The organism is Acutalibacter muris (genome assembly GCF_002201475.1).
GTDB lineage: Bacteria > Bacillota > Clostridia > Oscillospirales > Acutalibacteraceae > Acutalibacter > Acutalibacter muris.
The window spans coordinates 396,099-510,370 of record NZ_CP021422.1 but is presented as its reverse complement, the minus strand read 5'-3'; the positions used below and the strand labels follow the sequence as shown (position 1 = coordinate 510,370).

The window sequence follows — 114,272 nt, the reverse complement described above, 5'->3', positions numbered from 1 at the left end:
ATGACCTTACTCTAATAAAAAAGGTAAAAAGGAGACACCTACATGGAATACAGAATACGAGAATACATGGACCAGCTTTTTGAAAGCGCGCCCCACACCCAGCGGGCCTATGAGTTGAAGATAGAGCTCACCCAAAACCTCATCGAGAAATATTACGCTTTTATAGGAGAGGGCAAGACCCCCGACGACGCATATAACCTGACCATCGGGAGCATTGGCGACGTGCGGGAGCTTTTTTCCCAGCTGGAGGACGACGAGAACGGTGACCCGGTCCCCCCGCCGGTGTACTACCCCCAGCCCCGGCCCGACCACCGCAGGGCCCTGGTGCGCACGGCGGCGGTCATGCTGTTTATACTGAGCCCCGTGCCGCCAATAGTTTTCGAGGAGCTTTTTGGCGGCAGCTTCTTCGGCGGGGCCCTGGGGCCCATCGGTATGTTCATGATGATAGCCGTGGGAGTCGGGCTTTTAGTCTACGATAAGTGGTCCCACCCGGAGCAGCCCCAGCCCGTGCCCGGGTCAGTGGTAAAGGACTTTCAGCAGTGGCAGCAGCAGAAGCAGAGAAAAAAGCACTATATCGCTGCCTTTAACGGAGCCTTCTGGCCCTTGGTGCTGGCCTTCTACTTCATCATAAGCTTTGGCACAGGCAAGTGGTACATCACTTGGGTGATATTCCTTATCGCCCCGGCTATAGACGTGATCGTGAACACCTTGCTGGGCTCCATGATGAAGCAAAATGGCGGCAAGTAAGGGAGGGCGTGAGATGAAGCTTAAAAAGAGCCAGATATTCACCATAACGGCCTGCGCCCTTGCCGCCCTATTCTTCGCCTCGGTGCTGGCCATCGGCCTTGCCGCCGAACCGGACAGGAGCGTTAATACAAAGATAGCCCGCGGCCATGAGAACGCCCTTGTCATCGACCCGGCCGAAGAGGAGATAGACAGCCTTGATATATCCTGGCTCACGGGCCCGGTTACGGTAGGTATAAGCCCCGACAATAAAATACACGTCACCGAGCGCAGCGCAAAGGCCATTGACGAGGCCGACCGCATGAAGGTGGAAACAGGCTCCGGCGCCCTCAAGATCCGCTGGGACGGCCAGTGGTTCCGCAAGTTCTTCAACGTGAACCTGGGCTGGTTCGGCCAGAAGGACAAGGAGCTGGAGGTGCTCCTGCCCCGGGAGCTAATGGTGGAGCTGGTCACCCTGGACGTTTCAAACACCAGCGGGGATATGTCCGTGGCGGGCTGCAAATCTGAGGATATGAGCGTGTCTACAGTAAGCGGCAGCCTCTCCCTCAGCTCCTGCTCCGCAGAGCGGATGGAGGTGAACACCGTCAGCGGGGAGGCTTTTCTAAACGAGATTTCCGCCACCGAGAGCTTAACGGTAAACACCGTCAGCGGCGTCATGGAGCTTGCGGGCGTTGACTCTGAGGCCCTTACCCTGGACACCGTTTCAGGGGGCTGCAAGCTGGACGGCCAGGTCCAGGAGCTTAACGTTAGCACCATCTCCGGCGATATATCCGCAAGCCTTTCGGCAGAGCCCCTTGATGTGGATATGGACTCCGTTTCCGGCCGATTAACGCTGGAGCTGCCCCCCGCTGCGGGTTTCACCGTGGAGCACGACTCTGTCTCCGGCAGCTTCCGCTCCGACTTCCCCACCGAGGACCTTGGGGGCGGCCGTGTGCGCTGCGGCAGCGGCGGCGCGGAAATACGCATGAACACCACCTCCGGCGGCATGGAGATAAAGCGGCGGGATATCTGATTGACAAACCTTAGTTATCTGGGTATAATATGGACAGAAACCCAATTCATAAAGGAGAGTCATAATGGAAATCACCCAGGATATCAAGTATGTCGGCGTAAACGACCATGAGGTTGACCTGTTCGAGGGCCAGTATCTGGTGCCAAACGGCATGGCCTATAATTCCTATGTGGTGCTGGACGAGAAGGTTGCCGTCTTCGACACGGTGGACGCGCACTTCACCCACCAGTGGCTGGATAACTTAGAGGGCGTCTTTGGGGGCCGCAAGCCCAGCTACCTTATAATCCAGCATATGGAGCCCGACCACGCCGGGAGCATTGCCGCTTTCATGCAGACCTATAAGGAGACCACCATCGTCTCCAGCGAGAAGGCCTTTGCCATGATGGGCCAGTTCTTCGGGGACGATTTTGCCGACCGCCGCCTCCTCGTCAAGGAGGGGGACACCCTCAATACCGGCAGGCACACCTTCGCCTTTGTGGCCGCCCCCATGGTCCACTGGCCCGAGGTCATCGTCACCTACGATACCACAGACAAGGTGCTGTTCTCCGCCGACGGCTTCGGCAAGTTCGGGGCCCTGGACGTGGAGGAGGACTGGGACTGTGAGGCCCGCAGGTACTATATCGGCATAGTGGGCAAGTACGGGGCCCAGGTCCAGGCGCTCTTAAAGAAGGCGGCGGGCCTGGACATACAGATCATCTGCCCCACCCACGGGCCGGTGCTCAAGGAGAATCTCGGCCACTATATCAAAAAGTATGACCTATGGTCCTCCTATACCCCCGAGAGCGAGGGCATAGTGATAGCCTATACCTCCATCTACGGCAACACCAAAAAGGCCGTGGAGCAGTTCGCGGAGAAGCTGCGGCAGAAGGGCTGCCCGAAGGTGGTTATACACGATCTGGCCCGCGCGGACATGGCCGAGGCCGTAGAGGACGCGTTCCGCTATAACAAGCTGGTGCTGGCCACCACCACCTATAACGCGGAGATATTCCCCTTTATGCGGGAGTTCATCACCCACCTCACCGAGCGGAACTTCCAGAACCGCACCGTGGCCCTTATCGAGAACGGCTCCTGGGCCCCCATGGCCGCCAGGGTCATGAAGGGGATGCTGGAAAAGTCCAAGAAGCTGACTATGGCGGAGCCGGTGGTCACTATCCGCTCCGCCCTCAGCGCCGAGAGCGGCGAGAAGCTGGAGACACTGGCCGCGAACCTCTGCCAGGACTATCTGGCCCGCCAGGATGACACTGCCGACAAGCACGACCTGACGGCCCTCTTTAATATCGGCTACGGTCTCTATGTCATCACCAGCAACGACGGCAAGAAGGACAACGGCCTTATCGTGAACACCGTCACCCAGGTGACCAACACCCCCAACCGCATCGCCGTTTGCATCAATAAGGACAATTACTCTCACCATGTGATAAAGCAGACCGGCATAATGAACATCAACTGCCTTTCCCAGGACGCGCCCTTCTCGGTGTTCCAGAACTTCGGCTTCCAGAGCGGGCGCTCTGCGGACAAGTTCGCGGGGCAGGAGATACTGCGCTCTGATAACGGGCTGGCGTTTCTGCCCATGTATATCAACTCCTTCATGTCGCTGAAGGTGGAGCAGTATGTGGACCTGGACACCCACGGTATGTTTATTTGCAGCGTCACCGAGAGCCGGGTTATATCCCATGTGGAGACTATGACGTACACCTACTATCAGCAGAACGTGAAGCCCAAGCCGGAGACGGAGGGTAAGAAGGGCTGGGTCTGCAAGGTATGCGGGTATGTGTATGAGGGGGACGAACTGCCGGAGGATTTTGTCTGCCCCCTGTGCAAGCATGGGCCTGCGGATTTTGAGAGGATAGAGTAAAAAGTTCGCCGGCCTTTCAAGGCCGCAGGGTGTGGGACAGAGTCCCACGGTCTTGCGACTGAGCGAAGCGAAGAAGCCAACTGATAAACCAAAACATTTTAGGACTTTTCCTTTGGAAAAGTCCTAATTTCTTTTTGTACATTTACAGCCTTCGGCGACTTAGGGGCTTTGCCCCTAAGAACCCCACAACCTTGAAAGGTTGACGAACTTTTTACTCCTCCGGCTTCTTTCCGCCCTTCCTCTTTCTTACGCACTCCGTCAGCAAAAACTCTATCTGCCCGTTGATAGAGCGAAAGTCCTCCTCCGCCCACTGTGCCAGCTCCCTCCAGAGGGTGGGCGATATCCTAAGCAGTATCTGCTTTTTGGCTTTCTCCTTCTCGTCCATAGGCAGTCTCCTGTTTCTTCTGTCGTTAATATATCGAGCCGCTGTTCACCACCGGCTGGGCATCCTTGCTGCCGCAGAGCACCACCAAGAGGTTACTGACCATGGCCGCCTTGCGCTCGTCGTCCAGGGCCACCACCTGGTCCTCATTGAGCTGGTCCAGGGCCATCTCCACCATGCCCACGGCCCCCTCTACTATCTTCTTCCGTGCAGCCACAATGGCCTCGGCCTGCTGGCGCTGGAGCATGGCCGCCGCTATCTCCGGGGCGTAGCTCAGATGAGTTATGCGCACCTCCAGTATCTCAAGGCCCGCTATAGCCACCCGTTCCTGTAAATCCTTTGTCATCATGGCGGCTATCTCCTGGCTGCTGCCACGAAGGGTCTTCTCGTTCTGGTCGTCCTCCTCGAAGAGGTCATAGGGGTACATCCTCGCTATGTTCCTGGTGGCCGAGTCGCACTGGGTGGAGAGGAACGTGCGGTAGTTCTGCACATTAAAGACAGCCTTGGTGGTGTCCACTATCCGCCAGATAACTATGGTGCCGATAATAATTGGGTTGCCCCGCTCGTCGTTTACGGTCTGCTTCTCGTTATTCAGTGTCATGGTCTTCAGGCTCACCTTTTTGTTGCCGCCGGAAATATTCACGCTGCCGTTGGCCCCCACCGACACGCTGCTTCGGTCCGAGCCCGGGTTCATGCCCGAGCAAAAGATGTTGGTCCAGAAGAAGCCGTCCTTCTTAATGGTGCCGTAATACTTGCCGAACAGGGTCAGCACCATGGCCTCGTTGGGGTTTATCACCTTGAAGCCCGCGCAGAGCACAAAGCCCAGCACCATGAGGATAATGCCGCCAAAAAGCATCACCAGGCCGGCGGCGCTGACCGCGTCCTCATTTCCCATCTCGATGCTGTACTGCACCACCCCGACTATACCCAGCACCATCACGGCTATGCCGCCCAGTATCAGCAGCAGGACCAGCGCCAGCATCCCAAAGCCGCTCAGGGTCTTTGCGGACTTCTCCTCATAGCGGTTGACTATCTTCTCGTTTTGTTCCATACCTTCAGTCCCCTTTCATATGTACGCGGGCCTTAGCTCGCTGTTTGATATCATTATAATATCAATGCGTATCTTTGTCAAGGCGTTTCAAAAGAAAATTTCTCCCGGAGAAAACGCTTGACTTCGAGTCTACTCAATATGTTATAATATGTCCACAATGGAAAAATGAAAAGGAGCTGCTTCAATGAAACCAATGACTAAAAACCTTGTTCTCTCCGCCATGTTCCTGGCCATCGGCCTGATTCTGCCCCTGTTCACCGCCCAGATTCCCCAGATAGGCCAGATGCTGCTGCCCATGCACATACCCGTCCTGCTCTGCGGCTTTGTATGCGGCTGGCAGAGCGGCGCCCTTGTGGGCTTTGTGCTGCCCCTTCTGCGGTCGGCCATATTCGGTATGCCGGTGTTCTTCCCCGCGGGCACGGCGATGGCCTTTGAGCTGATGACCTATGGTCTTGTGGCCGGGCTGCTCTACTCCCTGTCCAAATGGAAATGTATGCTGGCTCTCTACAGGAGCCTGGTAATCGCTATGCTGGCGGGGCGCGTGGTGTGGGGAGTCGTCCAGACAATCCAGCTGGGGGTCTTCGGCAGCGGCTTCTCGGTGCAGATGTTCCTGGCGGGAGCCTTCATCAACGCCCTTCCCGGCATACTGGCCCAGCTTATCCTCCTCCCCCTTATCATGCTGGCCCTGGGCCGCACCGGGCTTGTGCCCTTTAAGACGAAGCGGGATATGAACAATGAAAAGGCTGAAAGCTGACCTGGTCTCTGCCACGGGCGCAATTCTGGAATTCCTCGGCCAGTACCCCAAACGACCCATACTGCTTGCCATAGACGGACGCTGCGGGTCCGGGAAGACCACCCTGGCAGGGGCGCTGGAAAAAGAGGCGGGTGCGGCGGTGGTGCATATGGACCACTTCTTCCTGCGGGCCGAGCAGCGAACCCCGGAGCGCTTTAAAGAGCCCGGTGGGAACGTGGACCGGGAGCGGGTGCTGGAGGAGGTTCTGCTCCCCTTCAGGGCGGGCCGCCCGGTGGTATACCGGCCCTATGACGCGCACAAGCCCGCCCTGCTGGAGCCTGTGCGTCTGGAGCCCTCCCCTGTCACCGTTGTGGAGGGCTCCTATAGCTGCCACCCGGAGCTTTGGGACTATTACGACCTACGTATCTTTATGGACGTGGGGCCAAAAGAGCAGCTAAGGCGCATTAAGGCGCGGAACGGACCGGAGACCCTGGAGGTTTTCAAGGACAGATGGATTCCTCTGGAGGAGGCGTATTTTCGAGCTTTCTTGCCAGAGGAGAAATGCAACTTTTATATTGAGCTTGAATTTGCGGACTAAAAAAGTCGGGCCGTCCTTTTTAGGACAGCCCGGCTTTTTGGCTTATATCGTAGTTTCAAGCCTTACCGGCTCAGTGCCGGTAAGCTCCACACTCCGCCTGTCCGGCTGGGAGAACCCGGCGCAGACCTCGAAGTGCGATCCCCGCAGGGCCCGCACGCCGTCTTTATCCACCGTGGTGAACGCCCGCATGGGCAGCTCCACCGTCACGTCCCTGGTCTCCCCCTTTTCCAGCCTTATCCTCTGGAAAGCCCCCAGGGCCGGGTTCCTCGGTGCCCACTCCGTGTCCCCGGCTTTGACGTATACTTGCAGCACCTCCTCCGTGGGGTTCCCGCTGTTGCTGACGGTGACCCGCAGGAGGGCGGACTCCCCATCTTTTGAGGGCCGCTTTTCCCACTCCGCCTTAACGGCTTCGCAGCGGCCATAGGTCAGCCCATACCCGAAGGGGTAAAGGGGCGTGCCCTGATAGTAGCGGTAGGTGCGGTTCTCCATGGAGTAGTCGTTAAAGTCCGGCAGGTCCTCGGTGCTGTTGTAGAAGGTCACCGGCAGCTTGCCGGAGGGGGAGGCCTCTCCAAACAGCACCTGGGCCACGGCCCGGCCTCCCTCTGAGCCGGGGTACCAGGCCTGTAGGAGGGCCCCGGCCCTCTCCTGGGCGGCGCGCAGGTCCACGGAACTGCCGCTCATATTTACAAGCACCACCGGCTTGCCGCAGTCCAGCAGCTCCCCCATGAGCCGCTCCTGGGAGGCGGGCAGATGCAGGTCCTTTTTGTCTCCAGAGAAATATGCGTTGCCCGTATCTCCTTCTTCGCCCTCCAGGGTCTCGTCCAGGCCGGTGACCAGGATAACAACGTCGGAGAGCTCCGCCACCGCCTTTGCCTCGCTCAGTCTGTCGTCCGCATTCTGGGACAGCCCCTCGGTCTTGTCCTGGGAGAGATGGCAGCCCTCGGCGTATAGCACCCTCTTGCCCGCCGTCTCCGCAATATCCTGTATCCCCTCCAGCACGGTTATGTACCGGGAGGCCGTGCCGTGGTAGTTGCCGATAAGAGCACTGCGGCTGTTGGCGTTGGGGCCGACGACCCCTATAGTATGCAGCTCCTCCAGCTTTAAGGGCAGCAGGCCGTCATTTTTCAGCAGCACCAGGCTCTCCCTTGCCGCCCGCCGGGAGAGGGCCAGGTGCTCTCTGGTCTCCACGTCCAGACGGCCAAAGCCGTCATATTCCGTCTTGTCGAACATTCCCAGCAGGAACCGGGTGGTGAACAGCCGCACGCAGGACTCTGTCACGTACTTCTCCTCCAGCAGGCCCTCCTCCAGGGCATTCAGTATTCGCTGGTAGGTGCAGCCGCAGTTCACGTCGCAGCCGTTTTCCAGAGCCAGCTTCACCGACTCCTCTGGCCGCTTAGTTATCTTATGGTACTCGTGGAAATCCGCGATGGCCCAGCAGTCCGACACGAAGTGGCCCTCAAAGCCCCACTCCCCCCGCAGTACCTTTTGCAGGCTGGGGCTGCCGCAGCAGGGCTCGCCGTTGGTGCGGTTATAAGCGCCCATGACCGCCTCCACCTTACCCTCCTTCACACAGGCCTCGAAGGCGGGCAGATAGGTCTCCTCCATGTCCTTGGGGCTGGCCACGGCGTTAAAGCGGTGGCGCTCGGCCTCCGGGCCGGAGTGCACGGCGAAGTGCTTTGCACAGGCGGCGGCCTTCATATACTCCCCGTCCCCCTGTATTCCCTGAACAAAGGCCACACCCAGCCGGGAGGTCAGTTCCGGGTCCTCGCCATAGGTCTCGTGGCCCCGGCCCCAGCGGGGGTCCCGGAAGATGTTTACGTTGGGGGACCAGAAGGTGAGCCCCTTATAGATGTCCCTGTCCCCCCGGGCGCTGCTCTCGTTATACTTTGCCCGGCCCTCGGTGCTGATGCAGTCCCCCACCTGCCGCATAAGCTCCGGGTCGAAGGCCGCCGCCAAGCCGATAGCCTGGGGGAACATGGTGGCTGTCCCCGCCCGGGCCACTCCGTGCAGAGCCTCGTTCCACCAGTTATAGGCCGGTATCCCCAGCCGGGGTATGGCCGGGGCGTCGTATCTCAACTGTGAGGCCCTCTCCTCCGTGGTCATGCTTTCCACCAGCTCCTGGGCCCGTTTCCGGGCAGTCTCTCTATCCATGCGCACCGCTCCTTTTATAAAATTGGTTATATACATAATAACAGACGGTCGGGGAATTGGCAATGGGATATTCATAAATAAATGGAAGCCGTCCCAAAAGAGACGGCTTCCATATTCCAGCCCCGATCCGGGACTGAGAACAATTTATTTTATGACCAAAATTGTGGACGTTTCATTGATATGCCCGAAAAACGCTTCGCCATTAGTGGAGAAGCCTATGCTGGGATACCGCCCGAAAAGCTCACAGTAAGGCTCGACCTGGTTCTCCTTCTGCATCTCCAGAGTGCGGTAGAGACAGTTAAAGTTGATCAGGCCGGCGAGTTTATAGGTGATCGCCTGGTCCAGGGCCTTTCTGGTATCATCAACTATATCGCCGATCTCCAGAACATTGATCTCTGTCCCCTCCGGCAGACCACAGTGCAGGGTGATGCCGCCGTCCTGGATCTGATTGAAGGTACGGACGAAAATTTCGCCGTCAGCCACAACCCCCAAGGGATTGCTTACAAAGCAATTCTGAATATCCTCCTGGGCAACCCCCAAAACCTCGGCATAGACCTCGCCGCAGGGGCGTCCGTCAAATTCGTAAAGGATACGGTTGCGCATATCGGACTTAGTAACCAGCAGCTTGCGCTCTGACAAAATATGGGCGCTCTGGGTCTTGATCACATCGTAGCCGTTCACTGTTTTAAGTATTGCCAGCACTGCCGCGCCGCTATAGCTTTTGCCGTTGGCATAGACCAGCGATTCTCCGCTGTCGGCCGTGGAGGACGAGCCGCCCACAAAGAGAAGGTCTGTCACCGTTCCCAGGCGGTCCATAAAAATCTCCTCGGACTTCGCGCTGGACTCGAACATAACAAGCCCTACATAGCTCTCGTAATTGTTGATGACCTGCTCCACACCGCCAAAATAGCCGTGCATATCCTCCAGAACCCCTCTAAGGTCCGGCTCCGCGCTGATGTTTTCCACAACGCGCACGCAAACGTCCTCAACGCTCTCCTTATCCATCGCCATAATGCTGACCGCGCCGCTTGTAAACTCCCCGTCGCAATACTCGCTATGGGAGGTAGAGCCGATAATTTCGCTGTTGGGGAAAGCCTCCTTCAGAGCCGCCTGGGGCTCCTCATACACGCTGGAGGCAAAAAACAGCAACAGCTTCGGCTGGAAACCGGCCAAAGCTTCGCCGGCCTGCCGCGCCATATCCTGGCTATTTGTTCCCTTAATTAAAACCGTCTTGACTGCCAATATATTTCCCGCCTTTACATAGCAAATTTTGTAGACCTCAGACTATAATGCCAAATTCTTTGGCAACCTCGCGCACCTTTTTTATGGTAGCCGGATCATCGGGAGACACCGCAGTATATTTATCCACAGCAATCCCCTTTAGATACATCTTTGTCCGAACTGAATTTTCGATAACCAGGTTGCCTCTTCCCTTTTGGGTAATGACCTGCTGTATCATGTTATAGACCTGACCTGCCAATAAATTCACCTTCTCTCATAAAAAATCCCGACTAGCGCTGATAAAAGTATACTACACTAAGAGACAGCGCGCGAAACCGCCGCCCCCCATCATAATACAGTAATTTTAGCACGTATTCATAAAAATGTCAATTGTTTTTCTCAGCGGGCATTATATCCCCCGCTATTGCTATGTTGACATCCCCGGCCGATTCTGGTACAATATGATACAATTAGGAGGAGGTACCATGCCCAAAATAGACTCGGTGAAGTTCGACCTGTTCGACTTCCTTATCGCCACCGATCAGAGCGAACCCATCACTACCCAGCCGGAGATCGCGTTCAGCCTACAGACTCCCAACGACCCCTCTATGCCCCTGCGCGCCGTTATAGTGATGTTCGACTCCGGCAAAAGCAACGTCCTGCGTTTCCACGCCAGATGCCGGGTCAGTATCCGCTTTGAGCCCGGAGAGGACATATTGGAGGACAAGGAGCTCATCTCACAGTTCTACCGGCAGGCGTATATGCTGTTCTGCAAAAAGTCCAACGATACCCTCTGCGTTCTGGGCCAGAACCCTATGGTCTTCCCTGAACTGGAATAAGGAGTCCCCCAAGGGGACTCCTTTTTTCATTTATTTCCGGCCCATTTCACACATACCGCGCCGGGTATTTGCAGCTTTGCGGCACCTCCGGCAGGTATGCCCGGCCCCAGCTCAAACACCGCCACCTTTCCGGAGAGCTGATTCGCCGCCGCAAGATACCTACCGTCCGGGCTTATGCTGATGCTCCGGGGATATTTGCCGCCGCTTGAGAAGCTGCCCGCCGGTTCCAGGGTCCCCGGGTCCGCCGTGACCTTATAGCGGAATATCCTGTCAGAGCCCCGCACACTGGCGTATATAAACCTGCCCGCCGGGTCCAGCTGCACGTCAGCCGCGGTATCCCCCGGGGCGGGGGCGGTCTCATAGAGGGGGTACTCGTTGAGGAATTCCAGCGCAGAGCTACCGCTGTCATAGCAGTAGGTCCGAAGGGTCTGGCCCATCTCCGTCACAAGGTACAGAAACCTGCCGCTTGGGTGATACGCGAAATGCCTTGGCCCCTGGCCGGGAGCAACCCGCACAAAGGGCTGGCCCTCATGGGGCGCAAGCCTTCCGCCCGGGCCCACGCGGTACTGGAACAGCTTATCAAGCCCCAGGTCCGCCACGAACAGCCCAACCCCGTCGGGGGTAGGCCGGGCCGAGTGGATATGGGCCCGCTCCTGGCGCTTCTGGTCCGTTCCCCGGCCCTCGTGCTCTATAAACTCACAAAGCCTTTCTGTGCCCAGGTCAAACCCCGCAAGGCACCCGCCGGAGTAGCCCGAAGCATAGAGGAGGTTTCCCAGGGCCGTCACATGGCAGTACCCGCTGCCAGGGAGCGTCCAGCGGCGGTACTCCTTTTTGCCCGGCGAAAGCTCGATTATTGAGCCGCCCTCCGAAAGCTCCTCCACGGCGTAGACCTTATCGCCCACCGGCTGTAGGTATGAGGGGTCGGTAAGCCCGCCCCAGCTCTCCAGCACACTGAGATTTTTGCCGTCGAAGCCCAGGCGGTATATGCCGTCCCGGGGCTCCCCCTGGGTGTAGGTACCTGTCCAAAGCTGATAGTTTGTCATAATATAACCTGCTTTCTGTGTGTTTTATGTTGCAACGTATGGATATCTGTGATATAATTGACCACATAATTTGAAACAGGGAGTGATTGTAATGCTATACCTGAAGGAAGCGAACCTTGAGGACATTGAGAAGGAGTACCTGTTCATCACCGGTATGCCCAAGGACGAGTGCGGGTTTATGAACCCGGGCTCCGGGTGCACAAGGGAGGAGTTTGAGAGGGAAATACTGCCCGGATATATAAACCACTCCAAAGGTATCGGGATTAAGGAGGGCCGCGTGCCGGACACTGCTTTTTTTCTTTGGGAGGGCGATAACCTTGTGGGTCTGTTCAAACTGCGCCATTATCTGACAGAAGCCCTTGCTAACGGCGCGGGGCATATCGGCTATGAGATAGCCCCGGAGTACCGCGGGCGGGGCTATGCCACCGAGGGGCTGAGGCTCACTATAGAGAAAGCCTGGGAAATTATCCCGGAGGAGGAAATTTACATGTCCGTCAGGAGGGGGAACCCGGCCTCCCTGCGGGTGCAGGTGAAGAACGGCGCTTATGTGCACCATGAGGACGAGACCCACTTTTACACCCGGATAAAAAAGCCTGAAAAACTTTGAAATTTCCTCTTGACCTTCACCCTGCGTCATAGTTTATACTTCTGTCATACCTTTCAAAGGAGGACAGGTTATGATGACCATACATGAGCTCTCTGAGATATCCGGGGTGACGGCGCGCGCGCTCCGGCATTATGACGCTCTGGGGCTCTTAAAGCCCACGGCGGTCTCTGAAGCAGGCTACAGGCTGTATGACGATGCGGCCCTGGAACGCTTGCAGCAGATACTGCTCTTTCGGGAACTGGAGTTTCCCCTTCGGGAGATAAAGGCCATACTTGAGAGCCCGGGCTTTGACAAGAACCGAGCGTTGGAGCAGCAGATAACCCTGCTGGAGCTGAAAAAGGAGCATATTGAGAACCTGATACTCCTGGCAAAGGGCATAAAGCTGATAGGAGTGAACAGAAAAATGGATTTTACAGCGTTTGACACAAGCAAGATCGACCAGTACGCAAAAGAAGCCAAGGCTATATATGAGAACACCCCGGAGTATAAGGAGTTTCTGGAGAAGTCCAAGGACTGGACCCCGGAACGGGACAAGGCCATGGAAGCCCAGATAATGGGGATATTCGCACGGTTCGGGGAGCTGCGGGGGACAAACCCGGAGTCCCCGGAGGCAATGGCCCTCGCCCGGGAGCTTCAAGGCTTCATTACCGAGAATTTCTACGCCTGCTCGGATAAGACCCTTATGGGCCTGGGGAAGATGTACTCCGGCGGCGGGGACTTTACAGAGAGCATCGACAACACGGGCGGGCCGGGGACGGCTGAGTTCGCGGCGAAGGCCATAGCCGCCGCAACTGGTCTGGAATGAAAGTCAAAAGGGACTGCTTTTGCAGCCCCTTTTACTTTCGTTATACCCCCGAATATGCGGCGAATCCGCCATCGATGGGCAGCACCACCCCGGTGATGGCGCTGGCGGCCCTGTCGTCGCAGAGGAAGAATACCCCCCCGAGAAGCTCGCTGCTGTCCACAAAGCGGCCCATGGGCGTGCCCGTCAGTATCTTGCCGGAGCGGGTAGTGGGAGAACCGTCCTCGTTAAAGAGCAGGGCCCGGTTCTGGTCGGACACAAGAAAGCCCGGGGCAATGGCGTTGCAGCGTATGCCTGTCCCGGCGAAGTGCACAGCCAGCCACTGGGTAAAATTGCTGACGGCAGCTTTCGCCCCGGAGTATGCCGGTATCTTTGTCAGGGGCACGTAGGCGTTCATGGAGGAGATGTTCAGAATACAGCCGCGTTTCCTCTCCGCCATATCCCCGGCGAACACCTGGGTGGGCAGCAGTGTCCCCTGGAAGTTGAGCTTAAACACGAAGTCCACGCCCTCGGGCTCCAGGTCGAAGAAGGTCTTCTGGCCCTCCTTTGCCTCGTGCTGATACTCGTTGTCGGTGGTGGCCCGGGGGTTATTGCCCCCCGCGCCGTTTATCAGGAGGTCGCAGGGGCCAAGGTCCTTGAGTATGCGCTGATGCACGTCCTCAAGGCTCTCCTTACTGAGCACGTCCGCCTTGTATGCAAGGCAGGTCTCGTTCAGCTCCCGGCACTCAGCGGCCAGCTCCTCCACCGCCGGGAGGTTGATGTCCAGGGCCGCGACCTTCGCCCCGGCCTGGGCAAAGGCCCGGGCCATATCCCCGCAAAGCACGCCCCCTGCGCCGGTGACCACCACTACCTTGCCGGTGAAATCCACCTTGTAGGGCAGTTCCATATATATCACTCCTTAAAAGCCAAAGTAGTTTTTGGTATTGTTATATGAGAGGTCCGCCACTATTTTCTCAAGGCGCGGCCTGTCGTCCGGGTACTGGCCGCTCTCTACCCATTCGCCTATGAGTTCGCAGAGGACACGCCGGAAATATTCGTGCCGGGGATAGCTCAAAAAGGACCGGGAGTCGGTGAGCATACCCACGAACTGGCCCAGCACACCGTTACATGCCAGTTCCGTCAGCTGGGCGCGCATGCCCGGGCGGCTGTCGTTGAACCACCAGGCGCTGCCCAGCTGGAGCTTGCCTGGCACCCCGCCCCCCTGGAAAGTGCCCATGATGGACGCTATGGCGGCGTTGTCATTGGGATTCAGGGAGTAGAGTATCAGCTTCGGCAGGCCCGAGTTTTCCTCGATGGCATTCAGCAGCATCCCTAACTTTTCAGAGCCGGAGCGGTTGTTTATGGCGTCGCCGCCCACATCCCGGCCCAGCCTTCTCAGCATTGGCCTGTTCACGTCCCGCAGCGCCCCGAAGTGTATCTGCATCACCCAGCCTATTTCCACATACTTCTTCGCGCACTCCAAGAGCAGCAGCGTGCGGTACGCGTCGGCCTGAGCGGGGTCGATGGGCGCCCCGGCCATAGCAGCGCCGAAGGCGGCGTTCGCGGCGGCGGGCTCGGGAGGGGCGTACATCATGGAGTCAAGACCGTGGTCGGCGCAGAGGGCCCCGGCTTTCGCGAAGTCCTCTATGCGCTCAGTAAGGGCCGCGGCCACATCCTGGGCGGTCTGCAAGACCCGGCCCACCCGGGCGCTGAGCTTCCTGATGTACTCGCCAAAGCCCGGCTTCTCAAGGTTCACGGCGTTGTCCGGCCGGAAAGCGGGCAGCACCTTTATCTCCATGTCCGGGTCCTTTGCTATCTGTTCATGCCAGCAGAGCTCGTCGGCGGGATCGTCGGTGGTGCAGACGGCCCGGACGTTGAACTGACGCATGAGCCCCCGGGCGGAGGTCTTTTGCAGTGCCTTGTTCGCCCGGGTATAGATGCTGTCGGCGGTGTCGGGGGTAAGGGGCTCGTATATGCCGAAGGCCCGCTGGAGCTCGAGGTGGCTCCAGTGGTACACGGGGCTGCCCATAAGCTGGGGCATAACACTGGCAAAGGCCCGAAACTTCTCCCGGTCCGGGGCGTTCCCGGTGACTAAGTCCTCCGTGCAGCCCGCGGCGCGCAGGAGCCTCCATTTATAGTGGTCGCCACCCAGCCAGACCTCGGTTATGGACTGGAATTTTTTGTCCTCGGCTATCTCCCTTGGAGAGAGATGGCAGTGGTAGTCAAGGATGGGCATATTTTTTGCCGTACCGTGGAAGAGCTCCCGTGCGGTTTCGGTGCTTAAAAGAAAATCCCTTCCCATGAATTTTTGCATATTATATCGTCTCCAGTCTTCCGCCATTAGCCTCAATAAGGCCGTTTATATACGCCGTGCCCAGGGCCCGGTCATATAGGCCGTAGCCGGGCTTCCCGCCCTCGCCCCAGATGTCCCTGCCGTGGTCGGGTCTGAACCCTCCGTCAAAGCCTGTCTCTACCAGGGCCCTGACTATGGCGTTCATGTCAAGTGACCCGGCCTCTGAGCGGTGCCCACACTCCTCAAAGCTGCCGTCCTCTAATATCTTCACGTTCCGAAGGTGCATAAAGCCTATGCGGCCCATAGCGGAATATTTGCGGGTCAGGGCCGGGATATCGTTCCCCCTCGAGCAGCCCAGGGAGCCGGTGCAAAGGCACAGGCTGTTTGAGGAACTGTCCACAATGGAGAGGTAGCGGTCCAGGTTCTCCTCGCAGGTTATCACCCTCGGCAGGCCGAAGATGGGATAGGGCGGGTCGTCGGGGTGCAGGGCCATGATAACGCCGCACTCCTCGGCCACAGGTATCACCTTCTTTAGGAAGTAGGCGATATTCTCCCAGAGGCCCTCCTCTCCCAGTTCCCCATAGGCCTTTATAAGCTCCCTCACCTCGTCCTGAGTATAGCTGGAGTCCCAGCCGGGGAGATGGATATCCTCCTTTAAGGGGTCCAAATCCCTTAACTGGTCCCAGTACATCACAAGGCTCTTTGAGCCGTCCGGGGCCGGTCTGTCCAGCTGGGTGCGGGTCCAGTCGAAGACCGGCATGAAGTTATAGGTCACGCACCTTACGCCAACCTCTGCGCAGCGGCGGATATTCTCGCAGTAGTTTTCAATATGCCTGTCCCGGCTGACGCCCCCAAGCTTGATGTCCTCGGTGACAGGTATGGACTCCACTACGTCGAACACCAGACCGTTGTCCTTGCAGAGCTTCGCCATGTGCTCCAGTCTCTCCAGGGGCCAGACCTCCCCGGGGGGCACGTCGTACACGGCTGATACTATGGAGCGCATACCGGGTATCTGGCGGATATTCTCTAAGGTCACCGGGTCGCTCTCTCCATACCAGCGGAAACTGCTTTTCATTCTTCGTAACCTCCCTCGGGCTTGCCGACCATTGCCGTCAGGTCAGGCATCTTGAACCAGTTGGGGGCACCCTTGCGGGGGTCCTCGTCGGGGGCGGGCACGGTGTAGACCCCCGGCTCCCGGTCAACCTTTTCCAGGACTATAGAATCCCGGGCGCTGCCGGCGGAGGCCGTAACAGTGTTCATGCCCTCCTTCAGGGCCACTTCAAATACAAACACCTTACAGGCGCTCTGCTCGGCGTACAGGCTGCCGTTAAGATACAGTGACACGGTGGGCTGATTTGAGTAGACGCGTATCTCCGTAGTCTCCCCGGCCCGCTGGGCATAGCGCCGCCCGCAGATATGCACCATGGGCTTATCCGTCCAGTAGGCCTGGTAGATATAGAAGCTGTCCTTGCGTATCTTGCGGTCCATACTGACAAGGCCCTTATTGTTGCGGCCCTTAACGCCGCCCTCGTTCCTGAAGGAGCAGCCGAAGTCGAACATATTCCACACGTGGGAGGACCACATCCAGGGCCTTTCCGAGAGGACCTGGGCCATATGCTCGTGGTACCGGGCCTGGTAGTCCTCGCTATAGTCCTTGCAGGCGGGCTCCGGCCCGTGGTAGGTGATTATCCCCTCGCAGCCGTATTCCGAGAGACCCAAAGAGCGGTGGGGATACTTCTTGTGGTACTCGTCCAGCCAGGGGCCGTTGTCCTCTGTTTTGCCGCCGTACCAGCCAAAGTAGAGGTTATAGCTCTCCACATCGGCTATGTCGTGGAGAGGGGCTTCGCCGGGGGTCATGCTCACGTGGGCAATGGTGGTAAGCCTTGTGCCGTCCAGCTTGTGGGCCAGGTGGTTGAGCTCCTTATGGTTCTCCACCAGCTGCTCTGAAATGCCGCCGATGAGTATCTCGTTAGAGAGGCCCCAGAAGCAGATGGAGGGGTGGTTGAAGTTTTGTACTATCAGCTCCGTAAGCTGGGACTTGCAGTTCTCATGGGCCTCGGGGGTGGGGTCGAAAACGCTGATAAAGGGTATCTCTGCCCATACCACGAACCCCAGCTCATCGCAGGCGTCATAGAAGTCCTGGGAGTGCTGGTAGTGGGCAAGGCGTATTGTGTTGGCGCCCAGCTCCTTGATTATCCTCGCGTCCTCCCAGTGCTCCTCTTTAGTCAGGGCGTTGCCCTTATAGAGCCGGTCCTGGTGGCGGCACACTCCACGAAGGGGCAGGGGCCTGCCGTTGAGGATAAAGCCCTTATCCGGGTCCACGGAGAAGCTGCGCACACCGGATTTTACTGTAACCTCGTCCACCACCTCGTTACGCCGGACTATCCGGGCGGTGACGGTGTAGAGGTAGGGGGCATCGGGACTCCAGAGGTGAGCGCAGGGCACCGGGAGCTTCACGTCCGGGCTCTCAGAGGGACGGACGGCTCCGGCAACCTCCTTGCCGTCCTTATCGTATATGCTGTAGCTCACGGTATAGTCGGGGCCGGGGTTTGTGATAAAGCTGCGCAGCTCGAACTCCCCGGAGCCGTCGGCCATTGGAGCAGCGGACACGTCGAAGCCCTCGCCGCCGGCGAAGTCCATGTCGAAACGGGTGGCAGGGACCGATACTATGTCCACCCCCCTATAGAGCCCGCCGTAGAAGGTGAAGTCCGCGGCCTGGGGGTAGATACCCGTGCGCTCCTTATTGGAACAGAGTATGCAGAGAAGATTCGGGCCCTCCTCCTTGCAGAGCTCCGTCACGTCGGCCCGGAAAAGGGAGTAGCCCCCCTTATGCTCGCAGGCCTTTTGGCCGTTCACCCAGACCTCTGCCTCCTGCCCGGCGGCGTGCACCTGTATATAGACCCGGCCCCCGGGAAGGGGCTGGCGGGGGGTCTCAAACTCTCTTGCGTACCAGTAGCTGCCCCGGTTGTAGCCGCCGTTGCCGTCGTGGCCGTCCACGGCGTTCCAGGTGTGGGGAAGGTCCACTGTAGGCCAGTCTGCCGGCAGAAGCTGGGGCATTGGCACTTCCTTTTGCAGGAAACGCCAGCCGTTGTTGATATTTATAACCTTGCGCATAATTTCCTCCTTTTGTTTTCTTGGCTCTTGTAGGTATTATACAATAAAACCCGGGGAATGGCAAGGAATTATTTGGGATAAAACAAAGAACACCCCGGCCTCCGCCAGGGCGTTCTCAACAAAATAAATCAGTCGCTGGTATAGGGCAGCAGCGCCAAATGCCTTGCGCGCTTGATGGCCACGGTCAGCTCCCTCTGGTGGCGGGCACAGGTGCCTGTCACGCGGCGGGGGAGGATCTTGCCGCGCTCGGAAATGAAGCGGCGCAGCTTGGCCACGTCTTTATAATCGATGAACTCCGCCCGGTCCACGCAGAAGGTGCAGACCTTCTTGCGCCCCTTGCGCCCGCGGCGAATCTCCCTTTCGGGTCTCTCTGGCATAGGATTAACCTCCTTCTCTACAAATATGGAGCGCCCCGCTAGATACTTAGAAGGGCAGGTCCTCGTCTACGAACAGATCTTCAAACTTGTCGCTGTCCCCGCTGGAGAAGGCCGGGGCCGGCTCCTTGGGGGCTGGATCGGCGGGCGGGGCAAAGCTCCCCGCATAGCTGCCGCCGTAAGAATCGTCGCCGCCGGATTCCCGCTTGGAGCCGCAGAAATTTACGTTATCGGCCACGATCTCAACGGCCGTGCGCTTATTGCCCTGCTTGTCCTCATAGTTCCGGGTCTGTATCCTGCCGTTGACGGCGATCATCTGGCCCTTCTGGAAATACTTGCAGACAAACTCGGCGGTGCCTCTCCAGGCCACCACGTCGATAAAATCCGTCTGGCGCTCGCCCCCGTCCCGGGAGCTGTAGGAGCGGTCCACGGCCACGCGGAAGCTTGTGACGGACACCCCGGAGGGGGTGGTCCTCAGCTCCGGCGCCGCCACCAGCCTGCCCATTATCACGGCTATATTCAGCATACTGCGACGACTCCTTCCAAAGTGAATTACCCTTTAAAGCTTACTCAGCGGTCTCCTCTACCGCCTCGGCGGCGATAGCCTCAACGTCGATACCGGCCTCCTCGGACTTCTGGGCCCTCTGCTGGGGCTTCGCCAGGTGGCGGGGGTCGCGCTTGACGATAAGGGTACGCATGATGCCGTCGGTGATCTGATAGCGGCGGTCAAGCTCGGCGGTGAACTCGGGGCCGCTCTCAAAGCTTATAAGCGTGTAGTAGCCCTCGGTCTGCTTCTCGATGGGATAGGCGAAGCGGCGCTTGCCCCAGTCGTCAACATTCTGTACAGTGCCGTGCTCGGCGATCAGGTTCTTAAAGCGCTCCACCAGGGCGGCGCTGCCCTCCTCGCCCAGCTTCGCGGACGTGACGATGACGGTCTCGTAGAGATTTTTGCCTTCTGCCATTTGTATTGCACCTCCTTTTGGCCTTATGGCCCCGGGCCCTCATAGATTTGCCCGGGGCAAGGAAGTTTGAAACCCTGTCTCAAACAACCTATATATTATAGCACAAAACGGGGGATTGTCAAGGGGCCGGGGCGGGGAATTTTGCGGGCCCGCCGGGGAATTAATCTTGCAGATACCCCCTATCTTTTTCCGCAGAACCATGGTAAAATGAAAGGGAACGCTACGCCCCCAGTATCTCCCTCTGCCTATACTTCGGCAGGCCTTTAAGCACCAGCTCATAGGAGCGGTCCAGCATGGTTTTCAGCACCTCGTCGGGCACCGCGCCGTCGGGGTTTATGGAGTTCCAGTGCTGCTTATTGGAATAGTACCCCGGGATAACGTCCCCCTCGTACTAGGCCCTATAGCTCTCCCCCTCTGCGGGCTCAAGCTTCAGGTTGATGTAGTAGGGCTTATTCTCACCATCCAGACATATGGCCGTGAACATCTTGCCGCCTATATGATAGCGCCGCCAGTTCCAGCTCTCCTGCAGGTCCTTTGTGACACCGGGCTTTCCCATTAAATATTCGTCTATCCATTCATACCGCATACTTTTACACTCCCCATGCTTTTTGTAAGATTATAACAGAAGCCAAAGGGCGCCGTCAAGGCGCACGCGGTATAATAACCAAACACCCAGCTGCATGAAAGAAGGTAATCAAAATGAAACTGTCCCATCTGCGCACGAATCACGTGAAGGAGCCCCTGGGCCTTAATATGTCCCGACCGGTATTCACCTGGACGGCTTACGACACCCCGGACAAGAAGCAGGCCGCCGCACAGATCACCGTGAGCCTGGAGGGCAAAACGGTCTTCGACAGCGGCAGAGGGGAGGACATCTCCTCCCTGGGGTATGAGGCCCCTATAGAGCTGCTGCCCCGCAAGAGGTACGGCTGGACGGTGACTGTCTGGGGCGACGGCGGGGACTGCGCCAGCGCCAGCTCCTATTTTGAGACCGCCAAGCAGGACGAACCCTGGCAGGCCAAATGGATAGCGGCAGCCTCCTCCGGGGAGTTCGCCGACAAGGAGCGCCAGCCGCTTCTCGCCAAGGATATCAGCCTGTCCGGCAACGTGGCCAGCGCCCGGGCCTATGCCTGCGGCGTGGGTATTTACGAGCTGTGGATAAACGGCAAAAAGGCCGGGGACGAGTACCTGCTGCCCGGCTATCACTGCTATGACTTTAACCTGGAATACCAAACCTTCGACGTGACGGAACTCCTGCGGCAGGGGGGGAACACCGTGGGCCTTGCCCTGGGCCCGGGCTGGTACAAGGGGGACATGATCTTCGACCGCTACCACGACCTGTACGGCGACACCCTGCACGCCATATGCGAGCTGCACGTTACCTATGAGGACGGCAGCAAGGCGGTCTTCGGCACGGACGACAGCTGGCGGGCATACCCCTCCCCGGTGACCTTCAGCAATATCTACGACGGCGAGCACTTCGACGCGAACCTCTCCGTCCCCGGCTGGAGCGAGCCCGGGTGCAAAGCTGAGAGCTTCGGCACGGTGGTATATGAAGAAAAAGTCCCCCTTGTGGCCCGGCGTGGCCCGAAGATAGTGAAGAAGCAGGAGTTCGCGCCCATCGAGGTGATACATACCCCTAAAGGCGAGACAGTTTTGGACTTCGGCCAGAACATGACCGGCTGGGTGGAGTTCAACGCGGATGCGCCGGGGGGCAGCGTTATAAAGCTCAGCTACGGCGAGGTCATGCAGAACGGCTGCTTCTACCGGGACAACCTGCGCACGGCAAAGGCCGAGTATATCTATACCTCCGACGGCAAAAAGCGGCGGGTGCGGCCACACTTCACCTTCTACGGCTTCCGCTATGTAAAGGTGGAGGGCGTGGAGATGGTCTGCCCCGGGGACTTTACCGCCTGCCATATTCGCTCTGACATCGACCCCATCGGCAGCATTGAGACGGACAACGTGCGGGTAAACCAGCTGTTCCACAACGCCATGTGGGGCCAGTTCGACAACTTCCTGGACCTGCCCACCGACTGCCCCCAGCGGGACGAGCGCCTGGGCTGGACCGGGGACGCGGCCATAATCAGCGCCGCCGCCTGCAAGAATATCTATATGCCCGCCTTCTTCCACCACTTCATCGAGAATGTGGGTATGGAGGAGGAATACCACGGCGGGGCCGTGCCCTTCTACGTTCCCGCGCCCAAAAAGGCCAAGCCCGGGACCACCGGCATAGACGTGGACCCCGCCGACTTCATGTCCCTCCCCGAGGGGGATATGGCCGCATTTGATGCCGCCATAGACAAGTACCCGGAGCTGAGGGCCGCCGTGGACGCCCTGCCCGAGGCAGAGCGCGCCGATTTTGCGGTAAAGGTGATAACAGAGAACTTCAGCTTTGAGCACGGCAACAGAAAGGGCGCGGCCATCTGGAGCGACGTGGCCACCATGATGCCCTGGGCGGTGTACGAGAACTATGGCGACCTGAACCTGCTGCGGGCCGAGTACCCGGTAATGAAAACCTGGGTGGAGCGCATGAGAAGGGACGACACGGAGGACGGCGGCAGGGGCCTGTGGCTCCGGGGACGGCAGCTTGGAGACTGGCTGGCTCTCGACAAGCCTGACCCCAAGGACGCGGAGAACCCCTTCGGGGCCACGGATTTGCAGTATACTGCCAGCTGCTTCTATTTCTACTCCACGGAGCTTACCATGAAGGCCGCAAGGGCCCTGGGCTATGCGGAGGACGCGGAGGACTACGCGGCCCTCTCTCAGAAGATAAGGGGCGCAGTCATAAGCGAGTATTTCAACCCGGACGGCAGCTTTAAAATAGAGGGCACCCAGACCGCCTGCGTCCTGAGCCTGTTCTTCGGGATATACCCCAAGGGCAAAAAGGACGTGGTGCTGGAGCAGCTAAAGTCAAGGCTCAGGGCCAAGGACTGGCATTTGGACACCGGCTTCTGCGGCACGCCCTTCCTGTGCCGGGCGCTGTCGGACAACGGGGCCAACGACATCGCCTATACCTTGTTCCTCAACGACGACTTCCCCAGCTGGCTGTACGAGGTGAAGCTGGGGGCCACCACGGTTTGGGAGCGCTGGAACTCCCTTCTGCCTGACGGCTCTATCAGCGGCACCGGCATGAACAGCCTGAACCACTACGCCTACGGCTCCATAGTCGACTGGATGTACAGGAATATGGCGGGTCTCTGCCCCAGCGAGGAGAAACCGGGCTATAAGCGGGTTACCATATGCCCCATGCCCGACCCGCGTATTCGGAGCGTCAAAATGGAGATGGACACCGCCTCCGGGCTCTATAAGGTGGGCTGGAGGTACGACGGGGACAAGCTCCGCTATAATATCGAGGTGCCCTTTGACTGCACAGCCGATATCATGCTGCCCTGCGGAAGAATCGAGAAGGTGGGCGCGGGTAGCTATGCTTTTGACGATACGCTTTAAGATTTTTGAACATCTATTTGGTACATAAGCGTAAAGAGATAAACCGACAGGCACAGAACAGGAGGAGCGCTGATAATGAATTTCTTTATGGAAAAGCGGGAAAAGACATACACTCATTCCGGCGAGGAGTACACGCGGACCGAATACCGCCCAAGGCTTGGCAGGATAATACTCTGCGGCGCGGCCGCGCTTATTGTCCTTGGGACGGCGTTATCAAGTTTCACGGTGGTGGGGGCCGGCCATACCGGCGTGGTGTCCACCTTCGGGCAGGTCAGCGAGAACGTGCTGCAGGAGGGCTTCCACTTCAAGGCCCCCTGGCAGAAGGTGACGAAGATGGACAACCGCATTGTAAAGCTGGAGGTGTCCACCGAGGCCTTCAGCTCCGACCTTCAGACCGTCAGCGTCAACCTCGCGGTCAACTACCGGGTGGACACAACAAAGTCCTACTCGATAGTCAAGAACGTGGGCACCAACTATGAGGACGTGCTCATGACCCCGGCGGTCAACGAGGTCATGAAGTCCATTATGGCCAGCTACACCGCCGAGCAGAGCATCACCAACCGCAATGTGATCTCTGCGGCCCTGCTGGAGGAGCTGAACCAGAAACTCTCCGACAGTGGCATCTATGTCTCCGACATCAACATCATCGACTTCGATTTCAGCGACGTGTATGTTGCCGCCATTGAAGCCAAGCAGGTGGCGGAGCAGGAAAAGCTCCGGGCAAAGATAGAGCAGGAGCAGCTGACCATGGAGAAGGAGTCGGAGGCCGCCCGCCGGGTGATAGATGCCCAGGCCGCCGCCGAGGTGGCAAAGATAGAGGCCGAAGCCGCCGCCTACGCCGGCGAGAAGGAGGCCGCGGCCAACGAGAAGATAGCAGAGTCCCTGACTCAGCCGCTTATCGACTACTACAAGGTCCAGCAGTGGGACGGCAAGCTGCCCACGGTCACCGGCACTGACACCATCATCAGGCTTGAGGACGGGGAGCCGTCAAAGTCCGTGGACGGAGGTACGGCCACTGAATGAACACCGTGAATAATAATATTCTCGAGTATATTACTGACAAATATGCTCCAATATGCGTAATACTCTACGGCTCCTATGCCGACGGCAGCAACGACCCGGACAGCGATTTCGACGCGCTGGCGGTCACCGCTTCGGGCAAGCCGTACCATGACACGTCCATAATAGACGGCGTGCGGCTGGACCTGTTCGTGTACCCCGCCGCCCACTTTGAGGGTGGCACCGACTGGGAGGAGATAGTGCAGATATACCACGGCCGGGTGGCGCTGGACAGGGACGGCTTCGGCAAGCGGCTCATGGCCGGGGTAAAAGAGTACGTTGATAACCTGCCGGGAAAGTCCCCCGAGGATATCGCCGCCGGGCTTGGTTGGTGCGAAAAGATGCTGGCCCGGGCCGGGCGCGGGGACCCGGAGGGGAGGTTCCGCTGGCATTGGCTGCTTATAGACAGCCTTGAGATTTACTTTGATGCCCTGGGGGAACGCTACTGGGGACCCAAAAAGGCCCTGCTCCGGATGGAGCGGGAGCATCCCCGGGCCCTTGAGCTTTACAGCGCGGCGCTGGGCAGCCTGGACTATGAAGCGCTGGAGCGGTGGATAGAATACATACGCACGGTCAGTACCTGATTAGGATTTAGAAAGCGCCGGGAGCTTATCCCGGCGCTTTTTTATTGGCTATAATCTGACAGAATCACCGCATATAATGAGCTATAATATTTGGGCAAGCCTGGGAGGTGTGCCGATGACCGTCTATGTCGACGTGCTGGTGATAGTCAATCTATATGTGGACTACATACTGCTCTGCCTGGTGAAAAGCTTTCTGCGCATGAACGCCCCGGGGTACAGGCTGGTGCTGGGCGCCCTTGCCGGCGGGGTCCTGTCCCTTCTGGGGCTTCTGCCCCTGCCGGGGTGGGCGGGGCCGTTTATGGCGGGGATCTCCTCTCTTTTGACGGCCTTTGCGGCCTTCGCCCCCAGGGGGAGAAGGCTCCTGCTCAAATGCTGGCTCTGCCTTTGGGGCGCGTCCTTCCTGCTGGCGGGAGCGGTGCTGTTCGTGTTGCAGTTTGTCCCGGCCGGGCATATGGCCCTGGTGGGCGGGGCAGTGTACCTGAATCTGTCGCTGCCGGTGCTGTTTTTTTCCACCTGCGGGGCCTATGGCCTGTTCCGGCTCCTTGGCAGGCTGCTGCCCCATGAGAGCTCCGCCCCGCTGGCTAAGATAAGAATAGCCTATCGTGGGAGGACTCGCACGGTCTTTGCCAAGGCGGACACCGGCTGCGGCCTGCGTGAGCCCTTCTCCGGCCTGCCGGTCATTGTCTGCGAGCGCGGGACCCTCGCTAATCTGGCCCCGGGCGAAGGCGAGCCCCTGCGCCTTGTGCCCTATGGCAGCCTTGGAGGCAGCGGGCTTTTGTACGCCTTTATGCCCGACAGGGTCACCGGGCCGGGGGACAGAGAGCTGCGGTGCTACATAGGCCTAGCCGACACGCCCCTGTCTTCGGGTCAGTACACCGCGCTGTACAACCCTGACATGTTCCTATAATCCCACGCAAAACTACAATCAGGAGGTTCTTACCCATGCTGGAAAAAATCTTATTATGGCTTACAAAAACATTAGGAAAACTGCTGGGCCCTGAGCCCTGTCACTATATAAACGGCCCGGACACCCTGCCCCCGCCCCTTACAAAGGAGCAGGAGGCGAAAGTGATGGAGGACATAAAAAATGACACACCCGGCGCAAGGGAGCCCCTTATCACCCATAACCTGCGGCTGGTGGTATACATAGCAAAGAAGTTCGAGAGTCCGGGAGCCAGCGTAGAGGACCTTATCTCCATAGGTACTATCGGGCTGATAAAGGCCGTGAACACCTTCAGACCCGAGAAGAACATAAAGCTTGCCACATATGCCTCCCGGTGCATTGAGAACGAGATACTCATGCACCTTAGAAAAAGCTCCCAGCTAAGAAACGAGGTGTCCATCGACGACCCCCTAAACGTGGACTGGGACGGCAACGAGCTGCTTTTGTCGGACCTTCTGGGCAGCGAGCCCGACGCCGTCACCGAGGACATCGAGCAGGAGGCCGAGCGGGATATGCTGCTCTCGGCGGTAAGCAGGCTCTCCCCCCGGGAGAAGACCATCATGCAGCTGAGATTTGGCCTGGGGGCCGGGAAGGAGCACACCCAGAAGGAGGTGGCCGACCAACTGGGCATATCCCAGTCGTACATCTCCCGGCTTGAGAAGCGGATAATCGGGCGGCTTAGAAAAGACCTGGAAAAGGCGGGATAGAAAGTATATTTTGCCAGAAGCCAAGGTTTATCTTGCATTTTCCCGGAAAAATGCTATAATAATACCCGACACATCAGAAGGGTAGTGATAGCTTTGTATAAGATAGTAAAGAAACGTGAGCTGAACCCCACCGTCACGCTCATGGAGATAGCCGCCCCCGCCGTGGCAAAGAAGGCCCAGCCCGGCCAGTTCATTATACTGCGTGTGGACGAAAAGGGGGAGCGAATCCCGCTGACCGTGGCGGATTATAACAGAGAAAGCGGCACGGTGACCATAATCTTCCAAATAGTCGGAGCCACCACAGAGAAGCTGAACCACAAACAGGAGGGCGGGTTTCTACAGGATTTTGTGGGTCCCCTGGGTGTGCCTACCCATACCGAGGGCTTAAAGAAGGTGGCGGTAGTGGGCGGCGGAGTGGGCTGCGCCATCGCGTACCCAATAGCCAAGAAGCTGCACAGCGAGGGCTGCGAGGTGCACTCCATAGTGGGTTTCCGCAGTAAGGACCTGGTGATACTGGAGGAGGAATTTGCAGCCGCCAGCACCAGATTATGCAGGAGGAGCGATGACGGCTCCTGGGGCGAGAAGGGGCTGGTGACGGACGCTCTTAGAAAGCTCCTCGAAAGCGGCGAAAAGTACGACCGGGTGATAGCTATAGGCCCGCTGATCATGATGAAGTTCGTCTGCAAGCTCACCAAGGAGTTTGATATTCCCACCACCGTCAGCATGAACCCCATCATGATAGACGGCACGGGTATGTGCGGCGGGTGCCGCCTGAGCCTTATCCAGGAGGGCAGACGGGTGACAAAGTTCGCCTGTGTGGACGGTCCCGACTTTGACGGCCATGAGGTGGACTTTGACGAGGCCATGGCCCGGGGAGCCATGTACAAAGACTTCGAGCGCCACGCCCACGAGGAGACCTGCAATCTGTTCCGGGAGGTGGAAAGCCATGCCTAATATGTCATTAAAGAAGAACGAAATGCCCTCTCAGGAGCCCAATGTGCGCAACAAAAACTTCAGAGAGGTGGCCCTGGGCTACAGCTCTGAGCAGGCCATAGACGAAGCAAAGCGCTGCCTGAATTGCAAAAACAGGCCCTGCGTCAGCGGGTGCCCGGTGAATATAATGATACCCGACTTCATCGCCAAAATGGCCGAAGGGAACTTTGAGGGAGCCTATCAGGTGATAGCCAAAAGCAGCGCCCTCCCGGCGGTATGCGGCCGGGTCTGCCCCCAGGAGAGCCAGTGCGAGAAGCTCTGTGTCCGAGGGAAAAAGGGCGAACCGGTGGGCATCGGCAGGCTTGAGAGGTTCGCCGCCGACTGGCATAACGAGCACGTTAAAGAGGCTCCTGAAAAGCCCCGGCCCAACGGCCATAAAGTTGCCGTCATAGGCTCGGGCCCCTCCGGCCTCACCTGCGCGGGGGACCTGGCAAGGCTTGGCTACGAGGTGACAGTTTTTGAAGCCCTGCATACGGCCGGCGGCGTGCTGGTATACGGCATACCCGAGTTCCGCCTGCCAAAGGCCATCGTCCAAAAGGAGATAGACGGACTTAAGGAAATGGGTGTGAAAATAGAGACAAACATGGTTATAGGCCGGGCGCTGTCCATCGACGAGCTTTTGGAGGACGGCTTTGAGGCCGTGTTCATTGGCTCGGGCGCGGGGCTGCCGAGGTTCATGAACATACCCGGCGAGAACCTTAAAGGGGTATACTCGGCAAACGAGTTCCTGACCCGGGTGAACCTGATGAAGGCATACCTGCCCGGCTCGGACACGCCTATACAGCACGCGAAGCGTGTGGCCGTGGTGGGCGGCGGCAATGTTGCCATGGACGCGGCCCGGTGCGCAAAGCGCCTGGGGGCAGAGGAGGTCTACATCGTGTACAGGCGCTCTGAGAAGGAGCTGCCCGCCCGGGCCGAGGAGGTGGAGCACGCCAAAGAAGAAGGGATTATTTTCAAGCTGCTGAATAACCCCGCCAAAATTCTGGGCGACGAGACCGGCAGCGTTAAGGGCATGGAGTGCCTTGAGATGGAGCTGGGCGAGCCGGACGCCTCCGGCCGCAGACGGCCCGTTGAAAAGCAGGGCAGTGAGTTTGTGCTGGACGTGGACTGTGTTATCATGGCTATCGGCACAAGCCCCAACCCGCTGATAAAGTCCACCACCCAGGGTCTGGAGACTCAGAAGTGGGGCGGGATAATCGTTGAGGAGGAGACCGGGCTTACCAGCCGCCCCAACGTGTACGCCGGCGGAGACGCGGTGACCGGCGCGGCCACGGTCATATTGGCCATGGGCGCGGGCAAGACGGCGGCAAAGGCCATACACAAGAAGCTTTGTGGTAAAGAGTCATGATAGAGATAACCCTTGAAAAGCCCGACCTCAGCGGCAGCGTGTATAAGCGCACAGCAGCCCGGGGAGTGATACTCCGGGAGGGTAAGCTCCTGATGATACATACCGACCGCGGGGACTATAAGTTCCCCGGCGGCGGCGTGGAGCCCGGGGAGAGCCTTGAGGCGGCGCTCCGGCGGGAGCTTTTGGAGGAGACCGGACGGGAGCTTTTGGGTGAGCCGGAGCGTGTGGCCGTGGCCCATGAGCGCCGGAGGGGGATGACCGCGGACATTCTTGAGATGGACTCCCACTATTTCCTCTGCCGGGTATGTGAGGAGGAAGCCCCGCTCCGGCTGGACGATTACGAAGCGGAGCAGCACTTCGCGCCGGTGTGGATAAGCCCGAAGGAGGCCGCTGCCGCCAACCGGGCGCTGGACATGGAGGCGAACCCCTGGCTGGAGCGGGAGGTGCTGGTGCTGGAGGCCCTGATGAGCGCCGGGGTGGTGTAAATTTGGCCGGTCCAGCTGGCCTTAAGCTGGCGAGGCTTGGGCGAGCAGCCCAAGGTCTTAAAGAGAAGGGAGGGCAAACGCCCTCCCTTCTCTTTTAATTATATCTGCACCTGCTCCCCGCCCACCAGCGGGAACTGCACCGTCGCCACGAACAGGTCCCCGTCCGTGCGCACGAAGAACCGGCCCCCGCAGGCCTCGGTGAAGCTCTTGGCTATGGAGAGTCCCAGGCCGCTGCCCTCTGTTGTGCGGTTCTGGTCGCCCCGGACGAAGCGGGCGGTCAGGTCCTCGCCGTTCATGGTTATCTCCGTCTTTGAAATATTGCGTATGCTCACGCTGGCCACCCCCGACTGGGCCACAAGACTTACGTACACCCGGGAGCCCTCCAGGGAATACTGGGTACAGTTGCGTATCAGATTCTGGAACACCCTGTACATCCTCTGGCCATCGGCGTGGACCAGCATGGGTGTGTCGGGTATGTCCACCCTGAACTGCAGCTTCGAGCGCTCTATGACCTCCTCCATCTCCACAAAGGTCTGCTTTAAAAGCCGCCCCACGTCCAGGTCCTCAAGGTTCAGGCTGATATTGCCCGTGGCAGCCTTTGACACCTCGAAAACGTCCTGGACGATGACGCTGAGTCTCTGGGTCTTTTGCGAGAGGACCTCCACATAATCCCGGGCCGCCGGGGTCAGTTCCTCCTTTTTCAAGAGCTCCACATAGCTTATCACCGAGGTCAGCGGGGTCTTGATATCGTGGGACACGTTGGTGATAAGTTCTATCTTTGTACGGTCGGCCTTGGTGCCCTCCTCCACGGCCTTCTGCACGCCGGTGCGTATCATGTTCAGCTGCATGGCGCAGTCGTAGAGGTTTGAGGTAGGCGGCACATGGTTCACCGCGTCCAGGTTGCCGCCGTACATCTCGGTTATCTGGTCCATCAGAAGATTCCAATCCCGCAGGTCCCGCTTTAACGAAAGTATATACCACCAAACGGTGCCTATGACCCCCACTACAGCTATAAACGGCACCGTCAGGGCCAGCTTATCCCTATGGGGCGAGGGCAGGACATTTACAAGCAGCCCATAGCCGAAAAGCCCGAACAACGCAAGGGCCGCGCACATAACGGAAACGCTGTAGGCGCGTCTTAGGGCCCGCTGCTGGAAGGTGGTCATACTGTGGAAATCGTTGACCCGAAGGAGCACGGAATGTATGATATTATGGCCGAAAAACCGCCGGTTCCGCCCCACGTCCAGACAGAGAAGGTATAAAAGCAGCACCCCCAGCACCCCGGCGGTGAAGATAAGCGGCGGGGTCCTCATACTTATCACCACTGCCAGGAACACCCCGAAGCAGACTATCACCAGGAGCTTTATCTCCATCCATATCCAGCCAAGCCACCTGGCCACAACCGCTTCGAAGGCCCGTCTGTCCTGCCTGAAGGCGAAGACCAGTATCAGCGCCGTCAGGAGCACGGCTATGGCGCTGGCGATCTTTACGCCGTACTCATAGGCAAGGTCCGTGGCCTCTTCCCTGACAATGTCCCCGCCGGGGAACTGCTCAAGATACGGCGGTACGCTGCCGGCAAACTCATGGACGCTGTCCGTGGCGTACTCCGTGACCCCGGGGCTCACCAGCACCATCACGGCAAACACCAGAAGAAGGCTGACAGCGCACAGAATAAACAAAAGGCACAGCCAGGATATCAGCCCCTTAAAGGCGTTGGAGGGCCGGCTGCGAAAGCGCTCTCCCGGGTCAATGCTTCTCGAATTTGTATCCAATGCCCCACACCACCTTCAGATATTCCGGCTCGCTGGGATTTATCTCAATCTTCTCCCTTATGCGCCTGATATGCACCATCACGGTGTTCTCCGTCGAGTATGCCGACTCGTTCCAGATTTTACTGTATATCTCCTCGGCGGGGAATATCCGGCCAGGGTTTCTCATTAAGAGCTCCACAATTTTTGTCTCTGTGGCCGTGAGCTTTATGGGCTCGTCGTCGGCGTATAAAACGTGCTCATCAAGGTTGAAGCGGAGTCTGCCGTTTATTATCACGTTCTCCCCCCGGGAGTTGATGTCCCCAAGGCTCGTGTACCGCCTGAGCTGGGATTTGACCCGGGCGGCCAGCTCCATGGGGTTGAAGGGCTTTGTTACGTAGTCGTCCGCGCCCATGGAGAGCCCCAATATCTTGTCGCTGTTCTCGCCTTTGGCGGAGAGGACTATGATGGGCAGGTTCCTCCCCTCCCTTATGCGCATTATGGCCGACAGGCCGTCAAGCCGGGGCATCATTACGTCTATGATAATAAGGTGTACATTTTTTGTGGACACCAAATCCAAAGCCTCCATTCCGTCGTAGGCCTTGAAGACGGTGTATCCCTCCCCCTCCAGGGTCAGGGCGATGGCCCGTACTATCTCCCGGTCGTCGTCCACCACCAGGATGTTTTTACTCTCGTTATCCATATATCTCCCTCCAGTTAGATATAGTTTATCGTGTAAACCTTAGTTTTTCGGATACATAATTCTTACAGAAATCATACTTCCCAACAAGAAAGCAGGCAGTTTTCTTTTGGAAAGTATACATCATCTTTTCAGGTTTGGCAACATATTTTTAATCAGAAAGGAGGTGTTATAATGAAAAAACTGAAAGCCCCCCACTGGTCCACCCTGACCGTGATACTCGTCGCCGCCGTGCTCTTTCTGGCCGCATTCTATACCAGCCGGGAGCATAAAGCCGTGGAGACCGCCGGGGAGATAACCAACTGGGGGCTCTCCTTCCAGAAGGAGGGCGAGCCCCCCATAGCCAACGCCACCAGCGAGTATCTCTCTGAGTTCGACAGCGTATACTGTATGCCCGGGGACGAAAAGGTGCTGTACATCACCTTCGACGCGGGCTTTGAGAACGGCAACACGGAGGTAATACTGGACGCGCTGAAAAAGCACAACGTAAGGGCCACGTTTTTCCTGGTGGGCAACTACCTTGAGACCCAGCCGGAGCTGGTGCGCCGGATGGTAGAGGAGGGCCATACCGTGGGCAACCACACTTACAGCCACCCGGATATGTCCAAGATAGGCGATAAGGAGAGCTTCAAGAACGAGCTCCAAAAGAACGAGGCCCTCTATAAGGAGGTCACCGGCCAGGAGATGCCGAAGCTTTATAGGCCGCCCCAGGGGAAGTTCTGCGAGAGCAACCTTAAAATGGCCAAGGAGCTGGGATATCACACGGTGTTCTGGTCCCTCGCCTATGTGGACTGGTACGAGAACGACCAGCCCACCCACCAGCAGGCCTTCGATAAGCTGATACCAAGGGTCCATCCTGGGGCGGTGGTGCTGCTGCACAGCACCTCAAAGACCAACGGCGAGATACTTGACGAACTGTTGACAAAATGGGAGGAACTGGGGTATCGCTTCGGTGACCTCGGGAAAGACTTGCAATAAAGCCCTTCATGGGATATAATATGGAAAATACAATTTTATAATACAAAGGAAGTCAAAAGATGGAACATATCGTAGAGACCCTTGTGCACATCTTCAGCGGGGTAATCCCCGCCGAGCTCACCGTCTTCGCCCTGTCCCTGATGCCCATAATAGAGCTCAGGGGCGGCATACTTGCCGCGAAGCTCTTGGATATGCAGCTGCTCCCGGCCTTCTTTATCTGCCTTGTGGGCACCCTTATCCCCACGCCCTTTATACTGCTCTTTATCAACAAGATATTCGACTGGATGAAGGGCACCCGCTTTGTAAAGCTGGTGGACCGCATGGAGCAAAAGGGCCGCAGCAAGTTCGAGAAGATAAACCGCTATAAGACCCTGGGCCTGATGATATTCGTGGCCATTCCCCTCCCCGGCACCGGGGCCTGGACCGGGTCTTTGGCGGCGGCGCTGATGAAGATGGACTTTAAGTCCGCCATGCTGTCGGTGGCCCTGGGCACGCTCATTGCCGACATTATAATGTGCGTTCTGTCCTACGGCCTTCTGGGCCTGGTGCTCTGATGGACTGCCGTGTGGCGGTGATAGGCGCGGGAGCCGCAGGGCTCTGCTGCGCCTATAAGGCGGCGGGAAGGGGCGGCGTGGCGCTGCTGGACGGAAACGACAGACCCGGCAGAAAGCTCCTGGCCACGGGAAACGGCCGGTGCAATATGACGAACCTGGACATCTCCCCGGAGTTTTACTGCGGGGACCCCGGGCTTTCGGAACTGATAAACGCCTGGCCCGCCCAAAGGGTAATAGGCGAGTTTCAGAAGCTGGGCCTCATGACCAGGGCCGACGGCGAGGGCCGGGTATACCCCAACAGCCTGCAGGCCGCGTCGGTAGTGGGTACGCTGGTCTCGGCCTGTGAGGAGGCCGGGGTCAGATTTCAATACGGCTTTAGGGCAGTAAATATATCCCGAGAGCGTTCCGGGTTCACTATAACCGGCGGGGACGGCAGCGTGGTCCGGGCCAGATACTGCGTACTGGCTCCGGGGGGCCTTGCCTCTCCGGGACACTCAAGGGGCGAGGGCTATTCCCTGGCAAAAAATCTCGGACACAGTGTGACAGAGCTTTCCCCCTCCTTAGTGGGGCTTCGGGCCAGGGGAAAATTCACCCGGTCCCTAAAGGGCGTCCGCTGTAAGGCCCGGGCCTCCCTGTGGCTGGCGGGTAAGGAGCTCTGCGGCGAGAGCGGCGAGGTCATCTTCGGGGACGGCTATTTGTCGGGGATATGTGTCATGAACCTCTCTGTTCATATGCGTGGGCTCTCCGCCAAGAGCCCCCAGCTGCGGCTGGATCTTTTGGAGCAGATGACCGGCCGGGAGCTTATCTCATACTTGACGGAGTTCGCAAGCAAGCATCCTGAGCGCCGGGCGGAGGAGCTCTTTTCCGGGACCCTTAACCTGCGGCTGGGGCGGGAGCTTGTAAAGCTCCTTGGCTTTTCGGGCACTCTTCGGGAGCTGGGCCCCCGGGAAATCAAAAGAGCGGCTGAGCTTGTAAAGAGTCTAATCCTCCCCATAGAAGATACCCTCGGCTGGGAGCAGGCCCAGGTCACCGCCGGGGGCGTGCCCCTTTCGGAGGTGGACCTGTCCTCCATGGAGTCGCGGCGGTGCAGGGGGCTTTACCTCTGCGGCGAGCTGCTGGACGCGGACGGGCTATGCGGGGGTTATAACCTGCACTGGGCCTTTGCCACCGGCCTTACCGCCGGGGAGCACTTAGGATGAACTGAGGGGGGACGGTTATGCTTCAAATTTCCAACCTGCGCCTGGGGCTGGACTTTACCGGCCAGGACCTGAAAAGAGCGGCGGCGAAGAAACTGCGCCTGCCTGAGAGGGCGCTGATAAGCGTGGAGCTTGCAAAAAAGTCTGTGGACGCCCGCAAAAAGGACCAGGTGCACTTCGTCTGCGCCGCCCGGGCCCGGGTGGATACGGACGAAGGGCGGCTTATCAGCAGACTCAAAGACAGCTCGGTGCGAATAGTCGAGCCCTACGTGCTCGAGCTGCCTAATGCCCCTGCGCCGGAGCTGCCCCCTGTGGTGGTGGGTTTTGGCCCTGCGGGAATGTTCGCCGGACTTATACTGGCCCGGTGCGGCCAGAGACCCATCATAATCGAGCGCGGCCAGCCCGTGGAGGAGCGGCAAAGGGCGGTGGAGCTTTTCTGGCGGCAGGGCAGGCTGGACCCGGAGAGCAACGTCCAGTTCGGCGAGGGCGGCGCGGGGGCCTTCTCCGACGGCAAGCTCACCACCGGCACCGGGGACGGACGTATACGGTATGTGCTGGAGGAGCTGGCCGCCGCCGGCGCCCCAGAGGAAATACTAACGGACGCGAAGCCCCATATCGGCACGGACAGGCTGCCCGGGGTGGTGAAGAATATCCGGGAGAAGATCCTTGAACTCGGAGGGCAGGTGCTTTTTGATACAAAGCTTACGGACATTCTTACCAATAGCGGCCATGTTTCAGGGATAAAAGTTCAGACCCCGGACGGGGAGCGGACAATACCCTGCAAAAAGCTGATACTTGCCGTGGGCCACAGCGCCCGGGACGTGTTCGCCCTTCTCCACGGGAAGGGGCTGCCCATGGAGCAAAAGCCCTTCTCCGTGGGGGTGCGCATTGAGCACCCGGCGGCGCTTGTCGACCGGGCCCAGTACGGCATATTTGCCGGGCACCCGGCCTTGGGGGCGGCGGACTATAAGCTCAGCTGTCACTTGAAAAATGGCCGTGGTGTGTACACCTTCTGTATGTGCCCCGGCGGCACGGTCACCGGCGCGGCCTCGGAGCCTGGAGGCATAGTCACCAACGGCATGAGCCCCTGGAAAAGGGACGGCAAGAACAGCAACGCGGCCCTGCTGGTGGGTGTGGGCCCGGAGGACTTCGGCTCTGAGGGACCTCTTGCGGGAGTGGAGTACCAGCGGAGGATAGAGCGGCTGGCCTATGAGTATACCGGGGGATATCTTGCCCCGGCCCAGCGGGTCGCGGATTTCATGGAGCGCCGGGACAGCGCCGGCTTCGATGCTGTACTGCCCAGCTATCAGCCGGGGGTCGTGCCGGGGGATATCTCCCGCTGCCTGCCCGGGTATGTCTCTGACTCCCTCAGAGAGGCCATACCCATACTGGGGCGGCAGCTAAAAGGCTTTGACAGCGGGGACGCAGTGCTGACCGCACCGGAAACCAGAAGCTCGTCGCCGGTGCGGGTGCTGCGGGGAGAGGATATGCAGTCCCCGGGGCTTATAGGGTTATACCCCTGCGGCGAGGGGGCTGGATATGCAGGGGGGATTGTCTCGGCGGCAGTGGACGGAATAAGGTGCGCCCAGGAGGCGGCAAAATGAAATATAGAAATATCGACCCGGAGCTCAAAGGCATAGCGAAAAGAACACCCTATAACAGGGCGGTCATAGGGTGCGCGAATATCCTTCTGCCCACAGCCCTTGCCTTGACAAGAACGCCCTCGGGCATTTCCGCCCGGAGTATTATGGTCCAAGGGCATAAGGGGCTGGAATTTAGGACGGAGATATTTGAGCCCTTTGGCGCGGGGAAAAATCTGCCGTGCCTTGTCTATGTACACGGCGGAGCCTTTAGCTACAAGGCCTCCCCCCATCACAAAAAGCTCGCGTGCATATATGCCCTGCAGGCGAACTGCCGGGTGTATTTCCCGGACTACCATCTCGCGCCCAGATATCCATACCCGGCGGCGTATAACGATATTATCTCACTGTACAGGTATCTTATGGCAGAGGGCTGTGAAAAGCTTGGGCTTGCCGGAGACAGCGCCGGCGGGGCCCTTGCCGCGTCGGTTTGCAATAATTACCGGCGGGAGGGCTTAAAGCGGCCCGCCGCCCAGATGCTCATATACCCCCTTACGGATATGTCCATGCAGACGCGCTCCATGAAGGAGTTTACCGACACTCCCCTTTGGAACTCAAAAAGCAACCGCCGTATGTGGGGTTACTACTGCGGGCCGGGGGCGGAAGAACGCCGGCCCGCCTCCCCTATACACATGGTCCTGCCGGAGAATATCCCGGACACGTATATCGAGACGGCGGAATACGACTGCCTGCGCGACGAGGGCCTGCTGTATGGAGAGAAGCTTAAAGGGGCCGGAGCGGTGGTGGAGATAAACGAGACAAAAGGCACCTTCCACGGATACGATTGCGCGGTAAAGGCCAAAATAACCGCCAGGAGCCTTCAAAAACGGATAGGTTTTTTGAAAAAGCACTTTAATGCCTGACTGTCCCCCCGCCGCACTTGCAACTTTCCCCATTCCGTGCTACAATATTTTTAAGAGAACAGGGAGTGGGTGTTGAAGCCGTGAATTTAAAGCTGTGGGACCTGTCGGAGGTGGACAAGGCCCAGACCGTGGCCCTTGCAAGGGAATGTGGTATACCGCCGCTATTGGCGGCCCTTCTGCGGGTGCGGGGTATGGACACGAAGGAGAAGTCCGGGGAGTTTCTCTCCCCCGGGGAATTCTCCGACCCATATCTTATGAAGGATATGGACAGGGCCGTGGAGCGCATACGCCGGGCCGTGGAGGGCTTTGAGCATATCGCCGTATACGGCGACTATGACGCGGACGGCGTTACCGCCACGGCCCTTCTCTACACTTACCTTCAGGAGAAGGGGGCGAACGTCTCCTTCTATATCCCCCAGCGGGACAGCGAAGGGTACGGCATGAACATGGCGGCGGTGGATACCCTCTCCCGGGAGGGCGTGGAGCTGATAGTCACCGTGGACAACGGCGTTTCGGCGGGTGAGGAGATAGCCTACGCGAAGTCCCTTGGCATGGACGTGGTGGTCACCGACCATCACCAGCCCCAGGAGACCCTGCCGGACGCGCCCGTAATAGACGCGCACCGTGAGGACGACCAAAGTCCCTTTAAGGAACTCTGCGGGGCGGGGGTGGTGTTAAAGCTGCTTATGGCCCTGGAGGGGGACAGAGGGGCAGTGCTGGAGCAGTACGGCGACCTGGCGGCGCTTGGCACCGTGGGGGATTCCGTCAGCCTTACCGGGGAGAATCGGCTGATAGTGCAGAGGGGCCTGGAAATAGCGAACCGCCGGGAGCGTCCAGGGCTTGCCGCCCTTCTGGACAGCGAGCAGGTCACCTCTACAAAGCTGGCTTTCTCCGTTATACCCTGCATCAACGCCACCGGCCGCATGGGCTCGCCGGAGCGGGCCGTGCGCCTGCTGACCTATAGGGACCCGGAGAGCGCCGGGCTTTTGGCCGAGGAGATACGCGAGGAGAACCAGAACCGCAAGTCGGTGGAGGCAGAGGTCATAAGGGCCGCGGAGCAGAAGCTTGAGGAGCGGCCGGAGCTCAGGTTCGACCGGGTGCTGGTGGTGTGCGGGGAGGGCTGGCACCACGGCGTGGTGGGCATAGCGGCGGCAAGGCTCTGCGAAATGTACGGCAAGCCCTGCATAGTGCTGTCCTCGGGGGACGGCGAGGCCCGGGGCAGCGGCCGGAGCGTGGAGGGCTTCAACATGTTCCAGGCGGTCACGGAGTGCCGGGACCTTCTGACGCGCTACGGCGGGCACCCCATGGCGGCGGGGCTGACCCTGCCAGAGGAGCGTGTGGGAGAATTTCGGCGGCGAATAAACGAATACGCTAGAGAGATCTGCCCTGAAATGCCCTTCTTCACCATGAAGCTGGACTGCACCCTGCAAAACCGGGCCCTTACCCCCGCCACCTGCCGCCAGCTTGAGCCTTTGGAGCCCTTCGGGGCCGGGAACCCCCAGCCGGTGTTCGCCCTTTTGGGCGTTACCCTGACGGACGTGCGTGGCCTTGGCAGCAATATGGGCCACTGCAAGCTCTGCTGCAAGGGCGGGGGTCTCTCCTTCGAGTGCGTCAGGTTCGGCGTGGCTCCCGGGGACTTCCCCTATCCCCCGGGCTCGGTGGTGGATCTGGCGGTGAATCTTCAGGAGAGCCGTTACAGCCGTGGCAGCGGCGTGGAGATACTTGTGCGGGACGTGCGGCTCAGCGGACTTGACCGGCTCCAGTGCCAGCGAGACTTCCGCGTGTATGAAAAGTTCAGACGGCGCGAAGGGCTCTCCCGGGAGGAGACCGCACGCCTGCGCCCCACCCGGGAGCAGCTGGGGGCAATATATACCTTGCTGCCCAAGATCATGGGTCCGAAGCTGGGGCTTGAGAGCCTTGTTCTCCATCTGGAACGGTACGGAATAAATATGGGTATGCTGCTGTTCGGCCTGGACCTGCTCTCAGAGCGGGGGCTGATACAGTTCAGAATTGACGGCAGTATGCTTTCGGCGGAAAAGCTTGACACAAAGGGCAAGAAGGATATCGCCCAGTCTCCCCTATACGGGGAGCTGGAGGCTCTGACCGATGATGAAGAAAGGAAAAAGGAGTGAGCGCGGATGCCGGACGTTAGACAGATAAACACCTATGAGGAGCTGCAGGCGATAATAAGGGAGAGCGGCAAGGAGTTCGACCGGGAGCAGATAGCGGGGGCCTTCCTGCTGGCCGACCGAAAGCACCGGGGTCAGAAGCGCAGCTCCGGCGAGCCCTATATAATCCACCCCTTATCGGTGGCGGCCATACTGGTGGACCTGGGCATGGACACCCAGTCGGTGGTGGCGGGGCTTCTGCACGACGTGGTAGAGGACACGGACTGCACTTTGGAGGACATCACCCAGGAGTTCGGCCGGGAGGTGGCCCTGCTTATAGACGGAGTCACAAAGCTTGACAGGATACCCTTCTCCTCAAAGGAGGAGGAGCAGGCCGAGAACCTCCGCAAAATGCTCATGGCCATGGCCCAGGATATAAGGGTCATAATCATAAAGTTCGCCGACCGTATGCACAACCTCTCCACCCTGGAGTTCATGTCCCCCCAAAAGCAGCGGGACAAGGCCAGGGAGTGTCTGGAGGTATACGCCCCCATAGCCCACCGCCTTGGTATGCGCACGGTCAAGGAGACCATGGAGGACGTGTCTCTGATGTACCTGGACCCGGCGGCCTATAAGGAAATAGACGAGCACCTGGAGTCCCGCAGCAGAACCCGCACCCAGTTTATAGGAGGCCTTCGCAAGGAGCTTAAGGAGCGGGTGGAGCCGGCTCTGGGCCACGAGGTGTATATTGAGGGCCGCGTAAAGAGCAAGTACAGCATATATCGGAAGATGTTTATCGGCGGTAAGGATTTCGAGGAGATATACGACGTGTTCGCCATGCGGGTGATAGTGGACACCATCGAGGACTGCTATAATGTCCTGGGCATTGTCCACGATATGTTCACGCCCCTTCCAAACCGCTTCAAGGACTATATCTCCACCCCGAAGCCCAATATGTACCAGTCCCTTCATACCACCGTCATCACCAAGGCCGGGGTGCCCTTCGAGGTACAGATACGCACCTGGGAGATGCACCAGACCGCCGAGTACGGCATAGCGGCCCACTGGAAGTATAAGCTGGGTATGTCCAGAAAGCAGTCGGACAACCGCTCCCTGGACGACAGGCTCGCCTGGATACGCCAGATGCTGGAGAACCAGGAGGACACCGAGGACGTGACGGACCTGGTGCACTCCATAAAGTCCGACCTGATACCCGAGGAGGTCTTTGTCTTCACCCCCAAGGGGGACGTGATAAACCTGCCTCAGGGGTCCAGCGTCATAGACTTCGCCTATGCCATACACAGCGCCGTGGGCAACAGGATGATAGGCGCCAAGGTCGACAAGCATATAGTGCCCCTGGACTATAAGGTGAAGACCGGTGAGATAATCGAGATACTCACCAGCAAGGAGACAAGGGGCCCCAACCGGGACTGGCTCACCATGGTACGCACCAGCGAGGCCAGGAGCAAGATACGCGCCTGGTTCAAGAAGGAGCGCCGGGAGGAGAACATTGTCGAGGGCCGGGCCGAGCTTGAGCGGGAGCTTAAGCGCAGCAATATCTCCATGAGCCGGGAGCTTATGAACTATATGGTGGAGAGCATCGGCAAGCGCCATAACTGCTCCACCGCCGACGACCTGTACGCCGCCATAGGCTACGGCGGCATACAGCTTTGGAAGGTTCTGCCCCGCATCCGCGAGGAGTACCAGCGCATGGCAAAGGCCGGCGAAACCCCGGAGCTCGTGGTAGGCGCCCCGCCGAAGACACGGAGGGTCTCCGGCGGCGTGCTGGTGGAGGGCATGGACAACTGCCTTACAAAGCTCTCCCGCTGCTGCAACCCCCTGCCCGGGGACGACATTATCGGCTTTATCACCCGGGGCTTCGGCGTGTCCATCCACAAGCGCAGCTGCCGCAACGTCCCCCGGGACCTTACGGACTGCCCGGAGCCCGACCGCTGGGTGAACGCCTACTGGGAGGGTGAGGTTCGGGACGACTTCAAGTCTACCCTGCATATAGTGGCCCTGGACCGTGGCGGGCTGCTGTTCGACGTGACCCAGCAGCTTTCGGCCCTCAACATCTTCATCCACTCTTTAAACTGCCGCCAGGAGAAGGGCGGGCCCAACGCCGTTATCTCCGCCACGGTATCCATCAGCGGCCTTCAGCAGCTACAAAGCATAATCGACAGGCTCTCAAGGGTGAAGGGGGTCATATCAATAGACAGGACGTGAGAAAATGCTGCTTATAATGAGCGGCCACAACTACCGCTTCGAGTGCGAGAACCTGTGCCGGGTGTTCTTCCCCTACAGCCCGGTGCGGGTGGAGAGCGCCGATTCACAGGACCGCACCGCCCCGGAGCCCGGCGAGCCCCGGGCGGACACCTTACTGGAAAAAGCAGGGGACGGCTGGCTCTATACGATAAGGGCCTCCGACGGACAGCGGGAGCTGTCCCGGTCCGTCAGGGCCCCGGAAACGGACGAATACCCCATGACACGGCTGCTGTTCGACACACTGTCGGAGCTTACCGGCGTAAAACCCGCCTGGGGTATGCTCACCGGGGTGCACCCGGTGAAGCTCCTGCGCCAGCACGTGGAGCGCTTGGGACTCGAAGCGGGCATGGCGGAATTTCGGGAGAAATGGCTGGTAAGCGAGGGCCGGGCCCAGCTTGCGGGCCGGGTACTAAAAGCCCAGAAGCCTGCGGTGGAGGAGCTTCGGCCCGACGACTACAGCCTCTATGTAGGCATACCCTTCTGCCCCACCAGATGCGCCTACTGCTCCTTCATCTCCCAGGACATGGCCCACGCGAAAAAGCTGGTGGAGCCCTATCTGGAGCTTCTGTACCTTGAGCTTGAGCGCACGGCCCGGATAGCCGGTGAGCTGGGCCTTGGGCCCATATCGGTGTATATCGGCGGCGGCACCCCCACCACCCTCAGCGCACAGCAGCTCCGGGACTTATGCGCGAAGATACGCGGGGTTTTCCCCATGGACCGCTGCCGGGAGTTCACCGTGGAGGCCGGGCGGCCCGACACCCTGAGCTTGGAGAAGCTTATGGCCCTGAAGGAGGCCAACGTAGACAGGATAAGCATAAACCCCCAGACCATGTCCGATAGAGTGCTTCAGAACATCGGGCGCAGGCACACGGCCCGAGATGTAATAGACGGCTTTGAGCTGGCCCGTAAGGTGGGCTTTAGGGACATAAACGCCGACCTTATCGTGGGTCTGCCGGGGGACAGCCCCGAGGGCTTTGCGGATACAATACGGCGGGTGCTGGAATTGTCCCCCACAAACGTCACCGTCCACTCCTTAGCCATAAAGCGCAGCGCGGATATCGTAATGAACGAGGACGGACTCAGTCTCCATAAACACCCGGAGACGGCGGCACATATGATGGACCACGCCATAAAAACGCTTACAGAGGCGGGCTTCGAACCGTATTATCTATACAGGCAGACCCGCATGGCCGGGAACCTGGAGAACACCGGCTGGGCCCTTCCTGGCAGCGTCTGCCGGTACAATATCTACACCATGGACGAATCCGGCACGGTGATAGCCTGCGGGGCCGGGGGCGTCACAAAGCTGAAGGACCCGTACTCGCCGGACCTTAAACGGATATTCAACTTCAAGTACCCCTTTGAATATATCTCCCGCCACGGGGAAATTTTAGAGAGAAAGGAAGGCATAAGGGAAATTTATGAGCAATTTCGCCAGCGGCTATATTAAGTATATAAACCACCTGGAACAGATAAACGACGCGGCCATTGGGAACCCCCAACGGATGATAGACGAGGTGGAGGGCAGCTATCGGGAGCACCTTCGGAACATCGCCCGGAACCTTACCGAGAACTATACCCCCACCCGCATAGTCATGCTCTCGGGCCCCAGCTCCAGCGGCAAGACCACCACCGCCCATCTTCTTCAGAGCAATCTTGCGGAGTTCGGCGTGCGGGCCTTTATCATCTCCCTGGACGACTTCTACCTCAGCCGGGAGAGGACCCCCCGCCTGCCCGACGGCAGCTATGACTTCGAGTCCGTGGCTGCCCTGGACGAGGAGCGCATACGGCAGTGTCTAAGAGACGTTACCGGCTCCGGGGAGTTCACCGTGCCCAGGTTCAGCTTCCAGCTGGGCCGGGCCGACGGGCCGGAACAGGAGTATAAGCTTTCGGCCGGGGACGTGGCTATAGTAGAGGGCCTGCACGCTTTGAACCCCTCCTTCACCCAGGATATCCCCGAGGAGCTTTGTATGAAGCTCTACGTCAGCGTAAAGCAGCAGATAAAGGACGCAAACGGCGAGGTGATCTCTCCCTGGGATATAAGGCTTGTGCGCCGGATAGTCCGGGACATTCAGTTTAGGAATTCCACCGCCGAGAACACCCTTGCCATGTGGCCCCAGGTGGTGGAGGGGGAGAACAGGTACATCGGCCCCTATAGGATAAGCGCCGACTATACCGTGAACTCCATACACATCTACGAGCCCTGCGTGCTGCGTACCATCGCCATCCCCCTGCTGCGGGCCATCGCCGCAGACAGCCTGTACTATAAAAAGGCCCGGGATCTGGAATCCCGGCTCATGCGCTTCGAGCCGGTGGACCCGGCCTTGGTGCCGAAGGACTCCATGTTAAGGGAGTTTTTGGGGCGAAAGGGGCTGGAATAACCGCTATACATGGTTTTCAGGTCTACTTCTTAAAGAATTTTTAATGATTTAGAAAGAAAAACCCGCTTTACTTTCGCTTTGAGAGTTGCTATAATATGTACGTGAACGAAAGGCAGGACCACTCAGAATAAAAAGGAGGACTTTATCATGGGCATTTTAGACGATGTGGTAATCAACGCGAAATCCGTCGCGGAAGCGGTAGGCCGCAAGGCCGGCCAGATTGTGGACGTCTCCAAGCTGCGCGTGGGCGTGGCCGAGGTCAACGCCGAGATAACCAAGCGGTATCAGACGCTGGGCCAGTATGTATATGAGAACAGCCGCGAGGCCCTTGCTGCCGACCCCGAAGCCATGGGCAAGATGGCGGAGCTGGACGGGCTGCAGGAGCAGCTCTTTGCCATCAACAAGGAGCTCACCGACAAGCAGAACAAGACCGTCTGTCCCACCTGTGGCAAGCATTGCAGCAATACGGACGTTTTTTGCAGCACCTGCGGAGCGAAGCTTATAAGCGAGCCCGAGCCGGAGCCGATCCCCCAGGAGGGCGGCCCCAACGATGAGGCCGCCAAGGCCGCCGCCCAGGGCCCCGAGCCCTCTGTGGGCACCATGCCCCCCAGGGAGTTTCCGTAAGCTGACTTGTAGACGATGGTAATGGAAAGCCCCTCTGGATGAACCCAGAGGGGCTTTCCTGCTTATTGCTTTATTGGAACTGCGACTGGTAAAGCGCCGCGTAGAAGCCGTTTTTCTCCATGAGCTCCCTATGGGTGCCCTGCTCTACAATATCCCCGTCCCGGACCACCAGGATATTGTTGGCGTTCTGGATGGTGGACAGCCGGTGGGCGATAACAAAGCAGGTCTTGTCCCTCATCAGCGTGCGCATGGCCGCCTGTATTTGCTGCTCGGTGCGGGTGTCCACGTTGGAGGTGGCCTCGTCCAGAATGAGCATTTTAGCGTCCAGCAGCATGGCCCGGGCTATAGTTAAGAGCTGCTTCTGTCCTTGGGAGATGTTTATGCCGTTCTCGTCCAGGAGGGTGTCATAGCCCTTGGGCAGAGCCATTATGTACCTGTGTATCCGCGCCGCCTTGGCCGCGGCCTCCACGTCCTCGCGTCTGGCGTCCCTCCTGCCGTAGGCCAGGTTCTCGAATATTGTCCCGGTAAAGAGCCAGGTGTCCTGGAGCACCATGGCATAGGAGAGCCGCAGGCTCTTTCTGGTTATATCCTGAATGTCCCGGCCGTCCAGGGTTATCTCCCCCCGGTCCGGGTCGTAAAAGCGCATTAAGAGGTTTATCAGCGTGGTCTTTCCAGCGCCGGTGGGGCCGACGATGGCGGTAAGCCCCCCGGGAGGGGCGTGCAGGCTCAGGTCGTGGATTATCTCCTTGTCCTTCTCATAGCCGAAGCCCACGTGTTCCATCCTAACGTCCCCGTCCACCCGGGAGAGCTCCGCCGCCCCCGGCTTATCCTCGGGCTCGGTGGGCTGGTCCATCAAATCAAAGACCCGCTCGGCGGCGGCGCAGGCGGACTGCAGCTCGCTGACGATGTTGGCCATCTCGTTTATCGGTCCGGAAAACCTGCGGGAATAGAGCACGAAGCTGGAGAGATCGCCTATGGAGATCCTCTGCAAGAGAAACAGTATGGAGCCGAACACGCTTATAAAGGCCAGGGAGAGGTTGTTGATGAAGTTCACCGAGGGCCCTGTCATGGCACCGTAATATTCGGCATTATAATAAGCGTCCACAGCCTCCTTGTTCCTTTTGTCAAAGCGGCCTATCTGTGTCCGCTCCTGGTGATAGGCCTTGGTGGTCTTCTGGCCGCTTATGACCTCCTCCACAAAGCCGTTGAGCTGGCCCAGCATCACCGAGCGCTTGTGGAATAAGGGCCGCACCTTTTTTGTCATGTACCTGGTGAACAGCACGGACATGGGTATGGTCACCACGAACACCAGTACCAGCATTGGCGATATGGCTATCATCATGATAAGGGAGCCAAAAACGGTTATGGCGCTGGCGGCTATCTGTAAAAGGTCGTTTGACAGCGACGCGTTCACCGTGTCAATATCATAGGAGATATGGCTGACGATATCCCCGGTCTGGTGCCCGTCAAAGTATTTCACCGGCAGAAGGGTCAGCCGGTCAAAGACCTGCTGGCGCATCTCCCGGACTATCTTCTGGCTCAGATGTATCATCAGTATGGACAGCCCATAGCTGAGCCCGGCGGATGCGGCATAGAAAGCCACCATGAGCCCGCAGTAGAAAAAAACGCTCCTAAAGTCCACCCCGCCCTTTGTAAGCCCGATAGCGTCTATGGCCCGGCCCGAGAGGTAGGGCCCCAGCAGGGCTAAGAGGTTGCTGCCCACGGTCAGCAGCACGGCCCCCAGGGCCATGAGCTTGTGGGCGTATATGTAGGACCATAGGCGCAGGAGCACCTTCTTGCGGTCCCTGGGCTTTTCAATGGGCCCCCTCGGCATGAATCTTGGCGGCATTAGTCCTTCCTCCCCTCTCCCATCTGTGACGTGGCTATCTCTCTGTATACTTCGCAGGACTCCAATAATTCCTCATGGGTCCCATACCCCAGCTCCCGGCCCTCGTCCAGCACAAGGATATGGTCCGCGTGGAGTATAGAGCTGACCCGTTGGGCGATTATCACCGTGGTTATCCCGGCGTACTCCTCCCGAAGACCCTTTCGAAGGGCCGCGTCGGTCTTATAGTCCAGGGCCGAGGAGGAGTCGTCCAGCACAAGTATCTCCGGGGTCCCGGCCAGGGCCCTGGCTACCAGCACCCGCTGCTTCTGCCCGCCGGAGAGGTTTGTGCCCTTTGATGTAAGCATATGGCCGAAGCCCTCGGGCAGGCCGGAGATAAACTCCATGGCCTGAGCGCACTTTGCGGCCTTCTCTATCTCCGCCTCCGAAAGCCCCCGTCCGAAGTCGATGTTCTCCCGGAGGGTGTCGGCAAAAAGCGCGTCGTTCTGGAACACCACCCCGAACTTCGTGTGCAGCTCCTCCTCGGGGAGGGAGCTGACCGGCCGGCCGTCTATGGCTATCCTGCCGCTGTCGCAGTCGTAAAGCCGCATGAGAAGGTTTATGAGCGTGGACTTGCCGCAGCCCGTGGCCCCGATAATGCCCAGGGTCTCGCCCCTTTTAAGCCGGAAGCTGATATCCTCCACGTTCGCGTCGGTCTTATTATAGGAGAACGTCACCTTTTCAAACTCCACATGATAAGGGGAGTCCTCCCTTTCCGCCGGTTCCACCGCCAGGTCCTTGGGGGCGGACAGTATCTCCGCTATGCGGTCCCCGCTGGCGGAGCTGCGGGAAAAGGACACGAATATCCTTGTCATTGCCATCATCGCGTTCAGAATTATGGTGAAATAGCTGAGAAACGCAATTATTTTTCCCGGCTGGGTGAGCCCGGCGTTTACCCGGAAGGCCCCCACTATGATGACGGCTGTGAGCCCCACGTTTAGAAACAGGTTCATCAGAGGGTTAGTCAGGGCCATTGTGGTCCCGGCCCGGGTCTCCTTTTCCGACACGCCCTCGTTCACCCCGGCGAAGCGCTCGCGCTCATAGTCCACCTTTGAGAGGGCTTTTATGACCCGTATGCCGGAGATGGTCTCCCGCACCGTGCGCACCATTCCGTCCACGCTCCGCTGGAGCTCCGTATACATGGGCACGCCCTTTTTGGAGACGCTGTACACTAAAATACCGATAAAGGGCAGCGTACACACCAACACCAGAGTCAGCACCGGGTCCAGGGTAAGGGTTATGAGTATACCGCCAATCAGAAGGATAGGGGCGCGTATGCCAATGCGCTGCATCATGCCCAGCATCTGGTGCACATTATATGTATCGGTGGTGAGCCTGGCCTCTAAAGACGGTATGCCGTAGGTGTCCACCTGGCCGCAGGAGAGCCCGGATATCTTCTCGAACAGGTCGTGGCGTATCTTCTCCGTGGTGTGCTGGGCCACCCAGGCGGCCATGCGGTTGGCGAGTATGTTGGTCACCCAGGCCATCACCGCCGCGCCCACCATGGCCGCGCCCCATAGGGCTATGCGGCCCATCTCCCCCGAAGGGGCCACCTCGTCTATCATGTACGAGAGTATCCAGGGCAGCAGAAGGTCCATAACCGAGCCTATGAACTTGATGGTAAGCCCCAGGCTCATGCGGGGCACGAAGGGCCGAAGATAGCGGAATATCATTCTCATGGGGTGCGGTCTCCTTTGCGGGAAATTTCACTATGCCCCTATTATACACCTATATAGTTGCCATTGCAACTATATTTTTAAAAATGCCGCGCCTTGGACTCCGCCCCCAAAATTTGACAACCGGGCCCAAAGTGGTTATAATATAATCCTGTATATGAAAAATAATGAAAAACGGAGGGACAGCCCATGCCAAAGGTCACTGTGGCCGTGCCGGTGTACAATGTGGAGAAATATCTTGAGAAGTGCGCGGGGTCCATACTGTCCCAGACAGAGAGGGACCTGGAGCTCCTCTTTATAGACGACGGCTCCACCGATGGCAGCGGGGCCCTGTGCGATAAGCTGTGCGAGCGGGACCCCCGGGTAAGGGTCATACACCAGGAAAACCGGGGCCTTGGGGGGGCCAGGAACACCGGCATAGAAAACGCCCGGGGGCAGTGGATAATCTTCCCGGACAGCGATGACTGGCTGGAGCCGGAGACCGTGGAGCGGGCCCTTAAAGCCGCCGAAGATACCGAAGCGGACATGGCCGTTTTCGCTTTCCGCTCGGTGGAGGAGAACGGGAACACCCTGGCGGAGTTCCACGAGGCCCTTCCCGGGAACGTCCCCCTGGACCCCAAAAAGCAAAAGGACCTGCTGATAATCGCCCCCAGCGCCTGCAATAAGCTTTATAAGACGGAGCTGTTTAAAAGGACCGGCGTGCGCTATCCCCCGAAGGTCTGGTATGAGGACCTCCGCACCACCACGAAACTCCTGCCCGGCTGCAGCTCGGTGGTCTATATTGATTATGTGGGCTATAACTATTTCCAGCGCAGCGGCTCCATAATGAACAATGTGAACCTGTCTCGCAACCGGGAGATAATCGACGCCTTTGAGGATGTGCTCTCCTGGTACAGGGAGCACGGGCTTTTTGAGGAGTACCGCAAGGAGCTTATGCACCTGGCGGTGTCCCACGTGTACCTGACTGCCTCGGTCCGGGTGCTCCGCCAGGACCGGCGGCACCCGCTTATCGGGGAATTTTACCAGTACGTTAAAAGGGAGTTTCCCGACTATCAGGAGGACATATACCTGGACCGCTTTACCCGCAACCAGCGTATTGCCCTAAAGCTTTTGGAGCGGCGCATGATATCTCTTCTGCACTTGATCTTCAAGCTGAAGGGGTAAACTTCCAATCAAAGAAGGTGTGAAAGCATTGAACCTCAGAGAAAAATGGCGGTCCCGCCAGCGCCACAGCCTGCTGGAGAACACGGTAATGCTGTATATATTGCAGTTCTCCAACATGGCCCTGGGTATGCTGACCCAGGGGTACAAGATGCGTGTGCTGGGGGTGGAGCTGGTGGGGCTTTTGGGCGCGGCCCAGTACACGGCCAACTTCTTCCTCATATTTTTGGACTTCGGCTTTCTGCTCTCGGCCACGGCCAAGATTTCGGCAAGGCGAGAGGATAAGCAGGAGCTCTCCCGGATACTCTCCTGCGTTGTGGCGGCGAAGGTCATCTTTACCCTAATCTCCGCCGTGGTGCTGACCGTCTTCATCGTGCCCAAGCTCACCGGGACCGGGGAGGTGCTGGCATACTATTTCTTCCTTCTGTCCTGCGTGGCGGCCACCATGCTGCCGGACTATATGTACCGGGGCCTTGAGCAGATGTCGGCCATCACCATACGCGCCGTGGCTATAAAATTTGTGGCCACAGCCCTGACCTTCGTGCTGGTGCAAAGGCCCGAGGATTTCTACCTCTGCCCCCTCTGCACGGCCATAGGGAACCTTGGGGCCCTGGCCTTTGTGTACTGGCACCTGCGCAGCCGGGTGGGCGTTGGCTTCACCCGGGTGAGCCTCCGGGAGGTGTGGGTGGAAATAAAGGACTCCTCCCAGTTCCTGCTGTCCCGCATGGCCGCCTCCATCAACTCGAACCTTAACGGTCTGCTTTTAAAGCACGCCATGCCCGACGCCAGCCTTAGCATATATACAAACCCGGACATGGCCACCGGCCTTTACACCAGCGCCGACACGGTGATACAGGCCGCAAGGAACGGTATGTCCCCCATCGCCGACAGCCTTTACCCCCATATGATGAAGCACAGGAATTTCAGCATCGTCAAAAAGGCCCTGCTGTTCATCTACCCGGTGATACTCCTGGGCTGCGCCTTTGTGTTCGCCTTTGCCGAGCCCCTCCTGACCCTGTGGCTGGGGCCCGAGGGCAGGGACGTGGTGCTGCCCCTGCGGCTGATGATACCCGTGGCGGTGTTCTGTTTCCCCAACTATGTGCTGGGCTACCCCACCCTTGGGGCCATGGGCCTTGCGAAATACGCCAATATATCCACTGGCTTCGGCACGGTGATATATCTTATAGGCGCATGGGTATGCTATAAAACCGTAGGTATCAGCCTGCCTGCCCTGTGCATACTGTCCTCAGTGACGGAGTTTTCCATACTGCTGTTCCGGCTGGCAGTGATAATAAAAAACCGCAGACTGCTCCAAAGCCCTGATGGGGAGGGTAAGAAATGAACAGCCTTATAAACCGTATCTGGCGGAATATAATATGCCCGGCCCTCTCCCTTCTGCCCAAGGATCAGAGAAAGGCGGTCTGTGAAAGCTACGCCGGCCGGGGGTTCTCCGACAGCCCCAGGGCCATCGCGGAGGAACTGTTAAATCGTGGTTGGAAAGTGTACTGGCTGGTAAAGGGGCCAAAGGAGGCCGAAAGCCTCCCAGGGGGGATAAAGCCGCTCACCATAGGCAGCACGGCGGCAATATACCATATGTGCACCGCCGCGGTATGGGTGGACAACTGCCGCAAATGGGGCCGGCTCTATAAGCGTACCTCTCAGCGCTATGTTCAAACCTGGCACGGCTTTCCCTTAAAACGCATCGAGGGGGACGCGGAGTCCGCCCTTGATGCGGAATACGTGCGGGCCGCCAGGAAAGACTCTCTGATGTGCGACCTGTTTCTCTCCAACAGCGCCTTTCTGACACAGATATACCGCCGGGCCTTCTGGTATGGCGGGGAGGTATTGGAATGCGGCTTTCCACGCAACGATATGCTGTTCGGGCCCCCGGGCCCCTCTCTGGAGAAGGTGCGCCGGGAGCTAAGGCTGCCCGAAGGAAAGAACCTGGCCCTGTACGCGCCCACCTTCCGCCGGGATCTGGGGCTCTCGGTATACGACATGGACTATAAGCGGGTGTGCGGCGCCCTTTCAAGGCGTTTTGGCGGCGACTGGCTGATACTCGCAAAGCTGCACCCCAATGTAGCGGACAAGGCCGGGGAGCTGAGCCTTGACCCCCGGTATGTGGTGAACGCCTCGGCCTATCCTGATATCCAGGAGCTGTACCTGGCCTGTGACGCTCTTATCACCGACTACTCCTCGGTGATGTTCGACTATATGAACACCGGCCGGCCCTGCTTTCTTTACGTGAACGATCTGGCGGCCTATAAGGACGACCGCAATTTTTACTTTGATCTGGACACGCTCCCCTTTGCCCGGGCCGAAGATAACGATGGGCTTGAGGAGATAATATTGGGATTTGATGGGGGGGCTCAGCGGGAGCGGACGGAACGCTTCTCGAGGGAGCTGGGTATTAAAGAGGACGGCACCGCCGCAAAACAGGTGGCGGACTGGCTGGAAGGCTGATTTGCATTTTTCGGAAGTATGTGCTATACTTTCTGAAACAGAAATCTCTGACGACCAATTATTTCGGAAGGTGACACTATGCACAGTATGATAAAAAAGCTGAAGCGCACCGTGGTCTTTATACTGAAGCTGGCCCTGTTCGCTTCACTGTTCGGCATATTCTTCGGCATATTCGGCATAAATAACCCCTGGCTCTTTAACCTGTCCCGCACCACCGGGGTCACCATGGTGACCTTCGTGGTGCTGGGCATAGCCCTTATGTCCGTATACGGCGGCTACTCCATCGGCTCCACGAAGTCGAAACCCATCGTCCACTCCATGGCCCTTGCCACTATCATGACGGACCTTGTTACCCATTTGCAGCTCTCCATAATGAACACCAGCGAGAAGAACAACGACCACTTTGTCTATGAGACCCCCCATCTTCTGCTGCTGGTGATGGCCTTGCAGATACTGGTCATCGTATTCTTCGCCTACTTTGGCAACTACGTCTATTTCTCCCTGGAGCCGCCGGAGAGGTGCTGTGTCATCTCCTCCTCCCGCCAGAGCCTTGGGAACATTATCCCCAAGGTACAGCGCTTTAAAAAGCAGTACGAGATAGACGAGATAATCCGCTATGACGACCCGAATATACTGGACGTTATACTCAGGAGCAACACCGTGTTCCTCTATGATGTGCCCATAAAGGAGCGCAACGACCTTATCTCCTTTTGCTATCAGACTCAGAAAAACATATACTATAACTTCGAGACTATAGACGTGGTGAGCCAGGGGGCCAAGTACGTGACCCTGGACGACAAGTCCCTGGTAATGTACACGGCCAAGGACCTGACCATGGAGCAGCGGATAGTCAAGCGCCTGACGGACCTTGCGGTATCCCTTGTGGGCCTTATCGTCACAAGCCCCATCATGCTGGGCTGCGCCATTGCCATCAAGCTGGACGACGGCGGCAAGGTGTTCTATAAGCAGAAGCGGCTTACAAAATACGGACGGGTCTTTGAGGTATACAAGTTCCGCACCATGAAGGAGGAAAACTCCGTCCATAAATCCGTCACCGAGAACGACGACCGCATTACCCGGGTGGGTAAGGTGCTCAGAAAATTCCGCCTTGACGAGCTGCCACAGCTGCTGAACATTTTATACGGCGACATGACCGTGGTGGGCCCCCGGCCCGAAATGCTTGAAAACGTGGAGAAGTACACCGAGGAGCTCCCCGAGTTCTCCTACCGCCTGCGTATGAAGGCGGGGCTTACGGGCCTTGCCCAGATATCCGGCAAGTACAATACCTCGCCGAAGGACAAGCTGGTGATGGATCTGATGTATATTGAGAACTACAGCATATGGCGGGACTTCAAGCTTATCTTCCAGACCATCACCGTGTTTCTGAAGGCCTCCGAGAGCACCGAGGCCTTCCATAAGGAGGAACTCTACGACTTTGACAACGGCCGGGAACGTGACAGAAAGCCCGGGGAAAAGGAGGAGGAAAATGGCGGTAAATGAGTACCTTAAAAGGGTGTACGGCGGCAGTGCCCGGTCATACTTTGAGCGGGCCGAAAAGGCCCTGCTCAGCGGAGAGCGGCTTTTCACCGTCACCGCCAACCCCGAGATAATCATGCACGCGGACCGGGACCCAAAAATAAAAAAGCTCCTGCTGTCCCCGGACGCGGAGATAATCCCCGACGGCATAAGCGTTGTAAAGGCCATGAACACCTTGGGGTGTGAAGCCTCAGAGCGCATAACCGGCGTGGACCTGGCCGCGCACCTTTTAAAGGCCGCAGGCGAGAACGGTAAGAGCGTCTATCTTTTGGGTGCCAAGGAAGAAGTCGTTTCGGCCCTTGCAGAAAAGCTGAGGGCCGAGCACCCGGATATCACCGTCAATTACCATAACGGCTATGACGGCGACAAGGACGTTATCTTCGACGAGATCGCGGCCCTGGCCCCGGACCTGGTGCTGGTGGGGTTGGGCGTGCCCGCCCAGGAGCTTTTAATATACCGTCACCTGCCGAAGTTCACAAGGGGAGTGCTGGTGGGCGTAGGCGGCTCCTTCGACGTGCTCAGCGGCAGCAAGAAGCGCGCTCCCCAGTTCTTTGTGAAGACCAACACCGAGTGGCTCTACCGCATTGCCAAGGAGCCCCAAAGGCTGGGGCGGTTCTGGAACAATAATGTTAAATTTCTGCGCGAGGTGCGGAAAGCCAGGCCATAGACCCCTGTTCTAAAGGAGGACAGTATGAATAAAATTAAAGTAATGCTGGTCTTCGGCACCCGCCCTGAGACCATCAAGATGGCGCCCCTGGTAAAGGAGCTGCGCTCCCGCCCGGAGTTCGAGACGGTAGTCTGCGTCACCGCCCAGCACCGGCAGATGCTGGATCAGGTGCTTTCCGCCTTTTCCATCGTGCCCGAGCACGACCTGGACATAATGAAGCCGGGCCAGACACTGTCGGATATCACCGCCCGGGTCCTGAAGGGCCTTGAGGGCGTAATAACAGAGGAAAAGCCCGATATGGTGCTGGTCCACGGTGATACCACCACCACCTTCGCCGGAGCTTTGGCCGCGTACTACTGCCAAACGGCGGTGGGGCACGTTGAAGCGGGGCTTCGCACCCATGACAAGTATTCGCCCTACCCTGAGGAGATGAACCGGCAATTTGTTGGCTGCGTCACGGACCTGCACTTCGCCCCCACACAGCAGAGCCGGCAGAACCTGCTCTGTGAGGGCAAGGACCCGGCGTCCATCGTCGTCACCGGGAACACGGCCATAGACGCGCTGCAAACCACCGTGCGTGAGGACTTTTCCGACCCCATGCTGGACTGGGCGGCGAGCTCAAGGCTTATTGTTATAACCGCCCACCGGCGGGAGAACCTGGGCGAGCCCATGCACAGGATGTTCCGGGCCATACGCCGGGTGATGGAGGAATTCCCCGACACAAAGGCCGTGTACCCGGTGCACCTGAACCCGTTGGTACAAAGGGCTGCAAAGGAGGAGCTGGGAGGCTTTGACCGGGTGCGGCTCTGCGAGCCCATGGAGGTGGTGGAGTTTCACAACCTGCTCTCCAGGTCGTACCTTATCCTGACGGACAGCGGCGGCATACAGGAGGAGGCCCCCTCCCTGGGCAAGCCCGTTATCGTGCTTAGAGATACCACGGAGCGGCCCGAGGGGCTGGCGGCCGGGACTTTGAAGCTGGCGGGCACGGACGAGGAGACCATCTATGGCATGGTGAAGGAGCTGCTGACGGACAAGGCGGAATATGAGCGCATGGCGCGGGCCAGCAACCCCTATGGGGACGGCTTTGCAAGCAAGCGGATCGCGGACGCTATTGTGGCGTATTTTAACAAATAACGGAGAAATTGCCCTATGAAAGAAAAGCGCTTCCTGCGGCTGAACCCAAGCCGCGGTAATTTCTTTGCTGCCGGGGCGGTACTGTTGGCTTCGGCAGTATTTTTTATCCTTGAATGGCCCCTCGCCCTGGAGGAGGACGCTTCGGGCCAGCAGAGGCTCTGCTGGTGGTACGTGCTGACCTTCAGCGGGCTGGGCGCCCTTGCCACCGGGATATGCCTTTTGCAGTTTGACTTGCCCGGGGCCGCAAGGCAGGCCATCGGCTGGCTGCTGGTTTTATTGCTGCCCCTTAGCACCTTTGTGGTGGTGGACGTGATAAACGGCACGAAGATATGGCAGTTCAGCGGACGAAAATGGCTTGCGAACTACCTTTGCTATCTTTTGGTCTTCGCCCTCGCCTATGCCCTGACCCGCCGTCCCTGGGCGGCGGTGGCAATCGGCGGTGCGGCCTCGCTGACCTTTGGGATAGCCAACTACTTTGTGGTGCAGTTCCGGGGCCAGCCCATACTGCCCTGGGACTTAACCTCCTTCGGCACGGCCCTGACGGTGTCCGGGGGCTATGAGTACGTCCCTACCCGCAAGATGGCCGTGGGCGCGCTGTACTACATATGCACGGTGGCCTTCTGCGTAAAGGTGGCGCCCCAGGACGCACCCCACGCCTCCCGGCGCTTTCACATTGCCGAGCGGCTGGCGGCCCTGTCCATCTCCGGCCTTCTGGCCATCACCCTGTTCCCCTTAAACGGCCTTTCCTATCTGGATATCTCCGTGTGGGCCTGGAACCAGAAGGGCAGCTCAGAGCTTATAGGCATCGCCGCCAGCTTCTTCGCCAACGCCCAGTATATGATGGTGGATACCCCCGACGGCTACTCCGCCCGGGCGGTGTCGGCGCTGTCCGGCAGGCTGGAGGATATCCCCTCCCCCGCGCCCTTGGGCGAGCCCGGGGGCAAGCCCACGGTCATAGCCATAATGAACGAGTCTATGACCGACTTCGGCGCCCTGGGGACCCTGGAGTTCACGCCGGACAATATGCCCAATATACACCGGCTTCAAAGGAGCGGCGACATCATCTGGGGCACGGCCTACTCCTCCGTGTACGGCGGCAATACCTGCAACAGCGAGTACGAGTTCCTCACCGGCAACTCCATGGCCTTTCTGCCCGCCGGGAGCAAGCCCTATCAGCAGTATATCGACTCTCCCCAGCAGAGCCTTGCCCACACTTTAAAAAGCCACGGCTACCACACCGTGGCCATACACCCCGGGGACCGCAAGGCCTGGGAGCGCATCGACGCGTACCCGCACCTGGGCTTCGACGAGTTTATGGACGCTGCAATATTCGACGTGCCCCGCTCCTTCGAGCACCGGCTCACCAGCGACCGCTCCTGCTATGAGCAGCTTATCTATGAGTATGAATACTGGCGGGAGCTGGGAGACACGCCCCTGTTCCTCTTTAACGTGACCATCCAGAACCACGGCGGCTATGAGGACGAGAACTACGAGACCACCGTGCAGGTGGAGGGCTTTGAAGGCGCATGGCCCAGGGCCGAGCAGTATCTGAGCCTGACAAAGGAGTCCGACAGCGCCATAGAGTATCTTCTGGACTATTTTGAGGATATCGACGAGCCTGTGGTGGTGCTGTTCTTCGGGGACCACTGGCCGAAGCTGGAGGAGGGCTTCAACCGCGCCGTACTCAAGGGCTATAACGCCACCACCGATATGTACCGGGTGCCCTTTTTCATCTGGGCCAATTATCCCCTTGAGGGGCAGGAGATAGAGGCCGTCAGCCTTAACTATCTCTCGGGGCTTCTGCTGCGTGCGGCGGACATAGAGGGTACGCCCTACACAAACTACCTTGAGGAGCTTCGCCAAGACGTCCCCGTGGTCACTGATATAGGCGTTATGGACAGCAAAGGTTACTTCTTTGTCTCCGGCAGCCACCGTCCCCCGGACGTATCCCGGAAGCTGCGGGAATACTCCATTTTGCAGTACAACAGCTCCTTCGACGAGAACCGCCGGGCGGACAGCCTTTTCTACCGGGAAGAACCCCAAACCCTGCTGGTAAATGAATGAGAAACCAATAAAAACGGAGGTCGATGGCAATGACTCTTAAAGCGGTACGCCGGGTAAACGAATGGGACGGCCCCTCTATGCTGAAGGTCTACGCCCCATATACCGGCACAGTTAAGGCCCCGGAAAAGGAGCCCCCGGAGCTTCAGGATTATATACAGAGGATAGATAAGTACACCTATGGCCTGGGCTGGCTTCTGGCCGAGGTGGACTGCCAGACGGTGGGTTTCTGCCACCTTACCGAGGACAGGAACGACCCAAAAAATTTATTCTCCGTGGAATTCCAGCTCTACGTGCGGGAGGACTATATCCGCCGCGGGGTGGGCACGGCCCTCTGGTCCCTCCTGCGGGACATGATGGAGGAGGGCAGCCGGCGGCGGGTCTTCGCCCGGGTGGATAGAGAGAACCAGGAGGCGCTGGTTTTTTTTAAGTCCATGGGCTTTGAAGAATGTAATACGGAAGATAATATAATTATATTAAGATACGCCCTCACCCCCAAAGAGGAAAACCCCGAGCGCCCCACGAAGCCCTATCTTATCGATAAGTTCGTCTATGAGGCCGCAAGGGAAAGGGCGGCGGAGTTTATAAGGCCGGCCCTATAAACTCCCCTGTAAACTTTTTTGTGGGATTTTTTGAAAAAAATATGAATGAAGGACTTGCCAAATCGTCCGTCTCGTGGTATGATTTAGGTGATTTTGATAAAATGCGGGAAAATTGGCGTTTTTCAAAATCTTTGATAAGTTTTACTCTATTTATTTTCATAATTCCAAGAGAAGAAAGGAGGTAAAAGAAACATGCCGTCTTTCAAGCTGTTAGAGGCCGCGGCCGCCGAGCCCAGTTTCCTGCAGGTGGTGGCCATGGGCCTTATCACGGTGTTTGTGGTGCTCATATGCCTTATCATCATCATCAAGGTCATGGGTGCCATAATGGCAGGCGCCGGCAAGGCAGCCCCGGCCCCCGCGCCCGCCGCCCCCGCTGCGGCTGCACCCGCGGCAGCAGCTGCCGCCCCCCAGCCCAACAAGCAGCAGCTGGTGGCCGCCATATCGGCCGCCATCGCCGAGGACATGGGTGGAAGCGTGGACCATATCAGGATCCACTCCATCCGCAAGCTGTGAGCAGATCAAAGCCCTGATAAAATCCGATTGAATCCAGAAAGGAAACACAAATTATGAGAAAATATAACGTAAACGTAAACGGCACCGCTTACGAGGTAACTGTAGAGGAGATCCAGGGCGGAGCAGCTGCTCCGGCTCCCGTTGCCGCGCCCGCTCCTGCACCTGCTCCCGCACCTGCCGCCGCAGGCTCAGGCGAGCCCGTCAGCGCCCCCATGCCCGGCACCCTCCTTGACGTGAAGGTGTCCGTCGGCCAGGCCGTCAAGTCCGGCGATGTGCTGATGATACTCGAGGCCATGAAGATGGAGAACGAGATAATGGCCCCCAAGGACGGCACCGTTACCAGCGTCTCGGCCACCAAGGGCGCGTCCGTTCAGAGCGGCGACGTTCTGTGCACCATAGCCTGAGCCCCATAGGGCACACTTATCTTTCAAAAAGTATACCAAAATTCAATAAGGAGTGTAACCTATGGAAGCAATACAAAATTTCCTGCAGAGCACAGGCTTTGCCCAGGTGATGAACGAGCCACTGCAGCTGGTGATGATACTCGTCGCCTGCGTGCTGCTGTACCTGGCTATAGTTAAAAAGTTCGAGCCTCTGCTGCTCTTGCCCATCGCCTTCGGTATGCTGCTGACGAACCTGCCCGGCGCGGGGATGTACCACTCGGAGATCTTCGCAAACGGCCAGATAGACTGGGCAGAGCTGGGCACAGGCCACGGCGGGCTTTTAGACTATCTGTACCTGGGCGTGAAGCTGGGCATCTATCCCTGCCTTATCTTCATCGGCGTAGGCGCGGGCACTGACTTTGCCCCCCTTATCGCCAACCCCAAGACCCTGCTTCTGGGCGCCGCCGCCCAGCTGGGCATCTTCATTACCTATGTGGCCGCAAGGCTCACTATCTTCACCGGCCCTGAAGCCGCCTCTATCGGCATCATTGGCGGCGCTGACGGCCCTACTGCCATCTATACCACCGCAAGGCTTGCCCCGCATCTTCTCGGCCCCATCGCCGTTGCGGCGTACAGCTATATGGCCCTGGTGCCGGTTATCCAGCCCCCCATCATGAAGGCCTTGACCACCAAGGAGGAGCGCCGGATAAAGATGAAACAGCTGCGCCCGGTTTCTAAGACCGAGAAGATACTGTTCCCCATCATCGTCACCATCTTCGTGTCCTTCATGCTGCCCTCTGCGGCCCCCCTGGTGGGCTGCCTGATGCTGGGCAACCTTATGAAGGAGAGCGGCGTTGTGGAGCGTCTTAATAAGACCGTCCAGAACGAGCTGATGAACATCGTCACCATCTTCCTGGGCATCACCGTGGGCGCTACGGCCACCGCCAAGAACTTCCTGAACCCCAGCACCCTGCTGATACTTTGCATGGGCGTTATCGCTTTCGGTCTGGGCACCGCCGGCGGCGTGCTGCTGGCAAAGCTCATGAACGTGTTCTCCAAGGAGAAGGTGAACCCCCTGATTGGCTCCGCCGGCGTTTCCGCCGTTCCCATGGCCGCCCGGGTTTCCCAGGTGGTGGGCCAGAAGGAGGACCCCTCCAACTTCCTGCTGATGCACGCCATGGGCCCCAACGTGGCCGGCGTTATCGGCTCGGCTGTTGCCGCGGGCGTCCTGATGTCCCTGTTCGGTTAAGAAGGAGGATACTGAATTATGGCTAAAAATCCCCTAAAGATAATGGATACCATCCTGCGCGACGCGCACCAGTCCCAGGCGGCCACCCGCATGAAGCTGGAGGACATGGTGCCCATACTGCCCCTGTTGGACAGTGTAGGCTACTGGTCCCTGGAGTGCTGGGGCGGCGCGACCTTCGACGTGTGTATGCGGTTCCTCAACGAGGACCCTTGGGAGCGCCTCAGGACCCTGAAGAAGGGCCTGCCCAACACGAAGCTGCAAATGCTCCTTCGCGGCCAGAACCTTCTGGGCTACAGGCACTATGCCGACGACGTGGTGGACGCGTTCGTTAAGAAGTCCATCGAGAACGGCATAGACGTGGTGCGTATCTTCGACGCATTGAACGACCCCCGGAACGTCCAGGCGGCGGTAAGCTGCGTTAAGAAATACGGCGGCTGGGCCGAGGTGGCTATCAGCTACACCAAGAGCCCCGTGCACAGCGAGGACTACTTTGTGAAGCTTTCTATGGAACTTGAGAAGATGGGGGCCGACTCCATCTGCATCAAGGACATGGCGAACCTGCTGCTGCCCTATGACGCTTACTCTCTCGTTAAGAAGCTCAAGGAAAATGTGGGCGTGCCAATACACCTGCACACCCACAACACCACCGGCACCGGCGACATGACGAACCTCATGGCCGCCCAGGCCGGAGTGGATATAGTTGACTGCGCCCTGTCCCCCCTGGCAAACGGCACCAGCCAGCCCGCCACCGAGGCCATGGTGGCAACGCTCCAGGGCACCAGCCGGGACACGGGCCTTGACATGAACAAGCTCTCCGAGGCCGCCGCCCATTTCCGCGGCGTTGCCGAGAAGCTGGATATCAACCCCAAGGTACTGAAGGTGGACGTGAACACCCTTCTGTATCAGGTACCCGGCGGTATGCTCTCTAACCTTATCAGCCAGCTGAAACAGGCCAACGCTGAGGATAAGTATTATCAGGTGCTCGAGGAGGTGCCGCGTGTCCGTGAGGACTTCGGGTTCCCGCCCCTTGTCACCCCCACCAGCCAGATAGTGGGCTCTCAGGCGGTGCTGAACGTGCTGTCAGGCGAGCGGTATAAAATGGTCTCGAAGGAGAGCAAGGGCCTGCTTCGGGGCGAGTACGGCCAGCTGCCCGGTACCGTCAACGAGGAGGTCCGCAGGAAGTGCATCGGCAATGACGAGGTTATAACCTGCCGTCCCGCCGACCTTCTGGAGCCCGAGATGGAGAAGCTGCGAGCCGAATGCAAGGAGAAGGGTCTTGGACATAGCGAGGAGGACACTCTGAGCTACGCCCTGTTCCCCCAGGTGGCTTCAAAGTTCTTCGACTGGCGGGACCATCCCCACCCGGCTGAGCCCGCCTCTGTGGCACCCGCGGCTCCTGCTGCGGCCCCCAAGGCCGCGCCTGTTGCCAATGACAATTCTCCCCGCGCCCTTATCGTGGAGGACCTGACTGGCGGCAACTTCTAAAATTTCTATTTGATTTGCAGAAAAAGTCCGGCACTTTCGGTGCCGGACTTTTTGTATTTTTCCTTGTGCCCTGTCGAAAAATATGCTATAATGTACGCAATTAAAGACTTCCAAAGGAACCGAAAGGCATAGAGCATGGATATATCAAACCTAAGAAAAAAACTGACCGGCGTGGGCGGCGGTTTCCTGTTCGCCGTCATGGCCCTCCAGCCCCCGCTGGACGTGTTGTCATATTTCATGAACGAGTACGGCAGCACCCTTATCACCACCGCCCTGCGCGCCGTTCTGCTGTTCGCCGTCTTTGTCTACGGTTTTATTGTTGAAACCGAGCGCCGCCGCTATCTGATATTCGGAGGAGTCATCGCCGGCTTCTGGCTGCTGCACGCGCTGAACTGTTTCCGGCTGGGCTACCAGGACCCCCTGGGGGACCTGGGCGAGTACCTGAAGCTTGTGCAGTTCCCCCTGTGGACCCTTGCCTTTACCACCCTCCTTCAAAGCTGCGATGGCCTTGAAAGTCATATCAGCGGGGCCCTGGCCGTAAACTTCTGCACGGTGCTTCTGGTGATAGGCCTCTCTTACCTGACCGGCTCCCCGGTGTATACCTATGACAGCCCCTCCCGTGGGGTGAAGATGGGCCTTCTTGGCTGGTTTTCCAACCATAACGGTCAGAGCGCCATCGTCTGTATGCTGGTCATAGGCCTGCTCCTCTGGGCATACCATACCCGGCGGGTATGGATATTTACCCTGGCAAGCGCCCTGGGCTTTACTCTGCTGTACTTCACCGGCACACGGCTCGCCTACTACTCAGCAATGCTGACGGCCCTGGGCTTATGTTTCTTTGTCCTGATTTCCGGCGGGCGTATGCGCCTTTGCTGTATACCGCTGGCGGCGGCTCTTGTGCTGCTGGTACTGTTCAAGGGGGTATCCATCATGGAGACCCGCCAGACCCTTACCGGCGAATCCTTCCAGATCTGCCAGGAGCCCACGGACGAGATAATGGGAGAATATAAGGACTACGTATACGACAGCAGGGAGATTCCACCCGAGATAGAGGAGCGTATCACCCGGGTATACGAGGACGTTTACGGCGGGCTGAGCTTTGCCGGCGGCACCCTTCTTGGGGACCTTCTGGACCGCTTCGGCACAGAGCGTGTTATGAAAGCCTATAATTATACCACCAAGGCCACCACCCTTTATGACGGCCGCACTAAAAAGCTAAAGGCCATGGAGCTGCTCTGGGAGGAGCAGGACGCGCCCACAAGGCTTTTGGGCTTCGAGCGGTCGAACGTGGCCATAGGCCCTAACCTGTACGGCCCGGAAAACGATATCTCAGCCCTGCCGTACTACTACGGCTATATGGGGTTTGCGCTGTTTATCGGCTTTATTGGCTATATATTCCTGCCCATAGCCATAAGCTGTGTGAAGAATCTTCAGGGGCTTGGGAGCCTCCTAACAGTAGATTTCGGCGCGTGGCTGATGCTCCTGGTCCTGGGACTTGGGGCTGGGCAGCTGTCCGGCAACGTCCTGCAAAACCCCAGCGCGTCCGTGTACCTGTCCCTGGCGGCGGCAGAGCTATGCCATATTACAAAAGCCTATGGAAGCGGCAGGCTCCGGGCCCGCTATGAACGGCGGCAGGGGCTTACGATAATACAGAGCCCGGTAATAAAAGGAGGCGGATGAATTGCAAAAGCTGAAAACCCTTCTCGAAGATAAGCTCTCAGGCATCCTGCTGGGGCTGTTGGTCCTGCAGCCCGCGCTGGATGTGCTCTCATATTTTGCCGACCGCTATGGCCTCAACTCCATAACCACTCTTCTGCGCTTCGGACTGTTGGCCCTGGTGGTCCTTCTGGGCTTCCTGCTTACAAAAAGAAAAAGGGTGTACCTTATCCTTGGGGGCGTTGTTGCCCTGTTCTGGGCGGCCCATATGCTCAACTGCTTCCGCATCGGCTGCACCTCCCCGGTGGAGGACACGGCGAATCTGCTGCGCCTTATGAACTTCCCCCTGTACGCCCTCACCTTCATAACGGCGCTGAAAGGCCGGCCGCACCTGCGTAAGAGCTTTTATCTCGGCGTTCTCATATGCTTTCTGGAGATAATACTTTTCACCGCTCTGCCCTGGGCCATAGGCCGGCCCGTATACACCTACGGGTCCCTGGAGCTTGGGGTGCTGGGATGGTTCCTTATCCCCAGCGCCCAGAGCGCCGTCATCGTGCTCACCGCGCCCCTGGCCATATTCGCCGCCTATAGAAGCGGAAAATACCCCGTCTATCTGCTGGGCGTACTGCTGACCGTGGTTTTAATGTTTATAACCGGCTCAAAGCTTGATTATTTCTCAATATTTATCATCGGCGGCGCATATATTTTTCTGTTCCTGATACAGCTTGGGAAAAGGTCCCCCCGCTACGTGCTGCCGCTGCTTGCGCTCCTCATACTGTCGGCCGCCTTTAAGGGCTACTCCCCCATGGCCATTAGGAACGCAAGGACCGAGTCCTCCCAGGACGTCTATAGCGGCATGATATCAAACACCCTGGAGACCTCCGGCGCGGACCAGACCACACTGAATATAATCCACAGTGAAAAAAGCCGCCCCTCCTCCGAACGTCAGCTGGAGAAGGTGCGCCGGGCAGTGCTGCCCATATACTCGGACACAGGTATATACGGCTACCGCACAGAGGAGTTGAACGCCCGCTTCGGTATGTACAACGTCATGGAGATCTTTGGGTATACGGATTCCCCCGAGGTTCTCTCCAACACCCGGAAAATAAAGCTGAACTTCGCAAAGCTCGTATGGCAGGAAAAGGATACTCTGACCCATCTGCTGGGCTTCGAGTACAGCGACTTCCTTCTGGGCGATACCATCTACGACCTGGAAAATGATTTCCCCGGTATCTTCTATAACATGGGCTATCTGGGCTTTGCCATCTATCTGCTGTTTTTTGCCCTGTTCTTCTTCCGGGTTTTCAGGGCCCTTGCCGGCAGCGTGCGTCGAGCCCTGGAGACGGAAAAAACCGAGGGGCCCAAAGCCCTCAGATGGCTGCGAGGCTTCTGGAGCGGGCTCAGGCAGTTTCTGACCTTGGAGACCGGCGCGGTGGGCATATGCTTTCTGCTGGCCATCGCGGCCGCGCAGATATCCGGCAACGTCCTGCGCCGCCCCAACGTCACCATCTACTTTGCCGCCGCCGCCGCCTGCCTGTACAGCCTGACCACTCTCCAGCGCCGGCCCGAAAAAAAGGAGGTGTAGCCTTATGCTGCAAGGCATCGCCGTTTCAAACGGTATTGGCCTTGGAACTGTACTGCTCCTGCAGGAGCACAGCTTGGTATTTGACGAGGACCGCCGAATAGACCCTGGACCAGAAATATCCCGCTATAACAAGGCTGTAAAGGCCTTTTGTGACAATACCGCCAGCCGTATGCGCCATTTGCAGCTCTCCACAAGCCTTGAGGATTCCCGGATACTCGAGACCCACATCAACATTGCCAACGACCCGGAGGTAAAGGACCAGATATGCTCTCTCATTGAATCCGGCTGCTCCGCCGAAATGGCCTTGAACCAGGTCAGCGAACAGTATATCGCGGCCTTTATGGACTCTCACGACGAGCTTACCCGCCTTAGGGCCGAGGACATAAGGGACGTGCGCAATGCCCTTCTGCACCTGCTTTTGGGCGTAGAGGATACTGTAATAAAGAACGCCCCAAGGGGCTCAATACTTGTGGCGGAGGAGCTGAGCCCCTCCGCCATGGCGGACCTGGACGCGGGGCGGATATCCGGCCTTGTGCTGGAGAAGGGCGGCCCTGCCTCACACACCAGCATACTTGCCCGAACCATGGGCCTGCCAGCGGTCTGTGGAATAAAGGACGCCACAAAGAAGCTGTCCTCCGGGGACTTTATTATTGTTGACGGCGCCAGGGGCGAGGTCATATCCTCCCCGGGGGAGAGGGTCATCGAGGAGTACCGCAGCCGGCGCAAGGCCCAGCAGGAGGAGCGCCGGTGCATGGAGCGTTTCCGGGACCGAAGCACCCTTTCGGCCGACGGCCGGGAGTACCGGCTTTACTGCAATATCAGTATGCCCAGCGCCTCGGCGGCGGTGATAGAAGCCGGCGGCGAGGGCGTGGGACTTTTCCGCACGGAATACCTATTTATGAACCGCTCCGTCCCGCCCACCGAGGAGGAGCAGGCCGAGGCCTATAGGCAGGCCTTAAAGGGCGCCGGGGGACGGCAGGTGGTGATACGCACACTGGATATCGGCGGCGACAAGAACGTGCCCTGTCTCAGTACCCAGAAGGAGGAGAACCCGTTCCTGGGGCTTAGGGGCGTGCGCTGGTGCCTTCAAAATGAGGAGGTGTTCCTCACCCAGCTGCGGGCTCTGTTGCGTGCCGGAGCCGGAGAGAACCTCAGCATCCTGTTCCCCATGGTCTCCACGCTTTCAGAGCTGCGCTCCTGCCGCAGCCTGCTCCAGAAGGCCCGGGAACAGCTTATCAACGAGGGCAGACCCTGTTCTGAGAGCGTACCCGCGGGGGTAATGATAGAAACCCCTTCAGCGGCTCTTATAGCCGACCACCTGTCCCGGGAGGCCGCGTTCCTCAGCATCGGCACCAACGACCTTACCGGTTATATTATGGCCTGCGACCGGGGCAACCCGGCGGTGGGCGGCCTGTACGACCCCCTCCACCCGGCTGTGCTCAGAGTGCTCCGTCATATTATTCGGTGCGGCAGTACCAGTGGAACCCCGGTCTCTGTCTGCGGCGAGACCGCAGCGGACCCAAGGCTTGTCCCCCTGTATATGTCCTATGGCGTCACGGGCTTCAGCGTCTCGGCGGTGGCTGTGCCAAGGGTGCGCAAGACCGTCTCCCTGTGGAGCAAGGTGGAGGCGGACAGCCTTGCGGACTCCGTCGGGCGGCTGAATACGGCGGCGGAGGTCCGGGAGCTTCTGGACAGCGCCCAGAGAACATAGGCGGCCTTGAAGTATGGAGAAAATGGACAGCGGCGAGCAGTACCAGTTCACTTGGCCGGGCAAAAAGGCTGCGGCAGAGCTCAGCCGGAGCCAAAAGGAACTGCGCCAGGAGCAGGAAAGGTCCCTGGGACGGGACGGGACCCGGGGCGGAACGGACTCGGAGAACATATATATCGAAGGGGACAACCTGGACGCGCTGAAGCTCCTGCAAAAGGAGTATGCCGGCCGGGTCAAGCTCGTTTATATTGACCCGCCCTATAACACCGGCGCCGACTTTATCTACGGTGACAACTTCGCCCGGCCAAAAAGACAGTGCTCCGGCGGGGACGGCACAGACTATGGGCGGCTGCACGCGGACTGGCTCAATATGATGTACCCAAGGCTGAAGCTTGCAAAAAGGCTTCTGAGTCCGGAGGGCTCCATTTTCGTGTCCATAGACTATAACGAGGCCGCGAACCTCAGAAAGCTGATGGACGAGGTCTTTGGCGAGGAGAATTTCCAGCGGGAGATAATCTGGCGTATAGGCTGGCTCTCCGGCTATAAGACCGCCGCAGCAAACTTCATACGCAACCATGACAGCATACTGTTCTACTCCAGGAACCATGAGCTGATGGATTTTAAAAAGCTGTATATAGAAAATAAGGACTTCAGGCCCCTTGTAAAAAGTACCCCGCAGCTCAGGGAAAAGCTGCGGGAGCTGGGTCTTACCCCCAAACAGGGGCGGGAGCTTTTACATTTCATAAACCACGAGAACCGTCCCGAAAGGTACCCCCTTGAGGACACCTGGAACTGCAACGAGTACGACGGCCTAAACAGCATTGCCATCATGTCCTTTTCCGGGGAGAAGATATCGAAGCTTCTGGGTATCGGTCAGGAGTTCAAGGGACAGAAGCCCATAAGGCTCCTTATGCGGATTCTTGAGGCCGTCACCGATAGGGATGACGTTGTGCTGGACTTCTTCTCCGGCACGGCCTCCACCGCCCACGCGGTCATGGAGCAGAACGCACTGGACGGCGGCCGCCGCAGGTTCATAATGGTACAGCTGCCTGAGCCCACTCCCTCGGACAGCGCCGCCCGAAGGGCCGGGTACGCCGCCATCAGCGATATAGGCGCAGAGCGTATACGCCGGGCGGGGGACAGGCTCAGAAAGCGCACCGGGGCCGATATAGACTACGGCTTTCGGCTGTTCACACTGCACTGAGGCCCTCCTTGCGGAAGGCCGCGCGCCACATGATGACCGCCAGCGCCGCGCTTAGAGCGTCCGCTATGGGCTGGGCGGCCAGCAGACCGTTGAACCCGGCCACCAGTACCCCCACCCCCAGCACGGCAAGGAACAACAGCCCCTGGCGGGAGAGGGACAGGGCCAGCGCGGGGCCAGCCTTGCCCGTGGCCTGGAACAGGCAGGTGAACAGCAGAACTATCCCGGCAAAGGCCGAGCCGGATACCTGCCAGCGGAGCATCAGCGCGCTGTCCCTGACCACACCCGGGTCGTCCATGAAAACCAATGTAAGGGGCCGGGCCAGCAGAATTATAATTAACGCCATCAGGAGCCCGTAGCAGCTTATGAATGCCGTGCAGAAGCTGATGAGCTTTTTAAGCTTCTTAAAGTCCCTGCCGCCGTACAGATATCCGAACAGGGGCACCCCGCCGAAGGCAAGGCCTATAAGCACCATCTGGGCTATCATGGCGACCTTGCTGGCGATGCCCCAGGCGGCTATCTTCTCATCGCCATAGCCCTTTAAAAACTGGTTTGTGACCACCACGCATACGCTGGAGGCTATGTTGGTGACGGCGGCGGTTATGCCCACGCTGAATATCTGCCGCAGTTCCCCGGCGCTCACCCGCCAGTCCCGGGGGGTCACCGACAGGTGCCGGCTCTTACCAAGAACTATTGCAAGGAAAAACAGGTCGCTTGCAAGGTTGCCTATCACCGTGGCGATGGCCGCGCCCGCCGCGCCCATGCCCAGCACCTGGATAAATATGGGGTCGAGTATTATGTTTATCACCGAGCCTCCCACATTGCCCAGCATGGACAGGGTGGAGGCGCCCTCGCAGCGCAGCAGGTTAGAGTGGATAAAGGGCAGTATAACGGCCGGGGCGCCCGCCGCCAGCACCAGGTAATACTCCCGGGCATAGGGCATGACCTCCGGGCTGGCCCCCAGCAGCCTGAGGATAGGCCCCTGGAATATGAGCATGGGCACGGCCAGCACCAGACCGGTGGCGATGGCCAAGTAGAAGCAGAAGGAGCTCACCCGCCGGACGCTCCCCTGGTCGTTTTTGCCCATCAAGCGGGAGATAAGGGAGCTGCCCCCCTGGGCGTAGACGTTGCCAAAGGCCATCAGCACCGTGAACACCGGCGCGCAGACAGACACCCCGGCCACAATAAGGGTGCTGCCGGTGCGGGCCACAAAGTATGTATCAGCCAGGTTATAGATCAGGCTTATTATCATGCTGAACACCACCGGAAGCGCCTGGGCAAAATAGGTGCGCACCAGGTGTTCTGTGTCAAAAACCGTGCTCTTTTCTTTTGTATCACTCATGAGGCATAGCTCCTTTGCATAGATCTTTCTGGGATTATTTTAGCATAATCCATTGGCTTTTGTTATGACACATGGCACAACAAAAGAAAAAATTTAGGAACTGCCCCAGCGGCTTTTGATATAGTTAACGCAGTCCAAAAGCGGTTCATCTCTTTTGGACTGCGTTAACTATATAGGAGGAGGTCCTGGGCCGCTTTGGACCTGATGGCCTTGATTTCAAGTGGTTGGGAGAAATTGAACATCTCATATTCTCAATACAATATAGCAAATATTACTAATCCGGCACCGTGATTAACACTAAATCGGCGGTTCCCAGTCAGCAGGAAATAACTCATGAAAGCACGGAATTCTTTCCTTGATATTTCCCTTGCTGTCAGCGACGTAAGCTTTCACTCCGTCCTGAGCCCACCCGTCACCGGCTACAGAATAAATGATTCTTTTTCTTGCCTCAAGAATTATAGGCTTCAATCTGGCATCCGCCTTACTTGCGTCCATGTAAGCGTAATGTTCAATGCCATGGACTTCAAATGCTTCCTCGGCGGTCATAAATGCTTGGGAAGATATGGAAACAGGTGCAAACAGCGATAGAATAAAAATAGATAAGCAAGAAATCACGCAGAATCGAAGCGGCTTCACTATAATCCCTCCTTTCTCTAATATTTTAAATATATTATATACCTAAAAGTTGGAAGTGTCAATATTGAAATTGAATAGATAAGTCTTTAGATAGTTTTTGCTATAAATGCTTTTTCATGTTTCGCTGTAATTATTTCAGCATACTCCATTGATTTTTATTGTGACATATGGCATAATAAAAGAAAAATTTTGGGAGTGGGCGCATGAAATATATCCATGATGAGAAGCTCCTTGAGCGGCTTTTGATACAGGAGGGTATTATCGAACACTTCGAGACCAGCGGCCTTGATTTCCGGCTGGTGGAATACGAAAAGGGCGAGCTTATCTGCGCCCCGGGCCGTCCTCTGGAGGACATACTGTTCACCGTTCGCGGTACTGTGCAGGTATACGGACTGCGGGAGGACGGCAAGTGGCTGCCGGTATCCCAGGGGGTGGGCCGCACCGCCATGGGCGCTATCGAATTCGTCCAGCCCGGCCTGCCGGTATTCTACACCGAGGCCGTGGAGGACCTGCTATGCGTATCGCTGCCTATCGAACGGAACCGGGAGGCGCTTGAGCGGGACTGCGTGTTTCTCATGTACCTTTTAAAGTGCATAAACAGCATGGTGGTCACCTATACCCTTATCGGCCACCGGGAACACTCGGTGGAGGAGCGTGTGCTAACCTTTCTCAGAGACGTCCAGCCGGACCACACCCTGCACAGCATAAACCAGGGACTCCTGCAATTCCACTGCAGCCGCAGGCAATTACAGCGGGTAGTGAAGCGTTTATGCGACGAGGGAAAGCTGAAAAAGCTTAAAAAAGGCGTGTATGTCCTTGAGGAGGGTCAAGGGTAAAATCATAACCACCCGTGAAACGGATTTCCCCGGCCCTTTCAGATTGACAAATCCCGGGCATATGGTATAATGTACGCAAAGCGTACCTTCGGAGTTTCCCTATCGCTCGAAGAGCTCGCCTTTTGCTTCGCAAAAGTACCGGAAAACTCCAAGCAGATTTATGGTATAATACAGATGGAGGTGCAATCATGAAAGTAATATATTTTGACTGCAACATGGGCGCCGCCGGGGATATGCTCTCCGGGGCCCTTCTGGAGCTGCTTCCCGAAGAGGAGCGTCCGAAATTTATTGAGGAACTGAACGCTCTCGGCCTCCCTGGGGTGGAGTTCACCGCCGTGCCCTCGGTGAAGTGCGGCATCACCGGCACCCATATGAAGGTGACTGTTAACGGCCAAACAGAGGGTGAGAAGCACCATCACCACCACGAACACCACCACGAGCACTCCAATGAGCACGAGCACCACCATAGCGGTATGCACGACATAGAACACCTCGTCAAGGGGCACCTGAACGTCCCCGAGAAGGTGAAGTCGGATATACTTGAGGTCTACGGCCTTATCGCCAGGGCCGAGAGCCATGCCCACGGCGTGCCGGTCACCGAGATACACTTCCACGAGGTGGGAACCATGGACGCCGTGGCGGACGTTACCGCCGTCTGTCTCTTAATGGACAGGCTGGCCCCGGAGCGTGTAATAGTCTCCCCTGTCCACGTGGGCAGCGGCCAGGTAAGGTGCGCCCACGGGATTTTGCCCGTCCCCGCCCCCGCCACGGCACATATTCTCACCGGCGTGCCCATATACGGCGGCAAAATCAAGGGTGAGCTCTGCACCCCCACCGGCGCGGCGCTTCTCCGGCACTTTGCCGATAGCTTTGGGGATATGCCCGTGATGACCCTTTTGCGGGTGGGGTACGGCATGGGCACAAAGGATTTTGAAGCCGCAAACCTTGTCCGGGCCATGCTGGGTGAAGCGTAAGGCTCTGCGGCGCTTTACCGGCATTACCATAAATTTTTTCCAGGAGGAAACTATTATGAACATTGCAGTCCTGGGCGCGTGGCATGTGCACACCATGGAGTATTCCACCGCCCTCCAGAAAAACCCCGATTCCACCCTCTGCTGTCTTTGGGACAGCGACCCTGAGCGCGGCGCACAGATGGCCGAGAAGCTGGGGGTGCCCTTCCAGCCGGACCTTGACGCCGTCCTTTCCGACCCCTCCATAGAGGGCGTGTCCGTGACCACCGCCACCAGCGAGCACCCCCAGGTGCTCATGGCCGCGGCAAAGGCCGGGAAACACATCTTTACTGAAAAGGTGCTGGCCTTTACAAATGAGGAGGCAGAGGAGATAGCCAAAACTGTAAAAGAGAGCGGCATTATCTTCACCATCTCCTACCCCCACAAGACCCGGCCCACCCTGAAGGCCGCCAAGGAGATTTTGGAGAGCGGCAAGCTGGGCCAGGTGACCTACGCCCGGGTGCGCAACGTCCACAACGGCAGCACCGCCGGCTGGCTGCCGCCCCACTTCTACAATGCCGCCGAGACCGGCGGCGGGGCCATGATGGACCTGGGGGCACACCCCATGTACACCCTCCACTGGCTCATGGGCGAGCCAAAGTCCGTAGTGTCCATGTTCACCACCGTCACCGGCAAGCCCGTGGAGGACAACGCCGTATCCGTGCTGGAGTTCGAGAACGGTGCCCTCGGCGTGTCGGAGACCGGCTTTGTGAGCACCGGCCTCCCCTACGTTCTGGAGCTCAGCGGCACAAAGGGTTCTTTAATGGTGCACAACGACCTCCTGGAGTACAGCTCTGAGGAGACCGAGGGCAAGCTTGTAAAGCTTGAGACCCTGCCGGAACCCGACCCCATGCCCATCGACGCCTGGATAGCCGCCCTTGGTGGCAAGGGCACCGCGCCCAATGGCATTGATGAGGCTGTGGCTCTCACACGACTTATGGTGGGTGCATACGAATCATATCGTACAGGAGCCAAAAATGTTTTCTAACATAGTATGATAAGTTTATATGCGATTCCAACAAGTTTTCGTTTTGGAATCGCATTATTTTTATATAATTCTCAAAAGCACTTGAAAGATTCTAAAATATGTGTCATAATATCCAGAACGTATCATCATGACAATGATACAGCTTCGGGAGGATATGGCTATGACAAGCAAGAAAATCGCCCTTACCCCGCCTATGGGGTGGAACAGCTACGACTACTACGACACCACTGTAAATGAGGAGCAGGTCCGGGCCAACGCCCGGGTCATGGCCGAGCGTCTGAAGGAGTGGGGCTGGGAGTACGTGGTAATCGACATCCAGTGGTACGCAAAAAACGCCGGCAGTATGCGCGGGCGTTTCCAGTACATTCCCTTCGGCTACGTAGAGATAGACTCCTGGTCCCGGCTCCAGCCGGACCCGGAGCGTTTCCCCTCCTCGCAGGGCGGCAAGGGCTTCGGGCCTCTCGCGTCCTATATCCACAGCCTGGGGCTGAAGTTCGGCATACACATCATGCGGGGCATCCCCCGGGCCGCCGCCCACGGCCACATGAAGATACTGGGCCACAACGAGACCGCCGACATGGTGGCCGACCCCGGCTCTGTCTGCCGGTGGAACCCTGATATGTACGGGGTGCGGGACTGCCCGGGCGGCCAAGCCTACTACGACTCCATCATAGGTATGTACGCCGACTGGGGTGTGGACTTCATAAAGTGCGACGACATCTGCAACACAGACAACCTGGTGCCCCACAGCGACCGGGCCTACTCCCGCAGCTTTGAAATAGAGATGATCTCCCGGGCCATCGAAAAGACCGGCCGGGACATAGTGCTCTCTTTGTCCCCGGGCCCGGCGGTGGTGGACGAGTCCTGGCACTACCACGCCCACGCCAATATGTGGCGGATAACCGACGACTTCTGGGACGACTGGGAGCTCTTAAAGGGTATGTTCCGCCGCTGCGAGCAGTGGCAGGACCACGTGGGGCCGGGCTCCTATCCGGACTGCGATATGCTGCCCCTGGGTCGCATCGGCGCAGGCTTCGGGGACGAGCGGGACACCCGCTTCACCAAAGACGAGCAGAAGACCATGTTCACCCTCTGGTGCCTGATGGGCTCGCCCCTGATGATGGGCGGGGAGCTGACAAAGCTGGACGACTGGACCATGTTCCTCCTGACAAACTGGGACGTGCTGGATATGCTGCCCTGCCGCCCCAGGCAGCTCTACCGAAACGAGAACTCCGCCGCCTGGACGGCCCTGGAGCCTGACTCTGGGGAGAAATATGTGGTGCTTTTCAACCTCTCGGACGAGCCCAGCGAGCTCTCTGTCTCGATCCATAGCATATGGCCTCGAGCCCTTGCCGGCATAGACCTCTGGGAGGGCGGGCGCATCGACTTTGCCGACGGCCTTGTCCGCGCCACCGTGGCCCCCCACGGCTGCGCGGCCTACCGCGTTACCAGCACTCCAAAGCCCTGGAGGGAGGATATGGCAGAATGACCCAGCCACTTACCCCCCGGGCCATGGACTTCCTTATGGAGCTGTCCATCAACAATGAACGCCCATGGTTCCAGGAGCATAGGGAGGAGTTTGAGACCCTCCTGCACCGCCCCTTCAAGGAGCTTGCCGGGGAGACCTGCTCCATAATGGCAAAGGACTTTCCGGGCTGCGGCTTCGGCTTGCACGTGTCGAGGATTTACCGGGACGCCCGTCGGCTCTTTGGCCGGGGGCCCTACCATGACCATCTGTGGTTCTCCCTTCAGCGGGAGGACTGCCGAAACACCGGCCCCATGCTATGGTTCGAGTTTGGGCTCTCGGGCACCTCCCACGGCCTTGGGTACTGGGACCGCTCGGCAGAGCAGGCCGCGGCCTTCCGCAAAAAGATAGACAGCGACCCAAAGCGCTTTGAGGAACTTTTACTGGCCGTCCCGGACCGGGACAAAAGCCGTCTCTGGGGCGACGAATACAAGCGGCCAAAGGGCCACTATAATGATATCCTCGATCCCTGGTACAACCGCAAACAGGCCAGCATCGGCTATGACGACTACTTTGGGGAGGACCTGTTCACTGACAGGCTCCCGCAGCTGCTCTCGGACTCCTTCTCGGGGCTCGTTCCCCTCTACCACTACATGATGGAGGCAGCCGAGTTAGAGCTTAAAGAATAAAAATCCCCAGCCGCTTCATACTATGACTACAGTTATATCTATAGTTTATAGTAAACGCACTTGAAAAAAGGTATTTATCTCTTTTGAACTGCGTTAACTATACCCAGTATGAAAGGCGGGACATATATGTGCACTTGCATCACCATGAAAACCCGGGACGTATACTTTGGCCGCACCATGGACCTCCACTACCGCTTCGGCGAGCAGGTGGCCGTCACCCCCAGGAACTACCGCGTCCCCCTGAAGTCCGGGGACAGCTTTGAGACTTGGTACGCCATGATAGGCATGGCCACCGCCAAGGGGGGATATCCCCTCTATGCCGAGGCCACCAACGAGAAGGGCCTCTCCATGGCCGGACTCAACTTCCCGGAAAACGCCTGGTACGGCGAGCCGGTTCCCGGGAAACGAAACCTTGCCCCCTATGAGTTCATACTCTGGGTGCTGGGCACCTTCGCCACGGTAGAGGACCTTAAAAGGGAACTGCCCTCTGTCTGGCTGGTGGATATCCCCATAGACCCGGGCACCCCCACCGCGCCGCTGCACTGGATGATAAGCGACGGCGCGGACAGCCTTGTGGTGGAGCAGACCAGAGAGGAGGGCTTCCGGGTATACGACAATCCCTATGGCGTGCTGACCAATAACCCCACCTTCCCCTATCACAGCATGAACCTGAACAGCTTTATGAACCTCACCTCCCAGCCGCCCCAGAACCGCTTCTGTAAGGGCCTGGATCTTTGCGCCTTCGGCAGCGGTATGGGCTCCATCGGTCTGCCCGGGGACAACTCCCCCACCTCCCGCTTCGTGCGGGCCTGCTTTAACAGGATGAACTCCCTCTGCGGGGACAGCGAGGAGGCTTCCGTTTCCCAGTTCTTCCATATCCTGGACAACGTCTGGCTGGTGCGGGGCTCCACTATGCTCAAGGGCAACGTCTGCAACACCACCACCTATGCCTGCTGCATGAACACCACCAGAGGAATATACTATTATAAGACCTACTCGAACTCACAGCTTACCGCCGTGCGCATGACAGAAAAGAACGTCAGCGCCCCCTCGCTGACCCTCTATCCCCTGGAGGAGGTCCAGCAGGTGCGGTATATGAACTAAAGGAGACAGCATGATAATCGACTTCCACACCCACACCTTCCCGCCCAAAATAGCCGCGTCCACCCTCAGTAAGCTCAGCGCCATGAGCCATACACTCCCCTTCACCGACGGCACCCCGGAGGGGCTTCGGGCCTCCATGGGTGAAGCCGGAGTGGACCTGTCCGTTGTGCTCCCAGTGGCCACGGCTCCCCGGCAGGTGGAGCATATAAATGATTCCTCCGCCGCCATCAGCGAAAATTTCCGGGAGGCCGGGCTTCTCTCCTTCGGCTGTATGCACCCGGACTATGAGGGCTGGCATGAGGAGCTTGCACGCATAAAGAGCCTGGGGCTCCGGGGCATAAAGCTCCACCCGGTCTATCAGGGGGTGGACTTTGACGACCCCCGCACCCTGCGTATACTGGACCGGGCCGGGGAGCTGGGACTTATCGTTGTCACCCACGCGGGCCTGGACATAGGCTTCCCCGGGGTGGTCCGCTGCTCCCCGGAGATGGTGAAAAACGCCGTGAAGCAGGCGGGCCCTGTAAAGCTGGTGCTGGCCCATATGGGCGGCTGGCGCTGCTGGGACAAGGTACTGGAACTGCTGCCGGGGCTGCCGGTGTTTATCGACACCAGCTTCTCTACCGGCAGGAGGACCCCCATAGACAGCCACTACTCAGAGGAGGAGCTTCAGCTTTTGGACAGTGACGGCTTCATGGAGTTGGTCAAAGCCTTCGGCCCGGGGCGAGTGCTCTTTGGCAGCGACAGCCCCTGGAGCAGCCAGAGGGAGAGCCTTGATTGGATAAGGGCCCAGCCCCTTTCTCAGGGGGAGCTCCATATGATACTGGGCGGGAACGCCGCCGGGCTGCTGGGGATGTAAAATATGAACATTCTGTAAACATTTATGCTTCTGTGCAACCAACGGTAAAAAACCTCACTTCTTATATATGACAGGCGCAACCAACAGGCCGTCTGTCAAAAAATTTAAGCGAGGTTTTGGTTATGAAAAACGTCAAGCGCACACTGACAGCTTTACTCACCCTGGCACTGATCATGGCCCTATGCCTTCCCGGCTGTGGACCCAAGGACAAAGGTCCCCTTCGCATCTGCCTGGACCTGGACATCCGCGACACCATGGTGAACCAGGCCACCCACGACTTCGAGAAGATTCTTGAGACACTGGCGGAGTCCGGAGGAGCGCAGGAATTTGAAATAGAGCTGGTACCCCCCGAGGGTGAGGAGCGCATGGGGGCCCTGACCCGGCTGCACACGGAGATAATGAGCGGCGATGGCCCGGACCTTTTCATCATCAACTCCGGCTGGCAGGACGACCTGGTGTTCCCATACCCGGAGAAGGCCGCCCGGAACGGCCTTCTTCTGAACCTGGACAAGCTCATGGAAAAGTCCCAGTACACAGACTGGGACCAGCAGGTCCAGACCGTCCTGAACGCCGGTAGGACCGAGAAGGGCCAGTTCATCATCCCGCTTAGCTACCAGTTCAACATGAGCTGCTTTCTGAAGGAGGACGTGACCCATAACCCAAGTACGGACATGACCTGGGAGCAGATGGCCGCAAGCGAGGATATCATAGACCTTGCCAGCATAAGCTTCGACGGCGGCTCCCCACAGAAAAAGCTGTCCATCGGCGACAGGACGGTGCACAATACTCTGGGGAAGCTTGCGGACTACGACAAGGAGGAACTGCTTTTCACCGCCGACGAGGTGAAAGCGCGCATACATAAGAACCTTGAACTGATGGACCTCTCCGACAATGAGAGCTTCGGCGACACCCCCACATACTATCAGGCCCTGGTGGGCCCGGGGTTCAATACCGGCGTCTCCAGCTTCTATATCCATGCTGCCGACACTGTTAAAGAGGACGTTCCCCTGACCTATATCCCCCTCTACTCCAAGCCCGGCGGGGTCACCGCCGCGGTGCGCAGCTACGCCGCCATAAGCGCGGGCAGCAGACATAAGGAGGAGGCCTTCCTGGTGCTGGACTACCTTCTGGGCCTTGAGAGCCAGCAGGGTACGGGCTTCTACAACCAGTTCCTGGCGGGAGAAGGGACCTTCCTGGGCTTCCCCATGGACTCGCGGCTCATGAGCGAGGAATACCCGGTGAGCCTTGCCGGAGGGGCCAAGAAATGGAGCCTGACCGACGAGAACTTCCAGGGGCTCTGCGCGGTGCGGGACGCGATAACCGCCGTAAACTTCTTCGACACGGTGACCTTCGGGCTTTATAACCTGGAGAGCGACTGTTTAGACGTGCACACCGGCTATACCGAGGGCGACGTCGACGCTCTTATAGACGAGGCCTGCCGAGTGCTGGCCATGAGCCTGAAGGAGTCTTAATCTGTCTCCTGGCCGCCCCGATGCCTGTGACACCTCCCGTGGCCCCCGCCGTGCCCTTCTCCATGGCCCGAGCCGCTGCCGGCGTGGCAGGTAACGTTCCCTTCGCCGTTTACGCAGCCCTCCACTCGCTCCAGCATCCTGTTGCACCGCTGCTCGTCCTCGCACTCAACATATATCTCCATGTCCCGGCCCTCCTCGAGATATACCCGGAGCTGTGGGTCGGAGAGAAGGGTATCGATAGCTTTGGAGTATTCGGAAAATAGGACCTGGGTGTTCTCCGCTATGCGTTCGCCGTCCCGATTCAGCCCCTCGACCCCGATAACTATGTCGAAGCGGTTGACCTTCAGCCGCAGCGACGGATTTATCTCAATGCCGATGGCTGAAACCGGCGTGAAGAACAGCCCGCCCCCAAGGCAGAGCAGCACCGCAAGGCAGGCCGCCGCAAGGGCGAGCGGACGCTTTTTGCCGCGCCGCGCCGGGGCGTAGATACGCCGGAGGGTCCTCTCTTTAAGCCCACTCTCGGCACGCACCGCCGAGAAAGCGCTTTGCAGCCTGCTACGCATCCTCGTCACCTCCCAGCCTTCCCCTAAGCAGCTTCTTCGCGCGTGCCAGCAGAGAATATACAGTGTTCACATTTTTCCTCATGAGCCCGGCTATCTCCGGCGCGGTGTAGCCCTCGAAGTAGTGCAGGTACACCACCTCCCTGTACTTGTCCGGCAGCTCCAGCACCGCCCGGAGCACCTCCCGGGAGTCGCCGGAGGTCTCGTCCGGCAGCTCGATAAGCTCCTCCAAGGGGACCGTGCGGCTTCTGAAAAAGCTTCGCAGCAGGTCCCGGCAGGCGTTGATGGTCACCCGGAGGAACCATGCCTTCTCATGCTCCTCATTTTCAAACACAACAGAGCTGAGGGCGTATTTCATGAACACCGTTTGAAACACGTCCTCAGAGTCGGCTTGGTTCTTCAGATGTATAAGGCATAGCCTGCGCACCATGTCGGCGTGCCGGTCTATTGCCTCTGCCGTCTCCTGCTCGCTGCGCATATGTCCGTATCAGCAGTGCCTGCCGCCGTGATGCCCCCGGCCGCCGCCATGATGGCCGCCGTTGCCATAGCCCATGCCGTTTCCGCTGCCATAGCCGGGGCAGTAATCCGGGTCATAGTTGTCGCAGACTCCGTCGTTATCAGTATCCACATATCCGCCGCCTATGCCGTTTCCGGGGCAGCGGTCGGGGTCGTAGTTGTCGCAGACCCCGTCGCCGTCCTCATCCACACAGCTGTGTAGCCTAACCCTCTCCTGGCTCACGCAGACGGCCGGCCCGCACCCGATAGAGAACCCGCCGCAGACCGTGTCCATGCAGCCGTGCCGGGCCGAAGCGCTTACTGTGGCGCAGCTGAGTATAAGCGCCGCCATAATACATCCTGTCATTAACCTTTTCATGTGACCTTCCTCCTGATATATTTGCCGTTTTCACGGGCCGTTTTTAAACGGCTCTGACTATAATACGGTTGAAAAGGGCGTTTCCTTGCACAGATAAAAAAATTTTTTCATGCCCCTATTACCACACAGGTAATGGCCACATACACGGTATATATGGCCAGCAGCAGCACACCTTGGACCCTTGAGAATTTCTGGGTAAATATTGTGGGTATAATTGCCACGCCCCCCACCAGCAGGCAGGCGGGCAGGTCCAGCAGGGCGGAGGCCGGGGCAATGGGCAGGGCTTTGCCGGAGACCAGGGCGCTGATGGGCAGTATAAGCGTAAGGTCTATGATGTTGGCCCCAAGTATATTGCCCACCGACAGGGAGGACTCCTTCTTCACTATGGCCGTGATGGTGGTGATAAGCTCCGGCAGGGAGGTGCCCACGGCTATCACAGTCACGCCGATTATCCGCTCTGAGATACCTATAAACCTTGCAAGCTCGCTGCCGTTGTCCACCAGCAGGTCCGCACCCCAGACAATGCCCACGGTGCCCACAGCAAACTTGATTATATTGACGATTATCTCCCTGCGCTCCGGCTTTGGCCGCTCTATAGCCCGTGTGCTGTCCGTGCGGGTGGCGCTCATGGAGCGTTTTGCCTCAAGGATATTGTCGGCCATGAATACGGCGAAGATGGCTATCATTACGATAGCTACCACTATCCCCATCTGCCCCATGAACCCGGAGAGCACCACTATCAGCGCGGCCCCCAGCATGAGCACGGACTTTTTAAGATAGTCCCTCCGCCGGGCCTTACCAGGCATACACAGGATAGAGATGGCCATTATAAGGCCAATGTTGGCCGTCACGCTGCCCACGGCGTTGCCGATAGCCATGTCCACCTTCCCCTGGGCTGCGGCCATCACCGAGACCAGCATCTCCGGCAGGGTGGTGGCAAGGCTTACGATTGTGGCCCCGATTATCAGCTTTGGTATACCGCTGACCTCCGCTATCCAGGAGGCCGCGTCCACAAAGTAGTCGCCCCCCTTGACGATGAACACAATACCTACGACGAACAGAAAAATTACCAGTGCCAGTTCCATTTCCTTTCCCTCTCCTCCATTTTTAATTCCAAACGAAAAGGCCCACGCACAGCCCCAAAGCCATACGTGAGCCCAAGAAGACAAATCCGCGCATGTACGGCTTTCAGCCATACATGAGTCTCGTTATTTAAGACAAGCCAGGCAGAACGCCGGGTATGTTGACTTGCCACGCGAAACGCGCCTAACTACTCCCCCATGGGTTTTCGATTGTAGGCATATTATACCAGAGCTGAAACGGCTTGTCAAGAGTCTTTGCTTTTTCTCTTGTCAACAGTTATCAAGTGTGGTAGAATAAAGAAAAACTGACGGTTCATTTAAAGAAAAAGGGGTTGAACGGTTATGAACGGGAGCCGGGAAAGGGCCGCGGACGGGCTTCAAAAAGCCCTTGGGTGGCTGTACGGGCTGATACTTGGCGGGAGCCTTTTTGTGTGCCTGTTTTTGTCCCATATAAATTTCTCCAGGAAATACCTTACCACCCAGTTTCTGCCGGCCTTTATGCTGCTGGCCATTGGGCTGCTGCTGGTCTTCTCGCTGCACCGATACAGCTCCATACTGGCGGGGCTCGGCCCGGGCAAAAGAGCCCTTTTTATTGCCACAGCGCTGCTGTTTTTCCTACAGGTCTTCGCAGCCTCCCAATACTGGTTCCGCACCGCCTGGGACGTGCCCACCGTAAACAACACCGCCAGCGCTATCGCCCACGGGGAGGGGGAATACCTCTCAAAGATACGCTGGTACTTCTCGGAGTTCCCCAATAACCTTATGCTGGTCTGGATCTTCTCCCTTTTTTACCGGGCCGCCCACATTATGGGCCTGCATGAGCAGGAGTATTTCTTTATCATCTGCATACAGTGCCTTTTAAATTCCCTTTGCGGCCTTTTGCTGGTCCAGGTGGTCCACAGGCTCTTTAAAAGCAGGAGCATGGCCATACTGGGATATACGCTGTACCTCTTCCTTGTGGGTATCTCCCCCTGGGTGACTGTCCCCTATTCGGACTCCATGGCCCTGCCCTTCCCGCTGGCAACCGCCGCTATATATGTGAACCGGGAGCGCTGCCGCTATCGGTGGCTGCCATGGCTCTGTATGGCGGCCCTTGGGGTAATAGGCTACCGCATAAAGCCCCAGGTACTGATAGCGTTTATCGCCGTGCTCATAGCCGAAGCGCTCCGCTGGCTTAAAAACGGCCTTACAAAGGAGAGCCTTCAGAGGCTTGCCGCCGGGGGCTGCGCGGTGATAGTGGGGATTGCGGGCTCCTTCATGTTCTGCAAGCTGGCCATACGGAGCATGAACTTCCCCGTGGACAGGGAGGGCGCCTTCGGGGCCGCCCACTTCTTCATGATGGGGCTCAATACCGAGACCATGGGCGCGTATAACGGCGACGACAACCTGTACTCCAACACCTTCTCAAGCGTCAAGGAGCGCAACCGGGGAAATATGAAGCTGGCCCTTGAGCGTATCAGGGAAATGGGCCCCATAGGCCTTATGAAACACGGGGCCAGGAAGACCCTTACAAACTACTATGACGGCACCTTCGCCTGGGGCGGGGAGGGGTATTTCTTCTCCGGCATGAACGAGCCGAAAGCCAACCCCTTCTGCGAATTCCTCCGGGGGGTGTACTACGGCGGGGAGGAACCCGGCAAATATTACCCCCTCTGGACGAATTTTGCCCAGATGGTCTGGCTGTCGGTGCTTTTCCTTGCTATTATTGCCATGTTCCCCCCAAAAAATCCCGAGAAGGATATGATGCTGCTATCCGTCGTCGGGCTCACCCTTTTCGAGCTGCTGTTTGAAGCCAGGGCAAGGTACCTGTTCACCTATGTGCCCATCTATATCCTTCTTGCTCTTTATGGGCTCCAGTTTATCAAAACCAAATTAGAAAGGAAGACAGAAAATGAAGTATAGGCCTGTAAAAGCTGCCATGATAGGCGTGGGCGCCATCAGCGGTATCTATCTGCAGAACATCACCCATACCTTCCGTGAGGTGGAGCTGGTGGGGGTCTGCGACCTTATCCCCGATAGGGCCGAGAAGGGCGCTGCCTATGTGAAGGCTGAAATCGAGCAGGGCGCCGGCGTCCGGGAACCCAAAATGTATAAGGATATGTACGAAGCCTTTAACGACCCGGAGGTTGAAGTTATCTTGAACCTTACCCGCCCCTATGAGCACTTCGAGGTCACGAAGCAGGCCCTTCTCCACGGCAAGCACGTGTACTCGGAAAAGCCCCTGGGGGTGGACATGGAGGAGGCCGGTGCTCTCATAGCCCTGGCGGAGGAGAAGAACCTGCGGCTGGGCGGCGCGCCGGACACCTTTATGGGCGCGGGCATACAGACTGCCCGCAGGCTTATCGACGACGGCTACATAGGCGACATAGTGGGGGTCAGCTGTGCCATGGTCTGCCGCGGCCACGAGACCTGGCACCCGGACCCGGAGTTCTACTATAAGCGGGGCGGCGGTCCCATGCTGGATATGGGCCCTTATTACATCACAGCCCTGGTGCAGCTTTTGGGGGAAGCAAAGGGACTGACGGGCATGACCAAGCGCTCCTTTACAGAGCGGCTCATCACCTCCGAGCCTCATCGGGGAGAGACGATAAATGTGGACGTGGACACATGGCTTTCGGGGAATATCGAGTTTGAGAGCGGGGCCATCGCCCAGGTCTTCACTACCTTCGACGTGCACTACACCGCCCAGTCCCGCTTTGAGGTCTATGGCACAAGGGGCAGCATGATGGTGCCGGACCCCAACACCTTCGGCGGGCCGGTACTGCTTCTGCGGCCCGAGGACTTTGCGGCCGCCCCCAAGACCGACCCGGGCCTTATGCGCCACGGTGTGCCCGACTTCTACGCGGGCTGGCGGGAGATGCCGCTGATGTACGACTACCCGGAGAACAGCCGGGGGCTAGGGCTTGCGGATATGTGCAAGGCCCTGCGCACCGGCCGGGACCACCGGGCGAACTTCCAGCAGCAGCGCCACGTGCTGGAGATAATGACGGCCTTCTCCAAGTCCAGCGAGCGGAAGGCCTACGTGCCTATCGCTACCAAGTACAGCCGCACCGCGCCCATGAAGAACAACCCCATGCACGGAATTTTAGACGAATAATAAGGAGGACAATACAATGAAAGCAGCATATACCGGCTGGACCTGGATACACGGCGACCAGGAGACCGCAAAGCGCCAGCTTGAGCAAAGCTTCAAGGAGTGCAAGTTCCTGGGTTACGACACCGTGGAGAACTTTGCCTTTATCCGTGACTACTATAAGGGCGACCCCGGCGAGCTGAGAAAGCTGGCCGATGATTGCGGGGTAGAGCTTGTGAACCTCTACGGCCACTTCGACCTGGACATTGAGGGCTCGTTAAAGCGGGCCATGGAGCAGGTGGACTTTCTCTCAGAAATAGGCGGCAAATGGTACAACTGCCAGCACGGCGGCTTTGGAGAGGAGCCCTTCGAGCGGCCCACCGACCCAAAGATGATAGATACCATCTGTGAGATTGTGAACCGCCTTGGAAAATACGCCAGTGAGAAGGGCGTGACCGTCTGTTTCCACCCCCACTATGGCACCTGCGTGTTCTCCCAAAGCGACATCGACTACTTTGCCGCCCACACCGAGCCGGAGTATGTCAGCTTCTGCTTCGACACCGCCCACACCACCCTGGCGGGCATGGACCCGGCGGCGCTTATCCGGCAGTATGGTGGCCGCATTGCCTATATGCACCTGAAGGACGTGGACACATATGCCCTTTCCAAAGCCCAAGGCCGGGAAAAGATGGCCAGCTTTAGGGCCCTTGGCCACGGCACGGTGGACTTCCCGGCGGTGAAGGCCGCCCTCACTGAGGTAGGCTTTGACGGGGTGCTCTGTGTGGAACTGGACCGGCCCGAGGTCTGCAACTTCCACTCGGCGGAGGTCTCCCGGATTTACCTTCGGGACGTGCTGGGTATCTGAACAGAATAAAAAAAGGGTACGGACCTTCTGCGGGTCCGTACCCTTTTTTTACCCTTCGCTTCTGGCCGACTTGACTATCTCTCTTGATAACCGGCAGAGCTCAGTGATCTCCTCCCATCTCTGCCCCTCGACGAGTTCTCCTGTCACCATGTAGGAGCCCCCACAGGCCGCTATCACCGGGCAGCTTATATACTCCCGCAGGTTGCCGATGGAGATACCCCCTGTGGGCATCACCTTAAACTGGGGGAAGGGCGCGCTCATGGCCTTTATCTTCGGAAGTCCCCCGGACTGCTCGGCGGGGAAGAACTTGATAAGCTCCAGCCCGAATTTCAAGGCGGCGTGGTAGTCCGTGGGGGTGGTGCAGCCGGGGTATATGGGCACTCCATTTTTCTGGGCATACTCCACCAGCTCCGGGTCGAAGCCCGGGGTGACGATAAACTGTCCCCCCGCGTTTAGGGCCGCGTCTATCTGCTCCGTGCTTGTAACCGTGCCCGCGCCCACTATCATGTCCGGCCGGGCCTCCTTCATCAGCCGTATTGCCCTCTCGGCCCCACTTGCCCTGAAGGTGACCTCGGCCACGGGCACATCACCGGCGCAAAGGGCCTGTGCCAATTTTACCGCGTCCCGCTCCGGGTCCGTAAGCTTTATCACCGGCACTATGCCTATCTCTGAAATCCTTTGACTCAGCTTGTCCATCTGCATTCCTCCCGCTTTATTCTTTATCAAAATTGCCATAGTCAAGGTACGCGCCCTTCATGGGCGAAGCCGCCAGCTCTGAGAACAGCCGCAGCGCTCCCCGCTTATATTTCACCGGCTTCGGTTTCCAGCGCTTTTTTCTCTTCGCCAGTATCGCGTCTATCTCCTCCGGGGTCCTCCGCTCCCCCTTCACGCCCACTATCTCCAGCACCCGCTCTTTAACGTCCAGGCGTATAAGGTCTCCCTCCTCGACTAAGGCTATGGGCCCGCCCACCTGGGCCTCTGGGCTGCAATGGCCTACGGCCGGACCGGTGGAGGCCCCGGAGAAGCGGCCGTCGGTGATAAGGGCAATGCTGCGGCCCAGCTCCTTGTCCGAGGATATGGCTTCGGAGGTATAGAACATCTCCGGCATACCCGAGCCCTTTGGCCCCTCATAGCGGATGAACACCGCGTCCCCGGGCTTCACCCTGTGGTGTAGCACCGCGTCTATGCACTCCTCCTCGCTGTCAAAGGGCCGGGCAGTAAGAGTGGCGGAGAACATCTCTCTTGGGCAGGCGGTGTGCTTTATCACAGCCCCCTCCGGGGCCAGGTTGCCCTTTAAAATGGCGATAGAGCCGTCCGTGCCCAAAGCCCTGTCATAGGGCCGGATAACGTCCTCGCGGGTTATGCTTGTATGGTGCTTCTTATTGGCCTTCTCCAGCCACTCCTGGCACCGATCATAGAAACCGCCGGCTTTCAGCTCCTCCAGGTTCTCCCCTAAAGTCTTCCCTGTGACGGTCATGGCGTCCAGGTGCATGTGCCCCTTTATCTCCTCCATTATAGCCGGCACGCCCCCGGCATAGTAAAAGAACTCCGCCGGCCAGCGCCCCGCAGGGCGCACGTCCAGAAGGTAGCGGGCTCCCCTGTGCAGCTGGTCGAAGGTGTCGCCGGTTATCTCCAGCTCCAGCTCGTGGGCCATGGCCGGAAGGTGCAGAAGGCAGTTCGTGGAGCCGGACACCGCCGCGTGGACCAGTATGGCGTTCTCAAAGCTCTCTAGGGTCACTATGTCCGAGGGCCTCATGCCCTGGCTATTTGCCAGCTTTACCGCAAGCCTCCCCGCGCTTTTCGCATACTCCAAAAGGTCCGGGCTTGTGGCGGGCAGCAGGGCACTGCCGGGAAGGGCCAGCCCCAGGGCCTCGGCCATTATCTGCATGGTGGAGGCCGTGCCAATAAAGGAGCAGGCCCCGCAGCTGGGACAGGCGTTTCGCTTTGCCCAGTTTAGCTCGCTCTCGTCTATCTCCCCCCGCTCGTACCTTGCGGAGTATATGCCCAGCTGCTCCAGGGTAAGCAGCTGGGGCCCCGCCGCCATGGTGCCGCCGGTTACCACTACCGCCGGGATATTTACACGCATAAGCCCCATCAGGTTCCCTGGCAGGCCCTTGTCACAGCTGGCAATATACACCCCTGCGTCAAAGGGGGTGGCGCTCTGTTGTATCTCTATCATATTGGCTATCATCTCTCGGCTCATAAGGGAGTAGTTGATGCCGTCGGTGCCCTGGCTCTCGCCGTCACATATGTCCGTGCAGAAGTATCTGGCCCCGCGGCCGCCGGCTTCGGCTATGCCCTCTTTGGCGGCCTCCACCAGCTTATCCAAATGCCCGGAGCCCGGGTGGCTGTCGCCGAAGGTGCTCTCAATGAATATCTGTGGTTTAGAAAGCTCCTCGGGCCTCCAGCCGGTGCCCAGGCGCAGCGGGTCCAGCTCCGGCGAGAGCTCCCTCATCTTTTGACTTATAAGCATAGGCTTTAACGCTCCTTTCACGCTGGCATATCGGTTACGCTTATCATACCATAGGCGTGTGGAGGTTTCAACCTGTACTTGATATTTTCCGCGCTCTGCGCTATAATTGACATATAACACATGGGAATGGGGAATTATTTATGACAAGGTTAAAGAGGTATGCCGTATTTCTGCTGGCGGCAGTCTATATTGCTGCGGGCCTTAGGGTCCCGGCCGCCTCCCAAACCGGGGGCAGCCATACCATCAGCGGTTTCCCCATCGTCTACCAAATGCCCGAGCTTCCCACCGGCTGTGAGGTCACCGCCCTTACAATGGCAATGCATTACTATGGGTATAAGGTCAGCAAAACCACCATGGCGGGCCGGTATCTTCCCACCGCCTCCCCCAGCTTCCACTACGGCAGCGACGGCAGACTGTACGGCCCAGACATGGACAATTATTTTGTGGGGAACCCCTTTTCCCTGTCGGGCTATATCTGCGGCGCTCCGGCCCTCTGCACCGCCGCAGACAGATACTTCCAGGCCAATAACGTGCGTATGCACGCCAAGGATATGACCGGCTCCACACCTGGGCAGCTCTACTCCCTTGTAGAGCAGGGCGTCCCGGTGGTGGTCCTGGTGACTATAGGCATGGTGGACCGCCATTCATACTTTAGCTGGTACTCTCCAAGCAATAAGCTCATGAGCATAAGCCACGATGACCACGGGGCGGTGCTCATCGGCTATACCCCCACAACAGTCACCCTTGCCGACCCCTTGGCCGGAAGGGTGACCTACAGCCGAAGCCGGTTCGAGTCCGTGTTCAGGTCCCGGGGCCGGCAGTGCATGATACTAGAGGAGTCGGTATATAAGTCAGGGTACACCGATGTACCAGACGGCAGATGGTATACAAACGCGGTGGTATACTGCCGGGACAAGGGGCTCATGAGCGGGACCGGGGACAGCCGCTTCACCCCCGGCGGCACCATGACCCGGGCCATGCTGGCAAACGTGCTGTATCGGGTAGCGGGCGGGTCAAAGCTCCCGGAGGAAAATCCCTTTGCGGACGTCCGGCCCGGGCAGTGGTATACCGACGGCGTCCTGTGGGCCTATGGGGCCGGAGTTATGGAGGGTTATGGAAACGGCCTTTTCGGAACGAACGACCCGGTGACCCGTGAACAGGTCGTAGCCACCCTTTGGCGCTATGAGGGCGAGCCGGAGCCCTCCCCTGCGCAGGATTTTGAGGACGAGGGGGATATCTCAGGGTATGCCGCCGCCGCAGTGGACTGGGCCAGGGATAAGGGAATAATCCAAGGGAAAAGCGGCAACCGCTTCGACCCCGGAAGCAGCATGACCCGGGCGGAGATTGCCGTGGTGCTGAAAAACTATATGGAGCAGAAGGGGATATAAAATGCCTGACTATAAGCTTATGGCAAAACAAATCGAAGCGCTGGCTGGGGTCTGCGGGGACTTCCTCCCCCTGCTTTCCAACGCTTCGGCTGTTTTAAACGAGGGTATTGAGCGCATAAACTGGGTGGGCTTCTACCTTATTGATAATGGCAGCCTGCTTCTTGGCCCCTTCCAGGGCAGTCCCGCCTGTGTCAGGATAGAGATCGGAAAGGGCGTATGCGGCACGGCGGTGCGTGAGGGGCGCCTCCTCCGGGTGGAGGACGTGCACAGGTTTCCCGGGCATATCGCCTGCGACAGCGCCTCCCGGTCGGAGATAGTTCTGCCCCTTTGCAGCGGCGGGAGGATAGTAGGCGTGCTGGATATCGACAGCCCGGAGAGAGGCCGGTTCAGCGAGGAGGACGAGGAGGGGCTGAGCATAGTAGTCAGCTCCATCGAGGCCTGCGCCGACTTCTCGAGGCTTAGGCTGTAGAGCACAAGGTCAGTACGCTATATCAAGCCATTTCTTCTCCCGGGCGGAGCGCATGGCGGTCTCTATAACGGCCAGAGTGTTATGACCGTCCACCGCCGTGACTATGGGCTCACGGCCCTCTAGGAGGGCCGCGATAAACTCGTCGATAACGCCGCTCTTGGTCTGGTTGGCGTTTGTGGCGATGCCGCCCACGGTGTACTTTACCTGTATGCCGTCGCGCATCTCCAAAACGATATCGTCAGCATAGTCGCCGAATATTTTCATCACGCCCTTGGTGCCGTAGATTATAGTGGAGTTGTCCTCCCGGCCATAGTTGGTCCAGCTGTAGTGCATTATGCCCGGCAGGCCGTTCTCCATGTTGAACATACACACGGCGTTGTCCTCCAGCTCTATGGGGCAGCCGTCGGCGTATTTTTTGTCAAGGGTGCGCATATCCGCGAACACACTCTTTATCTCGGAGTCGGTAAGATACCGTATCAGGTCTATCTTATGGGCCCCCAGGTCCCCCATAACGCCAAAGTTTGCCTTGTCCTTTTGGAAGAACCACGTGTCCGCCCCGGGGTCGGCGGACCAGGTCTCGGGGCCGGGATGCTTGAAGCTGCTCTGGAAAAACAGCAGCTCCCCAATAGAGCCGGCCTTCAACAGCTCCTTTGCCTTTGTATGGGCCCTTATCAGCCGCTGGTTATGGCCCAGCATCATGGTCCTCCCCGACCTCTCCCGGGCCGCCATCATGGCCCTGGTCTCCTGAAGGCTTAGGGCCATGGGCTTTTCCACAAGCACATGCTTGCCAGCTTCAAGGGCTTTTATGCTGTATTCGGCGTGAGTGGCGTTGGGGGTACAGACGCTCACAGCGTCCACCGAGCCGTCAGAGAGCACCTCCTCCATGGAGCCGTAGACCCTGCCGCCATATATCTCCGCCAGCTCCTTCGCCCGGTCCATATTGAAATCTAAGACCCCGGCGATCTCCGCATTGGGATTTTCAGCATACTCCGGCAGATGCCTGCGCTGGGCCACGGCGCCCCCACCGATAACGGCTACTCGTATGATTTTTTTGCTTTTTAACATAATATTTCTCCTCGCAGGTTGTAATATTAAATGCGGAAGAGCATGAAGCCCCAAAAGCGGGGCGGGAGAGTTCTTCCGCATTTATTTTTTATACCACAGCGGGCCCTGAAAGTCAAGGGTGGACGCGAAAATGCACATCTTTTCAAAACAGATGTGCATTTTGCAGAACTGCCCGATTACGAAAGGGGTTATTCGCTTATGACAATATATTTCCTCCCCCTCTGCGCCGCCTCGGCCCGGGATGCGTTCCCTCTCGGGTCGGGAAGACCGCCCCTCCTGCCGCTGACAATTGCTTTCTGTCTGTCAATATGGTATAATTTTAAAAAGAAAGTACGGGAAAGAGCTGCATGGACGGGAGAACCCATGCCTGACAGGCCAAATCCAGTTGACCGACGCAAAATATGAGCAGTGAGAATATAAGGAGTGATAGGTATGAAGCTGACTGAAAATCAAAGCAAATGGGTCGAGGAAACCCCCAGCCGCATGGCAAAGAAAATGGAGAAGGTGCGGGAGCGCTCGGCAGAGAAGATACCCTACGACACCAAGGACGGCATCCATGCGGACAAGTCCGACGAGAGGAATATCAGCTGGTGGACCAACGGCTTCTGGGGCGGCATAATGTGGCAGATGCACGTCCTCACCGGCGAGAAGCGCTATCAGGAAATCGCCCGCTGGAGCGAGGAAAAGTTTGATACCTGTTTCCTACACTACGATATGATGGACCACGACAACGGCTTCAAGTGGCTGCCCACCGCAGTTGCCGACTACCGGGTCACCGGGAACGAGCGTTCCAAAAAGCGGGGGGCTGCTGGCGGCAGAGGTACTGGCAGGGCGCTATAACCCCGCCGGGAAATTCCTCCGCGCCTGGAACGACTGGGAAGGCTCGGACGTGGACCGCAGCGGCTGGGCCATCATCGACTGCATGATGAACCTGCCCCTGCTGTACTGGGCCAGCGAGGAGACCGGCGACCCACGCTTTTCCCAAATCGCCGAGAACCACGCCCATACGGCGGCACAGCATTTTGTGCGCGGAGACGGCTCCGTCAACCATATCGTAGAGTTTGACACCCATACCGGCGAGTATGTCACCACCTACGGCGGGCAGGGGTACGAGACCGGCTCCTCCTGGACCAGGGGTCAGGCCTGGGGGCTGTACGGCTTTACCCTCAGTTATCTGCATACCAAGAACCCGGAGTTTTTGAGCGCCGCAGAGCGTATCGCCAACTACTTCATGGCGAATATCCCCGAGAGCGGCCTTATCCCCGTGGACTTCCGCCAGCCCACCGAGCCCGCCTGGGAGGACTCCGCCGCCGCCGCTATCGCCGCCTGCGGGCTCATCGAGCTCAGTAAACTCTCTGACGGCAGGCAGAGCGATGTGTACTTAAGCGCGGCGGTAAAGCTGCTGCAAGCCTTGGAAAAGCACAGTTTCAACTGGAACGAGGACGAGGACAATTTCCTCACCAAATGCACCGGGGCTTACCATGACAAGGAACATGAGTTTTCCATCATTTATGGGGACTACTATTTTTTGGAGGCACTGATGAAGCTCTGTGGCAAAGAACTGGTTATCTGGTAAGACATAGAAAAAAGCGCTTGGCCGGTAGCCGAGCGCTTTTTTGCTGTTTTGTTTCCCACCTCAAGGCTGCTTGCCAATATAAGCCAAAATCCCGCCGTCCACATACAATATCTGTCCGTTTACAAAGTTGGAGGCGTCGCTTGCCAGGAACACCGCCGGACCCACGAGGTCCTCCACCGTGCCCCAGCGGGCGGCGGGGGTCTTGGCCACGATGAACTGGTCGAAGGGAGGGCGGCTGCCGTCGGGCTGGGTCTCCCGCAAGGGTGCGGTCTGTGGCGTGGCGATGTAGCCCGGGCCAATGCCGTTGCACTGTATATTCCTGCAGCCATATTCGGAGCAGATGTTCCGGGTAAGCATTTTCAGCCCGCCTTTGGCGGCGGCGTAGGCGCTGACGGTCTCCCGGCCCAGCTCGCTCATCATGGAGCAGATGTTGATAATTTTACCGTGGCCCTTCGCTATCATGCCGGGCAGCACGGCCTTTGCCACGATGAACGGGGCGTTCAAATCCACGTCGATCACCTTGCGGAACTCTTCGGCGCTCATGTCCAGCATGGGGACCCGGCGTATAATGCCTGCATTATTAACCAGAATGTCGATAGTGCCAACATCAGTTTCAATCTGCTTTACCAGTGTCTGGACAGCCTGCTCGTCTGTCACGTCGCAGACGTAACCATGGGCCTTGATACCCTTCTCCCGGTATGCGGCAAGTCCTTTGTCCACCAAATCTTGATTGATGTCGTTAAAAACCACCGTGGCCCCGGATTCAGCATAGGCGCTGGCGATGGCAAAACCGATCCCGTAGGACGCGCCCGTCACCAGAGCGGTCTTGCCCTTTAATGAAAAATTATCCAGAATATTCATTTTATTGCCTCACTTCAAGTCCGTTGTAGGTATCACATCCATGTCGTCAAAGGCCTGGTTCTCCCCGCCCATGGCCCAGATAAAGGTATAATTTGACGTGCCGCAACCAGCGTGTATGCTCCAGCTTGGGGAGATGGCAGCGTCGAAATTCTGCATGACAATGTGCCGGGTCTCGTCCCCCTGGCCCATCAGGTGGAATACTACGTTGTCTTCGGGTATCTCAAAGTATGTATAAATTTCCATTCTCCGCTCGTGGGTATGGCAGGGCATGGTGTTCCAGACGGAGCCGGGCTCCAGGCAGGTCATGCCCATGGAAAGCTGGCAGGTGGGAAGCACGTCCGGGTGGATAAACTGATTTATCACCCGCTTATTTGAACTTTCAGCAGAGCCTAACGGCTTTTTTGCGGCCTCCTCAAGGGTAATAAGTCTCGTCTCATAGGCGCGATGAGCCGGTGCGCTGACCACGTAGAACCGTGCAGGATTGCTGCTGTCCTCGCTCTTAAAAGTGACTTGTTTTGTCCCCATTGCGATGTACAGGCAGTCCTTATACCCCATCTTGTATTCTGTGCCTTCGCACGCCACAACACCTGCGCCGCCCAGGTTGAACAGCCCTGCCTCCCGGCGTTCCAGGAAAAAGCGGGTGCCGAAGTTCGCCCACACGTCTATGCCCTTGTCAATGGGCACTGTTTCATTTACCGGCATAACCCCCAGAGTCACCATGCGGTCAACGTGGCTGTAGACGGCCTGCACCGTATCCGGCCGGTAGAGGCCGGTGATGTGGAACTCCCGGCGGAGCTCCTCGGTGGTGTAGCGTTTTACGTCATTAGGATTTGCGCTGTAGCGAATGTCCATTTGAATCTTCCTTTCTGCACATTTATACATTTATCTTGCCAGGACCGCGCCAATTTCCATATCGCCCTCTGCATATCCATACAAACCATCTGTATAAAGCCTTTGGTTCACAGCCCGGCACGGTTTTGATCCTGCCGGCTCCAGTTTACAGCTTCAAAACGGCCCCCGCGCTCTCAAAGGGCCCCGGCACCGGCCGTATGCCCCTATGCTCTCCGAAGTAATCGCTGTCGAACACGATAGCCTCGCCGTCCGGCCCCTCGAACCGCTGCTCGGGCTCAAAAGCCTCGCCCAGCAGCTCTGTGGACACCATCGGCGTATCCAGCTTTGGCAGCAACTCGTATAGGTTGGTCTTCAGGGTATATTCGCCGTTCTCATAGCCGAGCGAAAGCTCCACGCCCTCTATCTTTGTAAAGTCCTTTTCCTTCTCCCAGGGCACGGCACCGTTGGCATAGACGTTCCCCCCGGCCCAGACCGGCAGGTGCATATAGTACCTGTCGCTGGGCTCGCTGCCCATGCCGCAGTAGCCCTCGAACTCTCTGTCCCACTCCTCATAGGTGGGATAGCCGTCATAGGGGAAGGTGCCCACGGCTACGTTGCCGTCGTCCCAGCCGCTTCCCCCCTTCATGGCCTCCATGGCGGCCTTTAGCACCGGGTGCATGGGCTGCTGGACGAAGATATTGTTATAGAACCGCATATCCCCGTGCAGGAAGGTCATAAAGCCCGCCACCTCGGTCCTGTGGGGCACATGATAGGGGGTGTACCGGAGCGAACTGAGAGTCTTTGCGCCGTTATCCGTGCCAATGCCCACCGCCGCAAGGCCGCCTCCGATAAGGTTGTGTACCACTGCCACTCCCTGGCAGGCCAGCTTCATGGACCGATGGGAGAGCAGGATATTGTTGTCGATCAGGGTGGGCCCGTGGGAGACCTCCACGAAGATGTCTTCGCCCATGCCCATCAAGGCAGTGGGGTCCGGCTCCTCAGTCTCGCTGAGGTTGGGCAGGGTGTTATGATGGAAAAAGTTCCCGGTCACCCTGGTGCCCTGGGCCTGCCAATCCAGCCAAAGGCCCCGGGTGCAGTGGTGGAAATGGTTGCGCCGGATAATAACATCGATGGCGGCGTGCATTTTGATGCCGCCTATCTCCGCCCCGGCCAGGTTCTGTTTGTTGTTTATATGGTGGATATGGTTGTCCTCGATAAGTGAGAACACCCCGCCCAGATGGCCCACTATGCCGGTCTGGCCGCAGTCGTGGATATTGCACCGCCGCACAATATGGGAACCAATGCGCTCCTTTGTCCACCCCTCGTACTGGGCCCGGCAGATGCACTCCCGCTCGGTCTGGGTGCCGTCCTTGTATTTTTTGTGCAGCCACTTATTGTCGTTGTCCGGCTGCCTGTACTTGCCAAGGGAGATGCCGCTGCACTTTGACTCGTATATCTCGCAGTCCTCTATCACCCAGCCCTTTGACCAGTGGGGGCCTATCATGCCCTCCTGGTACGCGGTGGGCGGAGCCCACTGGGTAGCGGCCCTGCACACCGTGAAGCCGGACAGGGTTATATAGCCAACGCCCTCCCTCCTGGGGTAGAAGCAGGCCGGGCGCACGCTTATCTCCACGTTCTCGGCGTTGGGGTCCAGGCCGTGGAAGTTGGCGTACAGCAGGGTCTCGTCCTTTTCGGCGTCCTGCTCAGTGTACCAGGTATGTCTGTTCCAGCTACCGCCACTATTCCCGAAGCTGCACCTGTCACTATATCCGCGTCAGCGTTGTGGAAAGCCTGGTGCTGGAAGCCATACGGCGGGTGAGCGGATATGTGCGGGAAAACGAAGCGGAGTTTATCGAGCGCGTCCGGGAGAAATCGGAGTTACAACAGGAGGCGGCGGTAAGGGAGAGCCGCAAAAAGCTGTCAAAGGCCAAGCGGCGGCGGGAGGAAATCAGCGGCTTGATAAAGAAACTTTATGAAGCCTACGCCACGGGGAAGATACCCGAAAACCACTTTTCCGAACTGCTGACCGGCTACGACACCGAGCAGAAAACCCTTGACGGGGAAATCGAGAGATTGCAGGCCGAAATCGACCGCTACAACACCGACAGCGTGAGGGCCGACAAGTTTATCGAACTGGTGAAGCGGCACACCGAGTTTAACGAGTTTTCCGCTTCCCTGCTGAATGAATTTGTGGAGAAGATAATCGTCCATGAGGCCACCAAAGTAAACGGAGTGCGGGAGCAGGAGGTTGAAATCTATCTGAACTTTATCGGCAAATTTGACCTGCCCGAACAGGAGGAACAGCCGGAGGAAACGCCGGTAAGAAAGAGCAAGAAAAAGCGCCGCCACGAAATGACGGAGGAACAGCGGGCGGCTTTGCGTGAGCGGGACAAGGTACGCTATGCCCGAAAGGTAGCCGCCAAGAAAGCCGCCAAGGAAGCACAGCGGGCGGCAATCCTGAAAGGCACAGCCTACGAAATCAGGCCGCAGGAAGCCGGAGCCGCCCATGCCGCCATCTGAACCCCACCGAGCCGCCATGCCAAAAAGAGCGTGGCGGCTTTTCCATTCCTATCCATTCCAGACTGAAAAATTGAAAGGAGAAATTGACAATGGCAAAGACCAAAATTGAGAAAATCGCAAGCATCGAGGAAGAAATCAAGCAGCTTGAAAACAAGAAAAAGCGGCTGATCCAGGAGCAGAAAGAGCAGGAGCGCAAGGACAGGACGAACCGCCTCTGCAAGCGCATGGGGTTTATCGAGAAGCTGCTGCCCGACACCATCCCTCTGACCGAGGAGCAGTTCAAGACCTTTGTAGAGCAGACCATCGCCGCCGACCACAGCCGCCGTATCCTGGACGGCTTGACCACCCAGAATGCCGCCACAGCCCCCGCACAGGGCGAGGAATCGTCGGGGAGGGATTAACACCCAGCCCGCCGCCAAAACCACCCATCCAGCGCAGGAGGACGGCGCAGACGGGAGCGCGGCGCAGGGGTAACGGTGTATGTGGAGGGGTGTCTATGCAGTACCAGCATGGACACCCCTTGACCGGCAGAAAACCAGTGGAAAAATTTTATCCTCTATGCTATAATACATCACAGAAACGCCCAAAGGCTGTTGTGGAGATAAGCGAAAATGAAATTGCGAAGATTTTTGAATGTGTATCTTGCCCTGTGGCTTGCTTTCCCTTGCATCGTAATCATTATTTGGATGATGGACTATAATCTGCTGATTGGCACTACGGGAACGGCATTTCGTATACAGGGCATACTAAACTGCATTGCGGCGGTTTGTGGAATAACACTTGTGTTTCTGCATTATCGAGAAACCGAAAAAGCATTGAAAAATAAAATAACACTTGCGGTGATTGCTGGTGGTGTGGCTCTTGTATTGTTATGTTGGAATTTTCTTTGTGTCCTTCTTAATGGGGCGGAGGAATACCATAGCTTCACTTCACCAGACAACACGCATACCATCGTTATTATGGAAAATGTCAGCTTGATTTCCGGGCAAGTTGTTTTATTTGAGCGGGTCAATCCATTTCTGATTTATCCAAAAGAACGCATTATCACCGATGATGGTCATAGACCAATCTGTGCTGGCGAATACTCGCTTGTTTGGGATGGAGATACAGTGATATTATCGGTTTCTAATGGGGCCGGAGAGAACGAAACAATTTCAGTTGCATTGGATGAGCGTTGAAAGTAGGTGAGAACCGTGGGATTAGCTTATTTTTCCATTTTTATTGTGATATTGGGCGCGGCGGGGATAGCAGTTGTTTTGCTAAAAGCGGCGTGGGAAATCTGGAAAAAGGCGCGGTTCAAAATTTTGGCAATTATCCCTCTGCTTTTGGGTGGTTTCTGCGCTTTTTTCGCACTTTACATCTTAGCAATCATTTTGAGAGAGGGATTTTATTCATTCTAATGGGCTGATTATAAGCATCGGATAAAAAATGTAACGGAGGTATGGTTATGGACGCAAATGAGATTGAGCATAGAAAAAAGATGCAGGGTATCATCCAGCGCATTCCAACGGGTGTCCCTGATGGGTGGGAAAAAATTACTTATGCAGTCGGTGGTTTAACATATTTAGGCTTTTCAAACATACATACCGAGAAATTAGTTGTCATATCGAGCCAAAGGCAAAGCATTATTGATTGCAAAGCAGGCAGTAAAACATATTGTACTGAAAATTATGATGAAGATGATTTGATTGCCCTCGCTGAAGAATTGGGGGATGAAATTGTGCCAATCGCTGGGGATGGTGGCGGCGGTTTGCGGCGATTTTCCAAAGACGGAAACACATTGGTGTCAGTAGCTCCCTTTTGGCCGATGGTGAAAATCATATTTATGCCCCAATATGCGCTTTACACTCTAAATCCAGAGAAATGTACCATTATCTTTGAGGATTATGAAATAAAGGCATTTGGATTTAGCAAATGCGGAAATTACATAGCCGTAGGCACTTCGGACACATTGGACATTTTCAGAAAAATTTGAATACGCAAACCTAACGCTCCTACTTCGGTAGGGGCGTTTTTCGTTGCAACCGCCGCCAAGACCGCCCACACAGCGCAGGAGGACGGCACAAGCGAAGACAAAGACGGGGGCGGGGTGCAAGGGTAACGGGCGTGCGCCCCGTCCCTTGCCCCCGGCAAGGGCGCACTTATATACCACATGAATGTGGTATGTGCGGTCTTGCAGACGGCGTTTTGTGCCTCTCGGCACAAAAGGACGGGGGAACGACCCGCAGAAAGGAGGACAGCCCGTGGCAATCTACCATTGCAGTATCAAAATCATCTCCCGCGGCAAGGGCAAATCCGCCGTTGCCGCCGCCGCTTACCGGGCGGGGGAGAAACTCACCAACGACTTTGACGGGGAAACCCACGACTACACCCACAAGGGCGGCGTTATCCATACCGAGATTTTACTCCCCGGCCACGCCCCCGCCGCCTTTTCTGACAGGGCGGTTTTGTGGAACGCGGTGGAGAAAATCGAGAAAGCGAAAAACGCCCAGCTTGCAAGAGAAATTGAGATTGCCCTGCCCTGTGAATTGACAAGGGAGCAGGGCATTTCTCTTGTCCGCGAGTATGTGAAAGAGCAGTTTGTCAATGCGGGAATGTGCGCCGACTTTGCCATCCACGACACAGGCGGCGGCAATCCCCACGCCCATATCATGCTGACAATGCGCCCCATCCAGCAGGGCGGCGCATGGGGAGCGAAGCAGAAAAAGGAGTACATTCTTGACCCGCAGGGGAAGAAAATCTATGACCCGAAAAAGCGGCAGTACAAGTGCAAGGCCATCCCCGCCACCGACTGGAACGAGCAGACCAAGGCCGAGGAATGGCGGGCGGCGTGGGCGCAGCTTTGCAACCAGGCGTTGGAGCAGTACGGACACAACCAGCGCATCGACCACCGCAGTTATGAGCGGCAGGGCATCGACCAGATACCCACCGTCCATTTAGGCGTTGCCGCTTCCGCTATGGAGAAGCGCGGCATCCGCACCGAGCGCGGCGATCTGAACCGGGAAATCGAAGTGACAAATCAGAAACTCCGGCAACTGAAAGCCCGTATCGCCAAACTGCAAAAGTGGCTGAAAGAGGAACAGGAGAACACCGAGCCGCCCACTCTTGCCGACTATATCCAGGGCATCCTGTCCCGCAGGGCGCGGGAGGGAAAATCGCAGACTTCCCAATCCATCTATAACCTCAAGGACGCGGCGAAAATGCTGAACTTCCTGCAAGCCAACAACATCATGGATATGGCGGGGCTTGATGAAAAATTCAAGTCTATGATAGGGGAACAGCTTGACATTCAGCACAAACTGAAACCCATTGACCGGCGGTTAGGCACTCTGAAAAAGCACATCGAGCAGGCCGAGATTTATTTCAAGTATAAGGGAAAAAAGCATTTGACCGAGGCCGAGCAAATCCTGTTTACGGCGGCGCACGACTATCTGAAAGGCGTGATGAACGGCAAGACCGCCCTGCCGGTAAAGGCATGGAAAGCGGAGTATGCCAAGCTGACCGCCGAACGGGAAACGCTCAACCGGCGGTATCTTGCTTTGAAAGGGGAAGTGAAAGAAGCCGAGCAAATCCGCAGGAGCGTTTACAACATCTTGCGGCAGGAACAGCGGGAGCAGCAGCCCCGCAGGGCGCAGGATGTGGAGCGGTAACAGGGAGGGCGGCGGGGATAGTCAATATTAGCCCCGCCGCCCTGTTTCGGCACTTCACCTGCCCGATAAAACCAAATTTACCCTTCGATATCGCATTATTCGTGCAATCATTTATGTTTCCTTTTTTTCTTAGTGCCATTACAAAGCAAGTCGGCTCGATTTCTCATTCGATCTAAAATTTGATACCATCGTCCCCAACACTCCTGCTCTGTCTCCCCGTCCAAAAGTTCCAATGGGCAAAAATCATATAAGCATTTGAAATGACATAAATACCTAATCACTTTATCAATCTGTTCTAAATCATCGTTTGATAAATTATCTTTGGTCAACAACGCTTGGACTGCTGTAAGTTGGGGAATCGTGCTTGTATTCAAGTCGGGGCATCGTAGTTTCAAAATATTTAATACTTCCAAGACTGATTCTAACAAATCTTTTTGTTGAGTAAGTCTGTTGTTATCCAAAATATATCACCCCTCATAAGTCCCGATTTGCCGGTTGATTTATCGGTTCAAGTATAGCACATCTCCCCACTGAAAACAATCCCCGTTCCACGCCGTTCCGACTATCCAGACCGTCAAGGGACGAGTAGTATTTTTTGCTCCGCAAAAAATCTCCACTCTGCCCCCTTGACTGTCTGGATTTTTGCCGTTGCCATTTCGCCGCCGAAAACGGGGAACAGGATTTGACAATCCTGCCCCCCGCTTTCGTCCGCTCCATTTTAACGGCAAAACCGTCTGCACTACTGCGGCGGCTACCGGTAGGTTTTGCGGTGGCTCTGCCCCCGCGCCCCCGGCCTCTCCCAAAGAACAGGATAAGGGCAAATGCGTCCCCGGCGGGCGTGGACATTTACTCGCCACGGGTGGGGAAGTCGTGTTCTGAAATCACCTCGCCGCTGTCAGCATCTTTCACGGTCACATGGACGGCCCATTCATCACCGGAAATCCCGCATAATACTTGATACCGCCCCAGCATGACCGCCGGTGCAACCGTGACCACAGCAGAGTACCATATTTCCACAGAGTGATAAGTCTCGGCGTCCACCGAAACTGTAAGCCCCCAAGGGACTCCGTTTTCGTCCAAATCTGTATAATCCGCCGCCGTTACAAATTCCTGCGAAATTTCAGCGGTAACAGGGTCACGCAAACAGCCCAGCCAATAATACGCCGCTTTCAGCTTTGGGTACTGTTCCGTTGTGAGATAGTAGCTGAAAGTGCCATCCCCATTTGCCAGCAGCGCATTGTAAACCGCTTGATTGGCCACTGTTGGACGCTGCTTTTTATCTTCCGCTTCCAGTTCCTCGGCGGTCTTTCCTCCCAATAGTGTCTTAGGCATAGTAATGACGATTTGACCGTCCTCATTTACCGGGGGCGTGTATGTATTTGTCGGCCCGTCTGCGCCGGACGCATCCTCCTGCGGCTTGCCCCCACAGCCTGCCAGCGAACCGAGCAGGAGCAAAAGCGACAGGGTAAGCGCGGCCCTCTTTCGTAATTGCCTTTTCTGTCTCGCCATACCTGCGAACCTCTCTTTGCTTTTTTCACCAAAACACACCACACAGCAGCAGGACATAGGCCCCCGCCAGCACAAGGGCGGTGATGTACTTTTAGACTTTAAGTATAGCACATCTCCCTGACGAAAACAATCACCGCTTTACATCCATTCCGCCCACCGCACAACCGGCGGGCGTGGACATTTAGGCTTGCGGCACAGCCCCCAAACCCCCATGAATACGGCTTCCTGGGGCGCTCCAAGCCCCGATGCAGGGCGGGGTAAGGGTTTTATGCTACCCACCCACGAAAACGGCTTTTAACCGTCCACGGGGCTTTTCCCGCCTGATTTTTCCCATCCCTTGAAAAGTTCCTCTTGACAAAAAGCCTAAGGGGCTCCTCCGAGATGTACCTTACCCGGCAGCCGTCCGATGTGCCGCCGTTTTGGGGGTCCACCCACTCCCGGTAAACGCCGGGGCCGACGACCACCGTGTCCCCGGCCTCCGCTATCGCCGCGGCCTGGTTGATGGTCTTAAAGGGCTTTGCCCTTGTGCCGTCCCCGCCCCGGGGGGCCTTTGCAGATACATAGATGTCCATTTTCTTCTTCCCTTCGTGATATATTTATGTCTCCGGCTTACCCGTTAAACACCGTCTCCGCGCTCTCCGTCTCGAACTGCTTATTATACAGGTCCGCGTAGTACCCCCCCTGTTCCATCAGCTCCCTGTGGGTGCCCCGCTGAATGATCCTGCCGTCCCGCACGACCAGAATCATGTCGGCCTTGCGGATGGTGGAGAGCCTGTGGGCGATAAGGAAGGAGGTACGGCCCTCAAGCAGCGTTGAGATGGCCTCCTGTATAAGGGCCTCGGTTTTGGTGTCGATGGAGGCCGTGGCCTCGTCCAGCACAAATATCCTGGGGTCGGCAAGCACAGCCCGGGCAAAGCTTATGAGCTGCTTCTCCCCGGTGGACAGTTGGCCGCCGCCCTCGCCCACATCGCTGTCATAGCCCTTCTCCATGCCCATGATAAATTCGTGGGCGTTCACAAGCTTTGCGGCGTTCTCTATCTCCTCGTCAGTGGCGTCCAAGCGCCCATAGCGTATATTGTCCTTTACGGAGCCCGAGAACAGGTGCGGGGTCTGGAGCACATACCCTATGCTGGTGTGCAGCCAGAGCATACTGCGCTCCCGATAGTCCCGGCCGTCGATAAGTATGCGCCCGCCTGTGGGCTCAAAAAACCGGCAGGCAAGGTTCACAAGGGTAGACTTCCCCGCCCCGGTCTCGCCCACTATCGCCACTGTGGACCCGGCGGGCACCTGCAAATCGAAGTGCTCCAGCACGTTTTCGTGGCCGTCCGGGTACATGAAGGTCACGTCCTCGAAGGTGATGTCGCCCTTTAGCGGCTCCCAGTTCTCTCTTTTAGGCTCAAGCGATGTACCGTACTTCTCTATGACCTCGGGTGTGTCGGTTATCTCGGGCTGAAGCTCCAGGAGCTCCGTCACACGCTCTATATTTGCCTGGGTGGATACGAAGCGCGTGGCCTGATAGGCCAGAGCCCCCACCGGGTCGGCTATTCGCAGGGCGAAGTTCACGAAGATAGTCAGCTGCCCGATGCTTATGCCGCCCAGCATGGCCATATTGCCCCCGCCGGTTATTACAAAGGACACCGCCAGAGCCGTCAGAAAGCTTATCACCGGGATATATATGGCGTCCAGCATGACGGCCTTAATGCTGGTGCGGCGCATACGCCCGCTGACCTCCTTAAAGCTCTCCAGGTTCTTGTCCTCAATAACCAGGGTCTTTGAGGTTTTCGCCCCGGAAATGCCCTCGTTATAGTTCTTCGTAAGCTCGGCATTTATCTTTCTTACCTTGCGGTTCACCTTGAGTATACGCTTCTCAAAATACACTGTGAAGGCCGTGATAAAGGGCACCACCGCCAGCACCAGGAGCCCAAGCCTCCAGTTTATCACCAGCATGGCCCCAAGGCACGCGACAATATACACGCCGCAGTACACGCCGTCCACCATCATCCAGGGTATGCTCTCGGCAATACGCGCCGGGTCGTTCAGGGCCCGGGCCACTATGGTGCCCACTGGGGTCTGGTTGTAATATGAGAAGCTGAGGGTCTGCAGGTGTACGAACAGATCCCGCTTCATGTCCCTGCCGATATACATCTCCAGCCGCAGGGCCAGGGTGCCAAGGACTATCTGCCCAAGGGTGCGCATAAGGGTCATGCCCGCATATAATAGGGCAAAGACGGCTATGCCCTGATGGGTGCGCGGGGTGATAAAGCGGTCCACCACGTAACCGGCTATGAGGGTGTCCAACACAGCTATGCACGCGTCCATAAGCATGGCGGCGATTATCACGGCCACCCACTTGCGGTAGGGCTTTATATATGGGAGCATCTTCCCCCATACCTTGAAGGTATGGAAGCGCTCCTTTGGTATATTCTCAGTTTTGTTTATCTCCATATTTTTACCTCAACTCTTTTGTATGTCAAATATGCGCTTATAAATGCCGTCCTGCGCTATCAGTTCCTGGTGTGTGCCCATCTGGGCCACCCTGCCCTTTTCCAGGACAAGTATACAGTCGGCGTTCATCAGCGTGGTTATCCTATGGGCTATAAGTATCGTGGTGCCGTGGACGTTCTCTTTTATGGACTGGCGTATCTTCGCGTCGGTCTCCATGTCCACGGCGGAGAGGGAGTCGTCAAACACTTTTATGGGCGTGTCCTGCATTAGCATCCTGGCTATGGCCACCCGCTGCTTCTGTCCGCCGGAGATGGTGACTCCCCGCTCGCCGATGGGGGTCTCATACCCCTGAGCAAAGCCCTCTATGGCGTCGTCTATAACGGCCATGCGGGCGTATTTCCTCACGGTTTCAAGGTCGGAGCGCCTAGAGCCGTCGGCTATGCTCTCTCTAAACGTCTTGCTGAACAGGAAGGGCTCCTGGAGCACCATACCTATGCCGTGGCGCAGGTGGGAGAGCCCTATGTCCCTGATGTCCACGCCGCCCACGGTTATCCGCCCCTGCCCCTCGGGCAGCTCGTAGAGCCTGTCCAGAAGGTACATGAGAGTGGACTTGCCGCTGCCGGTAGCGCCTAAGATGCCGAAGGTGGTGCCCGCTTTCACGGTGAAGCTCACGTCCTCAAGCACCTCGCCGCCCTCGCCGTAGCCGAAGCTCACGTGGTCGAAGACGATGTCCCCGTCCATGGGCGGGGTGCGGGGGTGCTCCTTATCCTGCTCCTCCTTGGCGTCCAGAATGTCAAAAAGCCTGGTGGAGCTGATGGAGGTCTTGCTGAGCTCACTCAGAACCCTACCCAGCTGGGCCACGGGCCAGGCCAGCATGGAGTTATAGGCCGTGAAGGCCAGAAACTCCCCCTCGGTGATGGAGCCGTTCTCCACGAAGAACACGCCTATAACTATCACCACCAGGGCCTGCAGTCCCGCGAACAATTCCCCAAGGCCCCAGTCCACGCCCAGTATCTTCCCCAGATGGGACCAGAGGTCGGCAAACTCCTGGTTCTTTTTATTGAAGCGCTCTATCTCAAAGCGCTCCCGCCCAAAGGCACGTACCACCCGCACTCCCGTAAGATTCTCCTGTACAAGGGCGGTAAGCTGCCCCTCGGTCTGGTCGGCCTGGTCAAACTTCTTGCCCACCAGCACAAAGAATATCATGGAGTACCCCAGCACCAGGGGTATGAAGCAGAGCACCACCAGAGAGAGCTGGACATTCATCATGAACATCAGCGTAAGTGAGATGACAATGGCCAGCACCGTGCGTATCACGGTCATAAGCTGCTCGTTGACAAAGTTCTTGATAAGCTCCACGTCCTGGGTGCAGCGCTGTATAATATCGCCGGTCTGGTGGGAATTGTGCCAGGCATAGGGCAGGCGCTGGATATGCCCAAAGAGGGTGTTGCGCATACACTCCACCGTGCCCTCGCAGCCCTTTGCCAGGTTCATCCGGGAGGCATAGTTGGCAACGCCCGCTATCACCGCGAACAGCAGCGCCGCCGCTGCGCATATTATTATATGGGAACGCAGGGCCTCCCGGCCGCCGAAGCTCTCTATCCAAGAGAGTATAAAGCCCGGCAGGGAGAAGGGCTCGTCGTTTATTACCGAGTCTACCGTGACACGGATTATCTGTGGGGTCATATAGCTTGCCGCCGAGGAGATTATCACTGTCAGCATGGCAAGCAGCAGGTTCCCGCGGAACCCCTTTGTATAGGGGTAGAAGCGCAGGATACTGGATTTCTTCTGTTTTTTCTTTTTCATTATAAGTACCTCGCTCGCATTAAAAAACGCAGTACGCACCCCCGCCGGAAAGCCGCAGACACGGAGGAGCTTCCAGGGGACAGGAGCGATACTGCGCCAACGCCCGCGCAACGTACACGGGCAGGGGCATATATTCTTAGTTTTTGATGTGACGGTTGTTGTTATAATATCACCGGCTTTAGGGAAAGTCAAGGGGTGAGCTCAATTTTGTGTACTATTTGTTTTCAAACTGTAAAAAATATTGCTAACCCCTTGCATTTTCTCTTCGAGGGGTATATAATACAGTTAGATAAGGTTTTTAAAACTACATAACGCGGTGCACACGAAAGGAGCGTGCCATATGGAAAACACGATGCGGCTAACCGCAGACACCCGCCATGTCCGGGCCCAGCTGCGCCGGGAGCGCTGTGAGAGGATGGGGCTGCCCAGATACTCCCTTGGGGAGGAGATATTCTCCTCCGTGTCCCACGGGGTGTCGGCCCTGGGGGCCATAGCGGCCCTGGCGCTGCTGCTGGTGTTCTGCGAGAAGACCCCCATAAAGATAGCCTCCGTGGCGGTATACGGCGGCGCCATGGTGACCCTCTACGCCATCTCCTGCATATACCACGGCCTGGGCCTGGGACTGAGCCGTGCCAAGATAGTCTTCAGGTCCCTGGATCACTGTACCATCTTCCTGCTGATAGCCGGCACCTATACCCCCATAACCCTTGTGTGCATTGGCGGCTGGCAGGGGACGCTTATGCTTGCCGGGGTCTGGGCGGCGGCCATAGCGGGCGTGATACTCAACGCCATAAGCGTGGAGCGCTTCAAGGTGGTCTCCATGATATGCTACCTTATGATGGGCTGGGTGGTGGTGCTCTGCATGGGCACCCTGCGGCGGAACCTCAGCGGCGTAGGCTTCTGGTGCCTGCTTATAGGCGGCATACTCTATACTATTGGGGCCCTGCTGTACGGCGTGGGCAAAAAGATACCCTATATGCACTCGGTGTTCCACCTGTTCGTGCTCATGGGCAGTGTGCTGCACGCGGTGTGCATATACCAGCTTGTGGCGTAATATATACGTTTTACGGTTGCATTATATTCTGAAAAGGTTTAGAATTAGGGTGTGCTTTCTTAAAAAGAGAGCGCACCCTTTTTAAATAAAAAAACTGGGGAGAGGATATTATGGACCTGGCCTTTGACCACAGCCGCATAGAGGAAACAATAGACGCAATAGTGACGCGCACCATGCGCATGGACATGACCTGGGACTGGCCCTGCGGAGTGGCCTATTACGGGGTATGCCGTGCCTATGAGGCCACCGGGCAGCAGAAGTATCTGGACATGGTCCGGGCCCGGGTGGACGAGTATACGGAGCTGGGGCTCCCGGAGTGGACGGTGAACACCTGCGCCATGGGCCACTGCTGCCTGTCGCTGTATAAGCATACCGGGGAGAAAAAGCACCTGGATATCGTCATGAGCAAGGTGGACTACCTGGAGAATAAGGCCCTGCGCTTCGGCCAGCGGGTATTGCAGCACACGGTCTCCACCGGCAACGACTTCCCGGAGCAGGCCTGGGCGGACACCTTGTTCATGGCGGCGTACTTCCTGTTGAGGGTTGGCGTGGAGCTTAAGGACGAAGCCCTGATAAACGACGCGCTGGACCAATACTACTGGCACATAGAATACTTGCAGGAGCCCTCCTCCGGGCTCTGGTACCACGGCTATAACAACATACAGAGGGACCATATGTCCGGCTTTCACTGGGGCAGGGCCAACGCCTGGGCGGCGTACACCATGTCCCGGGTGGGCAAGACACTGCCCGAGGCCTATCTGTACCCCCGGTTCATGGACGTACAAGGCAGCCTTTCAGAGCTGCTCCCGTCCCTGAAGCTCTGCCAGACGGAAAACGGCCTTTGGCGCACCATACTGGACGACCCCGGCAGCTATGAGGAGATCTCGGCCTCCTGCGGCATAGCGGCGGCCATGATAGATAACGGCAACCCCCTGCACACAAAGTATGTCCAGCGGGCCATAGAAGGCGTGCTGGAAAACGTCAGCACCGAGGGCCGGGTGCTGAACGTGTCCGGGGGCACGGCGGTGATGCGGGACCGGGAGGGCTATCGGAACATCAGCCGGGACTGGATACAGGGCTGGGGCCAGGGGCTGGCGCTGGCGTTCCTCTCAGGAGTCCTGGGCTGCGGGGAAGCGCCGGAGAAGAAATAGCCCTGCCTCCGAGGGCCCCAATTTACCTGTTTACATTCCCCTTCCTTTTTGGTATAATATTATTTAAGTATACGCGAAACAGTTTCCACACTTTGGAAAGGGGATAGAGATATGCTGCAATTTGAAGAGCTGAGCCGCCAGCTTTCGGGCCAGCGGCAGGCGCTTACTGAGCTGGGGGATTCTTTGGGCCTTGAGCGTCTGCGGGAGGAGGTTGAAATGCTGGAGCTCAAGTCCGCGGAGCCGGGCTTCTGGGACGATATGGCGAACGCCCAGAAGGTGACCCAGCGCATGGCCGGACTGAAAGCGAAGGACGAAAGCTATCAGAAGCTGTGCTCCCGCTGCGAGGACGCGGCGGCGCTTATCGAGCTTGGTGACGAGGCCGAGGACCTGTCCCTTATCGAGGAGATTCAGGCGGAGATCGACGGCGTGGCGGGGGAAATAGCCAATATGAAGCTCTCCACCCTGCTCACCGGGGAGTACGACGGCCACAACGCCATTCTCACCTTCCACGCGGGCTCCGGCGGCACCGAGGCCCAGGACTGGGCGGAGATGCTCTTCCGTATGTACGGACGCTGGGCCGAGCGCAGGGGCTTTAAGGTGACCACCCTGGACTATCTGGACGGAGACGAGGCGGGGCTGAAGTCCGCTTCTATTTTAGTAGAGGGCGAGAACGCCTACGGCTACCTGAAAAGTGAAGCCGGGGTGCACCGGCTGGTGCGGGTGTCGCCCTTCGACGCGGCAGGGCGGCGGCACACCTCCTTCTCCTCCCTTGAGGTCATGCCCGAGATAGAGGAGGACAACTCAGTCGAGATAAGCCCCGACGACATCAAGATGGAGGTCTATAGGGCCTCAGGCGCGGGGGGACAGAAGGTCAACAAGACCTCCTCGGCGGTGCGCCTCATTCACATACCCACCGGCATAGTGGTCAGCTGCCAGGTGGAGCGCAGCCAGTACCAGAACCGGGACGTGGCCATGAAAATGCTCATCTCGAAGCTGGTGGAGATAAAAGAGCGGGAGAACCTGGAGAAGATATCGGACATAAAGGGCGAGCAGAAGGAGATAACCTGGGGCAGCCAGATACGCTCCTACGTGTTCATGCCCTACACCATGGTGAAGGACCACCGCACGGGCTTTGAGACCGGCAACGTGAACGGCGTCATGGACGGCGACCTGGACGGCTTCATAAACGCCTATCTCACCGCCAAGAGTCAGGGGACCCTTGGGGAGAATATAGAATGAATTTTGAACTGACCACCATAAAGGAGTACGAAAAAGAGATACTTCGGAACTTGATGGAGAAATACGACTACGAGTTCACCCAGTACACCCATGAGGACGTGAATCCCCTGGGCCTCTACGGCTACTCGTGGCTGGACGCCTACTGGAGGGACCCGGGCCGCTGGGCCTTCTTCCTAAAAGCGGACGGTAACCTGGCGGGCTTCGCCCTGGTGAACAACTACCTCGAGGCGGGAAAGACCGACTACAACATGGCCGAGTTCTTCGTCATGTACAAGTACCGGCGCTGCGGGCTGGGCTCCTTTGCGGCGGCGCGGCTGTTCGGGCTGTTCCCCGGCTCCTGGCAGATAAAGTACCACCCGAAGAACGTGCCCTCGGCAAAGTTCTGGAACCGCATAGCCGAAAAGCACTCCCAGGGCGGCTACCGCCGGGAGGAGCGCCCCGACCTCGCCTACCCGGACGGCTCGGCGGCGCAGGTGCTGTTTTTTGAGACTGTAAAGGTGGTCGCGACATGAGCGCCGTTCTTATCAGGGATATCGAGAGCAAAGACTATTTATCTGTGGCGTCAGTTTGGCACGAAGCGTTTGTCCCTTTAACCGACGAAGCCCTTATTACTGCCTGCAAGAAAATGGAGGGCGACAGCCGCTACCGCATATTTGTCGCGGAAGTCGACGGCAAAGTTGTCGGTTTTGTTTCGACCGTTGAGGCTCTGGCCATCAACCTGCCGGACGGGTATATAAAGGTAAACAGTCTTGCCGTGCTGCCTAAATTCCGGCGCCGCGGCATAGGTAAAATGCTTATGGCATATGTTGAGGAGCTGGCAAAGGAGCGGGGCAGTTCACTTGTCGAGCTCGCCTCGGGCTTTCAGCGGACGGAGGCCCATGAGTTTTACGAGCGTTTGGGCTATCAGAAAACTTCGTTTAGGTTCAATAAACGAATATAAAGCGTGGAAAGCTCCCCCTCCGGGGAGCTTTTTTGTAAACTTTTCTCCATACCCTTCCATTTCCTGATGGTTTGTGATAGAATAATATTTAGGCCAAAATCCAAAAATTTAAACGTATTGGCCTGCAAATTTATTTGCCGCTTTATTTAGCCCCGACTTCAGCCGCAGGCTGAACGTCGTTGATCGCTGAATCATGGGCAGCTCCCATGGTAGAAAGGATGGTAAAGCATGAACGCAAACACAAATATCTTCGAGAGCTACGAGTCAGAGGTGCGGTCCTACTGCCGCAACTTCCCCACGGTGTTCACCCGGGCCAAGGGGCCCCTCCTCTATGACGAGGAGGGAAGGGAGTACATCGACTTCTTCTGCGGGGCCGGGGCCCTGAACTACGGCCATAACCCGGACCTTATCCGCGACCGGCTGGTGGAGTACCTCCAGTGCGACGGCGTTATGCACGCCCTGGATATGTACACCCGGCCGAAACGGGAGTTTATTGAGTTCTACGAAGAAAAAGTTTTAAAGCCCCGGGGGCTGAACTTCAAGCTCCAGTTCCCCGGCCCCACCGGCACCAACGCCGTAGAGGCCGCCTTAAAGCTGGCCCGGAAGGTGAAGGGACGGCCCGGGATATTCGCCCTGATGGGGGCCTTCCACGGCATGACCCTTGGAAGCATTGCGCTGACTACCGACGCAGCCAGCCGGGCGGGGGCAGGCGTGCCCCTGGAGCACGTGACCCACGTGCCCGCGCCATATATGTTCCCGGAGCTGGACACGCTGAAATATATAGAGACGCTTTTGACTGACGACCACTCCGGCGTGGAGAAGCCCGCCGCTTTCATACTTGAGACCACCCAGGCCGACGGCGGCATATACCCGATGCCCGCCGAGTGGCTCAGGGGGCTCCGTGAGCTCTGCGACAGGCACGACCTCCTGCTTATCGTGGACGACGTGCAGGTGGGCTGCGCGCGGACAGGCTGGTTCTTCTCCTTCGAGCGCGCCGGGATAGTGCCGGATATCGTCACACAGTCGAAGTCCATCGGGGGCTACGGTATGCCCTTTGCCCTGGTGCTCATAAAGCCGGAGCTGGACATATGGGAGCCCGGGGAGCATAACGGCACCTTTAGGGGCTATCAACTCTCCATGGTGGCGGCAAAGGCCGGGCTTGAGATAATGCTTAATGAGAGGGTTGAGGAGAAGGTACAGGGCAGGGCCCATATCTTCGAGGAGTACATGAAGAAGATAGAGGACCTGGCGCCGGGTAAGATAAGCACCCGGGGCGTGGGATATGTCTGGGGCGTGGACCTTGCGGGCTGCGACGGGGATAAGGCTCCGGGGACCACGAGCAAGCGGGTGCTGGATATTGCCTTTAAGAACGGCCTGATAGTGGAGCGCGTGGGCCGTGGCAACTCCGTTATAAAGGTCATGCCAGAGCTGCTGATAGACGAGAAAACATTACGCAAAGGGTTAGACATATTGACTGACGCAGTCAGGGACGCAGTCAAGGTGCGTTAGGCACCTTGTGGGGGTCTCGGGGGCAAAGCCCCCCGAGACCCCGGAGGCCGTAAATGTACTGAGAAAAAGAGGTGTCTTAATGAAAACTGTTGGCCTGCGCTCTATCGTGCTGTATATCCTGCTGTTCGCCTTTCTGGGCGGCGTGGGCTGGCTGGTGCTGAACCTGTTTATACGCGGCAGCCAGTGGGCCGCGCAGCCCTATAACGCCCATATTTACGTGGACGGCTCCCTGGGAGACATCGAGGACAGGGACGGCAATGTTTTAGCCCATACCGAGAACGGCCAGCGCACCTACAGCGAAAGCGAGACCACCCGCCGGGCGCTTTTGCACACCGTGGGCGACACCAAGGGGTTCATCAGTACAAGCATCCAGTACACCCTGCAGGATAAGCTCACCGGCTATAACCCCATCTTCGGCCTTAACCGCACCGTCTTTTCGGACCTTGGCAGCACCGTAAAGCTCACCCTGGATTCGGGGGCCTGCACCGCGGCATATAACGCCATGGAGGGTCATAACGGCGGGGCCATCTTCTATAACTACAAGACCGGCGATATCCTCTGCAAGGTCAGCGCCCCGGGCTATGACCCCATGAACGTGCCGGAGAACATCGACAGCGACCCGGAATATAAGGGGGCGTACCTGGACAACACTCTCTCCGGGGCCTTTACCCCGGGCAGTACCTTCAAGCTGGTGACCTCCCTGGCCGCCATGGAGAAGTGGCCGGACACCTGGACGGAGCTTTACTATGACTGCTATGAGAGCGAGGAGATTGGAGGCAGCAATATCACCTGCCTCGGGTACCATGGGGAGCAGGATATGCAGACGGCCCTTGGAAACTCCTGCAACCTGTACTTCGCGAAGCTGGCAAATGATATCGGGGCGGAGGACCTGCAAAAGACGGCGGAGAAGCTGGGCTTCAATAAGTCTCTGGATTTCAGTTCCATTGAGATAGCCGAGAGCGAGTGTAAGCTCTCCGGCGCGAACCCCAACCAGCTGGGCTGGGCCGGGGTGGGCCAGCACACGGTGCTTGTGAACCCATATCACATGATGACAGTGATGGGGGCCATAGCAAACGGCGGCACATACGTGCAGCCCCGGCTCACCGAGGACGGCGGCCTGTTCGGGGGCGGCAGCGCCACCGGAGGCAGCCTTATGACCGCAGCCCAGGCCAATAACCTTAAAGCCATGATGCGGGACACTGTCTCCGGCTATTACGGCGACTGGCTTTTCCCCGAGGGGCTTAACGTCTGCGCCAAGACCGGCACAGGCGAGGTCAGCGAAACCCAGGAGCCCAACTGCTGGATGGTGGGCTTCTGCGACAATGACAACTATCCCATCGCCTTCGCCGTGCTGGTGGAGGAGAGCAACAACAGCCTTGGGGCCGCGGGCGGCGTTGTGAGCGCGGTGCTCAAGGAGCTTATATACTGAACGCAATCTACCCTGAGCGGGGAGGGCCCCTCCCCGCTCTAAAATTATTATATACGGAGGAGAGAAGATGAAGATAGAAAAGCTTACCCCGGCCTTTAAGGACTACCTCTGGGGCGGCACGAAGCTGCGGGACGTTTACCGTAAGCCCTGTGATTTTGACAAGGTGGCCGAGAGCTGGGAGCTGTCCACCCACCCGGCGGGCGAGAGCCGTATCTCCGGCGGGGAGTTTGACGGCATGACGCTCAACGAATACTTTAAGGCTCACCCTGAGGTGTTGGGGGAAAACGTGCGGAGGTTCGATAACTTCCCGGTGCTTATAAAGCTTATAGACGCCAAATCCCCTCTGTCCATACAGGTGCACCCCAGCGACGAATACGCCCTGGAGCACGAGCACGAGTACGGCAAGACCGAGATGTGGTATATTGTGGACTGCGACCCCGGGGCCAGCCTGTACTTCGGCGTGAACCGGGCCATTACCCCAGAGGAGTTCAGAAAGCGCATTGAGGACAACACTGTGGAGGAGGTGCTCAACCGGGCACAGGTCCACCCCGGGGATGTGTTCTTTATAGAAGCCGGGACTTTGCACGCCATCGGCGCGGGCATACTGATTTGCGAGATACAGCAGAACTCCAACTGCACCTATAGGGTCTATGACTACGGCCGCCTGGGGGCAGACGGAAAGCCCCGGGAGCTGCACATAGAGAAGGCCCTGGCGGTAAGTAAGCTCACCCCCGCAGAGGGCGCGGGCGCTGTTCCGGAGGAGAAAGCCATCAGCGGCGGCAGCGCGGCTCGGCTCGGGCAGTGTAAGTATTTCACCACCGACCGCTATACGGTGGACAGCGAGATTTGCCTTGATGTGGGCGGCTGCTCCTTCATGTCCCTGACAGCCGTTAAGGGCAGCGGCCAGATCATAGGCCCGGAGAACACCGTGGAGTTTGCCACCGGGGACACCGTATTCATACCGGCGGACACCGGCGCGGTCACGGTAAAGGGTAAATCCGCCTTAGTGGCTGTGAGCGTAAAGGGAGAGTAAATAATGAAAGTATTACTGATAGGGGAGTCCATGGGCCTGTTTATGGCAGAGGAGCCGGGCCCTCTTTATAAGGCCCACCGCTTTATAAGCTCCATTGCCGGAGCGGAGTACAACGTGGCCGTGGGACTCTCTCGGCTGGGCCATACCCCGGTGTACTGCACACGGCTGGGGGAAGACCCCATAGGTCGGCAGATACTTGACGGCATGGCCGAAAACCATATAGACACGGGGCTGGTCTCGCGTACCAACGAACAGCCCACCGGCCTGATGCTCAAGGGCAGCACACAGGAGGGCGACCCAGAGATAGCCTACTACCGCCAGGGCTCGGCGGCCTCCAAAATGGCCCCCCGGGACGTGGATAGGCTGGACCTCTCCGGCATAGATTGGCTGCACGTCACAGGCATATTCCCCGCCGTATCGGACAGCGCCATGTCCGCCACAGTGCGTCTCTTGGACAGGGTCTCAGCCCTGGGCATACCTGTAAGCTTCGACCCCAACCTGCGGCCCCAGCTCTGGCCGGACGAAAGGACCATGGTCAGCGCCCTGAACCGGCTGGCGGGCTACGCCCAGGTGGTGCTGCCGGGCATAGGCGAGGGAAAGCTTCTGACTGGGCATGGGCACGAGCGGGACATCGCCGCGTATTATCACAGCAGGGGGGCCCCTTCGGTGATAGTGAAGCTGGGGGGCGATGGCGCGTACTACTCCGCCAACTCCGGCGGCAGCGGCTATGCCTCCGGCATAGAGGTGGAGCGGATAGTGGACACCGTGGGGGCCGGTGACGGCTTCGCAGTGGGGGTCATAAGCGCCCTTATAGAGGGCCTGCCCCTCAGTGAAGCCGCCCGCCGGGGCAACGCCATCGGGGCCATACAGATAAGCCATAAGAGCGACAATGAGGGCCTCCCCACCCGGGAGGAGCTGAGGGCGGTCTTAGCCGCCGGAAAGGTGTGTGCAAGATGAAGCTATCCGAAGGAAAAGCGAGGGAGCTAATATCCCAGGCGCTGAAAGCCCGGGAGAGCTCCTACTGCCCCTACTCGAATTTCGCCGTAGGCACGGCGCTGCTCTGCAATGACGGCACGGTATACACCGGCTGCAACGTGGAGACCGCCGCCTTCAACGGCTGC

The 114,272-nt window shown here is 57.9% G+C and carries 111 protein-coding genes and 1 pseudogene (2 of these 112 cut by a window edge); 75 read left to right on the top strand and 37 right to left on the bottom strand.

Translation table 11 applies throughout. From position 1 onward, the window contains the following. The 4 genes from ADH66_RS02470 to ADH66_RS02455 all read left to right on the top strand — a co-directional run. A protein-coding gene (locus ADH66_RS02470; RefSeq protein ID WP_066536110.1) for a PadR family transcriptional regulator crosses the window boundary here: on the top strand, positions 1-4 show its 3' portion. It extends 323 nt beyond the left edge of the window; 4 of the gene's 327 nt are visible here — the last part of the coding sequence; its start codon lies off the left edge, out of view; it ends in the stop codon at positions 2-4. Between the two features lie 38 nt (positions 5-42). Next, positions 43-747: a hypothetical protein gene (locus tag ADH66_RS02465; RefSeq protein WP_066536113.1), complete on the top strand. Its 705-nt coding sequence runs from the start codon at positions 43-45 to the stop codon at positions 745-747. A gap of 13 nt (positions 748-760) precedes the next feature. Further along, complete coding sequence (locus ADH66_RS02460) at positions 761-1,756, top strand: DUF4097 family beta strand repeat-containing protein (RefSeq protein WP_066536116.1); 996 nt, start codon at positions 761-763, stop codon at positions 1,754-1,756. A 64-nt stretch (positions 1,757-1,820) separates the two neighbouring features. Next, the gene (locus tag ADH66_RS02455; RefSeq protein WP_066536119.1) at positions 1,821-3,611 is read left to right on the top strand and encodes a flavin reductase; all 1,791 of its coding nucleotides are present in this window, start codon (positions 1,821-1,823) and stop codon (positions 3,609-3,611) included. Positions 3,612-3,822: 211 nt separating this feature from the next. Here ADH66_RS02455 and ADH66_RS19815 read toward each other — a convergent pair whose 3' ends face one another. After that, positions 3,823-3,996, bottom strand: coding sequence for an Arc family DNA-binding protein (locus ADH66_RS19815; RefSeq protein WP_157130607.1), 174 nt, complete (start codon positions 3,994-3,996; stop codon positions 3,823-3,825). A gap of 25 nt (positions 3,997-4,021) precedes the next feature. After that, positions 4,022-5,044, bottom strand: a complete 1,023-nt coding sequence (locus ADH66_RS02450; RefSeq protein ID WP_066536121.1) for an SPFH domain-containing protein — start codon at positions 5,042-5,044, stop codon at positions 4,022-4,024. 193 nt (positions 5,045-5,237) lie between these two features. Here ADH66_RS02450 and ADH66_RS02445 point away from each other — a divergent pair, with 193 nt between their 5' ends. Both ADH66_RS02445 and ADH66_RS02440 read left to right on the top strand, forming a co-directional pair. Then, positions 5,238-5,798 carry an ECF transporter S component gene (locus ADH66_RS02445; RefSeq protein WP_330397674.1) on the top strand — a complete coding sequence of 187 codons (561 nt, stop codon included), beginning with the start codon at positions 5,238-5,240 and terminating at the stop codon, positions 5,796-5,798. After that, a complete protein-coding gene (locus tag ADH66_RS02440) occupies positions 5,779-6,375 on the top strand; it encodes a uridine kinase family protein (RefSeq protein WP_066536124.1) in 597 nt (198 codons plus the stop codon). Before ADH66_RS02445 ends, ADH66_RS02440 begins: the two co-directional genes overlap by 20 nt. A 42-nt stretch (positions 6,376-6,417) precedes the next feature. Here ADH66_RS02440 and ADH66_RS02435 read toward each other — a convergent pair whose 3' ends face one another. The 3 genes from ADH66_RS02435 to ADH66_RS02425 all read right to left on the bottom strand — a co-directional run bounded on the left by ADH66_RS02435 (position 6,418) and on the right by ADH66_RS02425 (position 10,006). Further along, positions 6,418-8,526: a glycoside hydrolase family 3 protein gene (locus ADH66_RS02435; protein ID WP_066536126.1), complete on the bottom strand. Its 2,109-nt coding sequence runs from the start codon at positions 8,524-8,526 to the stop codon at positions 6,418-6,420. Between the two features lie 144 nt (positions 8,527-8,670). Further along, on the bottom strand, positions 8,671-9,768 hold the full coding sequence (locus ADH66_RS02430; protein WP_066536128.1) for an FIST signal transduction protein: 1,098 nt from the start codon (positions 9,766-9,768) through the stop codon (positions 8,671-8,673). Between the two features lie 37 nt (positions 9,769-9,805). After that, entirely contained in the window at positions 9,806-10,006 is a 201-nt protein-coding gene (locus ADH66_RS02425) for a hypothetical protein (RefSeq protein ID WP_066536130.1), read from the bottom strand. A 226-nt stretch (positions 10,007-10,232) separates the two neighbouring features. Here ADH66_RS02425 and ADH66_RS02420 point away from each other — a divergent pair, with 226 nt between their 5' ends. Next, positions 10,233-10,586, top strand: coding sequence for a hypothetical protein (locus ADH66_RS02420; protein WP_066536133.1), 354 nt, complete (start codon positions 10,233-10,235; stop codon positions 10,584-10,586). A 26-nt stretch (positions 10,587-10,612) separates the two neighbouring features. Here the strand turns inward: ADH66_RS02420 and ADH66_RS02415 are convergent, their stop codons facing one another. Next, a complete protein-coding gene (locus ADH66_RS02415; protein WP_066536134.1) occupies positions 10,613-11,629 on the bottom strand; it encodes a lactonase family protein in 1,017 nt (338 codons plus the stop codon). Positions 11,630-11,720: 91 nt separating this feature from the next. On the opposite strand from ADH66_RS02415, the gene ADH66_RS02410 reads away from it, so the two are divergent. Further along, positions 11,721-12,236: a GNAT family N-acetyltransferase gene (locus ADH66_RS02410; RefSeq protein WP_066536135.1), complete on the top strand. Its 516-nt coding sequence runs from the start codon at positions 11,721-11,723 to the stop codon at positions 12,234-12,236. 70 nt (positions 12,237-12,306) lie between these two features. Beyond that, positions 12,307-13,041 (top strand): MerR family transcriptional regulator, encoded by a 735-nt coding sequence (locus ADH66_RS02405; protein ID WP_066536136.1) that lies wholly within the window; start codon positions 12,307-12,309, stop codon positions 13,039-13,041. Between the two features lie 40 nt (positions 13,042-13,081). Here the strand turns inward: ADH66_RS02405 and ADH66_RS02400 are convergent, their stop codons facing one another. From ADH66_RS02400 to ADH66_RS21450, 9 genes are all read right to left on the bottom strand, one after another. After that, positions 13,082-13,924: an SDR family oxidoreductase gene (locus ADH66_RS02400; RefSeq protein ID WP_066536138.1), complete on the bottom strand. Its 843-nt coding sequence runs from the start codon at positions 13,922-13,924 to the stop codon at positions 13,082-13,084. 12 nt (positions 13,925-13,936) lie between these two features. Next, complete coding sequence (gene uxaC, locus ADH66_RS02395; RefSeq protein WP_066536139.1) at positions 13,937-15,331, bottom strand: glucuronate isomerase; 1,395 nt, start codon at positions 15,329-15,331, stop codon at positions 13,937-13,939. A gap of 1 nt (position 15,332) precedes the next feature. Then, a complete protein-coding gene (locus tag ADH66_RS02390) occupies positions 15,333-16,385 on the bottom strand; it encodes a mannonate dehydratase (RefSeq protein WP_066536140.1) in 1,053 nt (350 codons plus the stop codon). Next, positions 16,382-18,424: a glycoside hydrolase family 2 protein gene (locus ADH66_RS02385; protein ID WP_066536145.1), complete on the bottom strand. Its 2,043-nt coding sequence runs from the start codon at positions 18,422-18,424 to the stop codon at positions 16,382-16,384. The genes ADH66_RS02390 and ADH66_RS02385 overlap by 4 nt, the downstream gene beginning before the upstream one ends. A 128-nt stretch (positions 18,425-18,552) precedes the next feature. Then, positions 18,553-18,801: a 30S ribosomal protein S18 gene (gene rpsR, locus ADH66_RS02380; RefSeq protein ID WP_066536148.1), complete on the bottom strand. Its 249-nt coding sequence runs from the start codon at positions 18,799-18,801 to the stop codon at positions 18,553-18,555. A gap of 46 nt (positions 18,802-18,847) precedes the next feature. Then, positions 18,848-19,324: a single-stranded DNA-binding protein gene (locus tag ADH66_RS02375; protein WP_066536149.1), complete on the bottom strand. Its 477-nt coding sequence runs from the start codon at positions 19,322-19,324 to the stop codon at positions 18,848-18,850. A gap of 40 nt (positions 19,325-19,364) precedes the next feature. Next, positions 19,365-19,760, bottom strand: a complete 396-nt coding sequence (rpsF, locus tag ADH66_RS02370; protein WP_066536150.1) for a 30S ribosomal protein S6 — start codon at positions 19,758-19,760, stop codon at positions 19,365-19,367. A gap of 220 nt (positions 19,761-19,980) precedes the next feature. Continuing rightward, a complete protein-coding gene (locus ADH66_RS21455; protein WP_330397747.1) occupies positions 19,981-20,136 on the bottom strand; it encodes an MmcQ/YjbR family DNA-binding protein in 156 nt (51 codons plus the stop codon). Positions 20,137-20,151: 15 nt separating this feature from the next. Continuing rightward, the gene (locus ADH66_RS21450; protein ID WP_330397671.1) at positions 20,152-20,346 is read right to left on the bottom strand and encodes an MmcQ/YjbR family DNA-binding protein; all 195 of its coding nucleotides are present in this window, start codon (positions 20,344-20,346) and stop codon (positions 20,152-20,154) included. A 113-nt stretch (positions 20,347-20,459) separates the two neighbouring features. Here ADH66_RS21450 and ADH66_RS02360 point away from each other — a divergent pair, with 113 nt between their 5' ends. The 8 genes from ADH66_RS02360 to ADH66_RS02325 all read left to right on the top strand — a co-directional run bounded on the left by ADH66_RS02360 (position 20,460) and on the right by ADH66_RS02325 (position 29,329). Then, on the top strand, positions 20,460-23,210 hold the full coding sequence (locus ADH66_RS02360) for an alpha-L-rhamnosidase (protein WP_066536151.1): 2,751 nt from the start codon (positions 20,460-20,462) through the stop codon (positions 23,208-23,210). A 75-nt stretch (positions 23,211-23,285) separates the two neighbouring features. Continuing rightward, positions 23,286-24,233: a prohibitin family protein gene (locus ADH66_RS02355; RefSeq protein ID WP_066536152.1), complete on the top strand. Its 948-nt coding sequence runs from the start codon at positions 23,286-23,288 to the stop codon at positions 24,231-24,233. Then, complete coding sequence (locus ADH66_RS02350) at positions 24,230-24,853, top strand: nucleotidyltransferase domain-containing protein (RefSeq protein ID WP_066536153.1); 624 nt, start codon at positions 24,230-24,232, stop codon at positions 24,851-24,853. Before ADH66_RS02355 ends, ADH66_RS02350 begins: the two co-directional genes overlap by 4 nt. Before the next feature lie 115 nt (positions 24,854-24,968). After that, complete coding sequence (locus ADH66_RS02345; protein ID WP_066536156.1) at positions 24,969-25,760, top strand: sigma-E processing peptidase SpoIIGA; 792 nt, start codon at positions 24,969-24,971, stop codon at positions 25,758-25,760. Positions 25,761-25,795: 35 nt separating this feature from the next. Beyond that, entirely contained in the window at positions 25,796-26,503 is a 708-nt protein-coding gene (gene sigE, locus ADH66_RS02340; RefSeq protein WP_066536164.1) for an RNA polymerase sporulation sigma factor SigE, read from the top strand. Positions 26,504-26,596: 93 nt separating this feature from the next. Further along, positions 26,597-27,457, top strand: a complete 861-nt coding sequence (locus tag ADH66_RS02335) for a sulfide/dihydroorotate dehydrogenase-like FAD/NAD-binding protein (RefSeq protein WP_066536168.1) — start codon at positions 26,597-26,599, stop codon at positions 27,455-27,457. After that, entirely contained in the window at positions 27,450-28,844 is a 1,395-nt protein-coding gene (gltA, locus tag ADH66_RS02330) for an NADPH-dependent glutamate synthase (RefSeq protein ID WP_066536172.1), read from the top strand. Before ADH66_RS02335 ends, gltA begins: the two co-directional genes overlap by 8 nt. Further along, entirely contained in the window at positions 28,841-29,329 is a 489-nt protein-coding gene (locus tag ADH66_RS02325) for an NUDIX domain-containing protein (RefSeq protein WP_066536175.1), read from the top strand. The genes gltA and ADH66_RS02325 overlap by 4 nt, the downstream gene beginning before the upstream one ends. 98 nt (positions 29,330-29,427) lie before the next feature. On the opposite strand, the gene ADH66_RS02320 is transcribed toward ADH66_RS02325, so the two are convergent. Continuing rightward, entirely contained in the window at positions 29,428-31,101 is a 1,674-nt protein-coding gene (locus ADH66_RS02320) for a sensor histidine kinase (RefSeq protein WP_066536177.1), read from the bottom strand. Then, positions 31,076-31,780, bottom strand: coding sequence for a response regulator transcription factor (locus ADH66_RS02315; protein WP_066536179.1), 705 nt, complete (start codon positions 31,778-31,780; stop codon positions 31,076-31,078). Before ADH66_RS02315 ends, ADH66_RS02320 begins: the two co-directional genes overlap by 26 nt. Before the next feature lie 51 nt (positions 31,781-31,831). On the opposite strand from ADH66_RS02315, the gene ADH66_RS02310 reads away from it, so the two are divergent. The 10 genes from ADH66_RS02310 to ADH66_RS20485 all read left to right on the top strand — a co-directional run bounded on the left by ADH66_RS02310 (position 31,832) and on the right by ADH66_RS20485 (position 44,386). Next, positions 31,832-32,755 carry a polysaccharide deacetylase family protein gene (locus tag ADH66_RS02310; RefSeq protein WP_330397746.1) on the top strand — a complete coding sequence of 308 codons (924 nt, stop codon included), beginning with the start codon at positions 31,832-31,834 and terminating at the stop codon, positions 32,753-32,755. A gap of 59 nt (positions 32,756-32,814) precedes the next feature. Then, complete coding sequence (locus ADH66_RS02305; protein WP_066536186.1) at positions 32,815-33,309, top strand: COG2426 family protein; 495 nt, start codon at positions 32,815-32,817, stop codon at positions 33,307-33,309. Next, entirely contained in the window at positions 33,309-34,508 is a 1,200-nt protein-coding gene (locus ADH66_RS02300; protein ID WP_066536188.1) for a BaiN/RdsA family NAD(P)/FAD-dependent oxidoreductase, read from the top strand. The genes ADH66_RS02305 and ADH66_RS02300 overlap by 1 nt, the downstream gene beginning before the upstream one ends. A 17-nt stretch (positions 34,509-34,525) precedes the next feature. Beyond that, positions 34,526-36,109, top strand: coding sequence for an NAD(P)/FAD-dependent oxidoreductase (locus ADH66_RS02295; RefSeq protein ID WP_066536190.1), 1,584 nt, complete (start codon positions 34,526-34,528; stop codon positions 36,107-36,109). Next, complete coding sequence (locus tag ADH66_RS02290) at positions 36,106-37,008, top strand: alpha/beta hydrolase (protein ID WP_066536193.1); 903 nt, start codon at positions 36,106-36,108, stop codon at positions 37,006-37,008. The genes ADH66_RS02295 and ADH66_RS02290 overlap by 4 nt, the downstream gene beginning before the upstream one ends. Before the next feature lie 80 nt (positions 37,009-37,088). After that, entirely contained in the window at positions 37,089-39,140 is a 2,052-nt protein-coding gene (recJ, locus tag ADH66_RS02285) for a single-stranded-DNA-specific exonuclease RecJ (protein ID WP_066541695.1), read from the top strand. Positions 39,141-39,146: 6 nt separating this feature from the next. Beyond that, a complete protein-coding gene (locus ADH66_RS02280; protein ID WP_066536195.1) occupies positions 39,147-41,342 on the top strand; it encodes a RelA/SpoT family protein in 2,196 nt (731 codons plus the stop codon). Between the two features lie 4 nt (positions 41,343-41,346). Next, positions 41,347-42,831 (top strand): coproporphyrinogen dehydrogenase HemZ, encoded by a 1,485-nt coding sequence (hemZ, locus tag ADH66_RS02275; RefSeq protein ID WP_066536196.1) that lies wholly within the window; start codon positions 41,347-41,349, stop codon positions 42,829-42,831. Continuing rightward, complete coding sequence (locus tag ADH66_RS02270) at positions 42,803-43,762, top strand: uridine kinase family protein (RefSeq protein WP_066536199.1); 960 nt, start codon at positions 42,803-42,805, stop codon at positions 43,760-43,762. The genes hemZ and ADH66_RS02270 overlap by 29 nt, the downstream gene beginning before the upstream one ends. Before the next feature lie 147 nt (positions 43,763-43,909). After that, positions 43,910-44,386 (top strand): zinc ribbon domain-containing protein, encoded by a 477-nt coding sequence (locus tag ADH66_RS20485; protein ID WP_066536202.1) that lies wholly within the window; start codon positions 43,910-43,912, stop codon positions 44,384-44,386. Positions 44,387-44,456: 70 nt separating this feature from the next. Here the strand turns inward: ADH66_RS20485 and ADH66_RS02260 are convergent, their stop codons facing one another. Together ADH66_RS02260 and ADH66_RS02255 are read right to left on the bottom strand one after the other, a co-directional pair. Then, on the bottom strand, positions 44,457-46,235 hold the full coding sequence (locus ADH66_RS02260; RefSeq protein ID WP_201448062.1) for an ABC transporter ATP-binding protein: 1,779 nt from the start codon (positions 46,233-46,235) through the stop codon (positions 44,457-44,459). After that, positions 46,235-47,950, bottom strand: a complete 1,716-nt coding sequence (locus ADH66_RS02255) for an ABC transporter ATP-binding protein (RefSeq protein WP_066536207.1) — start codon at positions 47,948-47,950, stop codon at positions 46,235-46,237. Before ADH66_RS02255 ends, ADH66_RS02260 begins: the two co-directional genes overlap by 1 nt. Before the next feature lie 186 nt (positions 47,951-48,136). Between ADH66_RS02255 and ADH66_RS02250 the strand changes: the two genes are divergently transcribed. From ADH66_RS02250 to ADH66_RS02175, 16 genes are all read left to right on the top strand, one after another. Further along, the gene (locus tag ADH66_RS02250; protein WP_066536214.1) at positions 48,137-49,111 is read left to right on the top strand and encodes a glycosyltransferase family 2 protein; all 975 of its coding nucleotides are present in this window, start codon (positions 48,137-48,139) and stop codon (positions 49,109-49,111) included. Positions 49,112-49,130: 19 nt separating this feature from the next. Continuing rightward, the gene (locus tag ADH66_RS02245) at positions 49,131-50,450 is read left to right on the top strand and encodes an oligosaccharide flippase family protein (protein ID WP_207653023.1); all 1,320 of its coding nucleotides are present in this window, start codon (positions 49,131-49,133) and stop codon (positions 50,448-50,450) included. Then, positions 50,447-51,571, top strand: coding sequence for a CDP-glycerol glycerophosphotransferase family protein (locus ADH66_RS02240; protein WP_066536218.1), 1,125 nt, complete (start codon positions 50,447-50,449; stop codon positions 51,569-51,571). Before ADH66_RS02245 ends, ADH66_RS02240 begins: the two co-directional genes overlap by 4 nt. A 78-nt stretch (positions 51,572-51,649) precedes the next feature. Then, positions 51,650-53,071 (top strand): sugar transferase, encoded by a 1,422-nt coding sequence (locus ADH66_RS02235; protein WP_066536221.1) that lies wholly within the window; start codon positions 51,650-51,652, stop codon positions 53,069-53,071. Continuing rightward, a complete protein-coding gene (locus tag ADH66_RS02230) occupies positions 53,058-53,774 on the top strand; it encodes a WecB/TagA/CpsF family glycosyltransferase (RefSeq protein ID WP_066536227.1) in 717 nt (238 codons plus the stop codon). The genes ADH66_RS02235 and ADH66_RS02230 overlap by 14 nt, the downstream gene beginning before the upstream one ends. 24 nt (positions 53,775-53,798) lie before the next feature. Beyond that, positions 53,799-54,908: a non-hydrolyzing UDP-N-acetylglucosamine 2-epimerase gene (gene wecB, locus ADH66_RS02225; protein WP_066536229.1), complete on the top strand. Its 1,110-nt coding sequence runs from the start codon at positions 53,799-53,801 to the stop codon at positions 54,906-54,908. A gap of 15 nt (positions 54,909-54,923) precedes the next feature. After that, on the top strand, positions 54,924-56,972 hold the full coding sequence (locus ADH66_RS02220; RefSeq protein ID WP_066536234.1) for an LTA synthase family protein: 2,049 nt from the start codon (positions 54,924-54,926) through the stop codon (positions 56,970-56,972). A gap of 29 nt (positions 56,973-57,001) precedes the next feature. Further along, positions 57,002-57,571, top strand: coding sequence for a GNAT family N-acetyltransferase (locus ADH66_RS02215; RefSeq protein WP_066536236.1), 570 nt, complete (start codon positions 57,002-57,004; stop codon positions 57,569-57,571). Between the two features lie 192 nt (positions 57,572-57,763). Then, positions 57,764-58,084 (top strand): OadG family transporter subunit, encoded by a 321-nt coding sequence (locus tag ADH66_RS02210; protein WP_066536238.1) that lies wholly within the window; start codon positions 57,764-57,766, stop codon positions 58,082-58,084. 53 nt (positions 58,085-58,137) lie between these two features. After that, positions 58,138-58,488 (top strand): biotin/lipoyl-containing protein, encoded by a 351-nt coding sequence (locus tag ADH66_RS02205; RefSeq protein WP_066536246.1) that lies wholly within the window; start codon positions 58,138-58,140, stop codon positions 58,486-58,488. A gap of 61 nt (positions 58,489-58,549) precedes the next feature. Continuing rightward, the gene (locus ADH66_RS02200; protein ID WP_066536248.1) at positions 58,550-59,716 is read left to right on the top strand and encodes a sodium ion-translocating decarboxylase subunit beta; all 1,167 of its coding nucleotides are present in this window, start codon (positions 58,550-58,552) and stop codon (positions 59,714-59,716) included. Between the two features lie 18 nt (positions 59,717-59,734). Further along, a complete protein-coding gene (locus ADH66_RS02195) occupies positions 59,735-61,201 on the top strand; it encodes a pyruvate carboxylase subunit B (RefSeq protein ID WP_066536251.1) in 1,467 nt (488 codons plus the stop codon). A gap of 135 nt (positions 61,202-61,336) precedes the next feature. Further along, on the top strand, positions 61,337-62,881 hold the full coding sequence (locus ADH66_RS02190; RefSeq protein WP_066536255.1) for an O-antigen ligase family protein: 1,545 nt from the start codon (positions 61,337-61,339) through the stop codon (positions 62,879-62,881). A 1-nt stretch (position 62,882) separates the two neighbouring features. Beyond that, positions 62,883-64,442 (top strand): O-antigen ligase family protein, encoded by a 1,560-nt coding sequence (locus ADH66_RS02185; protein ID WP_066536257.1) that lies wholly within the window; start codon positions 62,883-62,885, stop codon positions 64,440-64,442. A gap of 4 nt (positions 64,443-64,446) precedes the next feature. Beyond that, positions 64,447-66,153: a phosphoenolpyruvate--protein phosphotransferase gene (ptsP, locus tag ADH66_RS02180; RefSeq protein WP_066536259.1), complete on the top strand. Its 1,707-nt coding sequence runs from the start codon at positions 64,447-64,449 to the stop codon at positions 66,151-66,153. Between the two features lie 13 nt (positions 66,154-66,166). Continuing rightward, entirely contained in the window at positions 66,167-67,354 is a 1,188-nt protein-coding gene (locus ADH66_RS02175; protein WP_066536262.1) for a site-specific DNA-methyltransferase, read from the top strand. Here the strand turns inward: ADH66_RS02175 and ADH66_RS02170 are convergent. Both ADH66_RS02170 and ADH66_RS02165 read right to left on the bottom strand, forming a co-directional pair. Further along, the gene (locus ADH66_RS02170; protein ID WP_066536264.1) at positions 67,341-68,693 is read right to left on the bottom strand and encodes an MATE family efflux transporter; all 1,353 of its coding nucleotides are present in this window, start codon (positions 68,691-68,693) and stop codon (positions 67,341-67,343) included. The genes ADH66_RS02175 and ADH66_RS02170 overlap by 14 nt on opposite strands. Positions 68,694-68,990: 297 nt before the next feature. Next, positions 68,991-69,329 carry a hypothetical protein gene (locus tag ADH66_RS02165; RefSeq protein WP_066536266.1) on the bottom strand — a complete coding sequence of 113 codons (339 nt, stop codon included), beginning with the start codon at positions 69,327-69,329 and terminating at the stop codon, positions 68,991-68,993. 203 nt (positions 69,330-69,532) lie between these two features. On the opposite strand from ADH66_RS02165, the gene ADH66_RS02160 reads away from it, so the two are divergent. From ADH66_RS02160 to ADH66_RS02125, 8 genes are all read left to right on the top strand, one after another. Beyond that, positions 69,533-70,165 (top strand): cyclic nucleotide-binding domain-containing protein, encoded by a 633-nt coding sequence (locus tag ADH66_RS02160; protein WP_066536269.1) that lies wholly within the window; start codon positions 69,533-69,535, stop codon positions 70,163-70,165. Between the two features lie 188 nt (positions 70,166-70,353). Beyond that, a complete protein-coding gene (larC, locus tag ADH66_RS02155; protein ID WP_066536271.1) occupies positions 70,354-71,139 on the top strand; it encodes a nickel pincer cofactor biosynthesis protein LarC in 786 nt (261 codons plus the stop codon). A gap of 55 nt (positions 71,140-71,194) precedes the next feature. After that, the gene (locus ADH66_RS02150; protein WP_157130608.1) at positions 71,195-72,163 is read left to right on the top strand and encodes a Gfo/Idh/MocA family protein; all 969 of its coding nucleotides are present in this window, start codon (positions 71,195-71,197) and stop codon (positions 72,161-72,163) included. Between the two features lie 160 nt (positions 72,164-72,323). Further along, the gene (locus ADH66_RS02145; RefSeq protein ID WP_066536274.1) at positions 72,324-73,652 is read left to right on the top strand and encodes a glycoside hydrolase family 27 protein; all 1,329 of its coding nucleotides are present in this window, start codon (positions 72,324-72,326) and stop codon (positions 73,650-73,652) included. Next, on the top strand, positions 73,649-74,317 hold the full coding sequence (locus ADH66_RS02140; protein WP_066536277.1) for a DUF2461 domain-containing protein: 669 nt from the start codon (positions 73,649-73,651) through the stop codon (positions 74,315-74,317). The genes ADH66_RS02145 and ADH66_RS02140 overlap by 4 nt, the downstream gene beginning before the upstream one ends. Before the next feature lie 126 nt (positions 74,318-74,443). Continuing rightward, positions 74,444-75,421, top strand: a complete 978-nt coding sequence (gene bsh, locus ADH66_RS02135) for a choloylglycine hydrolase (protein WP_066536280.1) — start codon at positions 74,444-74,446, stop codon at positions 75,419-75,421. A 10-nt stretch (positions 75,422-75,431) separates the two neighbouring features. Continuing rightward, positions 75,432-76,277, top strand: coding sequence for an amidohydrolase family protein (locus ADH66_RS02130; protein WP_066536283.1), 846 nt, complete (start codon positions 75,432-75,434; stop codon positions 76,275-76,277). A gap of 122 nt (positions 76,278-76,399) precedes the next feature. After that, the gene (locus ADH66_RS02125; protein ID WP_066536289.1) at positions 76,400-77,749 is read left to right on the top strand and encodes an extracellular solute-binding protein; all 1,350 of its coding nucleotides are present in this window, start codon (positions 76,400-76,402) and stop codon (positions 77,747-77,749) included. On the opposite strand, the gene ADH66_RS02120 is transcribed toward ADH66_RS02125, so the two are convergent. From ADH66_RS02120 to ADH66_RS02105, 4 genes are all read right to left on the bottom strand, one after another. Beyond that, positions 77,746-78,312, bottom strand: a complete 567-nt coding sequence (locus ADH66_RS02120) for an anti-sigma-I factor RsgI family protein (RefSeq protein ID WP_066536291.1) — start codon at positions 78,310-78,312, stop codon at positions 77,746-77,748. The two genes, ADH66_RS02125 and ADH66_RS02120, sit on opposite strands and share 4 nt — an antisense overlap. Further along, entirely contained in the window at positions 78,305-78,787 is a 483-nt protein-coding gene (locus ADH66_RS02115) for an RNA polymerase sigma factor (RefSeq protein WP_066536293.1), read from the bottom strand. Before ADH66_RS02115 ends, ADH66_RS02120 begins: the two co-directional genes overlap by 8 nt. A gap of 9 nt (positions 78,788-78,796) precedes the next feature. Further along, positions 78,797-79,183: a hypothetical protein gene (locus ADH66_RS02110; RefSeq protein ID WP_066536295.1), complete on the bottom strand. Its 387-nt coding sequence runs from the start codon at positions 79,181-79,183 to the stop codon at positions 78,797-78,799. A 107-nt stretch (positions 79,184-79,290) separates the two neighbouring features. Continuing rightward, positions 79,291-80,268 (bottom strand): calcium/sodium antiporter, encoded by a 978-nt coding sequence (locus tag ADH66_RS02105; RefSeq protein WP_066536297.1) that lies wholly within the window; start codon positions 80,266-80,268, stop codon positions 79,291-79,293. Between the two features lie 339 nt (positions 80,269-80,607). Here ADH66_RS02105 and ADH66_RS02100 point away from each other — a divergent pair, with 339 nt between their 5' ends. Genes ADH66_RS02100 through ADH66_RS02090 form a run of 3 tightly spaced genes read left to right on the top strand, consistent with a single transcriptional unit; the run spans position 80,608 to position 84,203 of the window. After that, entirely contained in the window at positions 80,608-82,167 is a 1,560-nt protein-coding gene (locus ADH66_RS02100; RefSeq protein WP_066536298.1) for a glycosyltransferase family protein, read from the top strand. Next, complete coding sequence (locus ADH66_RS02095; protein WP_066536300.1) at positions 82,157-83,362, top strand: Gfo/Idh/MocA family protein; 1,206 nt, start codon at positions 82,157-82,159, stop codon at positions 83,360-83,362. Before ADH66_RS02100 ends, ADH66_RS02095 begins: the two co-directional genes overlap by 11 nt. Before the next feature lie 16 nt (positions 83,363-83,378). Further along, on the top strand, positions 83,379-84,203 hold the full coding sequence (locus ADH66_RS02090) for a sugar phosphate isomerase/epimerase family protein (protein ID WP_066536302.1): 825 nt from the start codon (positions 83,379-83,381) through the stop codon (positions 84,201-84,203). 48 nt (positions 84,204-84,251) lie between these two features. On the opposite strand, the gene eda is transcribed toward ADH66_RS02090, so the two are convergent. Together eda and ilvD are read right to left on the bottom strand one after the other, a co-directional pair. Next, positions 84,252-84,899, bottom strand: coding sequence for a bifunctional 4-hydroxy-2-oxoglutarate aldolase/2-dehydro-3-deoxy-phosphogluconate aldolase (gene eda / locus ADH66_RS02085; protein WP_066536304.1), 648 nt, complete (start codon positions 84,897-84,899; stop codon positions 84,252-84,254). A 16-nt stretch (positions 84,900-84,915) separates the two neighbouring features. Then, entirely contained in the window at positions 84,916-86,676 is a 1,761-nt protein-coding gene (gene ilvD / locus ADH66_RS02080) for a dihydroxy-acid dehydratase (protein ID WP_066536306.1), read from the bottom strand. A gap of 140 nt (positions 86,677-86,816) precedes the next feature. On the opposite strand from ilvD, the gene ADH66_RS02075 reads away from it, so the two are divergent. Continuing rightward, on the top strand, positions 86,817-88,064 hold the full coding sequence (locus ADH66_RS02075; protein ID WP_066536308.1) for an S-layer homology domain-containing protein: 1,248 nt from the start codon (positions 86,817-86,819) through the stop codon (positions 88,062-88,064). A gap of 1 nt (position 88,065) precedes the next feature. Then, positions 88,066-88,533, top strand: a complete 468-nt coding sequence (locus ADH66_RS02070) for a GAF domain-containing protein (protein ID WP_084384282.1) — start codon at positions 88,066-88,068, stop codon at positions 88,531-88,533. 9 nt (positions 88,534-88,542) lie between these two features. On the opposite strand, the gene ADH66_RS02065 is transcribed toward ADH66_RS02070, so the two are convergent. After that, a complete protein-coding gene (locus ADH66_RS02065; protein WP_162288744.1) occupies positions 88,543-89,598 on the bottom strand; it encodes a Gfo/Idh/MocA family protein in 1,056 nt (351 codons plus the stop codon). A gap of 42 nt (positions 89,599-89,640) precedes the next feature. Here ADH66_RS02065 and ADH66_RS20310 point away from each other — a divergent pair, with 42 nt between their 5' ends. From ADH66_RS20310 to ADH66_RS02060, 3 genes are read left to right on the top strand one after another with little or no spacing between them, the layout of a single operon-like run. Continuing rightward, positions 89,641-90,003: a hypothetical protein gene (locus tag ADH66_RS20310; RefSeq protein ID WP_162288743.1), complete on the top strand. Its 363-nt coding sequence runs from the start codon at positions 89,641-89,643 to the stop codon at positions 90,001-90,003. Between the two features lie 27 nt (positions 90,004-90,030). Continuing rightward, positions 90,031-90,438 carry a hypothetical protein gene (locus ADH66_RS21445; RefSeq protein ID WP_330397668.1) on the top strand — a complete coding sequence of 136 codons (408 nt, stop codon included), beginning with the start codon at positions 90,031-90,033 and terminating at the stop codon, positions 90,436-90,438. After that, on the top strand, positions 90,356-91,174 hold the full coding sequence (locus ADH66_RS02060) for a glycoside hydrolase family 88 protein (protein WP_330397667.1): 819 nt from the start codon (positions 90,356-90,358) through the stop codon (positions 91,172-91,174). The genes ADH66_RS21445 and ADH66_RS02060 overlap by 83 nt, the downstream gene beginning before the upstream one ends. A 60-nt stretch (positions 91,175-91,234) precedes the next feature. Here ADH66_RS02060 and ADH66_RS02055 read toward each other — a convergent pair whose 3' ends face one another. The 4 genes and pseudogenes from ADH66_RS02055 to ADH66_RS21440 form a co-directional block, all read right to left on the bottom strand. Then, positions 91,235-92,035: a gluconate 5-dehydrogenase gene (locus tag ADH66_RS02055; RefSeq protein WP_066536314.1), complete on the bottom strand. Its 801-nt coding sequence runs from the start codon at positions 92,033-92,035 to the stop codon at positions 91,235-91,237. A 9-nt stretch (positions 92,036-92,044) separates the two neighbouring features. Continuing rightward, entirely contained in the window at positions 92,045-92,887 is an 843-nt protein-coding gene (gene kduI / locus ADH66_RS02050) for a 5-dehydro-4-deoxy-D-glucuronate isomerase (RefSeq protein WP_066536316.1), read from the bottom strand. A gap of 145 nt (positions 92,888-93,032) precedes the next feature. Then, on the bottom strand, positions 93,033-94,499 hold the full coding sequence (locus tag ADH66_RS02045; protein WP_330397666.1) for a right-handed parallel beta-helix repeat-containing protein: 1,467 nt from the start codon (positions 94,497-94,499) through the stop codon (positions 93,033-93,035). A gap of 3 nt (positions 94,500-94,502) precedes the next feature. Further along, positions 94,503-94,580, bottom strand: a pseudogene (locus tag ADH66_RS21440) (hypothetical protein); the annotation flags it as partial. Positions 94,581-94,648: 68 nt separating this feature from the next. Between ADH66_RS21440 and ADH66_RS02040 the strand changes: the two are divergent. The 6 genes from ADH66_RS02040 (at position 94,649) to mobQ (ending at position 99,036) form a co-directional block, all read left to right on the top strand. Then, a complete protein-coding gene (locus ADH66_RS02040; RefSeq protein WP_066536321.1) occupies positions 94,649-95,386 on the top strand; it encodes a DUF4368 domain-containing protein in 738 nt (245 codons plus the stop codon). A gap of 89 nt (positions 95,387-95,475) precedes the next feature. Then, entirely contained in the window at positions 95,476-95,787 is a 312-nt protein-coding gene (locus ADH66_RS02035; RefSeq protein ID WP_236757161.1) for a DUF3847 domain-containing protein, read from the top strand. 210 nt (positions 95,788-95,997) lie between these two features. Further along, positions 95,998-96,564, top strand: coding sequence for a hypothetical protein (locus ADH66_RS02030; RefSeq protein ID WP_066536323.1), 567 nt, complete (start codon positions 95,998-96,000; stop codon positions 96,562-96,564). Next, positions 96,561-96,794: a hypothetical protein gene (locus ADH66_RS20565; RefSeq protein ID WP_207653022.1), complete on the top strand. Its 234-nt coding sequence runs from the start codon at positions 96,561-96,563 to the stop codon at positions 96,792-96,794. Before ADH66_RS02030 ends, ADH66_RS20565 begins: the two co-directional genes overlap by 4 nt. Positions 96,795-96,833: 39 nt before the next feature. Beyond that, positions 96,834-97,361, top strand: coding sequence for a hypothetical protein (locus tag ADH66_RS02020; protein WP_066536327.1), 528 nt, complete (start codon positions 96,834-96,836; stop codon positions 97,359-97,361). A 268-nt stretch (positions 97,362-97,629) separates the two neighbouring features. Next, positions 97,630-99,036 carry a MobQ family relaxase gene (mobQ, locus tag ADH66_RS02015; protein WP_066536330.1) on the top strand — a complete coding sequence of 469 codons (1,407 nt, stop codon included), beginning with the start codon at positions 97,630-97,632 and terminating at the stop codon, positions 99,034-99,036. A 107-nt stretch (positions 99,037-99,143) separates the two neighbouring features. Here the strand turns inward: mobQ and ADH66_RS19810 are convergent, their stop codons facing one another. The 5 genes from ADH66_RS19810 to ADH66_RS01995 all read right to left on the bottom strand — a co-directional run bounded on the left by ADH66_RS19810 (position 99,144) and on the right by ADH66_RS01995 (position 104,796). Continuing rightward, positions 99,144-99,497: a hypothetical protein gene (locus ADH66_RS19810; RefSeq protein WP_157130610.1), complete on the bottom strand. Its 354-nt coding sequence runs from the start codon at positions 99,495-99,497 to the stop codon at positions 99,144-99,146. A gap of 385 nt (positions 99,498-99,882) precedes the next feature. Then, positions 99,883-100,545: a hypothetical protein gene (locus tag ADH66_RS02010; protein WP_066536334.1), complete on the bottom strand. Its 663-nt coding sequence runs from the start codon at positions 100,543-100,545 to the stop codon at positions 99,883-99,885. Positions 100,546-100,811: 266 nt separating this feature from the next. After that, positions 100,812-101,117, bottom strand: a complete 306-nt coding sequence (locus ADH66_RS02005; RefSeq protein ID WP_066536336.1) for a DUF1565 domain-containing protein — start codon at positions 101,115-101,117, stop codon at positions 100,812-100,814. 37 nt (positions 101,118-101,154) lie between these two features. Then, the gene (locus ADH66_RS02000; RefSeq protein ID WP_066536338.1) at positions 101,155-102,990 is read right to left on the bottom strand and encodes an ABC transporter ATP-binding protein; all 1,836 of its coding nucleotides are present in this window, start codon (positions 102,988-102,990) and stop codon (positions 101,155-101,157) included. A gap of 9 nt (positions 102,991-102,999) precedes the next feature. Then, positions 103,000-104,796, bottom strand: coding sequence for an ABC transporter ATP-binding protein (locus tag ADH66_RS01995; protein WP_066536340.1), 1,797 nt, complete (start codon positions 104,794-104,796; stop codon positions 103,000-103,002). A 340-nt stretch (positions 104,797-105,136) separates the two neighbouring features. On the opposite strand from ADH66_RS01995, the gene trhA reads away from it, so the two are divergent. The 10 genes from trhA to cdd form a co-directional block, all read left to right on the top strand. Continuing rightward, positions 105,137-105,850 (top strand): PAQR family membrane homeostasis protein TrhA, encoded by a 714-nt coding sequence (gene trhA, locus ADH66_RS01990; protein ID WP_066536343.1) that lies wholly within the window; start codon positions 105,137-105,139, stop codon positions 105,848-105,850. Between the two features lie 110 nt (positions 105,851-105,960). Next, positions 105,961-107,001, top strand: a complete 1,041-nt coding sequence (locus ADH66_RS01985) for a glycoside hydrolase family 88/105 protein (protein ID WP_066536346.1) — start codon at positions 105,961-105,963, stop codon at positions 106,999-107,001. Between the two features lie 111 nt (positions 107,002-107,112). Beyond that, on the top strand, positions 107,113-108,240 hold the full coding sequence (gene prfB / locus ADH66_RS01980) for a peptide chain release factor 2 (protein ID WP_066536348.1): 1,128 nt from the start codon (positions 107,113-107,115) through the stop codon (positions 108,238-108,240). Then, positions 108,237-108,752: a GNAT family N-acetyltransferase gene (locus ADH66_RS01975; RefSeq protein ID WP_066536351.1), complete on the top strand. Its 516-nt coding sequence runs from the start codon at positions 108,237-108,239 to the stop codon at positions 108,750-108,752. Before prfB ends, ADH66_RS01975 begins: the two co-directional genes overlap by 4 nt. Continuing rightward, entirely contained in the window at positions 108,749-109,180 is a 432-nt protein-coding gene (locus ADH66_RS01970; RefSeq protein WP_066536353.1) for a GNAT family N-acetyltransferase, read from the top strand. The genes ADH66_RS01975 and ADH66_RS01970 overlap by 4 nt, the downstream gene beginning before the upstream one ends. 228 nt (positions 109,181-109,408) lie before the next feature. Beyond that, complete coding sequence (locus tag ADH66_RS01965) at positions 109,409-110,689, top strand: aspartate aminotransferase family protein (RefSeq protein ID WP_066536355.1); 1,281 nt, start codon at positions 109,409-109,411, stop codon at positions 110,687-110,689. Positions 110,690-110,768: 79 nt separating this feature from the next. Further along, a complete protein-coding gene (locus tag ADH66_RS01960; protein ID WP_066536356.1) occupies positions 110,769-112,118 on the top strand; it encodes a penicillin-binding transpeptidase domain-containing protein in 1,350 nt (449 codons plus the stop codon). Between the two features lie 67 nt (positions 112,119-112,185). After that, a complete protein-coding gene (locus tag ADH66_RS01955; protein ID WP_066536358.1) occupies positions 112,186-113,151 on the top strand; it encodes a type I phosphomannose isomerase catalytic subunit in 966 nt (321 codons plus the stop codon). 3 nt (positions 113,152-113,154) lie between these two features. Further along, positions 113,155-114,108 carry a sugar kinase gene (locus ADH66_RS01950; RefSeq protein ID WP_066536360.1) on the top strand — a complete coding sequence of 318 codons (954 nt, stop codon included), beginning with the start codon at positions 113,155-113,157 and terminating at the stop codon, positions 114,106-114,108. Beyond that, positions 114,105-114,272, top strand: the start of a protein-coding gene (gene cdd / locus ADH66_RS01945; RefSeq protein ID WP_066536362.1) for a cytidine deaminase. 252 nt of this gene lie beyond the right edge of the window; 168 of the gene's 420 nt are visible here — the first part of the coding sequence; it begins with the start codon at positions 114,105-114,107; its stop codon lies off the right edge, out of view. Before ADH66_RS01950 ends, cdd begins: the two co-directional genes overlap by 4 nt.

What these genes read in the sequence shown, in the direction of transcription:
- ADH66_RS02465 (WP_066536113.1), top strand. Translation starts at nt 43, where the DNA reads ATGGAATACAGAATACGAGAATACATGGACCAGCTTTTTGAAAGCGCG.
- ADH66_RS02150 (WP_157130608.1), top strand. Translation starts at nt 71,195, where the DNA reads ATGAACATTGCAGTCCTGGGCGCGTGGCATGTGCACACCATGGAGTAT.
- ADH66_RS19815 (WP_157130607.1), bottom strand. Translation starts at nt 3,996, where the DNA reads ATGGACGAGAAGGAGAAAGCCAAAAAGCAGATACTGCTTAGGATATCG.
- wecB (WP_066536229.1), top strand. Translation starts at nt 53,799, where the DNA reads ATGAATAAAATTAAAGTAATGCTGGTCTTCGGCACCCGCCCTGAGACC.
- gltA (WP_066536172.1), top strand. Translation starts at nt 27,450, where the DNA reads ATGCCTAATATGTCATTAAAGAAGAACGAAATGCCCTCTCAGGAGCCC.
- ADH66_RS02235 (WP_066536221.1), top strand. Translation starts at nt 51,650, where the DNA reads ATGCACAGTATGATAAAAAAGCTGAAGCGCACCGTGGTCTTTATACTG.
- ADH66_RS02140 (WP_066536277.1), top strand. Translation starts at nt 73,649, where the DNA reads ATGACCCAGCCACTTACCCCCCGGGCCATGGACTTCCTTATGGAGCTG.
- ADH66_RS02240 (WP_066536218.1), top strand. Translation starts at nt 50,447, where the DNA reads ATGAACAGCCTTATAAACCGTATCTGGCGGAATATAATATGCCCGGCC.
- ADH66_RS02230 (WP_066536227.1), top strand. Translation starts at nt 53,058, where the DNA reads ATGGCGGTAAATGAGTACCTTAAAAGGGTGTACGGCGGCAGTGCCCGG.
- rpsR (WP_066536148.1), bottom strand. Translation starts at nt 18,801, where the DNA reads ATGCCAGAGAGACCCGAAAGGGAGATTCGCCGCGGGCGCAAGGGGCGC.
- ADH66_RS02200 (WP_066536248.1), top strand. Translation starts at nt 58,550, where the DNA reads ATGGAAGCAATACAAAATTTCCTGCAGAGCACAGGCTTTGCCCAGGTG.
- ADH66_RS02105 (WP_066536297.1), bottom strand. Translation starts at nt 80,268, where the DNA reads ATGGAACTGGCACTGGTAATTTTTCTGTTCGTCGTAGGTATTGTGTTC.
- ADH66_RS02205 (WP_066536246.1), top strand. Translation starts at nt 58,138, where the DNA reads ATGAGAAAATATAACGTAAACGTAAACGGCACCGCTTACGAGGTAACT.
- ADH66_RS02100 (WP_066536298.1), top strand. Translation starts at nt 80,608, where the DNA reads ATGAACGGGAGCCGGGAAAGGGCCGCGGACGGGCTTCAAAAAGCCCTT.
- ADH66_RS21445 (WP_330397668.1), top strand. Translation starts at nt 90,031, where the DNA reads ATGAAGCTGACTGAAAATCAAAGCAAATGGGTCGAGGAAACCCCCAGC.
- ADH66_RS01965 (WP_066536355.1), top strand. Translation starts at nt 109,409, where the DNA reads ATGAACGCAAACACAAATATCTTCGAGAGCTACGAGTCAGAGGTGCGG.
- ADH66_RS02260 (WP_201448062.1), bottom strand. Translation starts at nt 46,235, where the DNA reads ATGCCGCCAAGATTCATGCCGAGGGGGCCCATTGAAAAGCCCAGGGAC.
- ADH66_RS02090 (WP_066536302.1), top strand. Translation starts at nt 83,379, where the DNA reads ATGAAAGCAGCATATACCGGCTGGACCTGGATACACGGCGACCAGGAG.
- ADH66_RS02170 (WP_066536264.1), bottom strand. Translation starts at nt 68,693, where the DNA reads ATGAGTGATACAAAAGAAAAGAGCACGGTTTTTGACACAGAACACCTG.
- ADH66_RS02130 (WP_066536283.1), top strand. Translation starts at nt 75,432, where the DNA reads ATGATAATCGACTTCCACACCCACACCTTCCCGCCCAAAATAGCCGCG.
- ilvD (WP_066536306.1), bottom strand. Translation starts at nt 86,676, where the DNA reads ATGCTTATAAGTCAAAAGATGAGGGAGCTCTCGCCGGAGCTGGACCCG.
- ADH66_RS02055 (WP_066536314.1), bottom strand. Translation starts at nt 92,035, where the DNA reads ATGAATATTCTGGATAATTTTTCATTAAAGGGCAAGACCGCTCTGGTG.
- ADH66_RS20310 (WP_162288743.1), top strand. Translation starts at nt 89,641, where the DNA reads ATGAAGCCCCAAAAGCGGGGCGGGAGAGTTCTTCCGCATTTATTTTTT.
- ADH66_RS02410 (WP_066536135.1), top strand. Translation starts at nt 11,721, where the DNA reads ATGCTATACCTGAAGGAAGCGAACCTTGAGGACATTGAGAAGGAGTAC.
- ADH66_RS02145 (WP_066536274.1), top strand. Translation starts at nt 72,324, where the DNA reads ATGACAAGCAAGAAAATCGCCCTTACCCCGCCTATGGGGTGGAACAGC.
- ADH66_RS02435 (WP_066536126.1), bottom strand. Translation starts at nt 8,526, where the DNA reads ATGGATAGAGAGACTGCCCGGAAACGGGCCCAGGAGCTGGTGGAAAGC.
- ADH66_RS02095 (WP_066536300.1), top strand. Translation starts at nt 82,157, where the DNA reads ATGAAGTATAGGCCTGTAAAAGCTGCCATGATAGGCGTGGGCGCCATC.
- sigE (WP_066536164.1), top strand. Translation starts at nt 25,796, where the DNA reads ATGCTGGAAAAAATCTTATTATGGCTTACAAAAACATTAGGAAAACTG.
- ADH66_RS02000 (WP_066536338.1), bottom strand. Translation starts at nt 102,990, where the DNA reads ATGGAGATAAACAAAACTGAGAATATACCAAAGGAGCGCTTCCATACC.
- ADH66_RS02110 (WP_066536295.1), bottom strand. Translation starts at nt 79,183, where the DNA reads ATGAAAAGGTTAATGACAGGATGTATTATGGCGGCGCTTATACTCAGC.
- trhA (WP_066536343.1), top strand. Translation starts at nt 105,137, where the DNA reads ATGGAAAACACGATGCGGCTAACCGCAGACACCCGCCATGTCCGGGCC.
- ADH66_RS02300 (WP_066536188.1), top strand. Translation starts at nt 33,309, where the DNA reads ATGGACTGCCGTGTGGCGGTGATAGGCGCGGGAGCCGCAGGGCTCTGC.
- ADH66_RS01985 (WP_066536346.1), top strand. Translation starts at nt 105,961, where the DNA reads ATGGACCTGGCCTTTGACCACAGCCGCATAGAGGAAACAATAGACGCA.
- ADH66_RS02020 (WP_066536327.1), top strand. Translation starts at nt 96,834, where the DNA reads ATGGACGCAAATGAGATTGAGCATAGAAAAAAGATGCAGGGTATCATC.
- ADH66_RS02415 (WP_066536134.1), bottom strand. Translation starts at nt 11,629, where the DNA reads ATGACAAACTATCAGCTTTGGACAGGTACCTACACCCAGGGGGAGCCC.
- ADH66_RS02315 (WP_066536179.1), bottom strand. Translation starts at nt 31,780, where the DNA reads ATGGATAACGAGAGTAAAAACATCCTGGTGGTGGACGACGACCGGGAG.
- ADH66_RS02355 (WP_066536152.1), top strand. Translation starts at nt 23,286, where the DNA reads ATGAATTTCTTTATGGAAAAGCGGGAAAAGACATACACTCATTCCGGC.
- ADH66_RS02420 (WP_066536133.1), top strand. Translation starts at nt 10,233, where the DNA reads ATGCCCAAAATAGACTCGGTGAAGTTCGACCTGTTCGACTTCCTTATC.
- ADH66_RS02325 (WP_066536175.1), top strand. Translation starts at nt 28,841, where the DNA reads ATGATAGAGATAACCCTTGAAAAGCCCGACCTCAGCGGCAGCGTGTAT.
- ADH66_RS02255 (WP_066536207.1), bottom strand. Translation starts at nt 47,950, where the DNA reads ATGAGAATGATATTCCGCTATCTTCGGCCCTTCGTGCCCCGCATGAGC.
- ADH66_RS02445 (WP_330397674.1), top strand. Translation starts at nt 5,238, where the DNA reads ATGACTAAAAACCTTGTTCTCTCCGCCATGTTCCTGGCCATCGGCCTG.
- ADH66_RS02210 (WP_066536238.1), top strand. Translation starts at nt 57,764, where the DNA reads ATGCCGTCTTTCAAGCTGTTAGAGGCCGCGGCCGCCGAGCCCAGTTTC.
- ADH66_RS02345 (WP_066536156.1), top strand. Translation starts at nt 24,969, where the DNA reads ATGACCGTCTATGTCGACGTGCTGGTGATAGTCAATCTATATGTGGAC.
- ADH66_RS02390 (WP_066536140.1), bottom strand. Translation starts at nt 16,385, where the DNA reads ATGAAAAGCAGTTTCCGCTGGTATGGAGAGAGCGACCCGGTGACCTTA.
- ADH66_RS02035 (WP_236757161.1), top strand. Translation starts at nt 95,476, where the DNA reads ATGGCAAAGACCAAAATTGAGAAAATCGCAAGCATCGAGGAAGAAATC.
- ADH66_RS02250 (WP_066536214.1), top strand. Translation starts at nt 48,137, where the DNA reads ATGCCAAAGGTCACTGTGGCCGTGCCGGTGTACAATGTGGAGAAATAT.
- ADH66_RS02005 (WP_066536336.1), bottom strand. Translation starts at nt 101,117, where the DNA reads ATGGACATCTATGTATCTGCAAAGGCCCCCCGGGGCGGGGACGGCACA.
- ADH66_RS02215 (WP_066536236.1), top strand. Translation starts at nt 57,002, where the DNA reads ATGACTCTTAAAGCGGTACGCCGGGTAAACGAATGGGACGGCCCCTCT.
- ADH66_RS21450 (WP_330397671.1), bottom strand. Translation starts at nt 20,346, where the DNA reads ATGCGGTATGAATGGATAGACGAATATTTAATGGGAAAGCCCGGTGTC.
- ADH66_RS02075 (WP_066536308.1), top strand. Translation starts at nt 86,817, where the DNA reads ATGACAAGGTTAAAGAGGTATGCCGTATTTCTGCTGGCGGCAGTCTAT.
- ADH66_RS01975 (WP_066536351.1), top strand. Translation starts at nt 108,237, where the DNA reads ATGAATTTTGAACTGACCACCATAAAGGAGTACGAAAAAGAGATACTT.
- hemZ (WP_066536196.1), top strand. Translation starts at nt 41,347, where the DNA reads ATGCTGCTTATAATGAGCGGCCACAACTACCGCTTCGAGTGCGAGAAC.
- larC (WP_066536271.1), top strand. Translation starts at nt 70,354, where the DNA reads ATGAAAGTAATATATTTTGACTGCAACATGGGCGCCGCCGGGGATATG.
- ADH66_RS02450 (WP_066536121.1), bottom strand. Translation starts at nt 5,044, where the DNA reads ATGGAACAAAACGAGAAGATAGTCAACCGCTATGAGGAGAAGTCCGCA.
- ptsP (WP_066536259.1), top strand. Translation starts at nt 64,447, where the DNA reads ATGCTGCAAGGCATCGCCGTTTCAAACGGTATTGGCCTTGGAACTGTA.
- ADH66_RS01950 (WP_066536360.1), top strand. Translation starts at nt 113,155, where the DNA reads ATGAAAGTATTACTGATAGGGGAGTCCATGGGCCTGTTTATGGCAGAG.
- bsh (WP_066536280.1), top strand. Translation starts at nt 74,444, where the DNA reads ATGTGCACTTGCATCACCATGAAAACCCGGGACGTATACTTTGGCCGC.
- kduI (WP_066536316.1), bottom strand. Translation starts at nt 92,887, where the DNA reads ATGGACATTCGCTACAGCGCAAATCCTAATGACGTAAAACGCTACACC.
- ADH66_RS01955 (WP_066536358.1), top strand. Translation starts at nt 112,186, where the DNA reads ATGAAGATAGAAAAGCTTACCCCGGCCTTTAAGGACTACCTCTGGGGC.
- ADH66_RS02190 (WP_066536255.1), top strand. Translation starts at nt 61,337, where the DNA reads ATGGATATATCAAACCTAAGAAAAAAACTGACCGGCGTGGGCGGCGGT.
- ADH66_RS02305 (WP_066536186.1), top strand. Translation starts at nt 32,815, where the DNA reads ATGGAACATATCGTAGAGACCCTTGTGCACATCTTCAGCGGGGTAATC.
- ADH66_RS02400 (WP_066536138.1), bottom strand. Translation starts at nt 13,924, where the DNA reads ATGGAACTGCCCTACAAGGTGGATTTCACCGGCAAGGTAGTGGTGGTC.
- ADH66_RS02175 (WP_066536262.1), top strand. Translation starts at nt 66,167, where the DNA reads ATGGAGAAAATGGACAGCGGCGAGCAGTACCAGTTCACTTGGCCGGGC.
- ADH66_RS02115 (WP_066536293.1), bottom strand. Translation starts at nt 78,787, where the DNA reads ATGCGCAGCGAGCAGGAGACGGCAGAGGCAATAGACCGGCACGCCGAC.
- ADH66_RS02350 (WP_066536153.1), top strand. Translation starts at nt 24,230, where the DNA reads ATGAACACCGTGAATAATAATATTCTCGAGTATATTACTGACAAATAT.
- ADH66_RS02405 (WP_066536136.1), top strand. Translation starts at nt 12,307, where the DNA reads ATGATGACCATACATGAGCTCTCTGAGATATCCGGGGTGACGGCGCGC.
- ADH66_RS01970 (WP_066536353.1), top strand. Translation starts at nt 108,749, where the DNA reads ATGAGCGCCGTTCTTATCAGGGATATCGAGAGCAAAGACTATTTATCT.
- ADH66_RS02460 (WP_066536116.1), top strand. Translation starts at nt 761, where the DNA reads ATGAAGCTTAAAAAGAGCCAGATATTCACCATAACGGCCTGCGCCCTT.
- ADH66_RS02120 (WP_066536291.1), bottom strand. Translation starts at nt 78,312, where the DNA reads ATGCGTAGCAGGCTGCAAAGCGCTTTCTCGGCGGTGCGTGCCGAGAGT.
- ADH66_RS02290 (WP_066536193.1), top strand. Translation starts at nt 36,106, where the DNA reads ATGAAATATAGAAATATCGACCCGGAGCTCAAAGGCATAGCGAAAAGA.
- uxaC (WP_066536139.1), bottom strand. Translation starts at nt 15,331, where the DNA reads ATGCAAAAATTCATGGGAAGGGATTTTCTTTTAAGCACCGAAACCGCA.
- eda (WP_066536304.1), bottom strand. Translation starts at nt 84,899, where the DNA reads ATGGACAAGCTGAGTCAAAGGATTTCAGAGATAGGCATAGTGCCGGTG.
- ADH66_RS02160 (WP_066536269.1), top strand. Translation starts at nt 69,533, where the DNA reads ATGAAATATATCCATGATGAGAAGCTCCTTGAGCGGCTTTTGATACAG.
- ADH66_RS02360 (WP_066536151.1), top strand. Translation starts at nt 20,460, where the DNA reads ATGAAACTGTCCCATCTGCGCACGAATCACGTGAAGGAGCCCCTGGGC.
- ADH66_RS02270 (WP_066536199.1), top strand. Translation starts at nt 42,803, where the DNA reads ATGAGCAATTTCGCCAGCGGCTATATTAAGTATATAAACCACCTGGAA.
- ADH66_RS02375 (WP_066536149.1), bottom strand. Translation starts at nt 19,324, where the DNA reads ATGCTGAATATAGCCGTGATAATGGGCAGGCTGGTGGCGGCGCCGGAG.
- ADH66_RS02065 (WP_162288744.1), bottom strand. Translation starts at nt 89,598, where the DNA reads ATGTTAAAAAGCAAAAAAATCATACGAGTAGCCGTTATCGGTGGGGGC.
- ADH66_RS02030 (WP_066536323.1), top strand. Translation starts at nt 95,998, where the DNA reads ATGAAATTGCGAAGATTTTTGAATGTGTATCTTGCCCTGTGGCTTGCT.
- ADH66_RS02440 (WP_066536124.1), top strand. Translation starts at nt 5,779, where the DNA reads ATGAAAAGGCTGAAAGCTGACCTGGTCTCTGCCACGGGCGCAATTCTG.
- ADH66_RS02125 (WP_066536289.1), top strand. Translation starts at nt 76,400, where the DNA reads ATGAAAAACGTCAAGCGCACACTGACAGCTTTACTCACCCTGGCACTG.
- ADH66_RS02280 (WP_066536195.1), top strand. Translation starts at nt 39,147, where the DNA reads ATGCCGGACGTTAGACAGATAAACACCTATGAGGAGCTGCAGGCGATA.
- rpsF (WP_066536150.1), bottom strand. Translation starts at nt 19,760, where the DNA reads ATGGCAGAAGGCAAAAATCTCTACGAGACCGTCATCGTCACGTCCGCG.
- ADH66_RS02195 (WP_066536251.1), top strand. Translation starts at nt 59,735, where the DNA reads ATGGCTAAAAATCCCCTAAAGATAATGGATACCATCCTGCGCGACGCG.
- prfB (WP_066536348.1), top strand. Translation starts at nt 107,113, where the DNA reads ATGCTGCAATTTGAAGAGCTGAGCCGCCAGCTTTCGGGCCAGCGGCAG.
- ADH66_RS01960 (WP_066536356.1), top strand. Translation starts at nt 110,769, where the DNA reads ATGAAAACTGTTGGCCTGCGCTCTATCGTGCTGTATATCCTGCTGTTC.
- ADH66_RS02455 (WP_066536119.1), top strand. Translation starts at nt 1,821, where the DNA reads ATGGAAATCACCCAGGATATCAAGTATGTCGGCGTAAACGACCATGAG.
- ADH66_RS02295 (WP_066536190.1), top strand. Translation starts at nt 34,526, where the DNA reads ATGCTTCAAATTTCCAACCTGCGCCTGGGGCTGGACTTTACCGGCCAG.
- ADH66_RS02385 (WP_066536145.1), bottom strand. Translation starts at nt 18,424, where the DNA reads ATGCGCAAGGTTATAAATATCAACAACGGCTGGCGTTTCCTGCAAAAG.
- ADH66_RS02010 (WP_066536334.1), bottom strand. Translation starts at nt 100,545, where the DNA reads ATGGCGAGACAGAAAAGGCAATTACGAAAGAGGGCCGCGCTTACCCTG.
- ADH66_RS02220 (WP_066536234.1), top strand. Translation starts at nt 54,924, where the DNA reads ATGAAAGAAAAGCGCTTCCTGCGGCTGAACCCAAGCCGCGGTAATTTC.
- ADH66_RS02070 (WP_084384282.1), top strand. Translation starts at nt 88,066, where the DNA reads ATGCCTGACTATAAGCTTATGGCAAAACAAATCGAAGCGCTGGCTGGG.
- ADH66_RS01995 (WP_066536340.1), bottom strand. Translation starts at nt 104,796, where the DNA reads ATGAAAAAGAAAAAACAGAAGAAATCCAGTATCCTGCGCTTCTACCCC.
- ADH66_RS20485 (WP_066536202.1), top strand. Translation starts at nt 43,910, where the DNA reads ATGGGCATTTTAGACGATGTGGTAATCAACGCGAAATCCGTCGCGGAA.